This window comes from Gluconobacter cerevisiae, from assembly GCF_015244675.1.
In the GTDB taxonomy this organism is placed as follows: domain Bacteria; phylum Pseudomonadota; class Alphaproteobacteria; order Acetobacterales; family Acetobacteraceae; genus Gluconobacter; species Gluconobacter cerevisiae.
In genome coordinates this window covers 111,888-206,922 of record NZ_JABCQO010000004.1, presented here as the reverse complement: position 1 = coordinate 206,922, position 95,035 = coordinate 111,888, and the positions used below count along the sequence as shown (strand labels likewise).

At 57.4% G+C, this 95,035-nt stretch carries 94 protein-coding genes and 2 pseudogenes (1 of these 96 running past the window's edge); 78 read left to right on the top strand and 18 right to left on the bottom strand.

Annotation, left to right across the window (positions count from 1 at the left end):
• The 11 genes and pseudogenes from HKD21_RS07390 to HKD21_RS07340 form a co-directional block, all read left to right on the top strand.
• Positions 1-98 (top strand): annotated as a pseudogene (locus HKD21_RS07390) (IS5/IS1182 family transposase); the annotation flags it as partial.
• A 331-nt stretch (positions 99-429) separates the two neighbouring features.
• Complete coding sequence (locus HKD21_RS07385) at positions 430-1,233, top strand: IclR family transcriptional regulator (RefSeq protein ID WP_194255010.1); 804 nt, start codon at positions 430-432, stop codon at positions 1,231-1,233.
• Positions 1,230-2,207, top strand: coding sequence for a 2-dehydro-3-deoxygalactonokinase (locus HKD21_RS07380; RefSeq protein ID WP_194255008.1), 978 nt, complete (start codon positions 1,230-1,232; stop codon positions 2,205-2,207). The genes HKD21_RS07385 and HKD21_RS07380 overlap by 4 nt, the downstream gene beginning before the upstream one ends.
• Positions 2,204-2,836 carry a 2-dehydro-3-deoxy-6-phosphogalactonate aldolase gene (locus tag HKD21_RS07375; protein WP_194255006.1) on the top strand — a complete coding sequence of 211 codons (633 nt, stop codon included), beginning with the start codon at positions 2,204-2,206 and terminating at the stop codon, positions 2,834-2,836. Before HKD21_RS07380 ends, HKD21_RS07375 begins: the two co-directional genes overlap by 4 nt.
• A gap of 35 nt (positions 2,837-2,871) precedes the next feature.
• Positions 2,872-4,020 carry a galactonate dehydratase gene (dgoD, locus tag HKD21_RS07370; protein WP_194255005.1) on the top strand — a complete coding sequence of 383 codons (1,149 nt, stop codon included), beginning with the start codon at positions 2,872-2,874 and terminating at the stop codon, positions 4,018-4,020.
• Positions 4,021-4,045: 25 nt separating this feature from the next.
• Positions 4,046-4,819, top strand: coding sequence for an SDR family NAD(P)-dependent oxidoreductase (locus HKD21_RS07365; RefSeq protein WP_215748024.1), 774 nt, complete (start codon positions 4,046-4,048; stop codon positions 4,817-4,819).
• A gap of 88 nt (positions 4,820-4,907) precedes the next feature.
• Positions 4,908-6,185 carry an MFS transporter gene (locus tag HKD21_RS07360; protein ID WP_322782915.1) on the top strand — a complete coding sequence of 426 codons (1,278 nt, stop codon included), beginning with the start codon at positions 4,908-4,910 and terminating at the stop codon, positions 6,183-6,185.
• Positions 6,182-7,141: an SMP-30/gluconolactonase/LRE family protein gene (locus tag HKD21_RS07355; RefSeq protein ID WP_194255003.1), complete on the top strand. Its 960-nt coding sequence runs from the start codon at positions 6,182-6,184 to the stop codon at positions 7,139-7,141. The genes HKD21_RS07360 and HKD21_RS07355 overlap by 4 nt, the downstream gene beginning before the upstream one ends.
• Positions 7,142-7,176: 35 nt before the next feature.
• Complete coding sequence (locus HKD21_RS07350) at positions 7,177-8,070, top strand: LysR family transcriptional regulator (protein ID WP_194255002.1); 894 nt, start codon at positions 7,177-7,179, stop codon at positions 8,068-8,070.
• Between the two features lie 78 nt (positions 8,071-8,148).
• Positions 8,149-9,009, top strand: coding sequence for a D-alanyl-D-alanine carboxypeptidase family protein (locus tag HKD21_RS07345; RefSeq protein WP_194255001.1), 861 nt, complete (start codon positions 8,149-8,151; stop codon positions 9,007-9,009).
• 52 nt (positions 9,010-9,061) lie between these two features.
• A complete protein-coding gene (locus tag HKD21_RS07340; RefSeq protein WP_194254999.1) occupies positions 9,062-9,904 on the top strand; it encodes an aminotransferase class IV in 843 nt (280 codons plus the stop codon).
• A gap of 127 nt (positions 9,905-10,031) precedes the next feature.
• Here the strand turns inward: HKD21_RS07340 and HKD21_RS07335 are convergent, their stop codons facing one another.
• Both HKD21_RS07335 and HKD21_RS07330 read right to left on the bottom strand, forming a co-directional pair.
• Positions 10,032-10,775: an SDR family NAD(P)-dependent oxidoreductase gene (locus HKD21_RS07335; RefSeq protein WP_194254997.1), complete on the bottom strand. Its 744-nt coding sequence runs from the start codon at positions 10,773-10,775 to the stop codon at positions 10,032-10,034.
• A gap of 36 nt (positions 10,776-10,811) precedes the next feature.
• Complete coding sequence (locus tag HKD21_RS07330; protein ID WP_194254995.1) at positions 10,812-11,204, bottom strand: DoxX family protein; 393 nt, start codon at positions 11,202-11,204, stop codon at positions 10,812-10,814.
• 167 nt (positions 11,205-11,371) lie between these two features.
• On the opposite strand from HKD21_RS07330, the gene HKD21_RS07325 reads away from it, so the two are divergent.
• Positions 11,372-11,761 (top strand): winged helix-turn-helix transcriptional regulator, encoded by a 390-nt coding sequence (locus HKD21_RS07325; RefSeq protein WP_194254993.1) that lies wholly within the window; start codon positions 11,372-11,374, stop codon positions 11,759-11,761.
• A gap of 91 nt (positions 11,762-11,852) precedes the next feature.
• Here HKD21_RS07325 and HKD21_RS07320 read toward each other — a convergent pair whose 3' ends face one another.
• Positions 11,853-12,647, bottom strand: coding sequence for an AraC family transcriptional regulator (locus tag HKD21_RS07320; RefSeq protein WP_194254991.1), 795 nt, complete (start codon positions 12,645-12,647; stop codon positions 11,853-11,855).
• 76 nt (positions 12,648-12,723) lie between these two features.
• Here HKD21_RS07320 and HKD21_RS07315 point away from each other — a divergent pair, with 76 nt between their 5' ends.
• From HKD21_RS07315 to HKD21_RS07285, 7 genes are all read left to right on the top strand, one after another.
• Entirely contained in the window at positions 12,724-14,790 is a 2,067-nt protein-coding gene (locus HKD21_RS07315) for an FUSC family protein (RefSeq protein ID WP_194254990.1), read from the top strand.
• Positions 14,787-15,002: a DUF1656 domain-containing protein gene (locus tag HKD21_RS07310; protein ID WP_194254989.1), complete on the top strand. Its 216-nt coding sequence runs from the start codon at positions 14,787-14,789 to the stop codon at positions 15,000-15,002. Before HKD21_RS07315 ends, HKD21_RS07310 begins: the two co-directional genes overlap by 4 nt.
• Positions 14,999-15,895 (top strand): HlyD family efflux transporter periplasmic adaptor subunit, encoded by an 897-nt coding sequence (locus HKD21_RS07305; protein WP_194254988.1) that lies wholly within the window; start codon positions 14,999-15,001, stop codon positions 15,893-15,895. Before HKD21_RS07310 ends, HKD21_RS07305 begins: the two co-directional genes overlap by 4 nt.
• A complete protein-coding gene (locus HKD21_RS07300) occupies positions 15,892-17,286 on the top strand; it encodes a TolC family protein (protein WP_322782914.1) in 1,395 nt (464 codons plus the stop codon). The genes HKD21_RS07305 and HKD21_RS07300 overlap by 4 nt, the downstream gene beginning before the upstream one ends.
• A 199-nt stretch (positions 17,287-17,485) precedes the next feature.
• Positions 17,486-18,082, top strand: coding sequence for a TetR/AcrR family transcriptional regulator (locus tag HKD21_RS07295; RefSeq protein ID WP_194254987.1), 597 nt, complete (start codon positions 17,486-17,488; stop codon positions 18,080-18,082).
• Between the two features lie 239 nt (positions 18,083-18,321).
• Positions 18,322-19,713 (top strand): NAD-dependent succinate-semialdehyde dehydrogenase, encoded by a 1,392-nt coding sequence (locus HKD21_RS07290; protein WP_194254986.1) that lies wholly within the window; start codon positions 18,322-18,324, stop codon positions 19,711-19,713.
• Between the two features lie 229 nt (positions 19,714-19,942).
• Positions 19,943-21,235 (top strand): NAD(P)/FAD-dependent oxidoreductase, encoded by a 1,293-nt coding sequence (locus HKD21_RS07285; RefSeq protein ID WP_194254985.1) that lies wholly within the window; start codon positions 19,943-19,945, stop codon positions 21,233-21,235.
• A gap of 124 nt (positions 21,236-21,359) precedes the next feature.
• Here the strand turns inward: HKD21_RS07285 and HKD21_RS07280 are convergent, their stop codons facing one another.
• The 3 genes and pseudogenes from HKD21_RS07280 to HKD21_RS14570 form a co-directional block, all read right to left on the bottom strand.
• Positions 21,360-22,568 (bottom strand): dicarboxylate/amino acid:cation symporter, encoded by a 1,209-nt coding sequence (locus HKD21_RS07280; protein WP_194254984.1) that lies wholly within the window; start codon positions 22,566-22,568, stop codon positions 21,360-21,362.
• Between the two features lie 217 nt (positions 22,569-22,785).
• Positions 22,786-23,781, bottom strand: a pseudogene (gene metC, locus HKD21_RS07275) (cystathionine beta-lyase); the annotation flags it as partial.
• Between the two features lie 12 nt (positions 23,782-23,793).
• Positions 23,794-23,958 carry a hypothetical protein gene (locus tag HKD21_RS14570; RefSeq protein ID WP_322782913.1) on the bottom strand — a complete coding sequence of 55 codons (165 nt, stop codon included), beginning with the start codon at positions 23,956-23,958 and terminating at the stop codon, positions 23,794-23,796.
• Positions 23,959-24,059: 101 nt separating this feature from the next.
• On the opposite strand from HKD21_RS14570, the gene HKD21_RS07270 reads away from it, so the two are divergent.
• Positions 24,060-24,518 (top strand): Lrp/AsnC family transcriptional regulator, encoded by a 459-nt coding sequence (locus tag HKD21_RS07270; RefSeq protein ID WP_194254983.1) that lies wholly within the window; start codon positions 24,060-24,062, stop codon positions 24,516-24,518.
• Between the two features lie 544 nt (positions 24,519-25,062).
• Here HKD21_RS07270 and HKD21_RS07265 read toward each other — a convergent pair.
• A complete protein-coding gene (locus HKD21_RS07265; protein WP_194254981.1) occupies positions 25,063-25,209 on the bottom strand; it encodes a hypothetical protein in 147 nt (48 codons plus the stop codon).
• 505 nt (positions 25,210-25,714) lie between these two features.
• On the opposite strand from HKD21_RS07265, the gene HKD21_RS07260 reads away from it, so the two are divergent.
• The 5 genes from HKD21_RS07260 (at position 25,715) to holA (ending at position 32,755) form a co-directional block, all read left to right on the top strand.
• Positions 25,715-27,823, top strand: coding sequence for an AfsR/SARP family transcriptional regulator (locus tag HKD21_RS07260; protein WP_194254980.1), 2,109 nt, complete (start codon positions 25,715-25,717; stop codon positions 27,821-27,823).
• 132 nt (positions 27,824-27,955) lie between these two features.
• Positions 27,956-28,474, top strand: coding sequence for a DUF3576 domain-containing protein (locus tag HKD21_RS07255; protein ID WP_228121119.1), 519 nt, complete (start codon positions 27,956-27,958; stop codon positions 28,472-28,474).
• 7 nt (positions 28,475-28,481) lie between these two features.
• Positions 28,482-31,079 (top strand): leucine--tRNA ligase, encoded by a 2,598-nt coding sequence (leuS, locus tag HKD21_RS07250; RefSeq protein ID WP_194254979.1) that lies wholly within the window; start codon positions 28,482-28,484, stop codon positions 31,077-31,079.
• Positions 31,079-31,750, top strand: a complete 672-nt coding sequence (locus HKD21_RS07245) for a hypothetical protein (protein ID WP_194255042.1) — start codon at positions 31,079-31,081, stop codon at positions 31,748-31,750. The genes leuS and HKD21_RS07245 overlap by 1 nt, the downstream gene beginning before the upstream one ends.
• Before the next feature lie 3 nt (positions 31,751-31,753).
• Complete coding sequence (holA, locus tag HKD21_RS07240) at positions 31,754-32,755, top strand: DNA polymerase III subunit delta (RefSeq protein ID WP_194255041.1); 1,002 nt, start codon at positions 31,754-31,756, stop codon at positions 32,753-32,755.
• Between the two features lie 55 nt (positions 32,756-32,810).
• Here holA and HKD21_RS07235 read toward each other — a convergent pair whose 3' ends face one another.
• A complete protein-coding gene (locus HKD21_RS07235) occupies positions 32,811-35,249 on the bottom strand; it encodes a TonB-dependent receptor plug domain-containing protein (protein ID WP_228121145.1) in 2,439 nt (812 codons plus the stop codon).
• Positions 35,250-35,506: 257 nt separating this feature from the next.
• On the opposite strand from HKD21_RS07235, the gene HKD21_RS07230 reads away from it, so the two are divergent.
• Positions 35,507-36,703, top strand: a complete 1,197-nt coding sequence (locus tag HKD21_RS07230) for an SMP-30/gluconolactonase/LRE family protein (protein ID WP_194254978.1) — start codon at positions 35,507-35,509, stop codon at positions 36,701-36,703.
• 75 nt (positions 36,704-36,778) lie between these two features.
• On the opposite strand, the gene HKD21_RS07225 is transcribed toward HKD21_RS07230, so the two are convergent.
• The 4 genes from HKD21_RS07225 to minC all read right to left on the bottom strand — a co-directional run bounded on the left by HKD21_RS07225 (position 36,779) and on the right by minC (position 39,169).
• On the bottom strand, positions 36,779-37,138 hold the full coding sequence (locus HKD21_RS07225; RefSeq protein WP_062027250.1) for a YidB family protein: 360 nt from the start codon (positions 37,136-37,138) through the stop codon (positions 36,779-36,781).
• Between the two features lie 54 nt (positions 37,139-37,192).
• Positions 37,193-37,474, bottom strand: a complete 282-nt coding sequence (minE, locus tag HKD21_RS07220) for a cell division topological specificity factor MinE (protein ID WP_194254977.1) — start codon at positions 37,472-37,474, stop codon at positions 37,193-37,195.
• Positions 37,475-37,478: 4 nt separating this feature from the next.
• Entirely contained in the window at positions 37,479-38,291 is an 813-nt protein-coding gene (gene minD, locus HKD21_RS07215) for a septum site-determining protein MinD (RefSeq protein ID WP_194254976.1), read from the bottom strand.
• 149 nt (positions 38,292-38,440) lie between these two features.
• Complete coding sequence (gene minC / locus HKD21_RS07210) at positions 38,441-39,169, bottom strand: septum site-determining protein MinC (protein WP_194254974.1); 729 nt, start codon at positions 39,167-39,169, stop codon at positions 38,441-38,443.
• Between the two features lie 77 nt (positions 39,170-39,246).
• Between minC and fzlA the strand changes: the two genes are divergently transcribed.
• The 48 genes from fzlA to HKD21_RS06970 all read left to right on the top strand — a co-directional run bounded on the left by fzlA (position 39,247) and on the right by HKD21_RS06970 (position 81,638).
• Positions 39,247-39,915 carry an FtsZ-binding protein FzlA gene (fzlA, locus tag HKD21_RS07205; RefSeq protein ID WP_194254972.1) on the top strand — a complete coding sequence of 223 codons (669 nt, stop codon included), beginning with the start codon at positions 39,247-39,249 and terminating at the stop codon, positions 39,913-39,915.
• 11 nt (positions 39,916-39,926) lie between these two features.
• A complete protein-coding gene (locus HKD21_RS07200; RefSeq protein ID WP_194255038.1) occupies positions 39,927-41,102 on the top strand; it encodes a BaiN/RdsA family NAD(P)/FAD-dependent oxidoreductase in 1,176 nt (391 codons plus the stop codon).
• A 124-nt stretch (positions 41,103-41,226) separates the two neighbouring features.
• Positions 41,227-41,472: a hypothetical protein gene (locus HKD21_RS07195; RefSeq protein WP_062027258.1), complete on the top strand. Its 246-nt coding sequence runs from the start codon at positions 41,227-41,229 to the stop codon at positions 41,470-41,472.
• A gap of 46 nt (positions 41,473-41,518) precedes the next feature.
• Entirely contained in the window at positions 41,519-42,751 is a 1,233-nt protein-coding gene (locus tag HKD21_RS07190) for a DNA recombination protein RmuC (RefSeq protein WP_194254969.1), read from the top strand.
• A gap of 61 nt (positions 42,752-42,812) precedes the next feature.
• The gene (locus HKD21_RS07185; RefSeq protein ID WP_228121143.1) at positions 42,813-43,544 is read left to right on the top strand and encodes a response regulator transcription factor; all 732 of its coding nucleotides are present in this window, start codon (positions 42,813-42,815) and stop codon (positions 43,542-43,544) included.
• A gap of 16 nt (positions 43,545-43,560) precedes the next feature.
• Entirely contained in the window at positions 43,561-44,961 is a 1,401-nt protein-coding gene (locus HKD21_RS07180; protein ID WP_194255037.1) for a sensor histidine kinase, read from the top strand.
• A gap of 170 nt (positions 44,962-45,131) precedes the next feature.
• Positions 45,132-48,299: an efflux RND transporter permease subunit gene (locus tag HKD21_RS07175; RefSeq protein WP_194255035.1), complete on the top strand. Its 3,168-nt coding sequence runs from the start codon at positions 45,132-45,134 to the stop codon at positions 48,297-48,299.
• Positions 48,296-49,588, top strand: a complete 1,293-nt coding sequence (locus HKD21_RS07170) for an efflux RND transporter periplasmic adaptor subunit (protein ID WP_194254967.1) — start codon at positions 48,296-48,298, stop codon at positions 49,586-49,588. The genes HKD21_RS07175 and HKD21_RS07170 overlap by 4 nt, the downstream gene beginning before the upstream one ends.
• Entirely contained in the window at positions 49,588-51,258 is a 1,671-nt protein-coding gene (locus tag HKD21_RS07165; protein WP_228121117.1) for an efflux transporter outer membrane subunit, read from the top strand. Before HKD21_RS07170 ends, HKD21_RS07165 begins: the two co-directional genes overlap by 1 nt.
• A gap of 99 nt (positions 51,259-51,357) precedes the next feature.
• The gene (rplK, locus tag HKD21_RS07160) at positions 51,358-51,792 is read left to right on the top strand and encodes a 50S ribosomal protein L11 (RefSeq protein ID WP_194254964.1); all 435 of its coding nucleotides are present in this window, start codon (positions 51,358-51,360) and stop codon (positions 51,790-51,792) included.
• A 4-nt stretch (positions 51,793-51,796) separates the two neighbouring features.
• Complete coding sequence (rplA, locus tag HKD21_RS07155; RefSeq protein WP_062110027.1) at positions 51,797-52,489, top strand: 50S ribosomal protein L1; 693 nt, start codon at positions 51,797-51,799, stop codon at positions 52,487-52,489.
• Positions 52,490-52,794: 305 nt separating this feature from the next.
• Entirely contained in the window at positions 52,795-53,319 is a 525-nt protein-coding gene (gene rplJ / locus HKD21_RS07150) for a 50S ribosomal protein L10 (protein WP_062029280.1), read from the top strand.
• A 67-nt stretch (positions 53,320-53,386) separates the two neighbouring features.
• Positions 53,387-53,761: a 50S ribosomal protein L7/L12 gene (gene rplL / locus HKD21_RS07145; RefSeq protein WP_194254962.1), complete on the top strand. Its 375-nt coding sequence runs from the start codon at positions 53,387-53,389 to the stop codon at positions 53,759-53,761.
• Positions 53,762-54,001: 240 nt separating this feature from the next.
• Complete coding sequence (gene rpoB, locus HKD21_RS07140) at positions 54,002-58,174, top strand: DNA-directed RNA polymerase subunit beta (RefSeq protein ID WP_194254961.1); 4,173 nt, start codon at positions 54,002-54,004, stop codon at positions 58,172-58,174.
• An 80-nt stretch (positions 58,175-58,254) separates the two neighbouring features.
• Positions 58,255-62,574 carry a DNA-directed RNA polymerase subunit beta' gene (gene rpoC / locus HKD21_RS07135; protein ID WP_194254959.1) on the top strand — a complete coding sequence of 1,440 codons (4,320 nt, stop codon included), beginning with the start codon at positions 58,255-58,257 and terminating at the stop codon, positions 62,572-62,574.
• A gap of 378 nt (positions 62,575-62,952) precedes the next feature.
• On the top strand, positions 62,953-63,324 hold the full coding sequence (gene rpsL / locus HKD21_RS07130) for a 30S ribosomal protein S12 (RefSeq protein ID WP_011251969.1): 372 nt from the start codon (positions 62,953-62,955) through the stop codon (positions 63,322-63,324).
• 12 nt (positions 63,325-63,336) lie between these two features.
• Positions 63,337-63,813, top strand: coding sequence for a 30S ribosomal protein S7 (gene rpsG / locus HKD21_RS07125; RefSeq protein ID WP_011251968.1), 477 nt, complete (start codon positions 63,337-63,339; stop codon positions 63,811-63,813).
• 115 nt (positions 63,814-63,928) lie between these two features.
• Positions 63,929-65,119, top strand: a complete 1,191-nt coding sequence (gene tuf / locus HKD21_RS07120) for an elongation factor Tu (RefSeq protein WP_194254957.1) — start codon at positions 63,929-63,931, stop codon at positions 65,117-65,119.
• 120 nt (positions 65,120-65,239) lie between these two features.
• Positions 65,240-65,548, top strand: a complete 309-nt coding sequence (rpsJ, locus tag HKD21_RS07115) for a 30S ribosomal protein S10 (RefSeq protein ID WP_007282720.1) — start codon at positions 65,240-65,242, stop codon at positions 65,546-65,548.
• 10 nt (positions 65,549-65,558) lie between these two features.
• Positions 65,559-66,242, top strand: coding sequence for a 50S ribosomal protein L3 (gene rplC, locus HKD21_RS07110; RefSeq protein ID WP_062029290.1), 684 nt, complete (start codon positions 65,559-65,561; stop codon positions 66,240-66,242).
• 11 nt (positions 66,243-66,253) lie between these two features.
• Entirely contained in the window at positions 66,254-66,868 is a 615-nt protein-coding gene (rplD, locus tag HKD21_RS07105) for a 50S ribosomal protein L4 (RefSeq protein WP_062029295.1), read from the top strand.
• Positions 66,869-66,909: 41 nt separating this feature from the next.
• On the top strand, positions 66,910-67,206 hold the full coding sequence (locus tag HKD21_RS07100; protein WP_194255033.1) for a 50S ribosomal protein L23: 297 nt from the start codon (positions 66,910-66,912) through the stop codon (positions 67,204-67,206).
• Positions 67,207-67,222: 16 nt separating this feature from the next.
• Positions 67,223-68,053 (top strand): 50S ribosomal protein L2, encoded by an 831-nt coding sequence (gene rplB, locus HKD21_RS07095; protein WP_099286917.1) that lies wholly within the window; start codon positions 67,223-67,225, stop codon positions 68,051-68,053.
• Positions 68,054-68,069: 16 nt separating this feature from the next.
• Positions 68,070-68,348, top strand: coding sequence for a 30S ribosomal protein S19 (rpsS, locus tag HKD21_RS07090; RefSeq protein WP_011251962.1), 279 nt, complete (start codon positions 68,070-68,072; stop codon positions 68,346-68,348).
• A 2-nt stretch (positions 68,349-68,350) separates the two neighbouring features.
• Positions 68,351-68,779: a 50S ribosomal protein L22 gene (gene rplV, locus HKD21_RS07085; protein WP_062029303.1), complete on the top strand. Its 429-nt coding sequence runs from the start codon at positions 68,351-68,353 to the stop codon at positions 68,777-68,779.
• Positions 68,780-68,782: 3 nt separating this feature from the next.
• On the top strand, positions 68,783-69,460 hold the full coding sequence (gene rpsC, locus HKD21_RS07080) for a 30S ribosomal protein S3 (RefSeq protein ID WP_011251960.1): 678 nt from the start codon (positions 68,783-68,785) through the stop codon (positions 69,458-69,460).
• Between the two features lie 57 nt (positions 69,461-69,517).
• Positions 69,518-69,934 (top strand): 50S ribosomal protein L16, encoded by a 417-nt coding sequence (gene rplP, locus HKD21_RS07075; protein WP_011251959.1) that lies wholly within the window; start codon positions 69,518-69,520, stop codon positions 69,932-69,934.
• Positions 69,934-70,167 (top strand): 50S ribosomal protein L29, encoded by a 234-nt coding sequence (gene rpmC / locus HKD21_RS07070; RefSeq protein WP_062029304.1) that lies wholly within the window; start codon positions 69,934-69,936, stop codon positions 70,165-70,167. Before rplP ends, rpmC begins: the two co-directional genes overlap by 1 nt.
• A gap of 13 nt (positions 70,168-70,180) precedes the next feature.
• Positions 70,181-70,453, top strand: coding sequence for a 30S ribosomal protein S17 (gene rpsQ / locus HKD21_RS07065; RefSeq protein WP_062029305.1), 273 nt, complete (start codon positions 70,181-70,183; stop codon positions 70,451-70,453).
• A gap of 12 nt (positions 70,454-70,465) precedes the next feature.
• The gene (gene rplN, locus HKD21_RS07060) at positions 70,466-70,834 is read left to right on the top strand and encodes a 50S ribosomal protein L14 (protein ID WP_011251956.1); all 369 of its coding nucleotides are present in this window, start codon (positions 70,466-70,468) and stop codon (positions 70,832-70,834) included.
• Positions 70,834-71,154 (top strand): 50S ribosomal protein L24, encoded by a 321-nt coding sequence (rplX, locus tag HKD21_RS07055; RefSeq protein WP_086648726.1) that lies wholly within the window; start codon positions 70,834-70,836, stop codon positions 71,152-71,154. The genes rplN and rplX overlap by 1 nt, the downstream gene beginning before the upstream one ends.
• Positions 71,155-71,165: 11 nt before the next feature.
• Positions 71,166-71,729 carry a 50S ribosomal protein L5 gene (gene rplE / locus HKD21_RS07050; protein WP_194254954.1) on the top strand — a complete coding sequence of 188 codons (564 nt, stop codon included), beginning with the start codon at positions 71,166-71,168 and terminating at the stop codon, positions 71,727-71,729.
• Positions 71,730-71,861: 132 nt separating this feature from the next.
• Complete coding sequence (rpsN, locus tag HKD21_RS07045; protein ID WP_194254952.1) at positions 71,862-72,167, top strand: 30S ribosomal protein S14; 306 nt, start codon at positions 71,862-71,864, stop codon at positions 72,165-72,167.
• Between the two features lie 12 nt (positions 72,168-72,179).
• Positions 72,180-72,578: a 30S ribosomal protein S8 gene (rpsH, locus tag HKD21_RS07040; RefSeq protein ID WP_011251952.1), complete on the top strand. Its 399-nt coding sequence runs from the start codon at positions 72,180-72,182 to the stop codon at positions 72,576-72,578.
• A gap of 10 nt (positions 72,579-72,588) precedes the next feature.
• Complete coding sequence (rplF, locus tag HKD21_RS07035; RefSeq protein ID WP_194254949.1) at positions 72,589-73,125, top strand: 50S ribosomal protein L6; 537 nt, start codon at positions 72,589-72,591, stop codon at positions 73,123-73,125.
• Positions 73,125-73,487, top strand: coding sequence for a 50S ribosomal protein L18 (rplR, locus tag HKD21_RS07030; RefSeq protein ID WP_011251950.1), 363 nt, complete (start codon positions 73,125-73,127; stop codon positions 73,485-73,487). The genes rplF and rplR overlap by 1 nt, the downstream gene beginning before the upstream one ends.
• A 12-nt stretch (positions 73,488-73,499) precedes the next feature.
• On the top strand, positions 73,500-74,075 hold the full coding sequence (rpsE, locus tag HKD21_RS07025; protein ID WP_194254947.1) for a 30S ribosomal protein S5: 576 nt from the start codon (positions 73,500-73,502) through the stop codon (positions 74,073-74,075).
• Positions 74,068-74,256: a 50S ribosomal protein L30 gene (gene rpmD / locus HKD21_RS07020; protein WP_194254946.1), complete on the top strand. Its 189-nt coding sequence runs from the start codon at positions 74,068-74,070 to the stop codon at positions 74,254-74,256. Before rpsE ends, rpmD begins: the two co-directional genes overlap by 8 nt.
• Position 74,257: 1 nt before the next feature.
• Positions 74,258-74,746: a 50S ribosomal protein L15 gene (gene rplO / locus HKD21_RS07015; protein WP_194254945.1), complete on the top strand. Its 489-nt coding sequence runs from the start codon at positions 74,258-74,260 to the stop codon at positions 74,744-74,746.
• Between the two features lie 97 nt (positions 74,747-74,843).
• Positions 74,844-76,217 carry a preprotein translocase subunit SecY gene (gene secY, locus HKD21_RS07010; RefSeq protein WP_194254944.1) on the top strand — a complete coding sequence of 458 codons (1,374 nt, stop codon included), beginning with the start codon at positions 74,844-74,846 and terminating at the stop codon, positions 76,215-76,217.
• The gene (locus HKD21_RS07005; RefSeq protein WP_194254943.1) at positions 76,214-76,795 is read left to right on the top strand and encodes an adenylate kinase; all 582 of its coding nucleotides are present in this window, start codon (positions 76,214-76,216) and stop codon (positions 76,793-76,795) included. Before secY ends, HKD21_RS07005 begins: the two co-directional genes overlap by 4 nt.
• Positions 76,796-77,011: 216 nt before the next feature.
• A complete protein-coding gene (gene rpsM / locus HKD21_RS07000; protein WP_062029339.1) occupies positions 77,012-77,389 on the top strand; it encodes a 30S ribosomal protein S13 in 378 nt (125 codons plus the stop codon).
• A gap of 58 nt (positions 77,390-77,447) precedes the next feature.
• Positions 77,448-77,840: a 30S ribosomal protein S11 gene (rpsK, locus tag HKD21_RS06995; protein WP_011251943.1), complete on the top strand. Its 393-nt coding sequence runs from the start codon at positions 77,448-77,450 to the stop codon at positions 77,838-77,840.
• Between the two features lie 132 nt (positions 77,841-77,972).
• The gene (locus HKD21_RS06990) at positions 77,973-78,992 is read left to right on the top strand and encodes a DNA-directed RNA polymerase subunit alpha (protein ID WP_011251942.1); all 1,020 of its coding nucleotides are present in this window, start codon (positions 77,973-77,975) and stop codon (positions 78,990-78,992) included.
• Between the two features lie 27 nt (positions 78,993-79,019).
• A complete protein-coding gene (rplQ, locus tag HKD21_RS06985) occupies positions 79,020-79,442 on the top strand; it encodes a 50S ribosomal protein L17 (RefSeq protein ID WP_194254942.1) in 423 nt (140 codons plus the stop codon).
• A 336-nt stretch (positions 79,443-79,778) separates the two neighbouring features.
• Positions 79,779-81,089, top strand: coding sequence for an MFS transporter (locus HKD21_RS06980; RefSeq protein ID WP_194254941.1), 1,311 nt, complete (start codon positions 79,779-79,781; stop codon positions 81,087-81,089).
• A 116-nt stretch (positions 81,090-81,205) separates the two neighbouring features.
• A complete protein-coding gene (locus HKD21_RS06975; RefSeq protein WP_194254939.1) occupies positions 81,206-81,406 on the top strand; it encodes a hypothetical protein in 201 nt (66 codons plus the stop codon).
• A 61-nt stretch (positions 81,407-81,467) separates the two neighbouring features.
• Positions 81,468-81,638, top strand: a complete 171-nt coding sequence (locus HKD21_RS06970; protein ID WP_007282750.1) for a DUF1328 domain-containing protein — start codon at positions 81,468-81,470, stop codon at positions 81,636-81,638.
• 64 nt (positions 81,639-81,702) lie between these two features.
• Here the strand turns inward: HKD21_RS06970 and HKD21_RS06965 are convergent, their stop codons facing one another.
• Genes HKD21_RS06965 through HKD21_RS06950 form a run of 4 tightly spaced genes read right to left on the bottom strand, consistent with a single transcriptional unit; the run spans position 81,703 to position 91,104 of the window.
• Positions 81,703-83,247 (bottom strand): efflux transporter outer membrane subunit, encoded by a 1,545-nt coding sequence (locus tag HKD21_RS06965; RefSeq protein ID WP_194254938.1) that lies wholly within the window; start codon positions 83,245-83,247, stop codon positions 81,703-81,705.
• Positions 83,247-86,525, bottom strand: coding sequence for an efflux RND transporter permease subunit (locus HKD21_RS06960; protein ID WP_194254937.1), 3,279 nt, complete (start codon positions 86,523-86,525; stop codon positions 83,247-83,249). The genes HKD21_RS06965 and HKD21_RS06960 overlap by 1 nt, the downstream gene beginning before the upstream one ends.
• Positions 86,522-89,722 carry an efflux RND transporter permease subunit gene (locus HKD21_RS06955; RefSeq protein ID WP_194254936.1) on the bottom strand — a complete coding sequence of 1,067 codons (3,201 nt, stop codon included), beginning with the start codon at positions 89,720-89,722 and terminating at the stop codon, positions 86,522-86,524. Before HKD21_RS06955 ends, HKD21_RS06960 begins: the two co-directional genes overlap by 4 nt.
• Before the next feature lie 38 nt (positions 89,723-89,760).
• Positions 89,761-91,104, bottom strand: a complete 1,344-nt coding sequence (locus tag HKD21_RS06950; protein ID WP_194254935.1) for an efflux RND transporter periplasmic adaptor subunit — start codon at positions 91,102-91,104, stop codon at positions 89,761-89,763.
• Positions 91,105-91,398: 294 nt separating this feature from the next.
• Here HKD21_RS06950 and HKD21_RS06945 point away from each other — a divergent pair, with 294 nt between their 5' ends.
• From HKD21_RS06945 to HKD21_RS06930, 4 genes are all read left to right on the top strand, one after another.
• Positions 91,399-91,689 carry a CsbD family protein gene (locus HKD21_RS06945; RefSeq protein WP_194254934.1) on the top strand — a complete coding sequence of 97 codons (291 nt, stop codon included), beginning with the start codon at positions 91,399-91,401 and terminating at the stop codon, positions 91,687-91,689.
• Positions 91,690-91,764: 75 nt separating this feature from the next.
• Entirely contained in the window at positions 91,765-92,400 is a 636-nt protein-coding gene (locus tag HKD21_RS06940) for a DUF4339 domain-containing protein (protein WP_194254933.1), read from the top strand.
• Positions 92,401-92,546: 146 nt separating this feature from the next.
• Positions 92,547-93,170: a ribonuclease HII gene (locus tag HKD21_RS06935; protein WP_194254932.1), complete on the top strand. Its 624-nt coding sequence runs from the start codon at positions 92,547-92,549 to the stop codon at positions 93,168-93,170.
• Positions 93,167-94,252 carry a site-specific DNA-methyltransferase gene (locus HKD21_RS06930; RefSeq protein ID WP_194254930.1) on the top strand — a complete coding sequence of 362 codons (1,086 nt, stop codon included), beginning with the start codon at positions 93,167-93,169 and terminating at the stop codon, positions 94,250-94,252. Before HKD21_RS06935 ends, HKD21_RS06930 begins: the two co-directional genes overlap by 4 nt.
• 72 nt (positions 94,253-94,324) lie before the next feature.
• On the opposite strand, the gene HKD21_RS06925 is transcribed toward HKD21_RS06930, so the two are convergent.
• Together HKD21_RS06925 and HKD21_RS06920 are read right to left on the bottom strand one after the other, a co-directional pair.
• The gene (locus tag HKD21_RS06925) at positions 94,325-94,942 is read right to left on the bottom strand and encodes an ankyrin repeat domain-containing protein (RefSeq protein ID WP_194254929.1); all 618 of its coding nucleotides are present in this window, start codon (positions 94,940-94,942) and stop codon (positions 94,325-94,327) included.
• A gap of 77 nt (positions 94,943-95,019) precedes the next feature.
• Positions 95,020-95,035 carry the 3' end of a VWA domain-containing protein gene (locus HKD21_RS06920; protein ID WP_194254928.1) on the bottom strand. The gene runs 2,024 nt beyond the window's last position, so the window shows 16 of its 2,040 coding nt (coding positions 2,025-2,040); its start codon lies off the right edge, out of view — the gene reads right to left on this strand; its stop codon occupies positions 95,020-95,022.

The following is a 95,035-nucleotide window of genomic DNA, read 5'->3' as shown; positions in this document are numbered from 1 at the left end:
ACTGGCGACGTGTTGCGACCCGATATGACCGCTGCGCTCATACATTCATGTCCGCAATCCACATCGCAGCAAGCGTCATCTTCTACCTCAAAGAATGAGTCCTGAGCCTAGAATAATAGAGCGGTTATAAACTTGCAGATAGGCTTTATATTTTTTCCTCTCCCGTATCTGGAGGTCGATATTCGCTCTATTGGGAAAGAGCAGTTTTTCTATTTGCTTTCTCATCATTCCCTTGGCGAAGCGTGTCGCTTTAATAGCGGTCGACCTGAGTTGAGCGTTTTGTGTCTGAGGCAATGCCCTGCGGACAACGCGGTAAAATATCATTCTGGGCATAATATCGTTATCAATGCCCTTAACATCACATAAAAATGTTCCATATCGTCCGATATGTGGTTTCAATCCCATATTTTGGGATGTATATGCGAAAGCATGATCAGATCCGACAGCAACAGCAGCAGAGTGGATATGTCTCCTGAAGGAGCGTCCGAGTGGCCCGAAGGTACTCAGGCATTGGGCCGAGGCTTGTCCTTGCTTCGCGCCGTCGGTGAAGGATGTGATACGCTGAATGCGCTGGTTGATTGCCTGGGGTGTACGCGCAGCACGACACATCGGCTGGCGTCAGCGCTCGTTCAGATGCACTGGCTTCATCAGGATCATGCTGGCAGCTATCAGCTTGGCCCAAAAGTTGCAGAACTTGGGGCTTTGGCCCGGCAGGAACATCCAGTTCTGGTTCTGGCGCGTTCCATTCTTCAATCTCTCGGAGCTGCAACACAGGATACGGTCCATCTCGGGATCAGAATGGGAGACCGTGTTCTGTATCTCGATAAGGTTGACGGGCAGAGAGGGTTGGAAATGCGCTCCCGCGTCGGGCAAAGCATGCCTCTGGCGCTCACGGGAGTTGGCCGCGCCCTTATCATGGATGATGATGAGGCATCGTGGAGGCATCTGTACGATGTTTCTGGTGCTGATCCGCTTCAGTTCAAAAGCTGGCTGGATCGTATGCGGCATTACCGTGCGATCCGCTGCGTCTTTGACCTAGAGGATAATGAACTGGGCATCAACTGTGTTGCTGTCCCTGTCCGTGATGTCACGGGAGATATTGTTGCGGCCATCAGTGTGGCCAGTGCAACGCCCTATCTTCCCCCGAAACGGATGGAGGAACTGGTTCCGGTGGTGCAAAAAGCTGCCGAGACGGTGTCCCGTCATCTTGGCTGGAAGGATGGCGTCATATGAGCGGGTCTTCTGCCGGACTTCCGGCCCTCCTTGCACTGGATTGGGGAACGTCTTCTCTCCGGGCCTGGCTGATGACGGAGAGCGGTCAGATCCTGAAGGAGTATCGAAGCAAACACGGAATTCTGAATCTGCCGGAAGGAGGGTTTTCTGCGGTTCTGGAAGACCTTCTGGGCTTATGGCGTCTGCCCATTCTCCCCCCCGCGATCGCTTGTGGGATGGTTGGAAGTGCGAATGGATGGGCGGAAGCGCCCTATCTTGCCTGTCCTGTTTCTCCAGATGCACTGGCTACGTCCCTGAAGATGGTTCAGACAGGGCAGGGGATGCTCTCGATCATTCCGGGTGTTCGGGATGATGGAATGGTCCCCGACGTCATGCGTGGTGAAGAGACGCAAATTCTGGGTGTTCTCGCCCTTCGCCCTGATCTGGCTGAGGACGTGACGATCGTTCTTCCCGGCACCCATTCGAAATGGGCACAGATCCATCAGGGGCGGATCGTCGGGTTTCGAACGTTCATGACGGGTGAACTCTACGCTGTGCTGACGGCGCACAGCATCCTCGGAAGGTTTAGCGCTCCAGAAAGACCGTCTGATGCTGAGTCCATCATGGCTTTCGAAGACGGTGTCCGGACCGGGGCGTCTGGAGACAGTGTTTCATCCCTGTTGTTTTCTGCACGGAGCCGCGTTTTGGCTGGGCGCCTCTCTGCTGCTGCCGTGCCCGATTATCTGTCGGGCCTGCTGATTGGGAACGAGGTTTATTCCGGCCCCCGTCTCAATAGGGCGTCGTCGCAAAGAACCGTACTGGTCGGCGATGATGCTCTCTGCGCGCGATATCTCAGGGCTTTTCGTCTGCTGGGTCAGCCTGAACCCGAGGTCCTCGGGAATACAGCTCCAGCGGGATTGATAAAAATTGCTCATCTGGCGGGACTGGTTCCGGGTGGAGCCAGATCCCAGCCATTTTCAGGAGTAGGTGCATGAACATATTCACTCATGCTTTGAAGCGCTGTCCCCTGATCGCCATCCTTCGCGGGCTCCGTCCGGAAGAGGCGCTTGGGGTAGGACAGGCTCTGGTTGATGCGGGCTTCACGATTATCGAAGTCCCGCTGAATTCGCCTGATCCTTTCCGTAGCATTGCTCTGCTTCAGGAGACATTTGGCGATCGTGCTTTGATCGGCGCCGGGACCGTCACATCTCCGGAAGCAGTGCGGGATGTGGCGCGTCACAATGGCAAACTGATTGTCATGCCACACGCAGACGTCGCCGTTATTCGGGAAGCCAAAACTCATGGCCTGATCTGCACGCCGGGAGTTTGCACCCCTACGGAGGGGTTCGCGGCTCTGGCTGCCGGGGCTGATGCGCTGAAAATGTTTCCTGCCGAACAGCTTGGCCCTCATGCTCTGGCCGCCTGGAAAAGCGTGTTTCCCACAGGCACGGCCTTTATTCCCGTCGGTGGCATCCGGCCTGAGACGATGCAGGAATATTTCAGGGTCGGGGCGGCTGGATTTGGGCTGGGGTCGGCTCTGTATCGCAAGGGCGACAGCGCGGACACAATCGCGGCCAAGGCCCGAGCCTTCATTGATGCGCTTCCCGCATCGTCCAGCCACTGAATCCATCATTTCCGAACTCACGACAGGACATCATCATGAAGATTACGGCACTCAAGACCTATATGGTTCCGCCGCGCTGGCTGTTTCTGAAAATCGAGACGGATGAAGGCGTTTTTGGCTGGGGCGAGCCCGTCGTCGAAGGTCGGGCCGCGACTGTGGCTGCCATGGTCGAGGAACTGTCCGATTACCTGATTGGCAAAGACCCGTTCCTGATCGAAGATCACTGGAATGTCATGTATCGTGCGGGCTTCTATCGGGGTGGTGCGATCCATATGAGCGCCATCGCCGGGATTGATCAGGCGCTCTGGGATCTGAAGGGGCGGGCGTTCAATGTGCCGGTCTGGCAGCTTCTGGGCGGAAAGTGTCGTGACCGTATCCGTGTCTATTCATGGATCGGTGGAGACCGTCCGGCTGATACGGCGCGTGCTGCCAAAGAAGTCGTGGATCGCGGTTTTACGGCTGTGAAAATGAATGGCACGGAAGAACTCCAGTTCATCGACAGCCACCAGAAAGTGGATGAAGCGATTGCCAGGGTTGCGGCCATTCGCGAGGCGGTGGGGCCGTATGTCGGGATTGGTGTGGATTTCCACGGACGTGTACATAAGCCGATGGCCAAGGTTCTGGCGCGGGAACTTCAGCCCTTCGGCCTGATGTTCATTGAAGAACCTGTTTTGAGCGAGAATTTCGAGGCCCTGCCGGAAATTGCCGCTCAGACGTCCATACCCATTGCGCTAGGTGAGCGTCTGTTTTCGCGCTGGGATTTCAAGCGCATTCTGGAGCAGGGCTGCGTCGATATCATCCAGCCTGATCCCTCCCATTCCGGGGGTATTACGGAAACGCGGAAAATCGCTGCCATGGCAGAGGCTTATGACGTCGCTGTCGCTCTGCATTGTCCGCTCGGACCGATCGCTCTGGCAGCCAATCTTCAACTGGATGCCATCAGCTATAACGCGTTCATTCAGGAACAGAGCCTCGGTATTCATTACAACAAGAGCAATGACCTTCTGGATTATATCGTCGATCCTTCGGTGTTCTCGTATGTGGATGGACATGTCGCCATTCCTGACGGCCCCGGTCTGGGGATTGAAATCAACGAGGAGTATGTAAAGGCCAAAGCTGCTGAAGGACATCGCTGGAGAAATCCTGTCTGGCGCCATGCCGACGGCTCTGTGGCAGAGTGGTAAAATCATGATGCAGGATGCGGCTGTCATGACATTCACAGACAATCTGGCGATCTATCCCAGCCTGCGCGACCGTGCCGTCCTGATTACGGGCGGTGCGACCGGGATCGGAGCGGCCATGGTCAGGGCGTTTGCCCGGCAGGGTGCAAAGGTCGCTTTTTTCGATATCGATGACACCGCTGGTGAAGCACTGGCTGTGGAACTGGCAGGTGCACTGTTTCCTCCCGTTTTTGTGCCATGCGATGTTACGGATGTTGAGCGGTCAAGGTCGGCTTTCGTGGAAGCGCAGGAGCGTGTTGGAACGGTCGATGTTCTGGTTGCCAATGCTGCGAACGACCGTCGACACACGCTGGAAGAAGCAGACGAAGCCCTGTGGCAGCGCCTGACGGATATCAACATCAAGTCGCAGTTCTTTGCGGCCCAGACAGTCGCGCCCGTCATGGTGCAGAAGGGGCGGGGGTCTATCATCTGCCTCGGCTCAACAGGCTGGATGCAGAAGAACGCAGGATATCCCATCTATGCGACCTGCAAGGCCGCTGTGCATGGACTGGTCAACGCGCTGGCGCGTGAACTGGGGCCGTCCCGTATCCGCGTTAATGCTCTGGTGCCGGGATGGGTCATGACGGACAAGCAGAAAGCGCTCTGGCTGGATGCCGAGGGGGAAGCGGCGATTGACCGGAACCAGTGTCTCTCTGATCGGATACAACCAGAGGATGTGGCCAGTCTGGCGCTCTTTCTGGCTGCCGATGACAGCCGGATGTGTACGGGGCAGAAATTTGTTGTGGATGGCGGCTGGACCTGAGCCTGTTCGCATCTGCTTTTTTTTCGTTTTTTGAACACACAGAATGTGCGGTCGACAGGCCGACATGTTTCGAAAGAGGACCAATACCGTGTCTCATGAGCACATTCTGTCCCAACCCGTTTCGGCGTCCGATCAGAACGTGAGTGCGTTCCAGTTGCTGCGTCCATACTGGCGGGTCACGCTGGCGGCGTTTCTGGGCTGGTTTCTTGACGCCTTCGATCAGGTGGCGCTTCTGCTCTGCCTGCCGGATATCGGAAAGGATCTGGGTGTCAGCCTGACGGCTATGGGAATTATCATCACAGCCCAGAGTGTGGGGCGTGTGGTGGGCAATACCGGCTGGGGCTGGCTGTCGGACCGGTATGGTCGCAAGCTGACTTTCATGATCGGTGTGATCTGGTTTGCGGTCTTTTCCGGCGCAACGGCCATGACATGGACGTATCTGGCCATGCTGGTGGTTCAGTTCATGTTCGGGATCGGCTTTGGCGGCGAATGGACCGCTTCTGCAGCCCTTCTCATGGAAAGTGTGCCGCCGCGTGCGCGTTCTTTGGCATCGTCTCTGATGATGTCGGGATATGAATGCGGCTTTTTCGCTGCTGCTGCGGCACAGGCCATCATTCTCCCGATCTGGGGATGGAGGGCGCTGTTTCTAATTGGTGTCGTACCCGCACTTCTGGCGATTTTCATCCGTCGCGGCGTGCCGGAAAGCCCGGTCTGGCTCAAGATCCAGTCGATGCCAAAGCAACAGATTCAGCGGCGCAAGTTTGGCTTCCGTCTGGATGGAGCAGCGCTTCAGGCTCTGATTTTCATGGCCTTCGTTCAGTTCCAGAATGCGGCAATCTACAGCTTTTATCCGACGTTCCTGCGTTCAGACCGTAATCTGTCTCCTGCGGATGTTTTTCCTTTCATCGCCGCTTACTGCATTGGTTCTCTGCTGGGGAAACCGTTGTGCGGTGTTCTCGCATCCCGTTTCGGAGACCGGACGGTGTTCATGTTGTACTTCGCTCTGACAGCACTGGGGATCTGGCCGTTCATTTCGGCGCACAGCATGACGGTCATGCTAGCGGGAGCATTTGGCGTCGGCATGTTTGGAAACAGCATTTTCGCTCTCGTTCCACATTACCTGTCTCAGCGTTTTCCATCCGAGACCCGTTCTTTGGGAATGGGGACCAGCTACGCGACGGCTGCCTTAGGGCAGGGAGTAGCCGGTTTTCTGGTACCTATGCTGGGCGCACTGTATGGGTTGCCGACGGCCATTATCGGCAGTGTTTTGGTCGGGACCGTTCTGGTTGCCGCCGTCGTTTCCTACAAGCCTCCGGTTCTTCCGGGTGCCCGGATGGAAGGGGAAGAGGAGCATGCGGTCGGATGAGCACGTTAGCGTTTTCCAAGGAGCTTTCTGCAGGCCGGTTGGCTCAAAGGGAGTATCTTCCTCGATCTGATTATGCTCCCATTCTTTACGATCCGACTTTTTCGGGTTTTTTGCCGAATGCGGATATAGAGCAACTGGCGACAGGAATCGCATGGGGGGAGGGGCCTGTCTGGTTTGGCGACGGGCGCTTCCTGCTGTGGAGTGACATTCCTAACAATCGCATCCTGCGCTGGACGGAAGAGACAAGTCAGGTTTCGGTGTTTCGCGGCCCGTCCGGCTTCGCCAATGGCAATACTCGTGACCGTGCCGGGCGACTGATTACCTGCGAGCATGAGGCCAGGCGCGTCACACGAACGGAGTATGATGGTACGATTACGGTTATCGCTGACAGGTTCAGAGAATGCCGGCTGAACTCTCCAAATGATGTCGCTGTCGCCGCAGATGGGGCTATCTGGTTCACTGATCCGGATTATGGCCTCAAATCCGCTTATGAGGGCGGAGGCGGGGGGAAACAGGAACTTCCGACATCCCTCTACCGCGTCAGCCCAGCAGGGAAGATCCAACTGATTGAAGATCGTTTCCTCAATCCCAATGGACTGGCATTTTCGCCCGATGGTCGAATACTCTACGTCATTGATACCGGAGCCTCTCCGAATTTGATCTGGGCCTGCCAGTTGAATGACGCCAGTGACCGAATAACGGATCGTAAGGTTCTGATCGACGCTGCTCAGGGGCTTGGTGATGGTCTGCGCTGCGATGTAGCCGGAAATCTCTGGTGCGGGTGGGGCGGCCCTGATGGAAATGGCGTGAAGGTCTTTGGAGGGACTGGTAAAGCCCGGGCTTTTCTTCCGCTTCCAGAACGTTGTGCCAATCTGTGTTTTGGAGGGAAACGCCGTAACCGCCTTTTCATGGCCGCTTCTCACGGTCTTTATGCTGTTTATGTGAATGTTGGGTAATTGAGAAAGCGCCAGGTCTGCTATGGTTATTGTTTATGGACATCAAGTGGCTTGAAGATTTCATCACGCTTGCGCGCTTGCAGAGTTTTTCACGCGCAGCGGAAGAGCGTCATGTGACGCAGTCGGCTTTCAGTCGTCGCATTCAGGCTCTGGAAATATGGGTCGGGGTGCCATTACTCGATCGCAGCCGCTTCCCTACGACTTTAACGCCAGAAGGTCGTCGCTTCAGGGAAGCCGCAGAAGAGACCCTTCGTAATCTTCTCCAGAGTCGTGCATCGCTGACGGCGTCTTCGCACAATGATGTACCAACCATAGCTGTGGCAGCGCTGCACACGTTATCGGTTACGTTTTTCCCCCAATGGCTTTCTGAAATCGAAACGTCCATCGGACCATGTGGCAGTCGCTTGTTGCCAGATGATTTTCATAACTGCATGGCGGCTATCGTCGATGGCTCCTATGATTTTTTCCTGACCTTTTATCATGAAGCTGTTCCTCTGCTTCTTCATCCAAACCAGTTTCCTCATTGTATTGTTGCTCAGGACTTTCTTGTTCCTGTTGGTCTTCTTTCACACGAGCCTCAGTCAAGCTCCCCATCTCCCTTGCTGACCTATAGTCCGAACTCATTTCTCGGCCAGGTATGCCAGTGTCAGGAAGCGCAGGCCGTTCTACCCTACGGGCCTGATACTGTTCGGCATGTGAATGAAAATGCCATGGCAGAAGGGCTCAGGAAGATGGTTCTGGCAGGGCACGGATGTGCATGGCTGCCCAGAAGTCTGATCGAAAAAGACCTCGAAACCCATGAGATGATTGCCTTGGGAAAAGAAATTCCTCTGGAAATCCGACTTTATCGCAAAGCAGAACATACGCGTCCCGTTGTCGAACAGGTCTGGCGGGCGTCTCATCAGATGCCTTATGCAAATAAGGAATAATCCAGACTGACGCGGCATTGGACGCGATAAGATAGCTCCTCTAGGCAGGCCTGAGTGTTGTCGAAAGCGAGCTGGGCGATGGTGTCGAGTAAAGTAAAAGCTATCATGCTCTGCCTGAGCTTAGGCTTGCTGATCGATGTCTCGCAAAGTCACGCTGAAACCTTCCAGACGAGCGCACCGGTGGTTTTGGTCGAAGATGTTTCGGTTGGCCGTATTTTAATGCAAAAAAACGCGGACCGCCCGATAGCTCCGGCTTCTATGACAAAAATCATGACAGCCTATGTGATTTTCGATCTGCTTGACCAAGGCAAAATGAGACTGGATCAACTCATCACAGTCAACCCATCTGTGTGGAAGAGATGGCACGGTAAGCAGGGGGGCGCGACAATGTTCCTCCGTGTGGGCGAAACTGTCTCGGTTGAAAATCTTCTCAACGGGATGCTGACAGTATCAGGAAACGATGCCACTTACGCTCTGGCTTCGAGTATTCCCGGCGGTCTTGATGCCTTTATCGCATTGATGAACAAGGAGGCCCGGAGCATCGGGCTGACCGACAGTTATTTCAGCTCACCCAATGGATGGTCAAACAACGATACGACGCGGACAACAGCGCGCGATCTGGTTCTTTTAGCCAGCACAACAATTAAGCGTTTTCCTCAGTTTTATGTAAAATTCTACCACCGGAAAGAGTTTCTGTGGGGCAAAAGTCCAACTGGAGAGCTGATCCGACAACACAACAAGAACCCGTTGTTTGGTCGCATAGATCATGCGGACGGACTGAAGACCGGATTTACGACAAAGGCCGGCTACTGTTTCACCGGATCGGCAACAAAAAACAATCATCGCATTATTATGGTGATCGCAGGTTTGCCATCTGCTCGTGTTCGCGCTGACGAGGCGATACGCCTCATGCAAACGGCCCTGGACACCGTTCCTTAGAAATTGTTGCCAGGGCAACGCATTTTCCGAAAGAAATGAGAAGGGTCAGAATATGCCGATTGTTTTTCTCAATGGCACATATGTCCGTGCTGAAGATGCGCGTATTTCTCCTTTTGACCGTGGTTTCACGTTTGGAGAGGGCGTTTACGAAGTCTGTATCGCTGTGAACGGAAAATTCGTTGATGCTCCAGCGCATCTCGCCCGTCTGGACCGCTCTCTTGCCGCCTGCGGTATTGCACACCCTCCCGAACGGGCGAAGTTGGACAGCATCATGGAAGAACTGCTGCGAAAAAATGATGTCACAACGGGGCTGGTTTATATTCAGGTAACCTCCGGCGTATCTCCGCGCAATTTTACGATCCGTCCTGAGGGGCGATCCACACTTCTGATGATGGCGCAGGCTTCTGACTTTGAGCAGACCTCTGCTTTTCGCGAGGGTATTCATGTTCAACTGCGAGAAGATATTCGCTGGCTCCACCGCGACATCAAGACAACCATGCTGATGCCACAGGTCATGGCCAAACGTGATGCCCTTGCTCAGGGTATGTCCGATACTTTGTTCTATGACGAACAGGGCATCACGGAAGGAGCGTCGTCAAATGTGTTCCTGGTGGATGCACATGGAACCCTTGTGACTCGACCGTTGTCCAATCGACTTCTGGCAGGGTGTACGCGTGAACGTATTCTTGATCTGGCACGAGAGGCAGGATTGCCGGTTGATGAGCGCCCGATCCAACGTGCTGAATTCGCGACGGCAACAGAGTGTTTCGTGACCAGCGCGACCTACCTCATCACACCTGTTCTAACGGTTGATGGCGTCTCAATTGCCGATGGCCAGGTCGGGCTAGTCACGCGCACGCTTCAGCGTCTCTACTGTAACTCTATGAACGACTGAGGAGTATGTGGGACCGGGGCTTGCTTATACAAAACCCAGCATCGTTCCGGACAGGACCAGTGCTGCCAGAACAAGTGAGGGAGTAAGGCGACGCCATGCTCAGTCCAATGCCCATCGCCTCAAAGGTTCAGCGCGCGCTGTCGATGATTGACCCGCCATCGGGAGTCAGAGAATACCCCGTCATGAACTGGGCATCCTTGCTGGCCAGAAAGAGAACCACAGGAGCGATGTCTTCTTCCGGGGAACCATAGCGACCAAGCAGGTTGGTGGCTGGCGGCACATTTGCCTCTGGTCCCCAGGTTTCGGCGACGGGGAGAACATTGTTGACAGTGATCTTGTCACCGGCCCATTCGCGCGCAGCTGTTCTGGTCAGCGCACGCACGGCCTCCTTTGCCATATTGTAAGGCCCCATACCTGCAAGGCCGATAATCCCGGCCATCGAACCGAAATTGATGACGCGCCCAGTGCCGCTGGCCTTGAGATGAGGATAGGCAGCCTGCATGAAGTGCAGGTAGGCGGTTGGTCCCATGTCGAAATTGCGCTGAAGCTGTTCTGTCGACAGATCGAGGATCGACGAATAAGCGACGGTTGCATCGAAAGCATTGTTCACAAGGATGTCGAGACCGCCATAAGCAGCAACCACCTTATCCACGGCTGCCTTGATCTGGTCCGCATTTCTTGCATCGGCAGGAACAGCCAGAGCGGTGCCGCCAGCAGCTTGGATATCGGCCACAACTGCATCGACGCTAGCCGGTGTGCGTGACAGCACGGCAACCTTGGCGCCTTCAGAGGCAAACAGTTTGGCGGTGGCGCGACCGATGCCACGGCTGGCGCCTGTGACGAGTGCGATTTTTCCTTCAAGTCGTCCCATGGTCATTTCCTTTGGGTGTTTGAGGTTTTTGCTGTGTCAGCGCGTGCAGGTCATGGCGTATGGAGACGGGACCGCACGTGCAGTGTTCTGGGTCGTGAAAGACGCGGCCAGCAGCACCAGACCGATCAAAGCGGGCAAGGCACCCTGAGGTTTCCGAACCCCGAGATGTGCCGATCCGGACAGGAGCAGGTGAAAGAAGATACCCGCATAGGCCAGATCGCTCAGGGGAATGCTGATCCGTGAGAGGATTGCCAACGGTCCCAGAATCTTGACCGCGATCATGAGCGGCACGAGGTATGGTGCTGGATAGTTCAAGTCCGCCAGTGTCTGTCGAACCCACGCGGCTTTGGTCAGGTACAGGGTCGCAGAGCCGAAATAGAGCAGCGACAGAAGGATCGTGCTGATCCAGTAGAGAAGGGTTGCGGTCATAACGGTTCCCGATCGCATCGTGCTTCGATGAGATCATCGGCCCGATGTCACGCTGTATTCATACGCTCATTGGGTCTGACGCCACGAGCCTGTATAAGATTTGATCCTCTGCATGAATTTGCGCAAGTAGGATGAATTACTGACAGTAAGTATGGAAAGTATGACTAATGGCTGACGATGACTTCACCATGCAGGACGAGATGCGACGCGCTTTCTCGATGCTCTCAGGCAAGTGGAAGCTCGAAATCATGTGGCTGCTCAACCAGCGCGTTCATCGATTTGGCGAATTGCGCAAGGCGATACCCGGCATCACCCAGCACATGCTGACCGCCCAACTCCGCGAACTGGAGGCAGATGGTCTGATCTCCCGCACGGTTTATGCGGAAGTTCCGCCGCGTGTGGAGTACGAGATGACCGCCAAGGCGCGGGGGCTCGGGCCAACCATGGAAGCGCTGACCGCGTGGTGGCTGGAATATGGTAAAACCGTGCCTCAGAAGCCGATCATTCGAGGGCGGCACAAGCAGGCAACCGTCCCCAAGGCTGGGTCGGAGCGGTAGAGTTGAGAAAACTCAAGGAAGCTCTGTCAACTCGTTAGAACGGCTTTTGTGTTCGGAGATAATGTCTGGAGTGATGCTGATATCAAAAGGATTACAGGCGATCCTTTACACTCGGCAAATACCGCGACGGCGTGCTGCCGACAGCCTTTCGGAACATCGTAATAAATGCATTGACGGACTCATAACCAAGCATGGCCGCGACCCGCTGTACGCTCGTACCACTCGCCAGTTCACGGAGCGCGACGACAAGATGAAGCTGTTGTCGCCACCGACCGAATGTCAGCCCGGTTTCCTGAATCATCAGTCTGGCCAGAGATCGTTCGCTCATCGCAACGCGTTGGGCCCAGTCGGCCAACGTACTGCGATCTGACGGCTCGGTCGTTAGCGCATCAGCGATGGTACGAATTTTGGTATTTTCTGACACAGGCAGGTTGAGACCCTGCCGTGGCATCTCAGCCAGCTCGTCGAGCATCACGCGCGCCAGTCGGGCGGCATGACTATCCGGAGGATAATCTTTTGGCTCGGCAGCTAGACGATCGATCATCGCCCGGATCATCGGCGTTATCTCCAGCGCACAGCAATGGTCGGGAAGGCTGCTCGCACCAATTTCGACGAAGAGATAATCGACGCGCGCGTTCGCAGTCGCTCTGGCGCTATGTGACACCCCGCCCGGAATCCAAATTCCGCAGTTTGGGGGAACGATCCATACGTTCTGGGCGGCGGTGCAGGTAACGGCCCCATATGATGCCAGAATCAACTGGCCTTTACGATGAATGTGCGTCGGCACCTCAGATGCATGATCAGCAAAGTCGAGCCTGTGGGCGATCGCGGTTGCACCCGAAGTGTCCGGGTCCACGGAAGCGATAGCTGAGGAGCGATACGGCATCGGATTGGCAGCTTTCAGTGATTGATTGTCTGGATACCTAATTTATCTGGTTGTTGCAACTCGTTATCAACAAACTATGACATTCAGGCCCTTCTGGCAGGACGGGTGGATCAGACCCACGCTGCCGCAACTCATCGCCCCGCTTCGCAACCCAGCCCTCAGGGCAGACGGTGAAGCGCTGCTCTTTTCCGCCAAGAGTTTCGCGGCCGCGATGCTGGCTTATTTCATAGCGCTTCGCATTGGATTGCCGCGTCCTTCCTGGGCGATCGTCACCGTTTATCTCGTGTCGCAACCCACCGCGGGAGCCTCGTTCAGTCGTGGTCTCTACCGTCTGATGGGCACTCTGGTCGGGGCGCTCGCGACCGTGGCAATCGTTCCGATCTTCGCCAACGAGCCAGTGGTGTGCAGTGCGGTGCTCGCCGGATGGATCGGCCTTGGTCTGTTTCTGTCGCTACTCGACCGCACGCCGCGCTCTTATGCCTTCGTGCTGTCCGGCTACACAACCAGCCTGATCGGCTTTCCTGCAGTTGCGGCGCCTGGCGCAGTCTTCGACACTGCAATTGTGCGCGTGCAGGAGATCGCACTGGGCATTTTGTGCGCAGTGGTGATCCATCGCTATGTGTTCCCCCGGCCGATGACCGGCCAGTTTCAGGCCAGGCTAGCAGCGACGCTGCATGATGCCCGAAGACTGGTCCGCGATGTATTGAACACCGCCTCGGAAAGCTCATGTCGCGATGATCGCTACCGAATGGCTCTGGACATGCTCGCGCTCCGGGGACTGGCGACGCATCTTCCTTATGATCCGGTTACAACACGTCTACGCGGCGCAACGTTGCGCACTTTACATGATCGTCTGGCTCACCTGTTGTTGCTCCTCAACGATGTTGAGGAACGCCTCTCCCTCATCCATGCGCCTGGAATGCCTGAGGAGCTAGCGCAGCTTTTATACAGAGTTCGCAGATGGATCACTCTGGACACGCCGAATGATCGCGGAACAGAAGCGCACAGGGTGTTCCAGAATGCCCGTTCGCTCAACCATGCCGATGACGCCACCTTGATCGACGGCCTTGTCGCCAACATCGCCCGTCATCTCGCCGAGCTTGTCGGCCTCCTTCACGATATCGAACGGCTCGGCGCCGAAGCCAGCGCAGCAGAGTGTGCAACAGAGCCACTCCACGGCGATGGGAAAACGACTGGCTATGTCTTCCATCGCGATCCGATGATGGCGGCGCGGGCAGGTCTGGGTGCCGCTTGCGGGATCACCCTCGGCTGCTTCTTCTGGATTTGGTCTGCGTGGCCCGATGGAGGGCTGGCTGTATCGGTGTTGGGTGTCACCTGTGCTCTGTTCGGCAATGTGGATGCACCGGTGCCGTATGTCCGAAAATACATGCTTGGCTCGGTCTATGGCATCGCGATCAGCCTGATCTACAGCTTTACTGTCCTGCCGCGTGTCTTCGAGTTCTGGGTGCTGATCGCGGTCCTCGCCCCGGCGTTTCTGTTCGGAGGATCGTTGCAGGCTCGGCCGTCGACCGCCTTCATGGCTCTCGGCATCACCTTGACTGTCCCGATCCTCGTCGGGCTGGGCCCTGTTTATGGCGGAGACTTCGCTGAGGCCATCAACAGCAGCATCGCGCTGTTGATGGGGGTCGGCTTCGGAGCGGCAACTATGACGTTGTTCCAGACGGTCTCCCCAGATACCGCGATCAACCGACTGCTGCTGCTCGGCCGTCGAGACGCGGCCTATCGCGTCCGAAGCAGGGTTTCCGCCGAAGCCGCCTGGACCAATCTGACAATCGATCGCATCGCCCTGTTGCGACCCCGTCTAGGTCTTTCGGTGCGTCCGACAACGGAGACGATCGACATGATCGTGCGGGACCTTCGCATTGGTCACGCAGTTAGCCGTCTTCGCGAGCGTCTCGACCCGCTGGAAAGTGAAGCCGTCAGTGCCATCTGCGTCCTGTTGCGCGATATCGCACATTATTTCGACAGAGGTTCACCATCAGTCGATGAACTGAGCAAGCAGGTTGAAGAGCTGATCGCGTTCATTGCCGTCGGGACGAGGGCGCGCCGCCTGCTGCTTGACCCGCTTATCGACCTGCGTTTCGCGCTTTCTTCCGTCCAGAACAGCGAGGCCAGAGCATGATCCCAGACCTCTGCATCAGTAGCGTCTTTGTTCCTGGTTTGTTGGGAGGCGCCTGCATCGCCTTGGTAACCACCGTTGTGCTGCTGCGTCTGCTCACCGCCCTCGGTGCGTGGAGACTGCTCTCTATCCGGCCGCTCGTCGAACTGGCCGTCTTCGTCGTCCTGTTCAGCCTGCTCGCGCAGGGTCTCTCCATCATCGGACCCCTTCCATGAAATTCCTTCTTGCTTTTCTGGGGCGCCATGCTTTGACGCTTGGGCTCGTCGTCATCGCCGCTGCCGTCGCGCTCCAGTTATGGGAACGCAATCAGCGGACGCCCTGGACCCGTGATGGCCACGTACGGACTGACGTCGTACGGGTTTCGACCGATATTGGCGGTCTCATCACCCAGGTTCTGGTTCATGACAACCAGGTGGTGCACCCCGGCCAGCTCCTGATCGTCCTCGATCGACCGCGCCGGGCCGCGGCGCTCGGACGTGCAGAAGCCGCCATAACGGAGGCGAGGGCGCAACTCGATCTGGCGCGCAAGGAGACGCGGCGTGATCTGGCGTTGCGCGATCTCGTCGCGACAGAAGCGCACGAGCAGAACATCGCAAAGGTCAGGACGACGGAGGCAGCGCTGACGCGCGCACTCGCCGACCGCGACGTGGCCCTGATCGACATGCAGCGCACCGAAATCCGCGCAACAGTCGGGGGCACCGTCACCAATCTTGACCTTCACCCTGGCGATTATCTGGCTGTGGGCGCCCAAGCCATGGCGCTGGTGGATGCCGAGACGTTGCGCGTGGAAGGGTACTTTGAAGAAACCAAACTGCGCAGTGTCTCCATCGGTGATCGCGCGCGCATCCACCTGATGGGAGACGATGCCGATATCGTCGGTCATGTCGAGAGCATTGCCGCCGCAATCGCCGACGACCAGCGCGAGAACTCCGGAAATCTGTTACCAAAAGTCGCGCCAACATTCTCATGGGTGCGGCTTGCACAACGCATTCCTGTCCGTGTGCACATAGACCGCGTGCCAGCGGGAACGAAGCTGATCGCCGGGCGAACGGCGACGGTGGAAATCCTGCCCTCAACAACCCCGAACGTGGTTGGGAGGCACCTGTGAGATCTGTTTTCGCGCTGTGTATGGCGCTTCTGATGACCGGCTGCGTTGCTGGGCCGGATTATCGTGTTCCTGACGCGGCCATTGCCAATCGCCCTGGGGCGACGAAGGCGCTCCTTGGTAGCAGGGACGAAGGCGTGGTTCAGGCATCCTTGCCACCGCATTGGTGGCATCTCTACAAGGATGGCCGCCTCGACGCCTTCGTCGCCGAAGCACTGGCGGCAAACACTGATCTTCGCACCGCAGACGCCAATCTCGGCAGAGCAGATGCCCTCATACGCGAAGCCGAGACAGCACGCACCGTAACGACGGATTTTAATGGGCAAACAACTGGCTCGCGGATCGGAGGTCCGACCCGGTTTCTGCCAGCACCCTTCAGTTATGCACTGGGTATGAACATCAGTTATCCTCTCGATCTGGCTGGGGGCATCCGTCGTGCAATCGAAGAGGCGAACGCCCAGTCAGAGGCAGCGCAGGCAGCGCGCGACCAAGTGCGTGTGATCGTAGCCGCCACCGTCACCCGCAATTATGCCCGCGTTTGTGCCGATGGCGTAGCGCTGGCCGCCGCAAGACACGTTGTTGCCGTTCAACGTGCGACACTTGATGTCGCATTGCGTATGGCCAACGAGGGGCGCGGCACGCGCTTTGACAGTGAACGCGCGCGGACGGCAGCATTCGCGAGTGAAGCCGCCATTCCGGACATCCTCGCCGATCAGAAAACCGCTTTGTTCGCGTTGGCAGCCGTCATGGGACGCGTTCCATCGGACTATCCGCACGCACTGGAGGCATGCACCATAATCCCGTCGCTTGTCCTCCCGCTGCCGGTTGGCGACGGAGCAGCACTATTGAGGCGCCGTCCCGACATCAGAAAGGCAGAACGACTTTTCGCTTCGGCGACAGCTGGTATCGGCGTCGCCGAAGCCGATCTCTACCCCAAGGTCAGTCTTGGCGGATCGGTGGGGAGCACCACGTCGATCACGCATGCCCTGACGTTGTCGTCGTTCGGCTTGAGCGTTGGTCCACTGGTCTCATGGTCCTTTCCTAACCGGGTCTTGGCCCGAGCCCGTATCATACAGGCTGGCGCAGAATCCCGTGCTGCGCTCGGTGCGTTCGACGGAACGGTTCTGCTCGCATTGAAACAGACTGAGAGCGCCCTGTCGGCCTATCGGCGAACGCGTGAGCGTCTCGAAGACCTGGACCGGGCTGCGAACTCCGCTGGCAAGGCAAGCAGCGATGCCGAGACGCTGCAACGCTTCGGCCGCACGCCATTTTTCGACGTCCTTAACGCGCAAGCGAATTACGCCGAGGCGCAGACACGTCTGTCATCTGCTCGGATCGATCTGGTCGATCGGCAGATTGATCTGTTTCAGGTGCTCGGCGGCGGTTGGGAATGAGGAGGACCTTACGACCAAAAGTGAGGCCGTTTGAAGTCACCCATTTTCCGCCTTTGATTTACGTCCTGCCTCAACGCCAGTTCGTTCCAGATCGCTTCTGGAGACAATCCATGACTTGAATTCCGACTGAAACCGTTCTGTTTCCTCAAAAACCGGAGAAGATATTGACCAGTCTGGCTACCGGACGCATGAATGATAAATGACCGTTGCAACCAAACAGATGCTTGTCAGACGCACCATTGTGGATGCGGCTCGTCCCCTGATCGGAAGTCAGGGTTTTTCAGCAGTGGGTATTTCTCAGATCATTGAGGTCGCTGGAATTCCGAAGGGCTCTTTTTATCATTATTTTGAGTCCAAAGAGGCATTTGGCGAAGAACTTCTCCACCTTTATATCTCTGATTATCTGGCCAAGATGGACATCATGTTCGGAACGTCAGGGAAAAATGGTCGGGAGAGAATTCTCGCCTACTGCCAGTTCTGGTGGGAAACACATGTTGACGGAAAAACAGGCGATAAATGTCTGATCGTTAAGTTGGGAGCCGAGGTTTCGGACCTTTCGGAGCGAATGCGCCATATTCTCAAAAACGGAACGGAACAGGCAGTCGAACGCATTACGGCGATCGTCCGGGCAGGGCAGGAGGATGGGTCCATCCAGTCTGCCATGAATTGCTATATCCTTGCACAGGCACTTTATCAGCAGTGGCTTGGCGCAACTCTGATGGTCAAGATCACCAGAGACTCACATCCATTTGATAATGCATGGGTAGCGACGAAAAGCTTTCTCGATCATACCTGAAGACGGCAGCGAGGCCTCGCCTCTTGTCGGCTCGATTCTATAGACGACCGGTCTAATAATATACGACCGGTCTAATTCTTATCGGGAAAAGATCGTCTGAGGAGGGAGTCATTCCCTGCCCATTCAACAGAGAGTCATACGTTTCGTGCCCGGAGCGGACGGAACCGAATGGCCATCTGCATGAAAAGGGCAGGCTCTGCTCAGCGTCACTTTTTCCATATATGCAACACGAGGTAAGAATGGCTTACGCAAGTACCAATCCTTTTACCGGCGAAGTGCTGGCAACCTTTCCGAATGCAACGGATGCAGAAGTTCAGGCGGCTCTGACCCAGGCCCATGCTGCCTATGAAAAGTGGCGTGAGACCTCATTTGCCGAGCGCGCACGGATCATGAAGGCTGCGGCTGACATTTTGCGTCGTGACGTCGATAAATATGCCCGCCTTGGCACGCTGGAAATGGGCAAGCTTTTCTCGGAATCCAAGAAAGAGGTCATCCTTTCCGCCGAAATCTTCGAATATTATGCCAAATATGCCGAAGAGCTGCTGAAACCGGAATCTCTCCCCGTTGCCGATCCTGCCGAGGGCAAAGCTGTTCTGGTTCACGAACCGCTTGGGATTGTTCTTGCGATCGAACCGTGGAATTTTCCCTTCTATCAGGTCGTCCGCATCATTGCGCCGCAGCTTTCTGCCGGTAACGCGGTCATTCTCAAGCACGCGTCCAACCTGCCGCAATGTGCCGCCATCTGCGAAGAGCTTATGAAGGAGGCTGGGATTCCGGTTGGACTGTTCCGTAATCTTTACACGGCCCGTCATCATACCGAGATGATCCTGAGTGATCCCCGTGTTGTTGGCGTTGCGCTGACGGGCTCCGAAGGGGCTGGTACCATCATCGCCGCTACGGCTGGCAAAGCACTCAAGAAATCCATGATGGAACTGGGTGGGGCAGATGCTTTCATCGTTCTGGACGATGCAGACGTTGAAAAGGCGGCAAAATTTGCGGTGATTGGACGCCATTGGAATGCAGGCCAGGTCTGTGTATCCGCCAAGCGCCTTATCGTGGCAGACGCCGTTTATGACCGTTTTCTGGAATTATATAAGAAGGGTGTTGCCGAGCTGAAGGCTGGCGACCCAATGAATCCAGCGACAACGCTTGCACCTGTCTGTTCTCAGGGCGCGAAGGACGATTTGGAACGTCAGGTCGAAGAGGCCAGAAAGCATGGTGCGAAGGTTGAGGTCATTGGTGCACCCGTACCAGAAAAAGGCTCTTTCTTCCGTCCCCTGCTGATGACGGGACTGGATGGCAACAATGCAGCCCGGCACTGGGAATTCTTTGGGCCGGTGACGCAGCTTTATCGCGCCAAGGACGAAGATGACGCGGTACGCATCGCAAACGACTCCCCCTATGGGCTGGGTGGTGCCGTTTTTACGAAGGATGAAACCCGTGGCGCACATGTGGCATCTCGCATCCGGACGGGTATGGTGTTCATCAACCATCCGCTCATTCCCAAGGCAGACCTGCCATTCGGGGGCATCAAGAACTCCGGCTTTGGTCGTGAACTGATCGGTCTGGGTATTAAAGAATTCGTCAATCACAAGCTGATCAACATCGTTGATATTGACGCTCCACTGTAATGAAAAAGGGGGATGGAAGTATTTCCATTCCCCTCTGACTCCGGCGTCTGATCACGCATGACGCCCGGAGTTGGCCTGACGGACCTTTCTCAAGAAAAACGCATGAATCTTGAAGCCAGCGGATAACGCTTCGTCATCCGGAGCTTTCAGCGTGCCAGAAAAAACCCCTTCTACTCAGGTAAATATGGTTTTTGTGGCAGGAGCCGTGCAAACAGAGGCTTGTAAACCAATGACGTCTCGTCCTGAAATTCTGATTGTTGGCGGAGGGGTGGCCGGACTCTCACTGGCGACCCAGTTGGGAAAATCCCTTGGCAAGCGCGGCAAAGCCCGCGTTACCCTCATTGACAAAAGCTTTTCCCATGTCTGGAAACCGATGCTGCACTGCTTCGCTGCCGGAACCGTTCTGAATGAAAACGACCGCGTCAGTTTTATCACGCAGGCCAGCCGGTATCATTTTGAATTCTGGCCCGGAGAGGTCGTTTCGGTTGACAGGGATAAGAAGGAAGTAGTTCTTAGTCCGTTTTATGCTTCGGATGGTACCCTCGTACTGGATAGCCGAACCCTGCGCTATGACGCACTGGTGTTGGCGATTGGGAGTTGTGCCAACGATTTCGGCACGCCAGGCGTAAAGGAGCATTGCCTGCCGATCGATAACCTAGTCGATGCCAACCACTTCAATGAAAAATTCCGTATGGAATTACTAAAGGCGTTCGCCAATACTTCGGAACTGGATATCGCGATTGTCGGCGGAGGTGCAACGGGGACGCAGCTTGCGGCGGAACTCCACAAAGCACTTGATATTGTAGATCCCTACAGCCTGCATGCTTTCGGCCGGACTCCCCCCAAGCTGCATGTCACGCTGCTGCAGTCCGGGGCGCGTATTTTGCCCGCTTTCCCTGAATCAGTCTCTGAAGCTGCCAAAAATGAACTGGAGCGGATTGGCGTCACGGTCCGAACGAGTGCCCGTGTTGCCGGAGCGGATGCCGACGGTTTCATTCTCAAGGATGGCACACATGTTCCGGCCAAACTTCGTGTCTGGGCTGCTGGCGTGAAAGCTCCGCAGGTCACGCAGACTTATGGCGGTCTGTCACTGAACCGGTCAGGACAGCTCTTGGTCAACAGCAATCTTTCGTCGAAGGATGATCCAAATATCTTCGTCATGGGAGACTGCTCGTTCATCGAAGACGATCCTTTGCCAGCTACGGCACAGGTTGCCCGACAGCAGGCCAATCATCTGGGGCGGCATCTGCCAGCCTGGATCGAGCATGGACGGGATGTGCCAGGATGCATCTTCCATAATAAGGGTGCTATCGTGGCGCTGGGCAAATACAACGGCTGGGCTGCCCTACCGGGAGGAACTGTCTGGGGTGGTGGATTTTCTCACGGCCTGTCGGCGAGGCTGGGGCATATTATGCTGTATCGTCAGCACCAAATCGAACTGTTCGGATACTATCGCGGCCTGATCTCGTTTTTCTCAGACTGGGTGGAAGGCTTTGTCCGCCCTTCCATTCGGCTGGACTAATGATCTATCTGGCCCGTTTGAACTCATTGGTTTCGAACGGGCCAGAACCTGCCACAACCATTCGACTTTTGGCAGGCTGGCGGCAAAGGCTTCTTACCCGCGCAAAAAAGAATGAGTCCTGAGTCTAGATAAGGCGTCGTGTTTCCCATTTATCGATCACTGCTGCGGCCAAAGAATTTCCGATCACATTGGTGGCGGATCGCCCCATATCCAGAAACGTGTCGATGCCGAGGATCAACAAAATTCCCTCTTCCGGAATGTTGAACTGTCCAAGTGTTGCGACAATTACGACGGAAGATGCTCGCGGAATTCCTGCCATGCCTTTGCTTGTCAGCATCAGCACAAAGAGCATGGTAATCTGAGTGCTCCAGGGCAATGCAATATCGTACGCCTGCGCAATAAATATACTGGCAAAGGTGCAGTACATCATCGTGCCATCAAGATTGAAGGAATATCCAAGCGGCAGGACGAAAGACGAGACCTTTCGAGATACGGGCAACTTGCCCAACTGCTCCAGAATGAGCGGATACGCAGCCTCTGAACTCGCCGTTGAGAATGCCAGAAGGAATGGTTCACGCATCAGGTCGATCAGTTTTCTGGCTTGTTTGCCAAGGAAAGCAAACGCAACGCCAATCAGCGAGGCCCAGAGAATTGCGAGCGCGAGATAGAACTCACCCATGAATTTTCCGTAGATGCTTAAAATGGAAAATCCGTTCGTTGTAACAGTGGCCGCCATGGCGCAGAAAACGGCCAAAGGGGCAACCATCATGACGTATCCTGTCACCCGCAAAATAATATGCGACAGGCTTTCCGTCCACTCCAGAACGACTTTCGCTTTAGCGGGCAGGGATGCGCAGGCAATCCCAAAGAAAATTGAAAAAACGACAATCTGAAGAATTTCATTATCCGCCATTGCGCGGAAAATGGAATCCGGGACCATATGCTGGATAAAGCCGTTTAAAGTCAGAGAATGAGCTGCCAGATGAGTATCTGCTAGCGTGTTGACTTTGTGCATGCCCACGCCGGGCTGGAAAATATTTACGAGTATCAGGCCGAGAGTAAGAGAGAACAATGACGCACAGACAAACCACAGCATAGCCTTGCCGCCGATCCTGCCAACCGCTGCAGCATCAGACATATGACCGATCCCTACAACGAGTGTTGAGAAAATCAGAGGGGCCAAAATCATCTTGATAAGCCGCAAAAACACGGTTGAACCGATCGAAAGGTTCCCCGCAATCAACTGCTGGGTTGCGGGATCTGGGAAAAACGCATGCGCAACACCCCCGAGCAGACTTCCCAGTATCATTGCGGCAAGAATGAGCAGCGTCATCCGGTTTTTGTGCAACAGAATGATTCCTTGAGGTTGAGGTTTGCTCTCTATGCAGCAGATGGGCCGAAAATAAAAATATATCGCAGCGCAACCCTAAAAAAATCAGATGATCATTGCTCGGTATGTTTGCCAGAAACATTTTCCGTATGATCGCATGTGCCTCTCTGCGTGCGTGACGCCCGATAGGGGAAAGCACGCGATTTACGGCAGGCCGTTCTCAGTGGCCGGAGATATCTCTGAACCGACTGAACCCCTCTTCTAGGTCGGCTATCAGATCATCAACGTCTTCCAGGCCGATATGCAGCCATATGAGATGTCCGGTTTCTGTCCATTGTGTTGCCGTCCGCATGGAACGGGGACTTACGGGCAACACCAGACTTTCGAATCCACCCCAGCTGTACCCGATCGTGAACAGCTTCAACCCGTCAATCATGGCTGCTACGGCTTCCGATGACGAATTGCGGGTCACGAATGACAACAAGCCGCTGGCCCCACGGAAATCCCGCCGCCATAGAGCATGATCCGGGTGAGAGGGGAGGGGAGGGTAAAAGACGTGCGAAACGTCCGGCCGTTGTTCCAACCAGAGGGCCATGGTCAACGCACTCTCCTGATGCCGTTGCAGCCGGACATCAAGGGTACGAAATCCGCGCAGAACGAGTGTCACATCGTCTGGCCCGACGAACTGGCCAAGCTGGAAATGCATGTCTCTGACCTGCTCCCACGCACGGGGGCCGCAGGCAATCGTGCCCAGCATCACGTCGGAATGACCGCCGATATATTTCGTGGCGGCCATGATGGAAATATCAACACCCAGTTCCAGTGGTTTCAGAAACAGAGGTGTTGCCCAACTGTTATCCATCAGAACGCAGATATCACGCTGATGGGCTACGGCTGCGATAGCGGGAACATCCTGGATTTCGAACGTGCCGGAGCCGGGGGATTCGAGGAAAACAGCCCGCGTGTTAGGCTGAAATAACTCAGCAATGGCAGCCCCGACGCGGGGATCGTAATAGGTGGTTTCGATATCCATCCGTCGCGCCGCAGTATCGCAGAAATGCCGGACCGGGCCGTAAACGCTGTCAGGGACGAGCAGATGATCGCCTGCACCGCAAACCCCCAGGATCGCCGTGCTGCAGGCCGTCAGGCCAGATGGACAGAGCAGCGTGCCGGTAGCTCTTTCCAGAGCGCTGAGAGCATCACAAAGTGCAGTTGAGGTTGGATTGCCTCAGCGGCCATAACGGTAGGGTTGCTTCCCGCCTGCCAGAGCAGCAACGTTAGGGAACGCAACGGTCGAACCGCGATAGATAGCGGGATTGATAAAGCCGTGATGCTCCGATGGATTGACAGCAGCGTGAGCTAAAAATGTGCGATCATTCATTTTATTAGGCATTTTGCCTCCATTCCCTGCGAACGTAGGAAGTTTCTGGCAAAATGTGCTTTCAAAAACATGGATTCATGGACGTCTATGAGAAAGAATATTAACTTGAGTGAATGATAAAACTGGATCAGATCGACCGTATGATTTTACGGGTTCTGCAGGCGGATGGACGCCTGAGTAACAGCGATCTGGCGCAGAGGATCGGTATCTCCGCGCCCGCCTGCTGGAAACGACTGAAGCGACTGGAAGCCGACTGTATCGTGAGATATCATGCGGAGCTGGACTCAAAGGCGCTCGGCCTTAATCTTTTCGCGTTCCTCAGCATCATGCTCGATGACCATTCCGAAGAAACGATGACCGGATTTGAAAAAGCAGTTTCGGAAATGCCCGGAGTGATTGCCTGTCATAATGTCTCGGGGAAATATGACTATCTGCTGCAAATAATAGTGCGGGACATGGAGGATTTTCACGCACTATCCATGCGACAGATCCGGATGCTGGGATGCATCAAAGAAATGCATACGCATTTCTCGATCCGTGAAATCAAACGGTCTGGCAGACTACCTGTATGAGCAATCAACTCAAGGTTCGTAGCCGGAACATGACGGTTTCAGCGAAGGGGATGATGGAGAAGAAGACGGTAGACTGCCTGTCGAGCGAATGACGACACGTTCCGTTCCGCCAGCAACTATCGCGGGCGGTCGGGCAGGGTTACTGCCTTTGTGTGGTCACTGGCCTGACTGGTCGGTCATGAAGAAACTCAGAGATATTCCATTGTGGTCGGCTGCAATGTTTCCGCTCGGAATGTGTGGGTTTTCCACCCGCAACCTGCTGTGGTTCTTCGCGAAAAAGAGGCGTTCATCTTCTTTGCTCAATCCCATCAAGGGGTCATAAGCTTGGGAAGAACTGGCAAGAGAAATCATAGCGCAGATTATCGCTGTGAAATGTAGCCCTCGGATTGTGAAATATCAGAGGAAAACAGCAGTTTTGTAAGGATACTTTGTGTATGGTGTCCGCGAGAGGATTCGAACCTCCGGCCCCAGGATTCTTACCACTTCGGTTTTCACCGCCATGCCGCAAGGCATGTTTGTGGTCTGGACTGTCTCTTCACCACAGCTACGAATAACATAGCCAAGGTGTTGCCCGTACAGTCTCTACACCTTCGTTCCAGCGCACCAGAACGCTTGGCTCGGGATTGGCACGATCGAGATGATCAGAGCGTTCCCCGAATTTGAGCAAATCCACCATGCGGTTTCCCATCATGGCGCCCAATTCTAAAGCCTTAGGAATCCTGTGCTCTATCCTGCTGAGCTACGCGGACAAACCTCCTTGAACATATTGTGGTTTCTCTGTTTGTGCAACCATGCCTGCGCCACAAACGCACCACAGATATCGCAAGCTGTAAATTGTTAATGGAAAAGCGGAAAATCTGGACCTGCAGGGACGAGATGTGTGGATGAAAAAAGAATGGTAGCGTTTGTTTAGGCTATTTAAACTTTTTCCGGGTATTCTTGTTATCGAGGTTTCTGTTACGGCTTTGCGCTACGCTTTTTTTTATCAAAGGGTGATTATTTTTCTGGTAGTGCCAAATCCTGAGTAGGATAGAGCGCGTTCGCATCTGTCATCCTACAGAATATCTCTCTGGCCAGGGGACAGGTTTGACTGGGTTGAAAATTGCCATGATCTGCGTTGCTTGTGATGTTGCGTTGAAGTGGCTTGAAAGCTCTCTGCTTTTGGATCTGGGGTGCTGATCGTGGGAGCAATAAAGATGATGGATAGTCTGTCCCGTCAGGTCAGAGAGACTGACCCCACTCTTCTGCGTCTGAAGCTGATTGGGCAGATGGAAGCGAAGACCCTCATGGGAGACAGTGTGCTTCCTGTGGGTGGGAAGACGCGTGCTCTCCTGGCAATTCTGGCTCTATCTGACCGCAAGCCCGTTCTGCGGTCCCGTCTTGCTGAATTGTTGTGGAGTCAAAGGCCCGAAGACATGGCCCGTGCTTCTCTCAGGCAAGAAATTCATCGCCTTCTGGACGCGTTGAGCCCGCTGGGTGTGGATGTCATCGACGTTCAGCGGCATTCACTCGCCCTCAAACCAGCCCTGACATCGGTAGATGCCGAAAGACTTCTGACGGCTAGTCTTCGAACGATCGACAGTGTGGTCTGGTCAGATGAGCCGCTTCTTGGAGAGTTGATTGGTGTTGATCCGGCATTAGACGAATGGATTACCCAGCAAAGAGAGCGACTCACCGGCCATCTTCAACAGCTTTATGAAAGTGCTGTCCGGGAGTTTACGGATCCGGATCAGGTTGCGGAGATGGCTGAGCGCCTTTTGAAGTTCGACAGCTTCAGTGAGGTTGCCTGGCGCACCAGAATACAGACGGCTCTTCACCGTGGGGACCACGTGCGCGCGGCTGCGCTTGTCGAGCAGATGACGAGTGTGCTCGGAAATGTCGAAGGGCATATATTGGCCCCGACTACACAGGCGCTGATTAGTGGTATCGGAATAGAGAGCGCCAGTAGAGAGCTGTCGAGAGATATCTCTCAGGCAACCTCGTCCGCACCCACTTCAGATGCGTCTTTTTCGATGTCTATGCCCCGGCCAGACCCCATGTTGGTCTTGCCGTTGCATTATGCTGCCCGTAATCCTTCTGGCACAGAGTCCCGAAAAATCTCCCTGATTTTTCAGGCACCAATATGTTTCGATGAAAAGCTTTTACAATGTGGACAGCTTTTCCGAGACCAGTTGGAACTCATGTTTGTAAGCATGGGAACCTTTGATATCGTCGCAGTTCCCGATATTTCCCTTTCGGACCCGGTGAACGCCGTGGCGGCCTATCAGGCTCTTGGGGCAGACTACGTCATCTCCACAAGTCTGCGTGGCGGGGAAGATGGTGCCGAAAATCGTCTGATCCTTCGCGTGCTCGATGCACGACGCAACGGTGTTATCATCTGGGGAACGCATTACGATTTCCCATCTTCTGGATCTGATCAGGCCCGAAGCAGCATGTTGACCCCGGCACAGGCCATGCAGTGGAGTATTTTTGTTGCTGAGGCCCGGCGCACGGCAGGACGTCCTGACATGGAGCTGTCGCCGCTGGGTATGGCATTGAGGGCTTTCACCCTCCTTTTAAAGCATGATTCGTCGTTTTTTAAAAAAATTGACTTTCTGCTGAACGATGCGGAGGGTCTTGAAAAGACCGACGGAACCATCGCTCTTATTGATGCGATGTACTGCTATGTACGTTTTCAAAATGAATGGAGTGCCGAAGCGGAGGCTCTCTTCTCTCGTGGCCTGCGTAGTGTGCGGGCTGCGATCTCACTTATGCCGGATACGCACGCAGTTGAAGTCCTGCTGGCTGCGTATCTGATGTATGATCCTGCAAGTCACAGTACAGCTGTATCAGTCGTTCAGGATGCTATTGAGCGCATCTCCTGCAATGAAGGGAATCAAAAAGATTCTCCTGACAGTCTGATGGCTGATATTATTCTGGAGCTTCTACGGGGAGAGACAAAGCCAGCTATTCGCAACGTAAAAATTCTTCTGCAAAATGGGTGCCGTTCGCAGTTCCTTGAACTCCTGCGACCTGCCTTCATGATGATTCTGTTGTTGGGCCAAGAGTATCAAGAAGTCATCTCTATGGGGCGGTTGATGTCTGGCCTGTATCCATCCTGTCCGAGCGCTCTGGTGTACTATCTTGTCGCGTTGACTGAACTGGGAGCTTTTCCGGATGAGGCTCATCAGGCCTGTCGGCACCTTCTTCGTTTGGTGCCTGACCTGACAGTTTCCAGAGTTGTCAGCCGGTTCGCATTTGCAAAACCTGTGCAGCAGGCAAGACTGGCTGAGGTGCTGAGCAAGGCAGGTTTGGCTGCCGGATAGGAACATCTTCCGTCAGGCGCTTGGCCTTGCGCCGTCGGCGCGATATGAACACTCAAGAAGTTGCCGGCTACAGGCCTCGCCAGTCTGTATCCTTGCTTGTGACCGGCCCTGGCGCGGCCCGCAGGACCACCCATGATGTCTCGCATCCAGTTGACCGTTCTTCGACCCTTTCACCGACCAGCGGCCCGTCTTGCCCTTGGATGTCTGGCTCTCAGTGCACTTTCCGCCTGCGGCGGTGGACGCGATCCCAGCACTCTGACTGCCCCGCGCAATCATCTTCTGGGTGTGGATCGTGGAGCCGAAGGCGGTGCCGACGAGCTTCGTGGCGGGGTGAATGCCTATTTGTGGCGCGGCGCGATCGATACGCTGTCGTTCATGCCGCTGGCGTCTGCCGATGCCGTGGGTGGTGTCATCCTGACGGACTGGTACCAGCCTTCCGCCACTCAGAACGAGCGTTTCAAAATTGCGGCCTACGTTCTGGACCGCCGCCTGCGTTCGGATGCCCTGCGGGTTTCCGTCTTCCGGCAGGTTCTTCAGGATGGCCAGTGGGAAGATACCCCGGTCTCCGCCACCACAACCTCCGACATCACCACCCGTATCCTGACGCGCGCGCGTCAGTTGCGTGCCGAAAATGGCGAGCGGGACAACTGAGCCAGACATGAACGATACCCCAGCCCCCGCATTCGATTTCCAGAACCGCGAGCCCTTCTGGCAGAACGAATGGAAGCGCCGGAATACTTTTGCCGTTCCTGACGTCCCTCCGGCCGACCGTCCGAAATACTACGTGCTGGAAATGTTTCCGTATCCGTCCGGGCAGCTTCACGTCGGACATGTGCGGAACTATACGCTCGGGGACGTAGTTGCGCGTTACAAGCGGGCCCGCGGCTTTGCCGTCATGCACCCGATGGGTTGGGATGCCTTCGGCCTTCCAGCAGAAAATGCGGCACGTGAGCGAAATGTTCATCCCGGCAAATGGACGATGGATAACATCGCAGCCATGCGCGGCACGCTCCAGCGTCTTGGTTTTTCGCTGGACTGGGATCGTGAAATCGCAACCTGCCTCCCCGAATATTACGGCAAACAGCAGAAGCTGTTCGTCGACATGCTGTCGGCTGGACTGGTTGAGCGCCGTGATTCCTTGGTCAACTGGGACCCGGTTGACGAAACAGTTCTTGCGAACGAGCAGGTCGTAGATGGCCGCGGCTGGCGTTCGGGAGCCCTGATTGAGAAAAAGAAGCTCTCTCAGTGGTTCCTGAAGATTACAAAATTTGCCCAGCCGCTGCTGGATGATCTCAAAACGCTGGATCGTTGGCCAGAGCGCGTGCGGACGATGCAGGAGCGCTGGATTGGCCGGTCCGAAGGCGCGCGGGTTCGTTTTGCCCTGCATCAGCCACCTGGCGGCTATGACGCGGATCTGGACAGCATCGAAGTCTTCACGACACGCCCTGACACGCTGTTCGGTCTCAGCTTCGTCGGAATTTCGGCGGAACATCCTCTGGCGCGCAAGGTTGCCGAGCGTAACCCGCAGGCGGCCGCCTTTATTGAAGAATGCCGTCGTCTCGGAACGTCGGAAGAAGTCATCGAAGCTGCGGAAAAACGTGGTTTTGATACCGGACTACGTGTCGCAAATCCTCTGGACCCGGAAAAGACGGCTCCCGTCTGGATCGCCAATTTCGTTCTGATGGATTACGGCACAGGCGCCGTTTTCGGCTGCCCCTGTGGCGACCAGCGCGATCTTGATTTTGCCCGTAAATACGGCCTGCCTGTTCCGCAGGTCCTGCTGCCTGCGGGGCAGGATGCCGAGACCTTCGTTTTGGGTAAGAAGGCTGTTTCTGGCGATGCGGCCTTGTTCAATTCAGGTTTTCTGGATGGAATGGACCCGGCGACCGCCCGCACGAAGGTGATCGAGCGTCTCGAAGGTCTGGGAGCCGGAAAAGGCGTCGTGAACTGGCGTCTGCGTGATTGGGGCATCTCCCGCCAGCGCTACTGGGGCTGCCCGATCCCCATCATTCACTGCGAGACTTGTGGTCCGGTTCCTGTTCCCGACGACCAGCTTCCCGTCATCCTGCCGGAAGACGTGACCTTTGACCGCCCCGGGAATCCGCTCGACCATCACCCGACCTGGAAGCATGTAAACTGTCCGCATTGCGGCAAGCCTGCTGTTCGCGAGACTGATACGTTCGACACCTTCGTTGACAGTTCCTGGTATTTTGCCCGTTTCACCAGCCCCCATGCCGAGACCCCGACGGTGCCGGCGGCAGCGAATGGCTGGCTGCCCGTTGATCAGTATATCGGCGGCATCGAGCATGCGATCTTGCATCTGCTCTACGCACGGTTCTTCACCCGAGCCATGCATGAAACCGGCCATCTGGATGTGGACGAACCGTTTGCCGGTCTCTTCACTCAGGGCATGGTGACGCATGAAAGCTACCGTGACGAGAGCGGCTGGCTGTATCCTGAAGAAGTCGAGCGTCGTGGTGACACGGTTGTGCGGCGGGACACGGGTGCGGCTGTTCAGATCGGCCGTTCCGAAAAAATGTCCAAATCCAAGCGCAATACGGTGTCGCCCGTCGACATCATTGAGCACTATGGCGCCGACACGGCCCGATGGTTCGTTCTGTCCGACAGCCCGCCTGAAAGGGATATGGAGTGGACGGCCTCCGGTGTCGCGGCGGCGGCCCGTTTCGGTCAGAGACTTCACCGATTGGTTGCTTCTGTTGCGGGTCGTGATGCGGTCGAGAGCGTCCATGGCGTTGCGGGGGAAGATCTGCGTCGTATCACACATCGGACCATCGCCGCTGTAGGTGAAGCGCTCGAAGCCTTTACGCCGAACGTTGCCGTGGCGCGTCTGCATGAATTGACCTCGGCACTGGCTGAGGCCGAGCGTCTCGAGGGAGACGGTATCGCTGCGGCCCGTCGAGAAGCCGCGCGTGTCCTGTGCCTGCTGACCGCGCCGATGATGCCGCATCTTGCGGAAGACATGATGGCAGTTCTCGAGCCGGGAAGTGCGCTGGTTGTGGATCGCCCCTGGCCTGAGCCGGAGGAGCAATGGGTTGCCGTCCAGAGCGTGACGATTGGCGTGCAGATCCTTGGCAAGCTGCGTGGGACTATCGAAGTCCCGCCAGATGCACCGAAGGACGAGGTGCTTGCCGCAGCTAAAAGCGAGCCAAACGTGGCCCGTCTTCTTGAAGGAAAGCGTCTGGTAAAGGAAATTCATGTCCCGAACCGGATCGTCAACTTCGTGGTTGCCGGATGATGTCTGACCGTCGCGGTACTTTTCTGCTCACGGCTTTCCTTTTGTTAGGGGGGTGTGGTTTCTCACCCCTCTATGGAAAGCTGACCCCGAAATCCGATATGTCGGAAGAGTTGGCCCAAGTTTATGTGGACAACATTCCGGGGCGTTATGGCCAGCTGCTGCGTCTGGCTTTGCAGAAAAATCTGGCGGGTGCCGGGCCGGAAGATCCTCATAAGTACATGCTGAAAGTCTATTCCGGCATGAATGAGGAAGCGGTCGACATCCATCAGGACAATACGTCCGGCCGAACGCGAAGCACAGGTTCGGCGCACTGGGTTCTTATAACGGTGGAGCAGAATCCGCGCATGCTGGCGCAGGGGGATGCGACGACGCTGGACGGTTTCAACACAAGTTTCGAGCAGTATTTTGCCCAGACCCTGAATGACGAAACCCTTCAGGCGCGTGTTTCTGACACGTTGGCCCAGACCGTGACGCAGCAGCTCGCGATCTGGTTCCGTAATCATAACATGCCCGAGAAAGCCGCTCCTGACGAACTGCCGCGTTATCTGAATACAGACCGGATGCCAGACGACAACGGCAACGCAGCGACGGATCGAACGGGCGTTGACGGCTTCCCGGCATCTGCCACCGGTCGTCTTTCCCACAGTACGACCAGCACCTCCGCCCAGTAAGTGGTGAAAATCGACGCACGAAATATCGGGCGCACACTGGACGATGCCGGTTTCTGGCGGGCCATCGTGCTTCATGGGGAAGATACGGGCCTTATTCGGGAACGGGCCGCGCAGGCGGTCAGACGGGTTGCAGGAACGACGGATGATCCGTTTCAGGTGGCGCAGCTAGACCGGGAAACGCAGGACCGTCTTGAAGAGGAAGCCACCGCGCTTTCGTTGATTGGGGGGCGGCGTGTCGTCTGGGTGCGTGATGGGCAGGACAGTCTGGCGCCTCTGTTCAAGCGTGTGCTGGATACGACAACAGATGCTCTGGTCGTTATTGAAGCTCCGGGAATCACGGCTCGCTCGAAGCTCCGCGCATTGGCTGAAGCCCACAAGCAGGTTGCGTCCATCGCCTGCTATCCTGAAGAAGGACGGGTTCTTTCCCAGACCGTGACAGAAGCACTCGCGCAGGCGGGTGTCACAATCGATCGCGATGCCCTCATCTGGCTACTGGGTGTGTTGGGCGCTGACCGCAGTGGTGTTCGTGGCGAAGTCGAAAAACTTCTGCTGTATGCCGGTCCCAATGGTCGTCTTGATCTGTCGTCCGTTCAGGACTGTGTTGGCGATGCCGGTGGAAATTCACTGGAAGATGCCGCGTTTTCAGCTCTGTGCGGAAACCGCATGATGGCCGATCAGGCGCTCGAACGGGCATTGGCCGATGGTGCAAATCCCGTAGCGGTGGCGCGAACTGTTCTGGGCGTTCTTGTGCGGCTCCAGAAAGTTGCGCAGGCTGTGCAGGACGGGCAGGGACGTGCCGAAGCCATGAAATCCCTGAAACCACCTGTGTTTTTCAAACGTACGGCCGCTTTCGGTCAGGCGTTGGATCGCTGGTCTCTTGCGGCACTTGAACAGGCGGCACGGGAAACGCAGGCTTTCGAACTGGCCTGCAAACAGAGCGCATCTCCCGATATGGCATTGTGCAGACGCCATATCGCTTCTCTCTGTACAATCCGCAAAGCCTGATTTTTACAGATTGGGGCGGGCAATGCGGCATATTTTCCGCATTGCCGGAGGACGATCAGAAGCGCGCTGAAACGTCCAGATAATAATAGCCACCATTCATCCCGAGCTGCGATGTGCTCATGTAGTACTTGGGTACGCCGAGATAGCGGTTTCCTTCAGGAACAACTGACGGGAACTTGGCGAAGATGTTGTTACCCCCGATGGTAGCACTCCATTTGGGCGTGATATTGTAAGTCACGGAGGCATTCGTCGTCCATTTCGGTAGATTTGGGAACTCCCGATAGTGGCTTGAGGAAAAGCTATAAGGACCCGTGTAATAGGTCAGCTGAGACGTCGTCTCGCCGTAACGGATTTCGTGAACCGAGACTGCCCATTTGTTGGCGGCAGAACGCCAGGTGCCACCGAAGATGATCTTGCTGCGCGGATAAGCCGTGGTGATGTAAGCGATCGACTGTGCGGTCAGAAGTGGCGCTCCGGTCGAGCTGCTGGCCTGATGACGCAGGCGCGTGCGGTTCAGGTTGATCGCAACATCCCAGTCCGCATGACCATAACGTCCAAAATCGGTCGGGTAGGTCGCACTCAGATCAAGTCCCTGCGTCCTCGTATTGGCGACATTGGCAAACCAGTGTGTGGCAAGCTGGCTACCCGTCCAGCTTCCAGATCCCGGGGGAAGATTGAACCCGTCCATCTCAAGCGCGCTATGAGCCTGAGATCCGTAGATGGACCCACCCGGCATAATCCGGTTCCGCAGGTCGATCTGATACACATCGACAGTGACGTGCAGCTTCTTGACCGGCTCGACGATGATACCGCCTTCGGCACTCGTGGAGGATTCCGATTTCAATGCTGATGCGCCGTTGGCGAGTGCTCCGGGGGAGTTCGCTGCGATGATGCCGCTGGCAGCGGTCGGCGAGACGGACAGCGCGGAATAATGCTCCTGTGCCAGCGTCGGGGCATGGAAGCCATTGCTGAACGTGCCACGGATCGCAAAGCGCGGACTGAAATCATAACGGGTCGAGATCTTGCCGGTCTTGGTGTTGCCGACATCTGTGTAGTGCTCGACGCGTCCGGCCAGATCGACCTGCCAGTGCTTCATCAGGTTGGTAGAGATGTCGAGATAGCCCGCCGCAACATCCCGGGACCATTTTCCAGCATTGGCCGGGTTGGTGCCGGGAAAGGCGTCCGAGCTGGAATAGGTATAGCTGGCCGGAGAGCCGGTTCCGATCGCATAGGCCTCATAGCGATAGGACGCACCGCCCGCAACGTTGATGGCATACGGCCAGAACGACGTGCGGAACTTGCGGCTCAGGTCCACGCTGTTTGTCCATTGCGTGTTGTTATAGGCCTGTGCGGCGAACGATGTCGGGGTCTCGCCCGTGGCTGTATACAGTCCCACATTCGTGGTGCTCTCGGCGTTCACCGCATCATAGTCCCGACCGAAAACCGACGATACGTCCCAGTGCCAGCCCGCCAAAGTGCCTTTCAGACCAGCCGTCAGTTCGTAGTCGTCTTCTTCCAGAGCCTCGATGGGGGAATAGCCATAAGGGTAGATCGCCGCGTAGCCGGGATATTTGGAGAGCGAAGAGGGCAGGCGGTAGTTCTGATAGGATTCGGCATGGCGATGGGCATAGGTCGCACCGGCATAGGCCTGGATATCATCGGTGATGTCATAGCCTGCGTTGATGGCGACGCTTTCACGCGTCTGTTCGGGCTGTCCCAGAAGCTGGTTGACATCGGTGTTGGTGCGGTTGTCATTCCCGGAGCGGAAAGTATGGTCCTGATGGACGAAATCGCCGCCAATATGGACAAAACCGCGATTGTTCAGGTTCAGGCCGCCATCAATGAACACGCCCTGCTGGAAACCATCGCCTTCGCTCGTGATCCCGGTGTTCGAGCGCATGGTCAGACCATGGTTCTGCTTCTTGAGGATGATGTTGACTACACCCGCAATGGCGTCAGACCCATACTGGGCGGACGCACCGTCGCGCAGGACTTCGATATGGTCGATCATGGCCATGGGGATCATGTCGATATCGACAGGTGTGGACCCCTGCGCCGGTCCGCCATCGGCGTAGATATTGGCCGTGGTGTGGCGCCGCTTGCCATCCACAAGTACGAGCGTCTCGTTAGGGTTAAGGCCACGCAGCGAAATGCTGTCGGTCAGGGCACCGGCATCGAATCCTCCCGTTGGCACTGTCAGGGAGGGGAGCAGGAGTGCCAGAGAGTCACGCAACGTGGGCTGACCCGTCCCCGTCAGCTGACGATTCGTGACGATATCCACAGGAGCGATCGAATCCCGTGCCTTTTTGCCGAACTCGCGTGTTCCCGTCACGACAAGCGCTTCTGTGCCCCCTGAAACCTCGGTCTCGTGCTTTGGCGTCCGAGCGGGTTTCGCCTTTACGAGCGCAGGAGCCGGGCGAGAGTGTTTGTGTGTGGCTGGAGCTGAGTGTGCCGGAGCAGGCTGTGTTGTTGCAGCCCGGCTTTCCGCCGTCATGAGAACGAACGTGGAGCCAAGGAGGGACGTACCCAGAAGGGTCAGATGACGAAGGGAAAGCTGGGTCAGCACTTTTACCACGCAATATGTTAGTAATTTATACGAAATACAAAATTGGTTCGTATTTGCGGAAGGTCAATATAATTTTCCGGTTCCGGGAAAATTATGAGCACATTTTTCAAGGTCTGTGGCGTTCCTTACACGGATCGGGCGTTATGGAAACGATTTGTTTTGAAAATGAATTTTGGAGAGAGCGCATGAAGCGACGTCATTTCCTACAGGCAGCGTCGGCAGGTCCGACATCTCTGGCTGTCTCGGCAGCTCTGCCAGTAGGTCAGGCACGGGCTGCTGGAAACGAGGACAATGGAACTGGCCCATACGGCGCCCTCGACGTTGTCGCCGAGTTCAACGGCCCCGGTCCGTCGGGGATCGTAGTGCTGCCGGATGGCCGAACTTTTGTAGGCTTTCCCCGCCATGCAGTGGATCACAAGGGCGCCACGCTCGGCGAACTGGTGGACGGGAAGGTCGTGCCTTATCCCAGTGCGAAGATGAGTCTTCCGGCAAATGTTCCGGCAGAGTGTCTTGTCTCTGTACACGGCATGACGACGGATCGTCAGGGACGCCTCTGGATGATTGATGACGGCAAGCGCGCCGGACACCCGCTTCAGCCCGGAGCCGCGAAGATCGTATGTATCGACCCGACGACAAACCAGGTCGCTCACAAGATTATCCTCAAAGCGCCCGCCCTGCTGCCCGACAGTCATATGAATGATCTACGGGTGTCGTTGTCACATGGCGCTCAGGGGACGGTTTTCGTAACGGATTCGTCTTTCGGAACAAGCCCCGCTCTCGTGGTTGTCGATGTCGCCACCCAGCAGGCACGGCGGCTCCTGACCAAACATCCCGCCATTCTCCCGGAGGAAGGCTTTTTGGCTATCGTCGAGGGAGAGCCCCGTCGCTATATCCCCGGACATCCCCAACTGGTCTCGGGAGGCGTGGACGGTATCGCCTTGACGAAAGACGAAAAAACTCTCTATTTCGCTCCCTTGACCAGCCGCCGTCTCTACAGCCTGCCAGTGGATCTTTTGGCTGCTCCGACGTCAGACGACACGCTCCTATCGCCTGCCATCCGCGATGAAGGCGAAAAAGGGGTGGCGGACGGACTGGCTCTGGATGACCATGACCGGCTTTACACAACGAATTATGAGCATGACTGCATCCTGAGGCGCGATCAGGATGGCTCTTTCAAAATGATGCTCCGCGACCCACGCGCCCTGTCACCCGACGGGATTTTTGCAACTGCAGACCATGTTTATTGCACGTTCGGGCAGTGGAACCGTCTGGCGTCTTTCAATGGAGGTAAGGATCGCCGGGTCACGCCCTATCTGCTGATCCGCTTCCCGATCGAACAGCCTCAGTTCTATGATGCAGTGCCAGGCGGCCAAAAAGCCTGAACCCAAATACGCAAAACGCCCCGGTGGATCGGTTCCACCGGGGCGTCTGAAGGCCTGGTACGCCTAAACCGGGTGTCAGGCCGTCGTTGACGGTGCCTGACCTTCCGGGGTGTGCTTGTCCACGGCAGCCGGGAGAAGCTGTGCCAGCGCAGGCAGGATCGTCCCGGCGGGCAGGCCCGTCTTGGCTACGATCGTCTGGATCTGTTGGTCCGTTAGAAGGCTGCGCAGCTCGTCAGTGGTGATGGGCAGGTTCTCGCCATTGCCGATCCATGAATGGATCTTGTCCGTCAGGCCAGCGCTCTGGGCCTGGCTGAGAAGCATGTTGAGGCCATCGCCCTTCAGAAATTCGCCAATGCTGCCGCCGAACTTGTCGCCAAGCTGGCCACCGATCGCGCCCACAGCCTGATTCATGAGGTTTCCGAGAAAGCCGCTCATCCGTGTTATTCCGTTCTTTCAGACGCGGCGTTTCGGGCCGCAGTTGGTGCAGAGTTACGAAGCCCGCTTGCCGCTGAGTTCCTGCGGAACTTCGACGTCGATTTCGAGCATGGAACAGCCGCTGCCACGATCAACCTTGATCTGGACCTTGTCCTGATCGACGGCAACATGGCGCGCGATGACTTCCATGATTTCCTTGTGAAGCTGGCGGATCAGATCGGACTCGCCGCTCTCCCCGCCAGAGCTGCGTTCATGGGCGAGCAGGATCTGGAGCCGGTCCTTGGCGACGCTGCTGGACTGCTGACGCCGGGCGAAAATGTTTGCGAGAAAACTCATGAACTCATGCGTCCCTCTTGAAAAGCCAGTCAAAGAAACCGCGCTTTTCGACTGGAACCGAGACTTCGAGCTTTTCACCGCTCAGGCGGCGGGCAGCTTCGAAATAGGCGCGGGCAGGAAGGCTCGTGGGCGCAGCCAGAGTGACCGGCGCACCGACGTTGGATGATTTCAGCACATCCTCGCTTTCCGGCACGATGCCCAGAAGGGGGATGGAAAGGATTTCGAGCACGTCTTCGACGCTCAACATTTCCTTGCGTGCCGCACGGGCCGGATCGTAACGGGTCAGGAGCAGGTGCTTGTCGACCTTCTCACCCTGTTCGGCCTTCTTGGTCTTGCTGTCGAGCAGGCCAATGATCCGGTCAGAGTCACGCACCGAGCTGACTTCAGGATTGGTCACGATTACGGCCATATCGGCATGATACATGGCCAACTGCGCGCCACGTTCGATCCCGGCCGGACTGTCACAGATCACCCAGTCGAACTTTTCGCGAAGCTCGTCCATCACGCGGGCGACGCCCTCGGAGGTCAGGGCATCCTTGTCGCGGGTCTGGGAGGCCGGAAGGATCGACAGGGTTTCGCAGCGCTTGTCGCGGATCAGAGCCTGCGACAGGCGCGCATCGCCCTGCACGACGTTGATGAGATCGAAAACCACCCGGCGCTCGGCGCCCATGACCAAGTCGAGGTTCCGAAGCCCGACATCGAAATCAACCACCACCACATTCTGTCCGCTCTGAGCGAGAGCGGCACCGAGCGCGGCGGTCGATGTCGTCTTGCCGACGCCACCCTTGCCGGAAGTGACAACCAGAACCTTGGACATGAATACTCCAGAAAAACGTCTCTCCGGTCTGCGCCTGCCCGTAACAGGTCAACGCGGGCCGATTTCTTATTCTATGAATGTTTTATGCCCTGCGGCAACCTGCGAATAGGGGTGCTTTCATGGCAGCCCCTGTCACGTTATTGCCCGGATCACGCAGGGAGTGGCAGAACGCGGACCCGGTCTTCATCCAGAGCGGCCTGTGCGGGTTGTCCCAGAAGTGCAGGGTCGATGTCTTCCGTGACGGCATAATAGCCATCGAGAGCCAACAGTTCAGCCTGCATCCGGCTGGCGAAAATACGACTCTGGGACTGTCCGCCTACACCCGCAATCGCGCGTCCACGAAGGGTTCCATACACATGGATGGAGCCCGCAGCCACGATTTCAGCCCCTGAAGATACCGAACCGAGGATAATTACGTCGCCCTGCATATGTTGGATGCTCTGACCCGATCGCACGGTCTGATCAATAATGAGCGTCCCTCCGCCAGAAACTGGCCCAGCGGCGCTGGTGGACGGATCTTCCGGAATCTCGACTTCCCCAGCGGGTCGGCCACCATCCAGCATTTCCGGCCAGTCCCAGTGCGCAACAGCGGGCCAGTGACGGCTCCCTCCCTCAAGGCCGATGATCCGGACACCCCGGCTGCGCATATCGTCGAGCAGGGTCGCAAGGCCCGGCGTGTTTTCATCAAGAAGACCCAGATCCAGAATGATCGGTTTTCCGGTGAAGAGTCCACCAGATCGGGCAACCTGATAGTCCAGACCGTCGAGCCAGAGGGGGAGGGGCGCCTCAGGGGACAGGACAAGCGCGAGAAAAGAGCGGCCACGGGCGCGGATGCGCATGGGGACGTTTGAAGAGGGTGCGGAAACGGGATCGGGCATCGTGAAAATCGTCGGACCTGTGTCGGGCAGTCGGTGAGGCTCTTGTGAGCGGGTATCGGCTGACTTAGAAAGTGGCAATGCGTATCCTGCATCACCTTCCACTTTCTCCGCAATGCCGTCTTGTGAGGCTTGCCCTCACCGAGAAGCGACTCCCGTTTGAACCCGTCATTGAACGGGTGTGGGAGCAGCGTGAGGAATTCCTGCATCTCAATCCCGCAGGCGAAGTCCCTGTGCTGGTTGAGGAAAATGGTCTGGCCGTGCCCGGCGGACGTGTCATCTGCGAATATCTGGAAGACGCCTATCCTGATACGCCGCTTCTGGGGCGCACATTTGCCGAAAGGGTCGAGACCCGGCGGCTCGTGGACTGGTTTGACACCCGCTTCGCCCAGGAAGTCACCCGGAACCTTCTGGGCGAGAAGGTGGACAAGCGCCAGTTCGGGCGCGGCCATCCGGATGGCAATGCGCTTCGGGCCGGATACGCGAACATGCGTTTTCATCTCGATTATATCGGCTGGCTGGCGGAAACGCGCTCCTGGCTGGCGGGGCCTGCGCTGTCACTGGCGGATTTCGCGGCTGCGGCCCATTTGTCGGCGCTCGATTTCATCGGCGACGTGAACTGGTCCAAGGCACCTGCCGCGAAGGACTGGTATGCCCGGGTGAAATCCCGCCCCTGTTTCCGGGGTCTGCTGTCTGACAAGGTCAGTGGCATCACGCCCCCTGCGCATTACGCCAATCTGGATTTCTGAGGCCCGCCATGATGAACCCCGATGTAATTGTGCTCGGAGCCGGTGCAGCGGGGCTGATGGCGGCGGCTGTGGCCGGACAGAACGGTGCGCGGGTTCTGATTCTGGATCACGGACCGGAACCGGGGCGCAAGATCCTGATTTCGGGCGGCGGACGATGCAATTTCACGCATCTTGAAACCGGCCCCAACTGTTTCATCTCCCAGAACCGCCATTTCGCCCGCTCTGCGCTGGCGCGTTATACACCGCAGGATTTCCTCAAACTCGTGAACCGCTATGGCATTGCCTGGCACGAGAAGGCGCGCGGGCAGCTTTTCTGCGATGGTTCGGCCGGGCAGATCGTGGACATGCTGGTTTCTGAATGCCGGACCGCAGGCTGCGAATTCCGGATGCAGACCCGGATTCTGGACGTGCGCCGGGCAGAACACGGATTTATCGTCGTCACGGATGGCGGCGAGATCCGCACGGGTTCCGTGATCCTTGCGACGGGCGGCCTTTCCATTCCCAAGCTCGGGGCGTCCGACCTGTCGTTGCGGCTGGCGCGGAAATTCGGACTGCGCGTGGTGCCGACGGCCCCGGCACTCGTGCCGCTGGTTCTGGCGGATGCTGACCCCGAGCTTGCAGGCGTTTCGCTGCCGATCGTGGCGCGGGTGGGCAAGAAAGGACCGCGGTTCGAGGACGGAATGGTCTTCACGCATCGTGGCGTGTCAGGCCCGGCGATTTTGCAGATTTCGTCCTATCTGGAAAACGGTGAGGCGGCGCAGATTGATCTTCTGCCGGGGCAGAATGCGCTGAACGTGCTGCTGAAGGTCAAGAAAGACCGCCCGAAAGCCCTCCCGCCGAGCCTGCTGGAAGCGCTGCCACAGCGGCTGGCGCGTGCTCTGGCGGTGGGAATGGGCGATACGATGCTGGCGAACCAGCCGGACCGTGCCATCAAGGCGTTGGCCGAACGGATTTCGAACTGGCAGCTCCGCCCAGCCGGGACGGAGGGCTATGCCAAGGCTGAAGTCATGCGCGGCGGGATCGACACGCGGGATCTGTCGTCCCAGACGCTGGAAGCCCGGGAAGCTCCCGGCCTTTACGCGATCGGAGAGGCCGTGGACGTGACAGGCTGGCTCGGTGGGCATAATTTCCAGTGGGCCTGGGCGAGTGGTGTTGCAGCGGGGCAGGCGGCAGCCGGACATCGCTGAGGCAGCGTTGCCACAGGATTGCCACGCTGCCGTTCGATCACGCGGAAACCGATGACGCGGCAATTCGTTTTCGCTTTTCTAAGATCCGGTTTTCAATCCGGCCGAATTTAAGGACACATCCATTATGTCTCGTTCCGTTTTCCGTCATGTTCTGCGTACTGCGGCAGGTCTGTCTTTTCTGGGACTGGGAGCGTGTGTCGGGACAGCGGCGCCCGGGCCGATTCCGCCGGGAACGCCCATCGCGGGATATGGCTACACCTGCAAAGCCGGGATCTATACCTGCAAGATGCCGACGCAGGTTCCGCTGGGTGCGCCGTGTTCTTGCCCTGGTCTGGGAGCGGCGTCTTACGGGAATATCCACCAGCCGTAAGACGCGCGGCATTGGCCGCTTTGCGTTGAACGGCTAGGACTGCGCCATGCAGGAGAATATTTCCGGAATGGCGCAGTTTTTTCCCTGGATCGTGACGGCAGTGGCGCTTCTGGTCGCTCTGCTTGCGATCCTGCGGAGCGGTAACGGAAGCGGACGGTTCGAGCATCTTCTCGAGCGTGAGGCGCAGGAGCGCTCACAGGATGTCGAATATCATCGGGCCCATCTCTCGGAAGTCGAGCGTGTCCTGTCGGGGCGGCTGGACCAGTTCCGGCTGGAAACCAGCGAACGCCTGAGTCTGCTAGCCCGCAATCTGGGGCAGGATCAGGCGGAGGGGCGTCTTCTGCTGTCAGATGCGCTGCGTGAGATGGCGCAGAGTCAGAACGAGCAGATCGAGCGGATCCGGGCGACAGTAAACGAACAGCTTCATGGTGCCGTTGAAAAACAGATGCAGACCAGCTTTCAGCGCGTGGTGGAGCAATTCAGCGCCATGCAGAAAGCACTGGGTGAAGTCACGAGTGTGACGGCGCAGATTGGCGATCTGAAGCGTCTGTTCTCCAATGTGAAAACGCGTGGTGGCTGGGGCGAGGCGCAGTGCCGCTCCATTCTGGACGATATTCTCCCCGAAGGCAGTTACGATACAAATTTCCGTCTTGGAACGGCAGGCGAGAACGTCGAATTTGCAGTCAAGATGCCGGTACGTGGCACGGAAACGCCACCACGACTAGCGATTGACAGCAAATTCCCGACCGAAGCCTATGAAAGACTGCTGAACGCTTCAGAGGCTGGGGATGCGCTGGCGGAACGTCAGGCGCGGCGTGAACTGGAAAACGTGATCCGGTTCGAAGCAAAGAAAATCGCGTCGAAATATATTCTTCCGCCCGTGACAGTTGAGTTTGCCGTGCTGTATCTGCCAACCGACGGGCTTTATGCCGAAATTGCCCGGATGCCCGGCGTGATTGACGAGATCGGGCGTCTGCATCGCGTGATGGTGATGGGGCCATCGCTGCTGCCTGCGATGCTCCGGACGGTGCATCTGGGATATGTCACACTTACGCTCGAAGAACGGACGGAGGCAATTGCCGGGCTTCTGGGGGCGACGCGGCAGGAAATGCTACGGATGGATCAGGTGCTGGAAAAACTGCACCGAAATGCGGGGACGATGGGCAACACAATCGAGGAGGCCCGTCGGCGTACGCGTGTTCTGGGGCGGCGTCTGCGGGCGTTGGACGGAACAACCGACGACATGGAAGAGGCGCTGGACGAACCGCCTGCCCCCTGAAGGGCCACCCTTAAGACCGATTTTAATTGGATGACATGGAGGCCTGCCCCATGTGAAGATCATGACCATGACGTCCGCACATGACTCCGGGGCGCCTGAGCGCCTTTCCGAACCCTGTCCCCGGCTTCTGCTGATTGAGGACGATGACAGTATTGCGGCCGAAGTTGTGGAGGAACTCACGACACGCGGCTACGACGTTACACGGGCTGCGACTGGCGTCGAGGGTCTGGATCAGGCCTGTACCGGGCAGTTCGATCTGATGATCGTGGACCGGATGTTGCCGGAACTGGACGGGCTGACAGTGATTGAGAGTGTGCGGGCGCAGCGGATCACCATTCCTGTTCTGGTGCTCTCGGCTCTTTCAGCGGTGGACGACCGTGTCAGTGGTCTTAAGGCAGGCGGTGATGACTATCTGACCAAGCCTTTTGCCATGGAAGAGCTTGCTGCCCGTCTGGAGGCTCTACTGAGGCGTCCGACGGACAGTCGTGTGACGGTGCTTCGCGTTGGTCCCCTTGAAATGGATCTGATTGAGCGCCGGATCTTTCGCAACGGGCAGGAAATCGAACTGCTTCCACGAGAATTCCGCCTTCTGGAATACATGATGCGTCGCCCGGACACAGTGCTGACGCGGACGATGCTGCTGGAAGATGTCTGGAATTACCGTTTCGTTCCGCAGACGAATCTGGTGGACGTACATATCGGAAAGCTGCGTCGCAAGATTGATCTGCCCGGCGAGCCGCCGCTCATTCACAGCATTCGCGGTGCCGGGTTCAGTCTGCGTGTCACGGGCTGAACTGCGCTTTTCCGAACTGTTCCGGGCTGATTTGTTCCGTACCGCAACGTTCCGCCTGACGCTGGCCTTTGTCGTGGCGATCATCGCGGCAATGGCACTGCAGTTCGGGCTCGTTTACGAACAGATGAACGGATACGAACAGCAACGCTCGACGGACCTGCTTCAGCGTGAAGCGGATCAGCTTGTTCAGGAAAGTCCGGCCCAGCTTGAGTACGAGGTGCGTGAGCGCAGCAAAACCGATCTGCGCGTAATCCTCAACGGCGCTGCACTGTTTGACATGAACCGCAACCGGATTGCGGGTGACATCAAGAAATGGCCTGTCGGGCTGGAAGTTTCCCCTAAAACGCAGCGTCTGTGGGACGCGCCTCCTGGCGATACGCCCTATGAAATGCGCTATCTCGCCGTCGAGGTGGAAGGCGTACAGGGGAACCGGGACCGCATTCTCGTTCTGGCGCGTTCGCTGCATATGGCCAATGAGCTGCGCTACATCACCAAGCGCGCGGCGCTGATGTCCGTGGTGCCAATCGTGGTGTTTGCCCTGATGGCGGGGATTTTTCTGAGCCATCGGGCGCTGGGCCGCGTCAAGGATATGCATGAGGCGATCGACCGCATTATGGACGGAGACCTGCACGAGCGCCTGCCGACCGGGCGTGAACGCGACGACATCGAACGGCTGGCCGTGTCGGTCAACCGGATGCTGGATCGGCTGGAGCATCTGCTTGACGAAATCAGGGACGTAGGGAACGACATTGCCCACGATCTGCGCACGCCGTTAGCACGGGTAAAAGCCCGGCTGGAGCGCGTGTCATCCGTCACAAACGACCCTGCAGCGCTTCAGGGCGCGATCGAGCGTGCCACGCTGGATCTGGAGCAGTGTTTCTCCGTCATTACGGCCCTGCTGCGGATTGGCGAGATCGAGAACGGTCGTCGCCGGGCCGGATTTGCAATGCTCGATCTGCGTGAGCTGCTGGCCGGAGTGGTGGATCTGTATGAACCGATCGCCGAGACGGAAGGTATTCTGCTGGAGGTCGTGGACTCGGAGAAGGCGGTTCCACTGTTCGGGGACATGGACTTGCTGAACGAGGTTCTGGCCAATCTTGTGGACAATGCGATCAAATTCACGCCCGCCCCCGGAACGGTTCGGCTGAGTGCGGGGCAGGGAGCAGACGGATCGAGCTGGCTGCGTGTTAGCGATACGGGAATCGGTATTGCCGAAGACGAGCGCAAGGCCGTCATGGGGCGCTTTTATCGTTCGGATAAAAGTCGTCATGTTCCGGGAAGTGGACTGGGGCTGAGCCTTGTCTCGGCGATCCTGCGGCTGCATGGGGCATCGGTGGATATCGTTGCCGCAAGGCCCGGTCATACGCTGCCTGGCGCGGTTTTCACCATTCATTTCGCACCCGCGACAGCGGTCTGAAAATACACGAAATATTGCGCAACGTGTCAATGTTTGCCGTGTGTCTTGATATTTAAACAGAATTTTCCTTGTCGTCTGAGTCTTGATGGATATGACTCGGATCAATTTGCAAGGGGACACCCGTTGAGAATGACCGGACCAGGAAGAGCCCCAAGGGGTTGTCTGACCGCATGAATGCCATTGTCGTTACCGCGCTGAAGCGGCCTTATACTTTCGTCGTCCTGTCGATCATGATCCTGATCTTCGGGGTCCGGGCTATCGTTTCGACGCCGACAGACGTGTTTCCTTCGATCAAAATTCCGATCGTGGCTGTCATCTGGTCCTATACGGGCCTGATGCCTGAGGACATGTCGGGGCGTATCGTCTATTATTACGAGCGCTCGCTAACGGCGACCGTCAGTAATATCGAACATATCGAAAGCTCGTCCTATTACGGACGCGGCATCGTGAAGGTGTTCTTCCAGCCGGGCACCAATACGGCGGTTGCGCAGACGCAGATCACGTCGGTGTCCCAGACTGTTATCAAACAGTTGCCGAACGGTTCGACCCCACCGCTGATTCTGGCAATGGATGCGTCGTCGGTTCCGGTTCTGACGTTGCAGGTCAACAATCCGACCATGTCCGGGTCGGAAATCTACAACATGGCGTCCAACCTGATCAGGCCGGAACTGATTTCTGTGCCCGGGGCGGCGATCCCCAATCCCTATGGTGGTCTCGCTCCGGACATCATGGTGGATATCGACCCGATCAAGCTGCTGGCACACCGTTTGTCTCCGGAAGACGTGGCGACGGCGCTTAATCTGCAGAATATCGTTCTTCCAGCGGGCGACCAGAGGATTGGTCAGCTTGACTGGATGGTGAAGACGAACTCAACGCCCCTTGATCTTGAAGTCTTCAACAAGATGCCGATCAAGCAGGTTGGCAATTCCGTGATCTATCTGCGTGACGTCGCATGGGTGCATCGTGGAGGGCCTCCGCAGATCAACGCGGTCCTTGTGAAAGGTCAGCAGGCAGTCCTGATCGTCATCCTCAAAAGCGGCGATGCTTCAACGCTTTCTGTTGTGAGCGGCATCAAGAAACTTCTGCCGCAGGTTGAGGCAACGCTGCCAGCCGGAACGACTGTGAATGTTCTGACGGATGCTTCGAGCTTCGTGAAAGAATCGGTCGTGGATGTGGTGCGTGAAATGATCACGGCCGCGATCCTGACCAGTCTGACCGTTCTGCTGTTCCTTGGTTCGTGGCGCTCAACCATCATCGTGGCGACGTCTATTCCGCTGGCAATGCTGTGTTCGATCATCGGGCTGAGCATGGCGGGACAGTCCATCAATGTCATGACGCTGGGCGGCCTGGCGTTGGCGGTCGGTATTCTCGTCGATGACGCGACGGTCATGATCGAAAACATCGATGCGCATCTCGAGACCGGCAAGGATCTTGAGGATGCCATCATTGATGCTGCCAACCAGATCGTCATTCCGACTTTCGTCTCGACCACCTGTATCTGCATCGTGTGGCTGCCGCTGTTCGAACTGACGGGGATTTCGGGCTGGCTGTTCATGCCAATGGCCGAAGCCATCATCTTTGCCATGATCGCCTCCTTTATCCTGTCGCGAACTCTGGTGCCGACGATGGCGAACTGGATGCTGGCGGCTCAGGTGCGGATGCATCGTGATCCCGAGTGGCACAATCGGAAGCCCGGCATATTCGGACGTTTCCAGCGGGGATTTGAGGCGCGGTTCACCAGCTTCCGCGAGAATTACAAGATCGTTCTTGAAAATCTGATTGCGATCCGTGGGCGCTTCGTCATGCTGTTCCTGCTGGCGGCAGTGTCATCCATGGCGCTGATTCTCTTCATCGGTCAGGACTTTTTCCCTGAGATCAAGTCCGGAACGATGCAGATGCACATGCGTGCGCCGATCGGCACGCGGCTTGAAGAGACCGGTAAGATCGCAGGGTTGGTTGAGCGCAGGATCAGGAGTCTGTTGCCGGGACAGGTGGTCAATGTCGTCAATAACTGTGGTCTGCCGTTCAGTCAGCTCAATCAGGCGATGATCCCGTCCCCGACCGTGGGCTCACAGGACTGCGACATCACCATCCAGCTTCGCAATTCTGAAAGCCCGATCCCGGAATATCGCCGTAAGCTCCGCAAAGGCCTGACGAACGATTTCCCGGGAACGATCTTCACGTTCCAGCCGGGCGATCTGACAGCCAAGATCCTGAATTTCGGCCTTCCGTCTCCGATCGACGTGCAGGTGGTGGGCCGTAATCTGAGCGAGAACTTCAAGTTCTCTACGGAACTCGCCCAGAAACTGCGGCATATTCCGGGGATCGCGGATGTCTCCATTCAGGAGCCCATGACGCAGCCGACGATCATGATAAATAACCGCCGCAGCTTTGCGCTCGGGACAGGTATTACTGAGCGGGACGTCGCGCTGAATGCTCTTGTCACGCTCTCTGGTAGCGGGCAGGTCGGACAGACCTATTACCTGAACGCGCAGGGAACGTCGCAGCTCATCGATGTGCAGACCCCCGCGAACTATCTGCAAACCATGAACGATCTGGAAATCCTCCCGATCGACAAGGGAGATGGCAACCCGACCAACCAGACGCCGCAGCTTCTAGGAGGGCTGAGCGCCCTGGTCCAGACCGGCACGCCGGCGGAAGTCGCGCATTACAACATCATGCCCGTATTCGACATCTACGCTGCGCCGGAAGACATGGATCTGGGGACGGTTTCAAGGGCCGTGAACCGTGTAGTGGATGAAGAACGCAAGCTGCTGCCCCATGGCTCTACCCTGGTGGTTCGCGGACAGGCCGTGACGATGAATGATGCCTATGTCCAGCTTGTGGGCGGCCTCGGGCTATCGATCGTGCTGGTCTATCTGATTATTGTTGTGAATTTTCAGTCCTGGCTTGATCCGTTCGTCATTATCTCGGCGCTTCCCGGCGCTCTGGGTGGCATTGCGTGGAGCCTCTTCCTGACGCACACCCCTATGTCGGTTCCGGCATTGACGGGAGCGATCATGTGCATGGGAACGGCCACGGCCAATGCCATTCTCGTGGTGGCGTTCGCCCGTGAACGGATGGAGGAGCACGGCGATGCTGTTCTTGCGGCCCTTGAGGCGGGATATGAGCGTATCCGGCCTGTCCTGATGACAGCGATGGCCATGATCATCGGTATGATCCCGATGTCCATCAGCAATTCCGACAATGCCCCGCTGGGCAAGGCGGTGATCGGTGGCCTGCTGGTCGCGACCGTTGCCACCCTGCTTTTTGTTCCCTGTGTTTTTGCCTTTATGCACTACAAGCGGCCTGCTGGGCCTGAAGGAGACCGCGCGTGAGCCATTCTGCGGATCAGGGGCAGGTGCCTCCGACAAACCCTCCGGCCCGTACGGGTTCAGGCGCGCGCGGCAAGCTCATTCTGCTGGTGGTGATTCTGCTGGCGATTGCTCTGGCGGCCTGGGGGATCGTGCAGCGGGGAACGCATTATCATTCCCTGACCGGCGCGACAGAAGACGCGGCCATTCCACCCGTCACCCTGATTGCGCCGCAGCCGGGTCCGAAGACGCGGCAGGTCGATCTGCCTGCCAATCTCGCGGCCTGGTATGAGGCGCCGATCTACGCGCAGGTCTCGGGCTATGTGAAGATGTGGTACAAGGACTACGGCGCGCATGTGAAACGCGGCGATGTTCTGGCTGAAATCAGCACCCCGAGCATCGACGCCCAGTTCGAGGCAGCCAAGGCGCAGTACAACGTCATTCTGGCGCGGTACAATCTGGCCCTGATCACGACCCAGCGCTGGACGGCCCTGAAGGGAACACAGGCCGTGTCGCGTCAGGAAGTGGACGTGCAGGCCGCCAATGCCGCCGCCCAGAAAGCCGAGCTTGAAGCCGCGCGTCATGATGTGGACCGCTTCCAGGCCCTTGAGGACTTCAAGAAGATCGTCGCACCGTTCGACGGGATCGTGACGTCGCGTCTGGTGAACGTGGGTGACTACGTGAACGCAGGCGGTGGCAATCTCAATTCACGGGGCACGGCGTTCGAACTGTTCTCGGTGGCCGATGTACACCGCATGCGCGTGTTCGTGTCGGTCCCGCAGGATTTCGCCAGCGTCATTTCCCCGAAGATCGAAGCCGAGCTGACGGTGCCGCAGTATCCGGGAAGCCGCTTCCGGGCGACGTTCCTTGCAACGGCCAACGCCTTCAATGCCGCGACCCGTACGGTCACGACCGAGCTGACGCTGGATAACAGCGATAATCTGCTGTGGCCGAACTCCTATGCGACCGCACATATTTCGGCTCCCGGCAATCCGAACATCCTGATCCTGCCGGAAGGCGCGATCATCTTCAGGGCCGAGGGAACACAGGTGGCCAAGGTCATCAATAACCACGCCCATCTGGTGAATGTGACCGTCGGCATCAACTTTGGCACGACAGTCCAGGTCCTCAGCGGTATTACAAAAGACGACCGTGTGGTTGCCAACCCTACTGCTGATCTGCTGGAAGGGGATGAAGTCAAGATCGTCCCGACCACGCCGGGATACAACACGCCGAGCAAAGCGCAGCAGGATGCGGATCAGCAGCCTGTCCGTCAGCATGATGCAAACCCTGAGGAGGCCGGATCTCGCTGATGAAACCGGAATGTTCCCAGTCATCCCCGCTCCAGTCATCTCCGTCAGCCACGGCTTCTTCCAGACGTAACCGCTCCCGATGGCGAATCACGACGGCTCTGGCCGGCGTGTTCTCCATCGGGCTGGCGTCATGTGATCTGTCGCCTGAATATCATCCCCAGAAATTCCTCTATCCCGAAGGATGGGAAGGGAAGGGGCTGATGGGCAATGCGCAGCCCGCGGATGGCGTTGTCCGCAGTGACTGGTGGACCATGTTCAACGATCCCATTCTTGATGGGCTCGAAAAGCGCATGCTGGCCGTTAATCCCGATCTGCAGGCCGCGGCGGAAGCCTTCACGCAGGCCCGCGATGTGGCCCGCGAGACGGAAAGCCGTCTGTATCCGCAGGTGACCGGCGCGGCTCACATGAGCGACAACAAGGGCTCCCTCGGCCGGCTGTATATGAACCCGGCCACGAGCAGCAGTCTCGTTTATGAGTCCAATCAGGCCTATAGCGGTGCTGCGACCTGGGAGCCGGATTTCTGGAACTCGATCCGTAACACCACGCGGATGCAGAAAAACCTGGCGCAGGCTTCGGCAGGCCAGTACGCGCTGGCCAGGCTGAGTCTGGAAGCGGAACTGGCGTCCGACTATATCGCCCTGCGCGGGCTTGATGCCCAGAACGCGGTTTATGATGACTCCATCCGCTACTTCCGTGCCGCGGTCGAGATCACGGAACTGCGTCAGGCGGGTTCGATCGGTGCCGGACTGGATGTTTCCCGTGCAGAGACCCAGCTCTATTCCGCGCAGGCAGGCAAGAGCAATCTGATCGCCCGACGCAACGTCATGGAGCACGCGATTGCGGTCCTGCTCAACACGGCCCCCGCAGGTTTCCATATCGCGCCCGTCAAGGACGTGAAAATGCATTTCGGGGTTGTGAAGATCAATGCGGGACTGCCCGCGTCGCTTCTTGAGCGTCGCCCGGATATCGCCATTGCCGAGCGGCAGATGGCCGCGTCGGCCCGGGCCATCGGTGTGTCACGCGCTGCGTTCTACCCGCATATCACGTTCAGTGCCGAAGGCGGTTTCGAGGATGGCGGTTTCGATCTGGCCAGCATCTCCCGGGCATTCTGGAAGATCGCGGTTCAGGCGGTCGAGCCGGCCTTTACCGGTGGTCTGCGGCGTGCAGCGCTCCAGCGCTCCTGGTCGCAGTACCGGAGCATGGTGGACAACTACCGGTCCGTCGTCCTGTCCGCGTTCCAGGATGTCGAAGATGGCCTGACGCAGACACGCCAGTTCAAGATCGCCCAGGATCAGCAGCAGAAGGCCGTGGATGCGGCGCTGCGCACGCAGAGCATGACCATGGCGCTCTATACGGGCGGCTTGTCGAATTATCTGGATGCCCTTGTGGCCCAGCAGGATGCCCTTCAGGCGCGTCTGGCCGAGGTCGAGGTGCAGACGGCGCAGGTGCAGTCTTCCGTGCGTCTGGTGCGGGCACTGGGTGGCGGCTGGAGTGCCAGCGATCTGCCGGGCATCAAACAGATCGATCCGTTCGGTCCGCTTCAGTATAAGGATTTGCGCACGCCGCAGCCGATCAGCGGTATCGACAATCATGCTTCGCCCCTGGACAATGATCTGCGAGGCAATCAGGTGTCTGCTGTTACTTCACAAGGCTTGACGGGACGGCCTTAACTGGTCTAGGGGTCCGCCTCACTTCGAACGCGGGAGGAGGAGGCATGGCCGACTCCGTTGAACCGCGGTTCGGGAACGACAAACAGGGGAGTCCCGGATATGGCCAAAAAAATCGTTGGCTACATCAAGCTTCAGATCCCGGCTGGTAAAGCCAATCCTTCTCCGCCGGTTGGTCCGGCTCTGGGTCAGCGCGGCCTGAACATCATGCAGTTCTGCAAGGAGTTCAACGCCAAGACCCAGCAGCTCGAGCCCGGCATGCCGATCCCGGTGGTTATCACCGCCTACGCGGATCGCACGTTCTCCTTCATCACGAAGACGCCGCCGAACACGTACTTCCTGCTGAAGGCTGCCAAGATTTCCAAGGGCAGCCAGACGGTCGGTAAGTCCGCTGCGGTTGGTTCCGTGACGACGACTCAGCTCCGCGAAATCGCAGCAGAGAAGTTCAAGGACATGAATGCCAACGACATTGATGGCGCCGTGCGCATGCTCGCCGGTTCCGCCAAGTCGATGGGCCTGAACGTGGTGGAGGGCTGATCCTATGGCCAAGAACAAGCGTTTGAACGCCGCGCAGGCAACTGTCGAGCGTAACAAGCCGTACGGTCTGACCGAGGCCGTCGCTCTCGTAAAGAGCAACGCCAAGGCAAAGTTCGACGAGACGATCGAAATCTCGCTGAACCTCGGCATCGATCCGCGTCACGCTGACCAGATGGTCCGTGGTCTGATCTCGCTGCCGAACGGCACGGGCAAGACCCTGCGCGTTGGCGTTTTCGCCCGTGGCCCGAAGGCTGAAGAAGCCCTCGCTGCTGGTGCGGAAGTCGTCGGTGCGGAAGATCTGGCTGAAAAGATCCAGGCTGGCGAAATCAATTTCGACCGCTGCATCGCAACGCCGGACATGATGGCTCTCGTTGGTCGTCTGGGTAAGATCCTCGGACCGCGTGGTCTGATGCCGAACCCGCGTCTCGGCACGGTGACCATGGACGTCAAGGGTGCCATCACGGCAGCCAAGTCCGGCCAGGTTGAGTATCGCGCCGAAAAGGCCGGTATCATCCATGCAGGCGTTGGCAAGGCTTCTTTCGACGAGGCTAAGCTGGTTGAGAACATCAACGCTCTGGTCGATGCCGTTCAGAAGGCTCGTCCGACGGGTGCCAAGGGAACGTATCTGAAGAAGGCAGCTCTGTCTTCCACGATGGGTCCGGGCGTTCGCGTTGACGTTTCGAGCTTCGAAGCCTGATTGACAGGAGGTCTTCCTTCTGGGAAAGACCTCCACGAAATGACGTCACGCCTTCGGGTGTGATGGCTGAGGGGCGACCTGCTCGCAGGTCGTTTCCAAACCTGTCCAAGACCGCACGTGGACCTTCGGGGCCTTAAGGATCTTTCGGGATCGCGGGCGTCAGACGGGGCGACAGTATTCAGTGGCTCTGCTGCGATGTGCTGGGTTCGCTCACTTCTGTGGACAGGCGAGCGGAACTGCTTCGAAAGAAGTGGTTCCATGGGTAACCTGGTCCGGCGCAAGTCGGACTGACGAGGAGACAGGTTTTGGACCGTACGGAAAAACGGGCCTTTGTTGAGTTCCTCGCCGATGTGTTTGGCAGCACGTCCATGGTTGTCGTCACCCAGAACAAGGGTCTGACGGTTGCCGATGTGACGGAACTGCGTCGACGCATTCGTGCGGCAGGAGCGACATACAAGGTTGCGAAGAACCGGCTGGCCAGCCGTGCTCTGGATGGGACCCAATTCGACGGCATCGCGCCGCTGCTCAAGGGACCGACCGCGCTTGCGTGGTCTGAGGACCCTGCATCAGTAGCAAAGGTGATCGTCGAGTTCGCCAAGACGAATGACAAACTGGTGGTGCTTGGTGGCGCCCTGGGTTCCCAGACGCTTGGCGTCGACGGAGTCAAGGCCCTCGCCGAGCTGCCGTCGCTGGACGAGCTGCGTGCGAAGCTGGTGGGTATGATCAATACCCCTGCAACGCGTATCGCAGGCGTGGTCCAGGCGCCGGCTGGCCAGCTTGCTCGCGTCTTTGGCGCCTATGCCAAGGCCGGCGAAGCAGAAGCCGCCTGAGAATGAAGGCCCGCGCCGCGGCGTAGGCCTGAACCTAATCAACAGTACATCAATTTAGGATAAGACCATGGCCGATCTAGCAAAGATTGTTGAAGAGCTGTCCGCTCTGACCGTTCTGGAAGCTGCAGAACTTTCCAAGATGCTTGAAGAGAAGTGGGGCGTTTCCGCTGCTGCTCCGGTTGCAGTTGCTGCTGCTGCTGGTGGCGCTGCTGCCGCTCCTGCTGAAGAGCAGACCGAATTCACGGTTGTCCTGGCTGACGCCGGCGACAAGAAGATCAACGTGATTAAGGAAGTCCGTGCGATCACGGGTCTGGGTCTGAAGGAAGCCAAGGACCTGGTCGAAGGCGCTCCGAAGACCGTCAAGGAAGGCGCGTCCAAGGACGAAGCTGCCAAGATCAAGAAGTCTCTTGAAGACGCCGGTGCCAAGGTTGAAGTCAAGTAATCTACTGATTTCGGGCTGCGTCGTTCACGTCGCAGCCACTGCCTGGCAGACAGATGGGGCGGGGATCGCATGCGGTTCCCGCCCGATTTGCCGTTGGAGCAGAAGGGGCGTATAGTACGCGGCTCGCCACGTACTGAAAATTTCATAATGGCCGGTCGTTCCGGTCGTCCGCAATGCAGGAGCCAGTTCTCCGGCGTAGTTTACGGGCGACTCGAAGGTCTGGTGCAGAGGGCAGAATAGATGAACGCGATCACCAAATCGTTCACGGGACGCAAAAGGATCCGCAAAAGTTTCGGGCGTATTCCCGAAATTGCGCCGATGCCCAATTTGATTGACGTGCAGCGCGCCTCTTATGAGGCATTCCTGCAAATGAACGTAAGCCCTGACAGCCGGCAGGATGCCGGGCTTCAGGAAGTCTTCCGTTCAGTGTTTCCGATCAACGATTTTGCGGGTCGCGGCCGTCTGGACTTCATGTCCTACGAATTCGAAGATCCGAAATATGATGTTGAAGAGTGCATTCAGCGTGGTCTGACCTATGCGGCGCCGCTGAAGGTCATTCTCCGCCTGACGACGTGGGATATCGACGAGGACACCGGTTCACGCTCGATTCACGACATGAAGGAACAGCCGGTTTACATGGGCGACATGCCGCTCATGACCGATAACGGTACCTTCATAATCAACGGCACCGAGCGTGTCATCGTCTCCCAGATGCACCGCAGCCCGGGCGTGTTTTTTGATCACGATAAGGGCAAGACGCATTCTTCGGGCAAATATCTGTTTGCTGCTCGTGTCATTCCGTATCGCGGTTCTTGGCTCGATTTTGAGTTCGATGCCAAAGACCTTATTTACGTTCGTATTGACCGCAAGCGTAAGCTCCCGGTCACGACGCTTCTTTATGCGCTTGAAGGTTCAAACTACCTCGCGCAGCGTGAACAGAAGATCGTCGAGGGCGGTGACGTCGAGGGGCTCGATATCCGTGGAATGGATCAGGATGAAATCCTGTCCTATTTCTACCAGACTGTCCCATTCACCCGTCTGGGTGGCGAATGGGCCCGTCCGTTCGATCCCGACGCATTCCGAGGCCTGAAGCTGCTCAGCCCGCTTGTGGACGCCGATACGGGCGAAGTGGTTGCCGAGGCCGACGCGAAGCTGACCGCTCGTATGGTCCGCAAGATTGCGGAGAAGACCCGTGTCGTGCAGGTCGGTCGTCTCGATATTCTCGGACGTTTCCTTGCTTATGACCTCGTCAACGAAAATACGGGCGAGATCTACGGTGAAGCAGGCGAAGAGCTGACCGAAGACCGTCTGGCTGCGCTTGAAGAAATGGGCATTACGGAGCTTCCGCTCCTGTCCGTGGACGGCTCGCATGGTCCGTGGATCCGCAACACGCTGGCTGCCGACAAGAATAGCTGCCGCGATGAAGCTCTGATCGACATCTATCGCATCATGCGTCCCGGCGAGCCGCCGACCAAGGAAACGGCGGAAGCCATGTTCCGTGGTCTGTTCTTCGATCAGGGCCGTTATGATCTTTCCGCGGTCGGTCGTGTAAAGATGAACATGCGCCTTGATGTGGACGCACCGGATACCCTGCGCGTTCTGCGTAAGGAAGACATCCTGCGCACGATCAAGATCATGTGCGAACTGAAAGATGGCCGCGGCCAGATCGACGATATTGATAACCTCGGTAACCGTCGTGTCCGCTCCGTCGGCGAGTTGATGGAAAACCAGTATCGCGTTGGTCTGCTCCGTATGGAGCGTGCCATCCGCGAGCGTATGGGATCTGTCGATATCGATACGGTCATGCCGCATGACCTGATCAATGCGAAGCCTGCGGCTGCTGCGGTGCGTGAATTCTTCGGTTCTTCGCAGCTCAGCCAGTTCATGGACCAGACGAACCCGCTTTCCGAAGTAACGCACAAGCGTCGTCTCTCGGCGCTTGGTCCGGGCGGTCTGACACGTGAGCGCGCAGGCTTCGAAGTCCGTGACGTTCACCCGACGCATTACGGTCGTATCTGCCCGATCGAGACGCCGGAAGGCCCGAACATCGGTCTGATCAACTCGCTGTCGACCTATGCCAAGGTCAACAAATACGGCTTTATCGAGACGCCGTATCGTCTGGTGGAAGAGGGCGTTCTCCAGGATGGCTGGAAATATCTTTCCGCCATGGAAGAAGAAAAGCTCGTCGTCGCCCAGGCAGATGCCAAGCAGGACGATAAGGGCCGTCTGACGGACGAACTTGTTTCTGTTCGTCGTTCGGGTGATTTCCGCGTTGTCCCGCCGGAGCAGGTCACGGCCTGCGACGTTTCGCCGAAGCAGCTTGTCTCTGTTGCTGCCGCGCTCATTCCGTTCCTCGAGAACGATGACGCCAACCGTGCACTGATGGGCGCGAACATGCAGCGTCAGGCTGTGCCGCTGGTGAAGGCTGACGCCCCGCTGGTCGGTACCGGCATGGAAGCCGCGGTTGCGCATGACTCTGGTGCAACGATCGTTGCCAAGCGTCGCGGTGTGATTGATCAGATCGACGGTGCCCGTATCGTGGTTCGTGCCACGGATGAAGCAGGTGCCACGCAGGGCGTCGATATCTATCGTCTGCGCAAGTATATGCGTTCCAACCAGTCCACCTGCATCAACCAGCGTCCGCTGGTGAAGGTTGGGGACACGGTTCATGCTGGCGACATCATTGCCGATGGTCCGTCCACCGAGCTCGGTGAACTGGCTCTGGGTCGTAACGTGCTCGTCGCGTTCATGCCCTGGAACGGTTACAACTTCGAAGATTCCATTCTGATCTCCGAGCGTATTGCTCGCGATGACGTCTTCACTTCGATCCATATCGAAGAATTCGAAGTCATGGCCCGTGATACGAAGCTTGGTCAGGAAGAAATCACGCGCGACATTCCGAATGTCGGCGAGGAAGCTCTGCGCAACCTCGACGAAGCCGGTATTGTGTATGTCGGCGCCGAAGTGAATCCGGGTGACATTCTTGTTGGCAAGGTGACGCCGAAGGGTGAGAGCCCGATGACGCCGGAAGAAAAGCTTCTGCGCGCCATCTTCGGTGAAAAAGCTTCCGATGTTCGTGACACGTCCCTGAAGCTGCCGCCTGGTACGACGGGCACTATCGTTGACGTCCGCGTCTTCTCCCGTCGTGGCGTGGACAAGGACGAGCGCGCCATGGCGATTGAGCGCGCCGAAATTGAGCGCCTCACCAAGGATCGTGATGACGAGCGCGGTATTCAGGAGCGCAGCTTCTACAACCGTCTCCGTGAACGTCTGGTTGGCCAGACGGCTGGTGCAGGCTTCAAGGGTATCCGTTCGGGTACGCCGATCACGGAAGAAGTTCTGGACGAACATCATCGCGCGACCTGGGCTAGCATTGCCGTCACATCTGATGATGTCATGGCGGAGCTTGAAAAGCTGCGTGGTGAGTTCAAGGAAGCAACCCGCCGGATCGATGCGCGCTTTGACAGCAAGGTCGAGAAGCTCCAGCGCGGTGACGAGCTGCCGCCTGGCGTGATGAAGATGGTCAAGGTCTTTGTTGCCGTGAAGCGCAAGCTTCAGCCGGGTGACAAGATGGCCGGTCGTCATGGTAACAAGGGTGTCGTCTCCCGCGTCGTTCCCGTCGAGGACATGCCGTTCCTTGAGAATGGTCAGGCCGTTGATATTGTTCTGAACCCGCTGGGTGTGCCGTCGCGCATGAACATCGGTCAGATCCTCGAAACCCATCTGGGCTGGGCCTGTGCCAATATCGGCGCAAGCATCGGCGACATGGTTGACGAGTATCAGCGTACTGGCGAGCGCAAGCAGGACCTGCTCGACCGTCTTCGTGAGGTCTATGGTGATGTGGTCTATAATGACGACATCACGACACTGCCGAACGAACAGCTGATCGAGCTTGCGAACAACCTTCGCAAGGGTCTTCCGATTGCAACGCCGGTGTTTGATGGCGCTTCCATTCCCGACATCGAAGAGATGCTCGAGAAGGCCGGTGTCAACAAGTCGGGGCAGTCGCAGCTGATTGACGGTCGTACGGGTGAACTGTTCGAACGTCAGACGACGGTCGGCTACATCTACATGCTGAAGCTGCATCACCTTGTCGACGACAAGATCCATGCCCGTTCGATCGGTCCTTACTCGCTCGTCACGCAGCAGCCGCTGGGTGGTAAGGCGCAGTTCGGTGGTCAGCGCTTTGGTGAAATGGAAGTGTGGGCCCTTGAAGCATATGGTGCAGCCTACACGCTGCAGGAAATGCTGACGGTGAAGTCGGATGACGTGTCCGGCCGTACCAAGGTCTACGAGGCAATCGTTCGCGAACAGGACGATTTCGAAGCCGGCATTCCGGAGAGCTTCAACGTTCTTATCAAGGAACTGAAGTCTCTCGGCCTGAATGTCGAACTCGAGCAGAGCGGGCTGTAATTGCCCGCTCCCTCCTTCTCGCTACGGTTCATTTTTAAGGTGTCCGCGGTACGCCGCGGGGCACATTGGGGTTTCGGCGCATGAACGAACTCATGAAGATCCTGGGTCAGACCGGTCAGTCGGTGACCTTCGACCAGATCAAAATCCAGCTCGCTTCCAGCGAGCAGGTGCGGTCATGGTCTTACGGCGAAATTAAGAAGCCGGAGACCATTAACTATCGTACGTTCAAACCTGAGCGTGACGGCCTGTTCTGTGCGCGTATCTTTGGCCCGATCAAGGATTACGAGTGCCTGTGCGGCAAGTACAAGCGGATGAAGTTCCGCGGTATTGTCTGCGAAAAATGTGGCGTTGAAGTCACGTTGGCCAAGGTGCGTCGCGAACGCATGGGTCATATTGAACTGGCTTCGCCTGTCGCACATATCTGGTTCCTGAAGTCGCTGCCGAGCCGTATCGCGACGATGCTGGACATGCCGCTCAAGGACGTTGAGCCGGTTCTGTATTTCGAAAAGTTCCTGATTCTCGACAAGGGCGTCTGTGAATCGGATCAGATCGACTCTTATAAGAACGGTAAGAAGCGCGACCAGTATCTGCTGGACGAAATCCGTTGCGAAGACCTGCTGGATGAATATCCGGATGCCGGTATCGACGTTGGAATCGGTGCGGAAGCCATCAAGCGCGCGCTCTCCAGCTACGACTGGGGTATCCCGAATGATCAGGAACGCGACCTGAGCCTTGCGGCAAAAGAAAAGGGCCTGCCGGATCCGTTCGACTATGACGCTGAAGTCATGGAAGGCGATTCCGAGAAGACCATGATGCGTAAGAAGTTGCGCAAGGCCACTTCGGAAGCTGCGCGCAAGAAGCTCGTCAAGCGTCTGAAGCTGGTCGAAGCCTTCGTGGAAAGCGGCTCGCGTCCGGACTGGATGATCATGGACATCGTGCCGGTTATTCCGCCGGAACTGCGTCCGCTGGTGCCGCTCGATGGCGGCCGCTTCGCAACGTCCGATCTGAACGATCTGTACCGTCGCGTCATCAACCGTAATAACCGTCTGAAGCGGCTGATAGAGCTGCGTGCGCCGGACATCATTGTCCGTAACGAAAAGCGCATGCTGCAGGAAGCTGTCGACGCCCTGTTCGATAACGGCCGTCGTGGCCGTGCCATCACGGGTGCCAACAAGCGTCCGTTGAAGTCGCTGTCCGACATGCTGAAAGGCAAGCAGGGACGTTTCCGTCAGAACCTGCTCGGAAAACGCGTCGATTATTCTGGTCGTTCGGTCATCGTGGTCGGTCCGGAGTTGAAGCTGCATCAGTGCGGTCTTCCCAAGAAGATGGCGCTGGAACTCTTCAAGCCGTTCATCTACTCGAAGCTCGAGAAGTATGGTCACGCCACTACCATCAAGGCTGCAAAGCGCATGGTGGAAAAAGAGCGTCCGGAAGTCTGGGATATCCTCGAAGAGGTCATTCGCGAACATCCGGTCATGCTGAACCGTGCGCCGACGCTTCACCGTCTGGGCATCCAGGCGTTCGAACCGACGCTGATCGAAGGTAAGGCCATCCAGCTTCATCCGCTGGTCTGCACCGCATTCAATGCCGACTTTGATGGCGATCAGATGGCTGTCCACGTGCCGCTATCACTTGAAGCTCAGCTTGAAGCCCGCGTTCTGATGATGTCTACGAACAACATCCTCAGTCCCGCGAACGGTAAGCCGATCATCGTGCCGTCCCAGGATATCGTTCTGGGCTTGTATTATCTGAGCCTTGAAGTTCTGGAATACCGTGAGACGCCTGACGAAGCCGTCATTAAGGATGGCAAAGTCGTCACGACCGCTCCGCCGGCCTATTCGGACGTTGCCGAAATCGAAAGCGCCATGCTGTCGGGTTCGCTGCAGTTGCACGACAAGATCCGTCTGCGTCTGGCGACGATCGATGCTGACGGCAAGTCCGTTCGCCAGACGATTGTTACGACGCCGGGTCGTGCGTTGATCGCGCAGATTCTACCGAAGCATCAGGCCATTCCGTTCAGCCTCATCAACAAGCAGCTGACAAAGAAGAACGTGTCTGACGTGATCGACACGGTCTATCGTCACTGTGGTCAGAAGGAAGCCGTGATCTTCTGTGACCGTCTGATGGGCCTCGGTTTCCGTCACGCTGCCCGCGCCGGCATTTCCTTCGGCAAGGATGACATGATCATTCCGGAAGCCAAGGCAACACTGGTCGGTAAGACATCGGAAGAAGTTAAGGAGTTCGAACAGCAGTATCAGGACGGTCTGATCACGGCTGGCGAGCGCTACAACAAGGTCGTCGATGCCTGGTCACGCTGCACGGATGAAGTCCAGGCTGCGATGCTTAAGGAGATCTCCAAGCAGGTCATCGGCAAGCCGACGAACTCGGTCTGGATGATGAGCCACTCCGGTGCCCGTGGGTCGCCGGCCCAGATGAAGCAGCTCGCGGGTATGCGCGGTCTGATGGTGAAGCCTTCGGGCGAGATCATCGAGCAGCCGATCATCGCGAACTTCAAAGAAGGTCTGTCGGTTCTCGATTACTTCACGTCCAGCCACGGTGCTCGTAAGGGTCTTGCGGATACAGCGCTGAAGACGGCCAACTCGGGTTACCTGACCCGTCGTCTGGTTGACGTGGCGCAGGACTGCATCATCGTCGAGCCGGATTGCGGTACGGAACGTGGTCTGACGGTTCGCGCTGTCATGGATAGTGGTGAGGTCGTTTCTTCGCTGTCCGAGCGTATTCTGGGCCGTACTCTGTCCAAGGATGTACTGCATCCGGTTACGCAGGAGATCGTCCTGCCGCGCAACACGCTGATCGAGGAGCCCGAAGCTGAGCTCATCGAGAAGTCCGGGGTGGAAAGCGTTGATATCCGCTCTGTTCTGACCTGTGACAGCCGCGTTGGTATCTGTGGTCACTGCTATGGTCGTGATCTGGCACGCGGTACGCCGGTCAACATTGGTGAAGCTGTCGGCGTTATCGCTGCGCAGTCCATCGGTGAGCCGGGAACCCAGCTGACGATGCGTACCTTCCATATTGGCGGTGCGGCAACGCGTGGTGCCGAGCAGTCCATGGTCGAAGCGTCCCGCGATGGCATCGTGACGATCAGGAACCGGAACGTCGTTGAGAACTCGCAGAAGGTTCTGGTCGTGATGTCGCGTAACTGCGAGATCCTTTTGACCGACGAAAACGGGGTCGAGCGTGCCCGCTATCGTGTGCCTTACGGTGCGCGACTGATGGTCTCGGAAGGGGAAGCGGTGACGCGGACCCAGAAGATGGCCGAGTGGGACCCGTACACCCTGCCGATCATCACTGAGCAGGCAGGTACCATTGAGTATCTCGACCTGATCGACAGCATCACGCTCGTCGAGCGTATGGATGAAGTCACCGGTCTGAGCTCGAAGGTTGTCGTTGACTACAAGCAGGCAGCCAAGGGTGTCGATCTGCGCCCGCGTCTGCAGATCAAGGATGCTGCTGGTAACGTCGTCAAGCTCGCCAACGGTAATGATGCCCGTTACTTCCTTTCCCCTGATAGTATTCTGTCGGTGGAGAACGGAGTGGAGGTCAATGCCGGTGACGTGCTGGCCCGTATTCCGCGTGAAGGCTCCAAGACGCGTGACATTACGGGTGGTCTGCCGCGTGTGGCCGAACTCTTCGAAGCGCGTCGTCCGAAAGATCATGCGATCATCGCCGAAGGCGAGGGACGTATTGAATTCGGTAAGGACTACAAGTCCAAGCGCTGTGTTATCGTCAAAAATGATGATACGGGTGAAGAGACCCAGTATCTGATCCCGAAGGGCAAGCACGTTTCCGTTCAGGAAGGCGATTTTGTCCAGAAGGGAGATCCGCTGGTCGACGGTCCGCGCGTGCCGCATGACATTCTCAAGGTCATGGGCGTGGAGGCTCTGTCCGACTATCTCGTGAATGAGATCCAGGACGTCTATCGACTGCAGGGCGTGAAAATCAATGACAAGCATATCGAAGTCATTGTTCGTCAGATGCTGCAGAAGGTGGAAATCCTCGAGCCGGGTGATTCGACCTATCTGATCGGTGAAACGGTGGATCGCATTGAGTACGAGGGTGAAAACCAGCGTCTGCTTGAGAACGGGGATACGCCTGCGAAGGCCATGCCGGTTCTGCAGGGCATCACCAAGGCCTCGTTGCAGACGCAGTCCTTCATCTCTGCGGCTTCCTTCCAGGAGACGACACGTGTCCTTACGGATGCAGCAACGTCGGGCAAGGTGGATACCCTCAACGGTCTCAAGGAGAACGTGATTGTCGGGCGTCTGATCCCGGCAGGAACGGGCAGCGTGATGAACCGTCTGCGGGGCATTGCCGCCAGTCAGGACCGTCAGCGTGTTGGCGGGACGTCTCAGACAGCCGTTGAAGACGCAGCAGAATGAAAACGGGATCCTCACTTTTGAACAAGGTGGGGATCTTCCCGTCCCGATTCTGGAAACTTTCAGCGCAGAATCGGGTCATTTCAGCTGAACCACTTGACTTGGCGTCGAACCCTTCGTAGGTTCCGCGCCCTCGGCACATGCCTTCTCGGAAGGCTGAAAAAGCCGACGAAGTTTAAAGAATCGCATGCGGTGCCGCTATTTTCCTTATGGGAGAAAATGCCAAGGCCGCACGCTGTAGAGAGAAGGGAACAGTTCAGGCTGTTTCCTTTTCACGATGTGGAAATGGCAGGCGGTCCTACCGCATGTCGGTTGGAACAAATGTCAAGGCAGGAACAGTAATGTTGCTGCCTGAAATAGGACAAGGATTGGGAAGGGCGCATGCCGACCATCAACCAGTTGATCGCGAACGGCCGTGAGCCGGCCGCAAAGCGGAACAAGGTCCCCGCACTGCAGGGCTGCCCGCAGAAGCGCGGCGTTTGCACGCGTGTGTATACCGTAACGCCGAAGAAGCCGAACTCCGCTCTGCGTAAGGTCGCCAAGGTGCGTCTGACCAACGGGTATGAGGTCGTGAGCTACATTCCGGGTGAAGGTCATAACCTTCAGGAACACAGCGTTGTTCTGATCCGCGGTGGCCGCGTGAAGGATCTTCCTGGCGTCCGTTATCACATCCTGCGTGGTGTGCTTGATACACAGGGTCTCGCCAAGCGTCGTCAGCGTCGTTCGCTGTATGGCGCGAAGCGTCCGAAGTAAGAGGTATTTGGAATGAGTCGCCGTCACCGCGCTGTAAAGCGCGAGATCCTTCCCGATCCGAAGTTCGGAGATGTCGTCATTACGCGCTTCATGAATGCGCTGATGTACGATGGTAAGAAATCCACTGCCGAGGGCATCGTTTACGGTGCACTCGAAGTCATGCGCCGTCGCGGCGGCACGACTGCAGATCCGGTGGCCATGTTCCACTCGGCTCTGGACAACGTGAAGCCTGCGGTAGAAGTCCGCTCGCGTCGCGTCGGTGGTGCAACCTATCAGGTTCCGGTTGAAGTCCGCGCCGAGCGTCGTCAGGCCCTCGCGATCCGCTGGCTGATCGATGCCTCCCGCAAGCGTGGCGAGAACACGATGCAGGAGCGTCTGTCCAACGAACTGATGGATGCGGTCAACAATCGTGGCTCCGCTGTCAAGAAGCGCGAAGACACGCACCGTATGGCTGAAGCCAATAAGGCATTCAGCCACTATCGCTGGTAATCAGAACCGGTTAAAGGGCTTCCGGCAGTGCTGCGATCTCGGGATCATGCACTGACCGGTTTGAACTTTCAGTCTTACTCCCGTTCCAGGTGGAGCGGGGTTTTGGAGAAAGACGATGGCAAAGGCTAAATTTGAGCGGACGAAGCCGCACTGCAACATCGGCACCATCGGTCACGTCGATCACGGCAAGACCTCGCTGACTGCTGCAATCACCAAGGTGCTGGCAAAGACCGGCGGCGCAACGTTCAGCGCCTACGACCAGATCGACAAGGCTCCTGAAGAGCGCGCACGTGGCATCACCATTTCCACGGCTCACGTCGAGTACGAGACGGCCAACCGTCACTATGCTCACGTCGACTGCCCGGGCCATGCTGACTACGTGAAGAACATGATCACGGGTGCAGCTCAGATGGACGGCGCGATCCTGGTCGTGTCCGCAGCTGACGGTCCGATGCCGCAGACGCGCGAGCACATCCTGCTTGCACGTCAGGTCGGCGTTCCGGCTCTGGTTGTGTTCCTGAACAAGGTCGATCAGGTTGATGATCCGGAGCTGCTCGAGCTCGTGGAAATGGAAGTTCGCGAACTTCTGTCTTCCTACCAGTTCCCGGGCGACGATATCCCCATCGTCAAGGGCTCTGCTCTTGTGACGCTGGAAGATGGCGACGCAGCAATCGGTGAAGACCGCGTTCTCGAGCTGATGACGCAGGTTGATGCCTACATCCCGCAGCCGGAGCGTCCGGTTGACCGTCCGTTCCTGATGCCGATCGAAGACGTGTTCTCGATCTCGGGTCGTGGCACGGTTGTTACGGGTCGTGTCGAGCGCGGCGTTGTCAACGTTGGCGACGAAGTCGAGATCATCGGCCTGAAAGACACCATCAAGACGACCGTTACGGGCGTTGAGATGTTCCGTAAGCTGCTCGATCGCGGTGAAGCCGGCGACAACATCGGTGCACTGGTTCGTGGCACGAAGCGTGAAGACGTCGAGCGTGGCCAGGTTCTGGCAAAGCCGGGTTCCATCACGCCGCATAAGAACTTCAAGGCTGAGGCTTACATCCTCACGAAGGAAGAGGGCGGTCGTCATACGCCGTTCTTCACGAACTATCGCCCGCAGTTTTATTTCCGTACGACCGACGTCACCGGCGTCGTGACGCTGCCAGAAGGCACGGAAATGGTCATGCCGGGTGATAACGTTGCCATGGACGTGGAGCTGATCGCTCCGATCGCCATGGACGAAGGCCTGCGCTTCGCGATCCGCGAAGGTGGCCGTACCGTGGGTGCCGGTGTGGTTTCTTCCATCACCGCCTAAAGTCCTGCGTTTAGCTGTTGGCTTTGACAGCCCCGGTCAGATTTTTTCTGACCGGGGTTCCCTTTCAGGGGCAATGGCAGTAGGACGACACCCGAATTTTTGAGTTGGACGAACAAGAACATGGACAACCAGAACATCCGCATTCGCCTTAAGGCGTACGATCATCGCGTGCTGGACAACAGCACCAAAGAGATCGTAAACACGGCGAAGCGTACGGGTGCGCGGGTTCGGGGTCCGATCCCGCTGCCGACGCATATCGAACGGTTCACGGTGAACCGCTCGCCACACGTGGATAAGAAAAGCCGCGAACAGTTCGAAATTCGGACTCACCGCCGGCTGCTCGACATTGTCGAGCCGACCCCGCAGACCGTGGACGCCCTCATGAAGCTCGACCTCGCCGCTGGCGTGGACGTCGAGATCAAACTCTAAGGTCCAGACGATGCGAACCGGATTGATTGCAAAGAAGCTGGGAATGACCCGGCTGTTTAAGGAAGATGGCACGCATGTGCCTGTGACGGTCCTTCACCTTGACAACGTCGAGGTTGTGGATGCCCGCACGAACGAGCGCGATGGCTACACTGCCATTCAGCTCGGACTTGGTAATGCCAAGGTGAAGAATGTCACCAAGGCGAACCGTGGCCATTTCGCCCGGACCAAGGTCGAGCCAAAAAAGCATCTGGCAGAGTTCCGCGTTGCTGAAGACGCCCTGCTGGAAGCTGGAACCAAGCTGTCCGCTGCTCACTTCGTTGTGGGGCAGAAAGTTGACGTCACGGGCCAGAGCAAGGGCAAGGGTTTTGCGGGTGTTATGAAGCGTCATAACTTCGCAGGTCTCGAAGCGTCCCACGGCGTCTCCATCAGCCACCGTTCCCACGGTTCTACAGGCCAGCGCCAGGATCCTGGCAAGGTCTTCAAGGGAAAGAAGATGGCAGGTCACATGGGTGACGAGCGTGTTACCACGCTGAACCTTGAGATCGCTGCCGTGGATGAAGAGCGCAACCTGATCATGGTCAGGGGTGCAATTCCTGGTGCGAAGAACGGCCTTGTGCTGATTCGCGATGCAATCAAGAAGGCTCGCCATGCTGATGCGCCGTACCCGGCAGCAACAGTGGCGGCCGCCGGTTGAGGACGAGGGGCATGGAATACGATATCAAGACCCTCGATAATGGTAGCGCAGGCTCTGTCGCGCTTCCGGAAGAGATTTTCGCGGTCACTCCGCGCTCGGACATCATGGCGCGTGTTGTGCACTGGCAGCTCGCAAAGCGCCGTGCCGGTACGCACCGGACCAAGGGCATGGGTGAAGTTTCTGGCACGACCAAGAAGCCTTTCCGTCAGAAGGGCACGGGTTCTGCCCGTCAGGGCTCTCTGCGTGCACCGCAGTTCCGTACGGGTGGCGTTGTTCATGGTCCGGTCGTTCGCGATCACGGCTATGACCTTCCCAAGAAGGTCCGTCGTCTGGGCCTGATTTGCGCCCTGTCGCAGAAGGCTGCCGAGGGCAAGCTGATCGTTCTCGATGCAGCCAACGGTGTCACTAAGACCCGTGAAGCCGCAGCGAAGATCAAGGCTCTGGGCTGGACGTCCGCGCTGATCGTTGATGGCGCTGTTGACGAGCAGTTCGCTCGCGCAATCGCCAATCTGCCAAAGATCGACGTTCTGCCGACCATTGGTGCAAACGTCTACGACATCCTCAACCACGACGTGCTGGTCATCACCCGCGCCGGTCTTGAGGGTCTTAAGGAGCGTCTGGCATGACCACCAATACCGTCATGAACGCACACAAGACTGCACAGAACATGTCTCAGGAAACCCTGTATGACGTGATCCGTGCACCGCTGATCACCGAAAAGGCTACGCTTCTTTCCGAGCGTAACCAGGTGGTGTTCAAGGTCGCTCCTGGTGCGACGAAGCCTCAGATCAAGGTCGCGGTTGAGAAGCTCTTCAATGTAAAGGTGACCGGCGTGAGCACGCTGGTCCAGAAGGGTAAAGTCAAGCGCGTCAAAGGTCGTCCCGGCCGTCGCTCGGACATCAAGAAGGCGTATGTACAGCTTGCTGAAGGTCAGTCCATTGACCTTACAGCCAAGCTGGGCTGACGCGGGGTAGGATACCATGGCACTCAAGCACTTTAATCCCACGACGCCGAGCACACGCGGCACCGTGCTGATTGATCGTAGCGAGCTCTTCAAGGGCAAGCCGATCAAGCAGCTGACGGAAGGCAAGAACAAGTCCGGCGGTCGTAACAATCACGGTCGTACGACAGTCCGTTTCCGTGGCGGCGGGCACAAGCAGTCCTATCGTTATGTCGACTTCAAGCGTCGCAAGTTCGATGTGGCCGCTACGGTCGAGCGTCTCGAATACGATCCGAACCGCACGGCATTCATTGCGCTGATCAAGTATGAAGATGGCGAACTCGCCTACATCCTTGCTCCGCAGCGCGTGAAGGTTGGCGATCGCGTCATCTCCGGCGCCCACACGGACGTCAAGCCTGGCAACGCCATGCCGCTGGGTGCAATGCCGGTCGGAACGATCGTGCATAACATCGAGCTGAAGCAGGGCGCCGGCGGCAAGCTGGCCCGTTCAGCTGGCACATATGCGCAGCTCGTCGGCAAGGATGCTGGCTATGCGCAGATCAAGCTGCAGTCCGGTGAGCTGCGTCTTGTTCGTGGTGAATGCATGGCAACCGTCGGTGCCGTGTCCAACCCGGACAACATGAACCAGCACATGGGCAAGGCCGGTCGTTCGCGCTGGCTTGGACGTCGTCCGCACAACCGTGGCGTTGTCATGAACCCGGTTGACCATCCGCATGGTGGTGGTGAAGGCCGGACCTCTGGTGGCCGTCACCCGGTTACGCCGTGGGGTGTTCCGACCAAGGGTTACAAGACGCGTGTTAACAAAAAGACGGATAGCCTGATCATCCGTCGCCGTAAGTCCGGCAAGTAAGAGGGGGCAAACAGAGATGGCACGTTCCGTCTGGAAGGGCCCGTTCGTTGACGGGTATCTGTTCGGCAAGGCCGAAGCGTCGCGCGCTTCGGGTCGTAATGAAGTGATCAAAATCTGGTCGCGTCGTTCGACGATCCTTCCGCAGTTCGTTGGACTTACGTTCGGCGTCTATAATGGTCACAAGTTCCTGCCAGTGCAGGTCACGGAGAACATGGTCGGTCACAAGTTCGGTGAGTTCTCACCGACACGGACCTACACCGGTCATGGCTCTGACAAGAAGTCGAAGCGGGGCTGAAAATGAGCAAGCCAAAGCATATCCGCACGCTTGCTGACACGGAAGCGCAGGCTATTGCCCGCAACATCCGCGTCAGCCCGCAAAAGCTGAACCTGGTTGCGGCGATGATCCGCAACCAGCCGGCTGACAAGGCTATCGCCGCTCTTGCCTTCTCGCGCCGTCGTATCGCGCAGCAGGTCAAGAAGACTCTTGAGAGCGCCGTGGCCAACGCTGAGAACAACCATCAGCTCGACGTCGATCAGCTGGTGGTCAAGACTGCAGAAGTCGGCAAGTCCATTGTCATGAAGCGTTTCCACGCTCGTGGCCGTGGTCGTTCTTCTCAGATCCAGAAGTTCTTCAGCCACCTGAAGATTGTTGTTGCCGAGCGTGCGGAAGCACCGGAAGAGACGAAGCCGTCTCGCGGAACCAACAAAGAGCAGAAGGCAGCCTGATCCATGGGACATAAGGTCAATCCGATCGGGCTTCGGCTCGGCGTCAACCGTACCTGGGACAGCCGCTGGTACGCTGGTCAAGACTATGCGCGCCTGCTGCATGAAGATCTGAAGCTTCGTGCATTCCTGCGTCGCAAGCTGTCCGGCGCAGGCGTGTCCCGCGTTGTTATCGAGCGTCCGGCAAAGAAGCCCCGCGTGACGATTTACGCTGCCCGTCCGGGTGTTGTGATCGGCAAGAAGGGTCAGGACATCGACGCGCTCCGCAAGGAACTGAGCCGTATGGCGAAGACCGACGTGGCGCTGAACATCGTCGAGATCCGTAAGCCGGAAATCGATGCCACCCTCGTTGCCGAGAATATCGCTCAGCAACTTGAGCGTCGCGTTGCGTTCCGTCGTGCCATGAAGCGCGCAATCCAGTCCGCAATGCGTCTGGGTGCCCAGGGCATCCGGATCACCTGCGGTGGTCGTCTGGGTGGTGCTGAAATCGCTCGTGCCGAAAAGTATCGTGAGGGACGCGTTCCCCTGCATACGCTTCGCGCCGATATCGATTACGGTACGGCAACTGCCAAGACAACGTATGGTACCTGCGGTGTGAAGGTATGGATCTTCAAGGGTGAGATCCTGGCTCATGACCCGTTGGCACAGGATCGTCGTGCTGCGGAGCAGGCTCCCCAGCGCTAAGACTGTGAGCGAAAGCTCACAGTTCCTTTGCTGGTGCTGATTTGAGGATTTAACAACATGCTTTCCCCGAAGCGGACAAAGTTTCGTAAGGCCCACAAGGGCCGCATTCACGGTCTGGCGAAAAGCGGAACCCAGCTGAACTTCGGTGCCTTCGGCCTGAAGGCGCTGGAGCCGGAGCGGATCACCGCTCGCCAAATCGAAGCCTCCCGTCGTGCGATCACGCGTGCCATGAAGCGTGCCGGTCGTGTGTGGATTCGTATCTTTCCGGATACTCCGGTCTCGACAAAGCCTGCAGAAGTGCGTATGGGCTCCGGTAAGGGTAACCCCGAGTACTGGGCCGCACGTGTCAAGCCGGGTCGTATCCTGTTCGAGATCGAAGGCGTTCCGCCTGAGGTTGCCAAGCTGGCCCTGAGTCTGGGGGCTGCAAAGCTTCCGATCAAGACCAAGTTCGTTCAGCGTATCGGAGACGCGTAATGGCCGACACGTACAAGCCTGCCGATCTGCGCGCGAAGAGCGAAGATGAGCTGAATGCTCTTCTGCTCGACCTCAAGCGCGAACAGATCAACCACCGTTTTTCGGCTGCCACGGGGCAGTCGGAGAACACAAGCCGCGTCAAGGTCGTGCGCCGTGCAGTAGCACGTATCAAGACACTGGCTCACACATCGAAGAACCGTGCGGGCGCCAAAACGTCCGCCGCTAAGTCCTGAGAGGAGACGGACGATGCCAAGGCGCGTCCTGACGGGTCGGGTCACGAGCGATAAGATGGACAAGACGGTTACCGTTCTTGTTGATCGTCGCATCATGCACCCACTCTACAAGAAGTTTATTCGCCGCTCCAAAAAGTATGCGGCTCATGACGAAGAAAACGTTTGCCAGACGGGTGATCTGGTTCGCATTGAAGAATGCGCACCAATCTCCAAGCGCAAGACGTGGTCTGTCGTGTCGCGCAACGGAGAGGAGCTGGCTTCAGCATCCTCTTCCGTCAGCGCATAAGGGGGTAGGCACATGATTCATCCCGAGACCAACCTTGACGTTGCCGACAATTCCGGTGCGCGTCGGGTGCAGTGCATCAAGGTGCTGGGCGGCTCCAAGCGGAAGACTGCCTCGGTCGGCGACGTCATTGTCGTGTCCGTCAAGGAAGCAATTCCTCGCGGCAAGGTGAAGAAAGGTGACGTCCATCAGGCCGTTATCGTTCGCACCTCCTACCCGGTTCGTCGTGCAGATGGCTCCGCCATCCGCTTCGATAAAAATGCCGCTGTTCTTCTGAACAAGCAGCAGGAGCCGATTGGTACGCGTATCTTTGGCCCGGTGGTTCGTGAACTGCGCGCGCGCAAGTTCATGAAGATCATCTCGCTGGCTCCGGAGGTGCTGTAATGGCTGCTCGTATCAAGAAGGGTGATCAGGTTCTGGTCCTCTCCGGCAAGTCCCGTGGCGTTCGCGGCGAAGTTCTCGCTGTGATGCCGAAGGCCGAGAAGGCTGTTGTGCGTGGCGTGGCTATTGCCAAGCGTCACACGAAGCCCAACCGCACAGGTGGCGAAGGTGGAATCATCGAGCGCGAAATGCCGATCCATCTGTCCAACCTGAAGCTAGTTGATCCAAAGAGTGGCAAGCCGACGCGTGTTGGTTTCCGCATTCTGGAAGACGGTCGCAAGGTTCGTGTTGCCAAGGCAACCGGCGAAGTGATCGAAGGCTGAGGAACGCAACAATGAGCGAACATAAGAACGCTTTGCCGCGTCTGCACCAGCGCTACGAAGAACTGCTTAAGAAGCAGCTCCGTGAGCAGTTCGGTTATGCTAACGAACTCCAGGTTCCCAAGCTCGAAAAGATCGTGCTGAACATGGGTGTTGGCGAAGCCGCTGGTGACCAGAAGAAGCTTGATGCTGCTTTTGCGGAAATGACCGTGATTTCGGGTCAGAAGCCTGTCAAAACCCTTGCTCGCAAGGCTATTGCTGGCTTTAAGATCCGCGAAGGTCTGCCCATCGGCTGCAAGGTCACGCTTCGTCGTGCCCGGATGTACGAATTTCTTGACCGTCTGGTGACGATCGCTATGCCACGTATCCGCGATTTCCGCGGTCTGCCGGCAAACAAAGGCTTTGATGGGCATGGCAATTTTGCCATGGGTATCAAGGAACAGATCGTGTTTCCTGAAATCGAATATGACAAAATCGATGCCGTCCGCGGCATGGACATCATCTTCGTGACCAGCGCCAAGTCTGATGCTGAAGCAAAGGCCCTGCTGAAGGCCTTTGATCTGCCGTTCAACGGCTGATCAATAATTTTTCAGACCGATCACGGTTAAAATCAGGATTCGGCCTTCCATTGGAAGGCCGCTTTCCTTTATAGACACGCTGATTGGAAAACCGTCGGGATAGGCCTGACAGGTTCCGGGAGAAAATTCGAGATGGCGAAGGTCTCAGCGGTAAACCGTAATAACCATCGTGCTGACTTAGTGAAGCGCGATAAGGAAAAGCGGACCGCTCTCAAGAACATCATCAAGGATCGTACACTGTCGGTTGAAGACCGCTTTGATGCGACCCTTAAGCTGGCCCAGATGCCGCGCAATGGGTCCGCGACACGCGTCCGTCTGCGTTGCAAGCTTTCTGGTCGCCCCCGTGCCAACTATCGCAAGTTCGAACTGAGCCGTATTGCTCTGCGCGATCTTGCCTCCGCCGGCCAGATTCCTGGCATGGTCAAGTCGAGCTGGTAAAGGGTAGATCGAATGTCTTTGTCTGATCCACTGGGCGATATGCTGACCCGGATCCGCAATGCGCAGCGTGCCCGTCATGCTGTCTGCGTTGCGCCTGCATCCAAGCTGCGCGCAAGCGTTCTGGAAGCTCTCAAGCGTGAAGGCTACATCCGTGGTTTCGCTGCTGAAGAGCTCCGCAAGGGTGTTGCACAGCTCCGTATCGAGCTGAAGTATGTAGAAGGCCAGCCGGTCATCAAGGAAATCCATCGCGTTTCCAAGCCCGGCCGTCGCGTCTACTCGAAGATCAAGGAACTTCCGCGCGTTTATGCCGGCCTTGGTGTGTCGATCCTGTCCACCCCGCGTGGCGTCCTGTCGGACGTCGAGGCTCGCGCTGCCAACGTTGGCGGCGAGGTCCTCTGCCGCGTCTTCTAAGGAGGGTCGCATGTCTCGCGTAGGTAAATACCCCGTCGAAGTTCCGGCTGGCGTACAGGTTTCCGTTGCTGATGGCATCTTTAAGGCCAAAGGCAAGCTCGGTGAGCTGAGCGTTCCGGTTTCCCGTCATGTGGAAGTCAAGATTGACGGCAGCAATGTTTCCGTTGCTCCTCTCGGTCGTCGCTCTCGCGAAAACTGGACCATGTGGGGAACCACCCGCGCCCTGATCGCCAATACGGTCAAGGGTGTGTCGGACGGCTTCACCAAGGGGCTTGAAATTCAGGGTACGGGTTTCCGTGCTGCTGTTCAGGGCTCTAACTTGGTGATGAACCTCGGCTTCTCGCACGATGTTGTCTATCCGATCCCGGAAGGCATCAAGATCACCACTCCGCGTCCGACCGCGATTGTTGTTGAAGGTAACGACAAGCAGCGCGTTGGCCAGGTTGCGCTCGATATTCGCAGCTTCCGTAAGCCTGAGCCTTATAAAGGTAAGGGTGTTCGGTACGAGACCGAGGTTCTGCGTCGTAAGGAAGGTAAGAAGAAGTAATGGCATCGCAGCAAGGATTGCAGGAACGCCGCCGTCAGCGGCTGCGTTTCCAGCTTCGTCGCAAGAGCGGCGGCCGGCCGCGTTTGTCGGTCTTTCGTTCCAGCAAGCATATTCATGCCCAGATCATCGACGATGCACAGGGCCGTACGCTCGCCAGCGCATCTACGCTGGAAAAGACGCTTCGCGATGCTGGCAAGACCGGCGCGGACGTATCTGCAGCTACAGTGATCGGCAAGCTGATTGCCGAGCGTGGTGTTGCGGCTGGCGTCAAGACCGTCGTGTTCGACCGCGGCTCTTATCTGTATCATGGCCGGGTCAAAGCCCTGGCAGAGGCTGCCCGCGAGGGCGGACTCTCGTTCTAAGGAGGATCACACATGGCACGTGAGCCAAGAGAAGGCGGCCGTGGTGGTCGTGAGCGCGAGCAGGGCGATGATCTGGTCGACAAGCTCGTCACCATCAACCGTGTTGCCAAAGTCGTAAAGGGTGGTCGCCGTTTTGCGTTTGCTGCCCTCGTTGTTGTCGGTGATCAGAAGGGTCGCGTTGGTTACGGAGCGGGTAAGGCCCGTGAAGTTCCCGAGGCAATCCGCAAAGCAACCGAGCGTGCAAAGCGCACGATGATCCGCGTGCCGATGAAGGAGGGTCGTACCCTTCATCATGACACGTTCGGTCACTACGGTGCTGGCAAGGTTGTCGTCCGTGCGGCTGAAGCCGGTACGGGTATCATTGCTGGTGGTCCGATGCGTGCAGTGTTCGAAAGCCTTGGCGTCAATGACGTTGTGGCCAAGAGCCTGGGAACGCGGAACCCGCACAATATGATCAAGGCTACGTTTGCTGCGCTCGAAAAGGCCAGCAGCCCGCGTCATGTTGCGTCTCGTCGCGGCAAGAAAGCTGCTGAACTGTTTGGTAAGCGCGAGCAGGGCCAGACGGAAGCGGAGGCGGCAAATGGCTGAGAATGGCAAGACCGTTCAGGTTACGCAGATCGCTTCGGTCATCGGTCGTAAACCGGGCCAGGCTGGGACCATCACTGGTCTCGGTCTGCGTGGAATTGGTTCCACGCGTACGCTGGAGGACACTCCGGCCGTGCGTGGAATGATCCGCAAGGTTGCCCACCTCATCAAGGTGGAGGATTGAAATGAACCTCAACGAACTGCGTGACAACGAGGGTTCTCGTTATCGCAAGAAGCGTCTTGGACGTGGCATCGGGTCCGGTAAGGGCAAGACGTCAGGCCGCGGCGTCAAGGGTCAGAAAGCCCGTGAAGGTGTTTCGCTCAACGGCTTCGAGGGTGGTCAGCTTCCGCTGTATCGTCGTATGCCGAAGCGCGGCTTCGTGAACATTTTCCGCAAGGAATATGCTCCGGTGAACCTCGGCGCGATCTCCAAGGCCATTGAAAGCGGAAAGCTGGATAAGGCTGCAACCGTTACCGAAGAGACCCTCCGTCAGGCTGGTCTGGTCAACGGAAGCAAGCTGGCCGGTGTCCGTCTTCTTGCCCATGGTGAACTTTCGCATGGCGTGACCATCGAAGTTGCTGGCGCTTCTGCTGCTGCTCTGGCAGCCGTCGAGAAAGCTGGTGGTACTGTCAAGGTACTCGAGACCAAGAAGGAAGTTCAGGCTGAGGCCTGAGTTATCTTCTCCCGGGCCTTGCCTGGGTTAGGGTTGGATAGTGAACAGCGTCCCGTGCTTATGTGCGGTGGCGCTGTTTTCATGAAAGGACAGGTGGATGGCTTCCGCAGCAGAGCAGCTCGCCGCCAATCTCAATATGAGTTCGTTTTCTAAGGCGACCGAACTCAAAAAGCGTATCTGGTTCACACTTGGTGCGTTGATTGTCTATCGGCTTGGCACCTACATTCCGGTTCCCGGTGTCGATGCGACCGTGATGGGGCAGCTTCTTGCCCAGCATCAGGGTGGCATTCTGGGAATGTTTGACATGTTCACTGGTGGTGCGCTTGGGCGTATGACTGTGTTCGCGTTGAATATTATGCCGTATATCAGTGCTTCGATCATCATCCAGCTTCTTTCAACGGCGCTTCCGTCCATGGAAGCGATGAAGAAAGAAGGTGAGGCAGGTCGTAAGAAGCTTAATCAATATACGCGCTATCTTACGGTCTTTATTGCCCTTTTTCAGGCTTATGGCATCGCTGTTGGTCTGGAAAACATGACGGCACATGGTGCGAACGCTGTGGTGGCTCCCGGTGTCTTCTTCATCATATCCTGTGTCGTAACCCTTGTTGGCGGCACGATGTTTTTGATGTGGCTGGGCGAGCAGATTACGTCCAGAGGCGTCGGAAACGGGATTTCCCTCATCATCTTTGCGGGCATTGTCGCCAATCTGCCAAATGCTCTAGCCAGTCTTTTTGAACTCGGACGGACAGGCGCGCTTTCACCCATTTTCGTGGTGATTTTCCTCGTTCTGGCGATTGCCGTTATCGGCTTTATCGTCTTCATGGAGCAAGCACAGCGCCGTGTTGTGATTCAGTATCCGAAGCGTCAGGTTGGAAACCGTATTTTCGGTGGTGACTCTACCCATATGCCGCTGAAGGTGAATACCGCCGGCGTAATCCCACCGATCTTCGCATCATCCGTACTGCTAATTCCAGTGACGATCTCCGGTTTTATGAACGGACATTCGATGCCGGGATGGCTGTCCATTCTGGGGCAACAACTCGGACAGGGACAGCCGCTTTACATGCTGTTCTATGCGGCGATGATCCTGTTTTTTTCCTATTTCTACGCGGCGATTACGTTTAATCCCGAAGAAACAGCAGAAAACCTACGCAAACAGGGTGGGTTCATTCCAGGCATCCGGCCAGGTGCAAGTACAGCGACGTATTTCGACAAGATCCTGTCTCGTCTGACAGCGATCGGCGCATTGTATTTGGTCTTGGTCTGTCTTTTGCCGCAGATCCTGATCAGCAAATATAATGTCCCCTTCTATTTTGGTGGCACCAGCCTGATTATTATCGTCTCGGTCACGATTGATACAGTCACACAGATTCAGTCTCATCTGGTGGCTCATAAGTATTCTGGACTGATCCGCAAACAACGCAGTCGCGGAAGCCGTGGCGGTCTACAAGGGGGCACGAGACGTCGATGAACATCATTCTTCTTGGACCTCCCGGAGCAGGTAAAGGCACGCAGGCCAAGCGGCTTGAAGCCCTTTACGGTTTCAAGCAGATCTCAACTGGCGATATGCTGCGTGCCGAAGTGGCTGCGGGTTCGCCAATCGGCAACGAAGCCAAAGCGATCATGGAGCAGGGACAGTTTGTCCCTGATCCCATCATTGTCACAATGATCCAGAACCGTATCGCACAGCCGGACTGCCAGCGTGGATTTATCCTCGATGGCTTCCCTAGGACCGAAAGCCAAGCTGAGGCCCTGGACGCCATGCTGTCTCAGCGTGATCTGACAATCGGTGCGGTCATTCTTCTGGATGTGAACGAAGACGAACTTGTAGACCGTATCGCCAGTCGTAGGGGCGAGGACGGAACCCGGCGTCCGGACGACAACCCCGAGGTTGTTCGCGCGCGTCTTGACGTTTATCGCAAGCAGACCGCTCCTATCCTTCCTTATTATGAGAAGGCAGGACGACTGCTTCATGTTGATGGCATGAAAGACGTTGAAAGCGTTGGCAAAGAGCTTGATGCCATCGTTACGGGCACCGTAAAAAACTGAGTTTCACGATGAGATCACGAAAAAGTGATCTCTATTATTTGACTCAGGTAGGGTGAGCAGTCTATTGCGCGCCCTCGACATAGGTGTAGCCAGACCGTCTAGACGTCTTCCGGAATCGGTGGACGGCAGATGTGGCTGCAAGATCATCGACCTGGCTATGGCCGGGGATATAACAGTCTGAGGCGGCTTCGGGCCGCTTCAATGGGAGTAACAGGCGTGGCACGTATTGCCGGCGTAAACATTCCGACCAACAAGCGGGTCGTCATTGCCCTGCGTTATGTCTATGGCATTGGCCCGGCGACAGCGCAGTCCATCTGCAGCAAGCTCGAAATCCCCGATGCAAAGCGCGTCAACGAGCTGTCTGACGATGAGATCGTCAAGATCCGCGAACTGATCGATTCCGAACTGCGCGTCGAAGGTGACCTTCGTCGTGAAACCGCAATGAACATCAAGCGTCTGATGGACCTCGGTTGCTACCGCGGCCTTCGTCACCGTCGTGGCCTGCCGGTCCGCGGTCAGCGTACGCACACCAACGCCCGCACCCGTAAGGGCAAGGCTGTGGCGATTGCAGGTAAGAAGAAGGTTACGCGCTAATCCGCGCCTGATTTTTTTTCATCGACGTTTTGCTTAAACTTTTAGGACGACCTCTCTCATGGCGAAGGCCGCTGCTCCGCGTATCCGTAAAAAGGAACGCAAGAATATCATTTCCGGTGTTGCTCACGTGCTCTCCACGTTCAACAACACCATGATCACCATTTCTGACGCACAGGGCAACGCGATTGCCTGGTCGTCGTCGGGTGCGCAGGGCTTTAAAGGCTCCCGTAAGTCCACGCCGTATGCTGCTCAGGTCGCCGCAGAAGATGCAGGCCGCAAGGCACGCGAGCATGGCATGGAAACGCTTGAGATCGAGGTCTCCGGTCCGGGTTCGGGGCGTGAAAGCGCACTTCGTGCCCTTCAGGCCGTAGGGTTTAACATTACGTCTATCCGCGACATGACGCCCGTGCCGCACAACGGCTGCCGTCCCCGGAAGCGTCGTCGCGTCTGAATGATGCTGTGCTGCGTATCGCGTGCGATACGCAGCATCTGTAAGTGATTGCATCTTTTACCGCACCGCTGGTGCGGGCCCAGGTGCCGCCAATTTCCCTTGGCGTGCTTCGTTGTTTGAAAGGCCACGACCTTGGTTCTCCAGAAAAACTGGCAGTCCCTCATCAAGCCGGAGAAGCTTGAAGTCGAGCCCGGACCGGTTGCCTCGCGCATCGCCACTGTCGTGGCCGAGCCTCTGGAACGCGGCTTCGGCATGACGCTCGGCAATGCACTGCGTCGTATTCTCCTGTCGTCGCTGCAGGGCGCTGCTGTGACCGCCATCCAGATCGATGGCGTGCTGCATGAGTTCTCCGCCGTACCGGGTGTGCGCGAAGACGTCACGGACATCGTCCTGAACGTCAAGCAGCTTGCTCTTCGCATGCACGGTGAAGGCCCCAAGCGCATGATCCTGACGGCCACTGGCCCGGGTGAAGTGACGGCTGGCCAGATCCAGGCAGGTCATGACATCGAGATCATGAATCCTGATCTCGTGATCTGCACGCTCGATGACGGCGTCAAGCTCGGCATGGAATTCACCGTCAATATGGGCAAGGGCTATGTTGCAGCAGCAGCAAACCGTCCGGAAGATGCTCCGATTGGCCTGATTCCCATCGATGCGATCTATTCGCCGGTGCGTCGGGTTTCTTACAAGATCGAGCAGACGCGTGTTGGTCAGGTCACTGACTATGACAAGCTGCTGCTGACGGTCGAGACCAACGGTGCGGTGACGCCTGAAGACAGCCTGGCTCTTGCGGCCCGGATTCTTCAGGACCAGCTGCAGCTGTTCATCAACTTCGATGAACCGCGTCCGGTCCAGCATGAAGAACCGCAGGATGACCTGCCGTTCAACCGCAATCTTCTTCGCAAGGTTGACGAACTTGAGCTTTCGGTGCGTAGCGCCAACTGCCTCAAGAACGACAACATTGTTTACATTGGCGATCTGGTGCAGAAGTCCGAACAGGAAATGCTCCGTACGCCTAATTTCGGGCGCAAGTCGCTCAACGAGATCAAGGAAGTTCTCACCGGTATGGGGCTGTCGCTCGGCATGAGCGTCCCAGCCTGGCCGCCCGAGAACATCGAGGATCTGGCCAAGCGTCTCGACGAGACGTTCTGAGAACTTTCAAGGTAAGGAAAACTAGCAATGCGTCATGGTGTGAGCGGGCGTAAGCTCAATGTCACCTCTTCTCACCGCGCTGCCATGTTCCGCAACATGGCCGTGGCTCTCATCAAGCACGAGCAGATCACGACGACGCTGCCGAAGGCGAAAGAACTTCGTCCGGTCGTCGAAAAGCTGATCACACTCGGCAAGCGTGGCGACCTGCACGCCCGTCGTCAGGCCTTCGCGCAGCTGCGTGACGATGCCGTCGTGACGAAGCTGTTCTCGGCTGTTGCCGAGCGTTACAAGGGACGTGCCGGTGGCTACTCCCGCGTTCTGAAGGCTGGCGTGCGTTATGGCGACAATGCTGATATGGCCGTGATCGAACTGATCGATCGCGATGTCACCGCCAAGGGCCAGGACAGCGGACCGAAGCAGAATGTTGCCGAGGAGCAGGAAGCCGCCTGAGGCTCCTGTTTTGAAGCATTAAAAAAGGCCGGGACAGGAATGTCCCGGCCTTTTTTGATTCGTGGTTTCTTGGTCACGCAAGTGTGTGATATGCAGTCAGCACTCTTTGCAGAATCTTTCCTGTCTCTTTAGGAGGCAGTCTGAATTTCCGTTCCTTCATAAGGAGCGGTTTCTCTCTTTTGAAGAATGTTCCGTCGTTCTTCTCATAGGGTCTGCATCATTCTGAGAAACAGGCCCGAGCACTCTCGTAGGGCCTGCCACGACGCATCGAATATGTATCCTGGCAATGAGGTCCGGATGGGTTCGTGATGCGTCCAGCGTTTGGAGAGCGTTATAATGTCTGAATCTTCCCCTCCAAAACATGGGTTGGCGGAAACCCTTGGAATACCCAGAGCCCTCTTCTGGGCGTTCGTGGGGCAGCTCCTGTTCATGGTCGGCGATGGTGTGGAGGCGGGGTATCTCGATACCTACATGCTTCATCACGGTCATACGCAGGGTTTCGTGAATGAAATGTTCACTTTCTATGGCATCACCGTGATGATCGCCGCCTGGTTCTCCGGGCCGCTTTCTGATCTCATGGGGCCAAAGAAAGTTATGTGGCTTGGTCTTATTTTATGGACCATCCTTGAAATTGGTTTTCTGTCTCTTGGGCTGGGACCAAATAGCGGACCGATGATCCTGCTGTTCTATACGTTGCGAGGATTTGCATACCCGCTGTTTGCGTATGGTTTCCTTGTTTGGATCGCCGCCGCCACGCCAACCGCCATGCTGGGTTCCGCTGCGGGCTGGTTCTGGTTCTCATTTTCTGCAGGTCTCCCCACTCTGGGATCGCAGTTCGCACGATTTGCCATTCCCGCAATCGGTGAGCTTCGCACTTTCTGGTGTTCGCTTGGGCTTGTGATTCTGGGCGGCCTTGTTGCGCTGCTGTTCACGCATGAGCCTACAGGCAAAAAGCGTCTTCTGCCGGATCATATCCCGACCAAAGACATTTTCTTTGGCTCCATGAGCATCATGTGGCGCGAGCCGAAGACGCTGATTGCCGGTATCGTCCGTGTGATTGATACGTCTTCAGAATATGCGTTCCTTGCGATCATGCCCGCGTTTTTTGTGGATCATCTCGGGTTTTCCCTTGCCCAGTGGCTGAACCTCCTGTCGCTCATTTTTCTGAGCAACATCCTGTTCAATCTCGTCTCGGGCATGGTGGCCGATACGCTGGGACACCGGTTTGTCGTGGCGGTTTTTGGTGGGATTGGTGGTTTCGTAGCTATTCCGCTGTTCTATTATGTGCCGCTCTGGTTCCCGGGGAATTTCTGGGCTGTGGCTGCAGCAGGAATTTTCTATGGCGCAACGGTCGCGGCTTTCGTGCCGCTGTCTGGCCTCATGCCACAGATCTGCCCGCGTGAGAAAGCGGCTGCGCTCTCCATTCTTGGTCTGGGTGCCGGGGCATCCACATGGGTTGGACCGGCTGTTGTCGCTGGCTGTGAGGCGGTTTTTGGACCGGGCATGCAGTATGTGATCTGGACGTTTGCAGCGATCTATCTGCTGTCCGCCGGAATGACGATGGCTCTGACCATTTCCCCCGAAGCGCAGCGCTACAATGAAGAAGCTGCACGCCGGGGCGAGGACGCTCCTGCTGTCGGCCACTGAGTGGACGCCCTGATTTAAGGCATTCATTCGTCGCTCTGACGATATAAAGAAAAAGGCAGTCCGCTACCGGGCTGCCTTTTCTGCGTTGGGAGAATGTCATGTCAGGAGAAAGACCTATGGACGCCAGTCTGGAATGTTTGCGGGAGGATGCCGATGGGTGTTCCGGGAAAGGCATTCTGGGAACAAAACTCTCTCGGGCGGCAAGAGAAACGGAAGCACTTGTCAGTGATCTGATGGTGGATCAGCCGCTGTTCTGGCTTCTGGCAGCATCTTTTGTAGGTTTTTTGTTAGGAAAACGTCTTGTAAGGAAAAATTAAACTTCCGCAGCTGCGTGACGTTACGACATGACCACGAACTCTTGTCCAAGGGACCACCGTCATGCTGCACTATGCGATTGTTTTCTTCATTATTTCCATCATTGCCGGTGTTTTCGGCTTTTCAGGCATCTCTGCCGCTACAGCAGGCATTGCCAAGCTGTTTTTCATTATCTTCCTGGTTCTGGCAGTGTTGGCCATTCTCGCAGGTGTTGCGGGACTGCACGCACTCTGATCGCCTGATACAAGGCTGATACGAAAAGGGCGGGTGCCAATGGCCCCGCCCTTTTTTATGGTCTTCAGTTCCCGTTCTTGTCCCTCTGGATGAAGGAGGGCAGGAACGGATTGTCCGTCTGAAGCGAGTTTTTGCTTGGAAGCTGTTGCGTCGTCCAGCCTCCGCCCAGATCCGTCATGAGCTTGACCTCGGCAAGAAACTGCTGCTGCCGCACGCTGAGCTGGGTTTCCTGATACTGAAGGGCGTTCTGTTCGGCGGTGATGACCGTCGTGTAAATCTGCGTTCCGGCGAGATACTCGTTCATGGACACCTGAACGGCGCTTTCGGCGGTTTTCACGGCAGCATTCTGCAAGGCAAGCTGTTGATCGAGATAGCGCAGGCCGGACATCTGATCTTCGGTGTCCTGAAGGGCTGCGAGAACCGTCTGGCGGTAGGTGGCCACGGCATTGTCGTAATCGGCTTCTGCACTGCGTACCGCAGCGGAACGCGCGCCGCCCTGGAAGATGGTTTCGCTCGCCGCTGCGCCGAGGCTCCAAGTGCGGGTAGCGGCCTGGATCAGCTGTTCAAGAGGATTGCCGCTATAGCCGTAAGACGCGGAGAGGGTCACTTGCGGGAAAAAAGCACCGATCTCATACCCGATTTCCGCATTATAGGCTTCCATGTTGCGCTCGGCCTGCGCCACGTCCGGACGGCGCTGAAGCAACATGGAGGGTACGGCGACGGGGGCGGCTGGGATAGTATCGGGCAGGGGCGATGCCGCCAGAGTGAGTTCCACAGGAGCGCGGCCTGTCAGCATCGCAATCGCGTGTTCGTACTGCGCGCGGGCAATATGGGCGTTGGACAGGTTGGCCTGCGTCGATTGCAGCAGGTAGCGGGCCTGAAGGACGCTCGTCGGATCTGCGACGCCGGCATCAAGCTGGTTCTGGAGAATTTCCAGATTGTGGCGATACAGCTCCACATTGCGAGCATAAAGCGCAATCAGACTGTCCTGATAGCGCAGATCAAAGTAATCCTGCGCGAGCTGGAGCTGATAGGACAGTCGCATGTTCGCAACGAGTGCGGCGTCGGCCTGTGTGGCGGCAACCTGCTGCTGAACCTGTCGGCGGATCATGCCCCAGACGTCTACGGTCCAGCTTGCGGACGGTCCGGTGGTCCATGTGTTGGATGTGTAGGACTGGCTGGACGTGTAGGGAATACCGTTGCTGGCATTCGACGTGCTGCCGCCCTGTGAGTTGCGGTTGAAGCTGAATTTGCCGCTCAGCGTCGGGAAAAGCTGCGCGCGGATCGAATCAATCGTCGCGGCCGCCTTGCGGTACTGCGCTTCATATTCTTTCAGGCTCTGGTTGGACGTGGCCACGCGTTCTTCAAGGTCGTTGAGAACGGGATCGTTGAAGATCGTCCACCAGTCTCCTTTGGGCATTTTCGCAAGATCGGGGGCAGCCATCTGCCAGCCCGGCGGCGGAGGTGCTTCCTTGAACTTGGCGGAGATGATGGCTTTCGGACGATGATAGTTCGGCCCGACCATGCCGCCGATACAGCCGCTCAGGAAAGGCAGGGTCGACGCCCCCAGCAGGGCAGTGCGCAGGGTGGATTTACGGAGGGCGGGCATCAGGACTGTGTTCCCCGGGCTGAGAGATGGAAAAAGGAGGCGATATGGGCGCGTAGACGGCCCATGGCGCGTCCGAACCGGTCGAGATACAGGAAAATGACGGGCGTGCTGTAGAGCGTCAGCAACTGGCTGACCACGAGGCCGCCGAGAATGGCGATTCCCAGAGGTCGGCGGAGTTCGCAGCCATATCCGTTGCCGATGATGAGGGGCACGGCACCGAAAGCCGCCGCCAGAGACGTCATGAGGATGGGACGGAAACGCAGATGGCTGGCCTGACGGATGGCCTCTCTGGCCGACAGCCCTTCACGCTGTGCCACGAGGGCGAAGTCGATCAGCATGATGGCGTTTTTCTTGACGATGCCGATCAGCAGGATGACGCCGATCATGGCCATGAGGGAGAATTCCTCACCACAGACCTGAAGAGCCAGAATGGCGCCGACGCCTGCGGATGGCAGCGTCGAAAGGATCGTCAAAGGATGGATCAGGCTTTCATACAGGATACCCAGCACAATATAGACGGCTGCGAGTGCGGCAAGAATCAGCAAAACCTCACTCCCAGCAGACTTCTGGAAAGCCGCCGCATTGCCTGCAAACCCACCATGAATGTCTGACGGAACATGCAGCTTCACCATGGCAGCCTGCACGGCATCCACAGCAGGACCGAGCGAGACGCCGGGCGCAAGGTTGAAGGACACGGTCGTTGCGACGGATTGTCCTTCATGGCTGACGGCCAGGGCTGTATTGGTGTTGCGCTGGCGTGAGAGAACGGACAGGGGCACCATGGTAGCCATGCTCGTTGCAACCGCTGCGCCGCTTGACGCTGATTTTCCGCCTGCCAGCGCGTTGGCGACGGAGTTCTGATAGGACTGCTCACTCTGCGACAGGGTCGTGACAGCCGTTGTGGCGCGGGCGCGGATATTGTTCGACGCCGTACCGCCTGCCGCTGTCCCGCCGGAGGTGCTGATCCACATCTGTTGCAGCATCGACGGGTCCTGCCAGTAGCGGGGCGCGGCTTCCATGATGACGCGGTACTGGTTGAGATTGCCATAAATAATGGACGCCGCGCGCTGGCCGAACGCGTCATAGAGCGTGTTGGAAATGAGCTGCGGCGTGACGGAATAGCGGGCTTCCGTGTCACGGTTGATGGCGATGTTGATCCCCTGACCGCCCTGTTCCACGTCCGATGTCACGTCCATGAGTTCCGGCAGTTTGGAAAGCGCGGCCACGATCTTGGGGGTCCATTCGAACAGGTCTTCGGCGGAAGGCCCCTCAAGCGAATACTGATAGGCGGCGTCCCCGGGTCGTGCGCCCGTTCGGACGCTGCCGGGGGCCATCAGGCGGAGTTGCGCGCCGGGAATATGGGAGAACCTGCGCGTCAGACGCTGGATGGTGGTTGCGAGATCGTCCGTCCGCTCGGATTTGGGCTTGAGTGCAATGAACATGTTCGCCGAGTTGGCCGAACGCCCGCCGACACCCCCCATAACGCCAACGACATCCCGGTCGGACGCGACGCTCTTCATGGCTTTGACCACGATTTTCTGAAGCGCCTGAAACGAGATCGACTGATCGGCCACCAGTCGTCCCATGATCTGTCCGGTGTCTTCGGAAGGAAAGAAACCCTTAGGCATTTTCACATACAAAACACCTGCCAACACCAGTGTGGCGGGCAGGGACATCGCGATCAGGAACTGATGCCCCAGAGCCCAGTCCAGCGATTTTCCGTAACCCGACGTGATGGCGCTGATCATACGTTCGAGGAAACGGCCGATCTTCTTCCACAGACCCGGACCGTTATCGTCCGTGTGGGTCAGGAGCTGGGCGCTGATCATGGGCGTCAGCGTCAGGGACAGAAGCAGCGAAATGCAGAGTGTGATGACCATGGTCATCGCGAACTCATGGAACAGCCGCCCCGCGATCCCGCCCATGAGCATGATTGGCGCAAACACTACGATCAGCGAAACCGTGATCGAAACGACCGTGAACGCGACCTCGGTCGTGCCTCTGATAGCGGCATCCTGTCGGTCGTAGCCCATCTCCATGTAGCGGGCGATGTTTTCCAGAACGACGATGGCATCATCGACCACGAAGCCCGTCGAAATCGTCAGGGCCATCAGCGACATGTTGTCGAGCTGGTATCCCATCAAAGCCATGACCCCGAAGGTTCCCACGATCGAAACTGGAACCACGATGGCTGGAACCATGATGGCGGACAGACTGCGCAGGAACAGCAGAACGACAACCACCACGAGCACGACGGCGATGACGAGGGTCTGTTTCGTATCGTCTAGCGAGGCGCGGATTGTCTTGGAACGGTCGATCAGGATCGAAATATTGGTATTGCCGGGCAAGGCGGACTGAAGGGCTGGCAGGCGGCTGCGGATGCCGTCGATCGTCTTGATGACGTTTGCGCCACCCTGCGAGAAGACGGTGCAGATAATGGCGGCGTTCCCGTTCAGATACCCCGCCTGCCGGAGATCTTCGACGCTGTTCCTGACGTCCGCCAGATCCGTCAGGCGGACGGGCTGGTTGTTGCGATAGGCAATGACCAGATCACGATACTCCTCCGCATCCGTCGCCTGATCGTTGGTGGAGAGCATCATGCGCTCGCCATTGGCGTCCAGAAAACCCTTGGGCGTATGAGCATTGGCGGAGGCGAGGGCGGCGCGCAGATCCTCGAAACCGATCCCGTAATGGAACAGGCGCAGCGGATTGATTTCAACACGCACGGCCGGAAGGGACGCTCCACGGATTTCTACATCACCGACGCCCTGGATCTGGCTGAGCTGCGGGATGAGGATATTGCTTGCGAAATCGTAAAGTTCCTGCGGCGTTCGGGTGCTGGACGATAGCGTCAAAGCGAGGATGGGCGGGCCGTTGGAGTTCGCCTTCATATAGGTCGGGTTGCTGCGCAGACTGGTGGGCAGATCCTGCCGCGCGCCCTGCAAAGCGGCTTCCACGTCACGCGCAGCGCCGTTGATGTCGCGCGACAGGTCGAACTGAAGGGTGATGCGCGTCTGGTTGACCATGGATTCCGAGGTCATTTCCGTGACGCCGGAAATCGCCCCCAGATGTCGCTCCAGAGGCCCTGCGATCGTGCTCGCGATTTCGGAGGGGGAGCCGCCGGGCTGGTTTGCGGTCACCATGATGACCGGAAAGTCCACGTCCGGCAGATCGGCGACGGGCAGGGCGAAATAGCCCATAACGCCGCCGATCACGAGAGCGACCGCCAGCAGCGTCGTGCCAACGGGCCTCAGGACAAAGAGGCGAACCAGATTCACGGAGCGCCTGTATTGGGGCTTGGAGTCTGGGGCTGCGACGGCGGGCTATGTCGGCGGTGACGCTGTATGAAGGCGCGTGTTTTCGTCCCCAGTTCATCCATGAACAGATAGATGACGGGCGTGGTGAACAGGGTTAGAAGCTGGGACATCATCAGGCCGAAAACGATGGCCACACCCAGCGGACGGCGCAGTTCGGAGCCCACACCCGTGCCGATCAGCAGGGGCAGGGCGCCGAACAGGGCGGCCAGCGTGGTCATCAGGATCGGACGGAAGCGGAGCATCGCCGCCTGCTTGATGGATTCAAGTGGCGTATGACCTTCCAGACGCTCGGCTTCGAGCGCGAAGTCGATCATCATGATGGCGTTCTTTTTCACGATGCCGATCAGCAGCACGATGCCGATGATGCCCATGATGTCGAGATCCATCCCGAACAGATAAAGCCCGATCAGCGCACCGATGGCGGCGGATGGCAGGGTGGAAAGGATCGTGATCGGGTGGATATAGCTCTCATAGAGAATGCCCAGCACAATATAGACCGCAACCACAGCCGCCATGACCAGCCAGACCTCGTTGGACAGCGAGGAACGGAACGCTGCCGCCGTGCCCTGGAAGGCGGTCTGGAACTCCCGTGGCAGACCGATCTGCTTTTCTGCGCGCTCGATGGCGTTGGTCGCAGCGCCCAGCGAATAGCCGCTGGCCACGTTGAACGACACGGTCGTGGCCGGGAACTGGCCGAAATGGCTGATGAGCAGCGGGGCAAGGACATGCGTCATCGTCGTCACCTGAGACAGCGGTACGAGCCCCGATGTCGGCTGGCGCGTCGGGCCGGACGTGCTGCCACCGGCCTGCGAAGAAATGCCCGGCAGGTAAAGCTGGCTCAGGGACGTGAGATCAGTCTGGAGTTTGGGGTCGGCTTCCAGAATGACGCGATACTGGTTAGACTGCGTGTAGATCGTCGTGATCTGACGCTGGCCATAGCTGTCATACAGCAGATTATCGACCGTCTGCGGCGTGATGGAGTATCGCGCACCGGTCGGACGGTCGAGCGAAAGCTGTGCGACCAGACCCTCGGCCTGAAGATCGGACGTTACATCAGTCAGTGACGGCTCCTTGCGCAGAGCCTCCACGAATTTCGGTACCCAGGTCTTGAAGGTGTCGTAATCCGGGTTTTCCAGCATGAACTGGTACTGCGTGGCAGAAATCGAGGAATCCAGAGACAGATCCTGAATCGGCTGGACGTAAAGCTGTGCCCCGATCACCTGATCTCCGGTGGAGGAGAGACGACGCATGATTGCCTCAAGGCTGGACGTGCGCTGCTCACGCGGCTTGAGGTTGATCAGGAAGCGCCCGACATTCAACGTCATGTTCTGGCCGTCGATGCCCACGAAAGACGAAATGCTGGCGACGTCGGGGTCTTTCAGGATCACGTCTCCAAGAGCGGCCTGACGGTCCTTCATGCCCTCGAAAGAAATGGCCTGCGACATCACGGAGATGCCCTGAATGACGCCGGTATCCTGTGTCGGGAAAAAGCCCTTGGGAATGGTCCACGCCAGAACACCGGTCAGGACGATCGTGCCGAGCGTGACCAGAAGGGTCGTGACACGAAAGCGCAGCACGACATCGAGCCAGCGCCCGTAACCCGCGATCAGGGCGTTGATGCCGCGCTCGGTGCGATTGGACAGGCGGCTCCAGACTGTGTTTTTCGTGGATGGCGCATGCGTGTCGGACAGCAGGCGCGCGCACATCATCGGCACCAGCGTCAGGGCGACGACAGCGGAAATGATGATGGTGATGGAGAGCGTCATCGCGAATTCATGGAACAGACGCCCGACGACGTCCTTCATGAACAGCAGGGGGATCAGCACGGCGATCAGCGAAACCGTCAGCGAGATGATGGTGAAGCCGATCTCCCCCGCGCCTTTGAGCGCAGCGGTGTAGCGGTCTTCACCAGCCTCGACGTAACGGGCGATGTTCTCGATCACGACGATGGCGTCGTCGACAACGAAGCCGGTCGCAATCGTCAGGGACATCAGTGACAGATTGTCGAGCGAGAAGCCCAGTAGATACATCGCTGCCAGCGTCCCGATCAGCGATAGCGGAACGGACAGGCTGGGAATAATCGTCGCCGGGATATTCCGCAGGAACACGAAGATCACGCCCACGACGAGAAGCATCGCGAGCGCCAGTTCGTATTCCACGTCATTGACCGAAGCGCGGATGGTGGTGGTGCGGTCGGTCAGCGGGGTGACATCAATGCCCGGCGGCAGATCGAGCTTGAGCTGCGGCAGGACCCGCAGCACGTTGTCCACGACGCCGATGACGTTCGCGCCGGGCTGACGCTGCACGTTCAGAATCAGCGCAGGCGTGCGGTTGGCCCAGGCGGCAAGCTGTGCGTTCTCCGCCCCTTCAACCACCGTCGCAATGTCGCGCACGCGTATCGGGCCGTTGTTCTGATACGCGATCACCTGATTCATGAGCTGTTCGACGGACTGGATCTGGCCATCGATGCGCAGAGAGGTGGAGCGCTTGGGGCCGTCGAACGTGCCGGTCGGGGAATTGACGTTCACCGTGCTGATGATGGTGCGCAGCGTGTCGATCGCGATGCCGTAAGACGTCAATTTCGGAATGTTGACCTGAATCCGGTACGCTTTGCGGTTGCCGCCTGATAGCGTGACAAGACCGACGCCGGAAATCTGGCTGATCTTCTGTTCAAGCCGCGTGTTGACGTAATCTTCGACCTCAGGAAGCGGCAGGGTTTTTGACGTGATGCCCAGCGTCAGGACGGGGGTGTCTGCCGGATTGACCTTCGCATAAATTGGAGGGGCGGGCAGATCGCTGGGTAGCAGGGATGTGGCGTTGTTGATTGCGGCCTGCACTTCCTGCTCGGCCACATCCATCGACATGTCCAGCCCAAAACGCAGCGTCAGAACCGAAGCGCCTCCCGAAGACTGGGACGTCATCTGGTCCAGTCCGGCCATCTGGCCGAGCTGGGTTTCCAGAGGCGCGGTGACGGACGTGCTCATGACGTCCGGCCCGGCACCCGGATAGAACGTTGAGACCGTGATCGTCGGATATTCGACCTGCGGCAGCGCTGAGACGGCCAGAAAGTGGTAGCCGAGCAGGCCGCTCAGCAGGATGGCGAACATCAGAAGGCTGGTGGCAACCGGGCGCTCGATGAACAGGCGGGACGGATTCACGATCTTGCTGTTCCCTGTTTTGCTGTTCTGGACGGCGATCAGTGGTTGCCGGTGTCGGCGGGCGAGGACGGGTCGTTCTTCTGCTGGGGCGCATCGGAACTCTGTTGTCCGTCGCGATGGTGACGGTGCTGGCTGGCGCTTTTGTGCTCTGCTTCAGTAGTCTGCGCTGCTGCGGAAGACGTATCGGGGATGGAGACCTTCTGACCGGGACGCAGATGGCTGACACCATCCGTTACGATACGATCACCGTTGCTCAGACCCTTTTCGATCACGGCATTCGTGCCGTCGGTCGTGCCGACCGTAACGGGCACGACTTCCACGGTCATGTCAGGCTTGATGCGATAGACGAAGCGGCCGTCAGGGCCGGTTTGCAGGGCATTTGCAGGAACGAGCAGAGCATCATGTAGCGTCGTGACCAGCAGATGCGGATTGACGAACTGATTCGGGAAGAGATGCTCGTCTTCGTTCGCAAAGATGCCACGCATCCGGACCGTGCCGGTTGCCGTGTCGATCTGGCTGTCGAGCGCCTTGACGGTGCCGGTGGCGATTTTGTGAGTGTTGTCGCTGTCCCAGGCCTCGACGGACAGTTCGCCGGTCTGTCCCAGATATTTCATGACCTCCTGAAGCTGGTTCTGCGGAACCGTGAAGATCACGGAAATGGGCTGCATCATCGTCAGGATGGTCAGGCCGCCGGACTGGCCAGCCGTCACATAGTTGCCGACGTCGAGCACGCGAATACCGACGCGGCCTTCGACCGGCGCAATGATGTGACAGTACATCACGTTCAGTTCGGCATTGCGGACATTGGCCCGGTCGAATTCGACCTGACCTTCAAGCTGCTGCACCGTGAATTCCTGATCGCGCGCGGTCATGGCGGAGGTCGAGTTCTGCTTGATCAGGCGCTGGTAGCGGGCGTTGTCCACGCGGGCCTTTTCAAGCTGCGCCATATCGGCGGCCAGCGTGCCGCGATACTGAGAGAGCGTGGCTTCATACGGACGCGGATCGATCAGTTCGAGCTCATCACCCTTATGAACGTGCTGGCCTTCCTTGTAATAGACAGCCGAGATATGGCCGTTGACGCGCGGCGTGATCGTCACGTTCGTCACGGGGACGACAGTACCGAGTTCCTGAAAAATCACGGGCATATCGCCGCTATGGACCGTTGCGACGGCAACGGGCTGCACGTTTCCGTCAGCCGCAGCGCCACGACCATGTTTGTGGGTCGCACCATGCGGGCGGAAGATTGCGAACAGGATCAGAAGAGCAATCAGAAGAACAACGCCCCAGAGGACCCAGCGCCGACGTGACCGTGCGGGAGGGGGAGAGGACTGGGCGGTGTTGTTCGTAAGGCGGTCGCTGGAGCTGGCCGTCTGCTGATCCATGGTGGTTCTGTCTTTCCGCATAGCAGAGCGCAGGGCTCTCAGGCGACGATGTTATGTGTTTTCATGCTTATACGGCAGGAGGCCAGCGCCTGCCATGACGCGACCTTAAATCCTGTTCAGTTTTGGTAATGAAAATTAAAATGACCGAAAATGATACGTTTCGTTACTGTTCTGCCCGATAGTTTTTCCTGGGGCTTGTCTCTTCCCCAACCAGAGATCATATCGGACCGGAACCGGATGCCTCCGTCGTGCGTTTGAACTGAAGACAGGTTAATCCGGACAGAGGAGAATAAAATGGCTGATACAACTGAGACCAAAGTCGAAGGCCTCCTGGATGACGCCAAGGGCAAGATCAAGGACGGTTTTGGTGGCCTGACCGGCGACGCAAAGCTTCAGGCCGAAGGCAAGTTCGACCAGCTTTCCGGCATGGCGCAGCAGGATTTTGCCGATCTGTACGATGAAGGCGAAACCAAGCTCGAAGCTGCAACGGCGTTTGTGCAGGATCGCCCTCTGATTTCGCTCGTGATCGCGACGGTCGTGGGAATGATTGTGGGTGGACTGCTGTTCGGCCGCAAAAGCGATTGAAGCGCAACAGGCGTTTCGACCGGACGGACGTCTTTGTGCTAGAAGCCTTCCGGAGTGATCCGGGAGGCTTTTTTTATGGAATGGTTTTACGACAATAACGGGCAGCAGGCCGGTCCAGTCTCCCGTGAGGAAATCCTGCGCCTGATCATGCAGCGGCAGATCAAGCCCGAAACACTTGTCTGGACGTCGGAATTCGGGGAGACGTGGCGACCCGCCAGCGCAGCGGGACTTGTCTCTCCGCTGACAGGGCTTCTGCGGATGTCTTCAGGAAGTGCAGAACACTGGGCCTGGGTGCTTCTGGTTGGGCCATGGCTGATCCAGCGTCTGACGCTGTTGATCCTGGTCTGGCGCCATATCCCGGAACGTGATCGGATGGGACCCTTTTCGATCGTCGCGATGATGTCGCTGCTATTGTTTTTCATTTCCTTCATGCTGGACCGAAACTCGATCCGCGAAAGTGGAAAGACCCCGCCGGGCTTCTGGTGGTGGCTGTTTTTGCCGGGATATTTCTGGAAAAGGCGACAGATCGTCGGTCGGGGACTGTCGTTGTTGATTGTCAGTCTGCTTCTTCTCGCCGTCAATGTGACGGAGAAAATCTATCAATTCCCTCAGATAGAGAAAGAGCTTCAGATGCAGCATGGACAGACGGAACAGCCTGTTCCATCGCCGCCGCCAGTGGCCGGTCAGGAGAACCAGCAGGAAGACCTCTGACGCTTCAGGTGAAGAGTCTTTCCCACCACACTTGACATATTAAACTTAGAGACAATGCATTTTTAGGCTTCCCTTTCGAGTCGCCATGATTCAAAACCGATTCGGTCACCTGATTTCGCGGTGATCTGTCGGGGAGACGCTCATAAATGCCGGATTACGCCCTGGAAGCTGCCCATGGGGGGCTGGTCGTCGGGATCGACGAAGTCGGGCGTGGTCCTCTGGCCGGACCGGTCGTGGCATCTGCCGTGGCCTTTACGGCTCCGCCGTCTGCCACCCTGTCCGCTCTCCTTGATGATTCCAAGAAGCTGACGGCCCGACGCCGGTTGCTCGCCTATGAGGCCCTTATGGCCGACGATCAGGCATTGATCGGCATTGGCGCGGCATCCGTTCTGGAAATCGAGCAGATCAATATCGCCCAGGCTTGTTATCTGGCCATGCGCCGGGCGTTGTCCCGGCTCGGCCGGATGCCGGACCTTGCTCTCGTAGACGGCAAACATGCCCCGAAACTGCCCTGTCCCGTCAAAATGGTGATCGGTGGCGACGGGATAAGCCTGTCTATTGCCGCAGCCTCCATCATCGCCAAGGTAACGCGCGACCGCCTGATGGCGCGTCTGGCCATGCGTCACGATGCCTATGGTTGGGAGCGCAATGCCGGATATGGCACGGCCGCACACATGCAGGGGCTGAAACTCCGTGGGGTGACACCCCATCACAGGCGCGGGTTCGCGCCGATACGAAATATGATTGAAGCAGAGGTACACGCAGCATGAGCGGTGAATTTCCCGTCGACCAGATCCTGCGTGGAGAATGCATCGAAACGATGAAGACGCTGCCAGATGGGAGCGTGGACTGCATTTTCGCCGATCCGCCGTACAATCTTCAGTTGCGCGGTGAACTGCGCCGTCCGGACGAGACTGTCGTGGATGGTGTGGACGACGACTGGGACAAGTTCGCGGATTACGCGACCTATGACAATTTCACGCGCGACTGGCTCAGAGAAGCGCGCCGGATTTTGCACAAGGACGGCACGATCTGGGTCATTGGCTCCTATCACAATGTCTTCCGTCTGGGCGCGATCATGCAGGATCTGGGGTTCTGGATTCTGAATGATATCGTCTGGCGCAAGTCCAACCCGATGCCGAATTTCCGTGGGCGGCGCTTTACAAATGCGCATGAGACGCTGATCTGGGCCGCGCGTGGTCCGCAGAGCAAATATCGCTTCAATTATCAGGCCATGAAGGCTCTGAACGACGACCTTCAGATGCGCTCGGACTGGTATCTGCCGCTGTGCACGGGCAATGAGCGTCTGAAGAACGAACACGGCCTGAAGCTGCATCCGACACAGAAGCCGGAAAGTCTGCTGCATCGCGTTCTGGTAGCGTCAACCAACGCCAATGATGTGGTGCTGGACCCGTTCTGCGGAAGTGGCACGACCCCGGCAATGGCCAAGCGTCTGGGCCGTCATTACATCGCCATCGAACGGCACCCGGATTACGTCAAGGCCGCGCGCGAGCGTGTGGCGCGTGAAGAACGCCTGACCTCCGAACAACTGGCGACGACCCCCGCCCGGCGCGAAATGCCGCGTATTCCGTTCGGAAGTTTCGTAGAAACGGGTGTCTTGCCAGCAGGAACGGTGCTGTATGACCGGCAGAAGCGTCTGAAAGCGACCGTAACACCTGACGGCACCCTCGTATCGGGCAACCAGCGCGGCTCCATTCATAAACTCGGTGCAGGTCTAACCGGCGCGCCGTCCTGCAATGGCTGGACGTTCTGGTATTTCGAGCGCGATGGCCAGTTCGTTCAGATCGACATCCTGCGTCAGGAAAGTCAGGCGCTGCGTAACGTCGGCTGACGGAAGGCCATCGCCCATAAAAAAAGCCGGAGAACTTTCTCCGGCTTTTTTTTATGTCTGGATCACGAACGGTTAATGCCCTGCGAAGCCAAGGAAGCCAATTGAAGGATCTGCTTTACCGCCACTTGCATCGAAATGCGGGGAGGCGACGACGGCGGAACGTTTGGGTGTGACGGATTTTCCGCCGATCGTCAGATGGCCGCTGCCGTTCTTCATTTCCACGCCCTGATCGGACACGCTGTTCTCGATCTTTCCGTCCGGATTATAGGTCCGCATCGACAGCAGCAGGAACATGATGTCCTTGCGGTTCAGGTCGATGGCCATGTCCAGAGGCGTCTGGTCCAGAACGTTGTGTCCACCCATATCGGCACCGCGGTTGAGGGCTTCTTTGGCTGCATTGAGGGAGCCACGGTTAATGGCATCGAACAGGGCAACTGTCGGGTTCACGTCGGCGCGGGCATGACCGGCGTCGTCGTCGGATGCGTCTGCTCCAGGAAGGGCGGAAGGCGGCGCGGCACGCTGGGCGGCCTTGCGGGCTTCAGCTTTCTTCTGATTGGCTTCGGCTTCCTGTTCAGCCTCGGCGTCGTCGGCATCCTGAGCCTGGGCGTGATGCCAGGGTACGAGAATCGTCGGCGTCATTGCCAGAGCGGCAACGAGCAGCAGGCGGGGCAGGGTGGGGAGCAGTCGCATGATGCCAATATACTGTGATCGCTCGTCCTGCGCGAGTCTGCAGATGCCTCTCGGAGGTGCCGGATTATGACATTTTTTCAATGACCTTCCCGC

Excerpts from the sequence above, each read along its gene's own strand:
- HKD21_RS07385 (WP_194255010.1), top strand. The coding sequence starts at position 430 with ATGATCAGATCCGACAGCAACAGCAGCAGAGTGGATATGTCTCCTGAA.
- HKD21_RS07380 (WP_194255008.1), top strand. The coding sequence starts at position 1,230 with ATGAGCGGGTCTTCTGCCGGACTTCCGGCCCTCCTTGCACTGGATTGG.
- HKD21_RS07375 (WP_194255006.1), top strand. The coding sequence starts at position 2,204 with ATGAACATATTCACTCATGCTTTGAAGCGCTGTCCCCTGATCGCCATC.
- dgoD (WP_194255005.1), top strand. The coding sequence starts at position 2,872 with ATGAAGATTACGGCACTCAAGACCTATATGGTTCCGCCGCGCTGGCTG.
- HKD21_RS07365 (WP_215748024.1), top strand. The coding sequence starts at position 4,046 with ATGACATTCACAGACAATCTGGCGATCTATCCCAGCCTGCGCGACCGT.
- HKD21_RS07355 (WP_194255003.1), top strand. The coding sequence starts at position 6,182 with ATGAGCACGTTAGCGTTTTCCAAGGAGCTTTCTGCAGGCCGGTTGGCT.
- HKD21_RS07350 (WP_194255002.1), top strand. The coding sequence starts at position 7,177 with ATGGACATCAAGTGGCTTGAAGATTTCATCACGCTTGCGCGCTTGCAG.
- HKD21_RS07345 (WP_194255001.1), top strand. The coding sequence starts at position 8,149 with ATGGTGTCGAGTAAAGTAAAAGCTATCATGCTCTGCCTGAGCTTAGGC.
- HKD21_RS07340 (WP_194254999.1), top strand. The coding sequence starts at position 9,062 with ATGCCGATTGTTTTTCTCAATGGCACATATGTCCGTGCTGAAGATGCG.
- HKD21_RS07335 (WP_194254997.1), bottom strand. The coding sequence starts at position 10,775 with ATGGGACGACTTGAAGGAAAAATCGCACTCGTCACAGGCGCCAGCCGT.
- HKD21_RS07330 (WP_194254995.1), bottom strand. The coding sequence starts at position 11,204 with ATGACCGCAACCCTTCTCTACTGGATCAGCACGATCCTTCTGTCGCTG.
- HKD21_RS07325 (WP_194254993.1), top strand. The coding sequence starts at position 11,372 with ATGGCTGACGATGACTTCACCATGCAGGACGAGATGCGACGCGCTTTC.
- HKD21_RS07320 (WP_194254991.1), bottom strand. The coding sequence starts at position 12,647 with ATGCCGTATCGCTCCTCAGCTATCGCTTCCGTGGACCCGGACACTTCG.
- HKD21_RS07315 (WP_194254990.1), top strand. The coding sequence starts at position 12,724 with ATGACATTCAGGCCCTTCTGGCAGGACGGGTGGATCAGACCCACGCTG.
- HKD21_RS07310 (WP_194254989.1), top strand. The coding sequence starts at position 14,787 with ATGATCCCAGACCTCTGCATCAGTAGCGTCTTTGTTCCTGGTTTGTTG.
- HKD21_RS07305 (WP_194254988.1), top strand. The coding sequence starts at position 14,999 with ATGAAATTCCTTCTTGCTTTTCTGGGGCGCCATGCTTTGACGCTTGGG.
- HKD21_RS07295 (WP_194254987.1), top strand. The coding sequence starts at position 17,486 with ATGACCGTTGCAACCAAACAGATGCTTGTCAGACGCACCATTGTGGAT.
- HKD21_RS07290 (WP_194254986.1), top strand. The coding sequence starts at position 18,322 with ATGGCTTACGCAAGTACCAATCCTTTTACCGGCGAAGTGCTGGCAACC.
- HKD21_RS07285 (WP_194254985.1), top strand. The coding sequence starts at position 19,943 with ATGACGTCTCGTCCTGAAATTCTGATTGTTGGCGGAGGGGTGGCCGGA.
- HKD21_RS07280 (WP_194254984.1), bottom strand. The coding sequence starts at position 22,568 with ATGACGCTGCTCATTCTTGCCGCAATGATACTGGGAAGTCTGCTCGGG.
- HKD21_RS14570 (WP_322782913.1), bottom strand. The coding sequence starts at position 23,958 with ATGCCTAATAAAATGAATGATCGCACATTTTTAGCTCACGCTGCTGTC.
- HKD21_RS07270 (WP_194254983.1), top strand. The coding sequence starts at position 24,060 with ATGATAAAACTGGATCAGATCGACCGTATGATTTTACGGGTTCTGCAG.
- HKD21_RS07265 (WP_194254981.1), bottom strand. The coding sequence starts at position 25,209 with ATGATGGGAAACCGCATGGTGGATTTGCTCAAATTCGGGGAACGCTCT.
- HKD21_RS07260 (WP_194254980.1), top strand. The coding sequence starts at position 25,715 with ATGATGGATAGTCTGTCCCGTCAGGTCAGAGAGACTGACCCCACTCTT.
- HKD21_RS07255 (WP_228121119.1), top strand. The coding sequence starts at position 27,956 with ATGATGTCTCGCATCCAGTTGACCGTTCTTCGACCCTTTCACCGACCA.
- leuS (WP_194254979.1), top strand. The coding sequence starts at position 28,482 with ATGAACGATACCCCAGCCCCCGCATTCGATTTCCAGAACCGCGAGCCC.
- HKD21_RS07245 (WP_194255042.1), top strand. The coding sequence starts at position 31,079 with ATGTCTGACCGTCGCGGTACTTTTCTGCTCACGGCTTTCCTTTTGTTA.
- HKD21_RS07235 (WP_228121145.1), bottom strand. The coding sequence starts at position 35,249 with ATGACGGCGGAAAGCCGGGCTGCAACAACACAGCCTGCTCCGGCACAC.
- HKD21_RS07230 (WP_194254978.1), top strand. The coding sequence starts at position 35,507 with ATGAAGCGACGTCATTTCCTACAGGCAGCGTCGGCAGGTCCGACATCT.
- HKD21_RS07225 (WP_062027250.1), bottom strand. The coding sequence starts at position 37,138 with ATGAGCGGCTTTCTCGGAAACCTCATGAATCAGGCTGTGGGCGCGATC.
- minE (WP_194254977.1), bottom strand. The coding sequence starts at position 37,474 with ATGAGTTTTCTCGCAAACATTTTCGCCCGGCGTCAGCAGTCCAGCAGC.
- minD (WP_194254976.1), bottom strand. The coding sequence starts at position 38,291 with ATGTCCAAGGTTCTGGTTGTCACTTCCGGCAAGGGTGGCGTCGGCAAG.
- minC (WP_194254974.1), bottom strand. The coding sequence starts at position 39,169 with ATGCCCGATCCCGTTTCCGCACCCTCTTCAAACGTCCCCATGCGCATC.
- fzlA (WP_194254972.1), top strand. The coding sequence starts at position 39,247 with ATGCGTATCCTGCATCACCTTCCACTTTCTCCGCAATGCCGTCTTGTG.
- HKD21_RS07200 (WP_194255038.1), top strand. The coding sequence starts at position 39,927 with ATGAACCCCGATGTAATTGTGCTCGGAGCCGGTGCAGCGGGGCTGATG.
- HKD21_RS07195 (WP_062027258.1), top strand. The coding sequence starts at position 41,227 with ATGTCTCGTTCCGTTTTCCGTCATGTTCTGCGTACTGCGGCAGGTCTG.
- HKD21_RS07190 (WP_194254969.1), top strand. The coding sequence starts at position 41,519 with ATGCAGGAGAATATTTCCGGAATGGCGCAGTTTTTTCCCTGGATCGTG.
- HKD21_RS07185 (WP_228121143.1), top strand. The coding sequence starts at position 42,813 with ATGACCATGACGTCCGCACATGACTCCGGGGCGCCTGAGCGCCTTTCC.
- HKD21_RS07175 (WP_194255035.1), top strand. The coding sequence starts at position 45,132 with ATGAATGCCATTGTCGTTACCGCGCTGAAGCGGCCTTATACTTTCGTC.
- HKD21_RS07165 (WP_228121117.1), top strand. The coding sequence starts at position 49,588 with ATGAAACCGGAATGTTCCCAGTCATCCCCGCTCCAGTCATCTCCGTCA.
- rplK (WP_194254964.1), top strand. The coding sequence starts at position 51,358 with ATGGCCAAAAAAATCGTTGGCTACATCAAGCTTCAGATCCCGGCTGGT.
- rplA (WP_062110027.1), top strand. The coding sequence starts at position 51,797 with ATGGCCAAGAACAAGCGTTTGAACGCCGCGCAGGCAACTGTCGAGCGT.
- rplL (WP_194254962.1), top strand. The coding sequence starts at position 53,387 with ATGGCCGATCTAGCAAAGATTGTTGAAGAGCTGTCCGCTCTGACCGTT.
- rpoB (WP_194254961.1), top strand. The coding sequence starts at position 54,002 with ATGAACGCGATCACCAAATCGTTCACGGGACGCAAAAGGATCCGCAAA.
- rpoC (WP_194254959.1), top strand. The coding sequence starts at position 58,255 with ATGAACGAACTCATGAAGATCCTGGGTCAGACCGGTCAGTCGGTGACC.
- rpsL (WP_011251969.1), top strand. The coding sequence starts at position 62,953 with ATGCCGACCATCAACCAGTTGATCGCGAACGGCCGTGAGCCGGCCGCA.
- rpsG (WP_011251968.1), top strand. The coding sequence starts at position 63,337 with ATGAGTCGCCGTCACCGCGCTGTAAAGCGCGAGATCCTTCCCGATCCG.
- tuf (WP_194254957.1), top strand. The coding sequence starts at position 63,929 with ATGGCAAAGGCTAAATTTGAGCGGACGAAGCCGCACTGCAACATCGGC.
- rpsJ (WP_007282720.1), top strand. The coding sequence starts at position 65,240 with ATGGACAACCAGAACATCCGCATTCGCCTTAAGGCGTACGATCATCGC.
- rplC (WP_062029290.1), top strand. The coding sequence starts at position 65,559 with ATGCGAACCGGATTGATTGCAAAGAAGCTGGGAATGACCCGGCTGTTT.
- rplD (WP_062029295.1), top strand. The coding sequence starts at position 66,254 with ATGGAATACGATATCAAGACCCTCGATAATGGTAGCGCAGGCTCTGTC.
- HKD21_RS07100 (WP_194255033.1), top strand. The coding sequence starts at position 66,910 with ATGTCTCAGGAAACCCTGTATGACGTGATCCGTGCACCGCTGATCACC.
- rplB (WP_099286917.1), top strand. The coding sequence starts at position 67,223 with ATGGCACTCAAGCACTTTAATCCCACGACGCCGAGCACACGCGGCACC.
- rpsS (WP_011251962.1), top strand. The coding sequence starts at position 68,070 with ATGGCACGTTCCGTCTGGAAGGGCCCGTTCGTTGACGGGTATCTGTTC.
- rplV (WP_062029303.1), top strand. The coding sequence starts at position 68,351 with ATGAGCAAGCCAAAGCATATCCGCACGCTTGCTGACACGGAAGCGCAG.
- rpsC (WP_011251960.1), top strand. The coding sequence starts at position 68,783 with ATGGGACATAAGGTCAATCCGATCGGGCTTCGGCTCGGCGTCAACCGT.
- rplP (WP_011251959.1), top strand. The coding sequence starts at position 69,518 with ATGCTTTCCCCGAAGCGGACAAAGTTTCGTAAGGCCCACAAGGGCCGC.
- rpmC (WP_062029304.1), top strand. The coding sequence starts at position 69,934 with ATGGCCGACACGTACAAGCCTGCCGATCTGCGCGCGAAGAGCGAAGAT.
- rpsQ (WP_062029305.1), top strand. The coding sequence starts at position 70,181 with ATGCCAAGGCGCGTCCTGACGGGTCGGGTCACGAGCGATAAGATGGAC.
- rplN (WP_011251956.1), top strand. The coding sequence starts at position 70,466 with ATGATTCATCCCGAGACCAACCTTGACGTTGCCGACAATTCCGGTGCG.
- rplX (WP_086648726.1), top strand. The coding sequence starts at position 70,834 with ATGGCTGCTCGTATCAAGAAGGGTGATCAGGTTCTGGTCCTCTCCGGC.
- rplE (WP_194254954.1), top strand. The coding sequence starts at position 71,166 with ATGAGCGAACATAAGAACGCTTTGCCGCGTCTGCACCAGCGCTACGAA.
- rpsN (WP_194254952.1), top strand. The coding sequence starts at position 71,862 with ATGGCGAAGGTCTCAGCGGTAAACCGTAATAACCATCGTGCTGACTTA.
- rpsH (WP_011251952.1), top strand. The coding sequence starts at position 72,180 with ATGTCTTTGTCTGATCCACTGGGCGATATGCTGACCCGGATCCGCAAT.
- rplF (WP_194254949.1), top strand. The coding sequence starts at position 72,589 with ATGTCTCGCGTAGGTAAATACCCCGTCGAAGTTCCGGCTGGCGTACAG.
- rplR (WP_011251950.1), top strand. The coding sequence starts at position 73,125 with ATGGCATCGCAGCAAGGATTGCAGGAACGCCGCCGTCAGCGGCTGCGT.
- rpsE (WP_194254947.1), top strand. The coding sequence starts at position 73,500 with ATGGCACGTGAGCCAAGAGAAGGCGGCCGTGGTGGTCGTGAGCGCGAG.
- rpmD (WP_194254946.1), top strand. The coding sequence starts at position 74,068 with ATGGCTGAGAATGGCAAGACCGTTCAGGTTACGCAGATCGCTTCGGTC.
- rplO (WP_194254945.1), top strand. The coding sequence starts at position 74,258 with ATGAACCTCAACGAACTGCGTGACAACGAGGGTTCTCGTTATCGCAAG.
- secY (WP_194254944.1), top strand. The coding sequence starts at position 74,844 with ATGGCTTCCGCAGCAGAGCAGCTCGCCGCCAATCTCAATATGAGTTCG.
- HKD21_RS07005 (WP_194254943.1), top strand. The coding sequence starts at position 76,214 with ATGAACATCATTCTTCTTGGACCTCCCGGAGCAGGTAAAGGCACGCAG.
- rpsK (WP_011251943.1), top strand. The coding sequence starts at position 77,448 with ATGGCGAAGGCCGCTGCTCCGCGTATCCGTAAAAAGGAACGCAAGAAT.
- rplQ (WP_194254942.1), top strand. The coding sequence starts at position 79,020 with ATGCGTCATGGTGTGAGCGGGCGTAAGCTCAATGTCACCTCTTCTCAC.
- HKD21_RS06980 (WP_194254941.1), top strand. The coding sequence starts at position 79,779 with ATGTCTGAATCTTCCCCTCCAAAACATGGGTTGGCGGAAACCCTTGGA.
- HKD21_RS06975 (WP_194254939.1), top strand. The coding sequence starts at position 81,206 with ATGGACGCCAGTCTGGAATGTTTGCGGGAGGATGCCGATGGGTGTTCC.
- HKD21_RS06970 (WP_007282750.1), top strand. The coding sequence starts at position 81,468 with ATGCTGCACTATGCGATTGTTTTCTTCATTATTTCCATCATTGCCGGT.
- HKD21_RS06965 (WP_194254938.1), bottom strand. The coding sequence starts at position 83,247 with ATGCCCGCCCTCCGTAAATCCACCCTGCGCACTGCCCTGCTGGGGGCG.
- HKD21_RS06950 (WP_194254935.1), bottom strand. The coding sequence starts at position 91,104 with ATGGATCAGCAGACGGCCAGCTCCAGCGACCGCCTTACGAACAACACC.
- HKD21_RS06945 (WP_194254934.1), top strand. The coding sequence starts at position 91,399 with ATGGCTGATACAACTGAGACCAAAGTCGAAGGCCTCCTGGATGACGCC.
- HKD21_RS06940 (WP_194254933.1), top strand. The coding sequence starts at position 91,765 with ATGGAATGGTTTTACGACAATAACGGGCAGCAGGCCGGTCCAGTCTCC.
- HKD21_RS06935 (WP_194254932.1), top strand. The coding sequence starts at position 92,547 with ATGCCGGATTACGCCCTGGAAGCTGCCCATGGGGGGCTGGTCGTCGGG.
- HKD21_RS06930 (WP_194254930.1), top strand. The coding sequence starts at position 93,167 with ATGAGCGGTGAATTTCCCGTCGACCAGATCCTGCGTGGAGAATGCATC.
- HKD21_RS06925 (WP_194254929.1), bottom strand. The coding sequence starts at position 94,942 with ATGCGACTGCTCCCCACCCTGCCCCGCCTGCTGCTCGTTGCCGCTCTG.